A 107465-nucleotide genomic window follows, 5' to 3' on the forward strand; every position below is an offset into this window, starting at 1 on the left:
GCCTCGCGCTGGCCCTCCGCTACCTGGCCGGCGGGCGGTACGAGCTGGCCGAGGCCGCGCCGGTCGGGGCCGGCATGGTGCTCGGTGCCGGCCTGGCGGTCTCGGTCGGCGTCGGCGTGCTCGGTCTGGTGCTCGGCGGCGAGGTGCTACAGAGCGTCAAGGTGGATCTGTGGCTGCCGCTGATCGGCCACTTCTACCTGGTCACGTCGCTCTTCTTCGACATCGGCGTCTATCTGGTGGTGGTCGGGCTGGTGCTGGACATCCTGCGCAGCCTGGGCGCCGAGGTGGACCGGCACGTCGAGGCGGCCGGCGAGCCGGGCCGTGGCCTGACGGTCCGGCGTGAGGGGCCGGGCGCGTGACCGGGCCGACGTTGGTGCTGGTGCTGGCGGTCGGAGTGCTCGTCGCCACCGGCGTCACGCTGCTGCTGGAACGCAGCCTGACCCGGATCCTGCTCGGCGTCGTCCTGCTCGGCAACGGGGTGAACCTGCTCATCCTGCTCGGCGGGCGGTCCGGCGCCGCCCCGCTGGTCGGCACCGCGCCGGCCGGCGACATGAGCGACGCCCTGCCGCAGGCCATGGTGCTCACCGCCGTGGTGATCACGTTCGGGCTGACCGCGTTCCTGCTCGCGGTGGCCTACCGGAGCTGGTACACCAGCGGCGACGACGAGGTGCAGGACGACCTGGAGGACCGGCAGACCGTCCGGCTGGCCGAGCGCAACGAGGTGGCCACCGCGGACCTCGGCGGCGAGGGCCCGGACGACGACCCGGAACAGGTCGACCCGGAGCCGGCCCGCCGCCGGCTGCGCCGGAACGAGGGCTCATGAGCGATCCGGTTCCGCGGCGAGCGAAGGCGGCACCGTGAGGGGGCTGGTGCCGCTGCCGGTGGTGGTGCCGCTGCTCGGCGCGGCGCTGACCCTGATGCTGACCGGCCGGCCCCGGTTGCAGCGCTCGATAAGCGTGCTCTGCCTGGCCGGCGTGCTGCTGGTCGCGGTGGTGCTGCTGGTGCAGGCGTACCGGTACGGGCCGGTGGTGGTGCGCGTCGGCGGGTGGCCGGCGCCGGTCGGCATCGTGCTGGTCGCCGACCAGTTGGCGGCGCTCATGGTGGTGGTCTCCTCGGCGGTCACGCTCTGCGTGCTGCTCTACTCGATCGGCCAGGGTCGGGCGGAGACCGGCGAGACCGCGCCGGTGAGCATCTTCCACCCCACCTACCTGGTGCTCACCGCCGGTGTGACGAACGCGTTCCTGGCCGGGGACCTGTTCAACCTGTTCGTCGGCTTCGAGATCCTGCTGGCCGCGAGCTTCGTGCTGATCACGCTGGGCGGCACCGAGGTGCGGCTGCGCACCGGCTCGACGTACGTGGTGGTCAGCATCCTGTCGTCGCTGCTCTTCCTGTCCGCCGTCGGGCTGGTGTACGCGGCCACCGGCACGCTGAACATGGCGCAGCTCGCCGGCCGGCTGGACGCGCTGCCCGCCGGCGTACGCCTGGTGTTGCAGCTCATGCTGCTGCTCGCGTTCGGCATCAAGGCGGCGGTCTTCCCGGTCTCCGCCTGGCTGCCGGACAGCTATCCGACCGCGCCCGCGCCGGTGACCGCGGTCTTCGCCGGCCTGCTGACCAAGGTCGGCGTGTACGCGATCATCCGCACCGAGACGCTGCTCTTCCCCGGCGGCCAGGTCGACGGCCTGCTGATGGTGGTGGCCGGTCTGACGATGGTGGTGGGCGTCCTGGGCGCGGTGGCGCAGTCGGACATGAAGCGGCTCTTCTCCTTCACGCTGGTCAGCCACATCGGCTACATGATCTTCGGGGTGGCGTTGAGCAGCGTCGCCGGTCTGTCCGGCGCGATCTTCTACGTGGTGCACCACATCACCGTCCAGACCACGCTCTTCCTGGTCGCCGGCCTGGTCGAGGAACGCGCCGGCAGCACCGACCTGCGTCGGCTCGGCGGGCTGGCGCGGGTCACCCCGGTGGTCGCGGTGCTCTTCTTCGTCCCGGCGATGAACCTGGCCGGCATCCCGCCGTTCTCCGGCTTCCTCGGCAAGCTCGGCCTGCTCCAGGCCGGCGTGGCGGCCGGCGGCGCGCTGCCCGCCGTGCTGGTCGGCGCCGGCGCGCTGACCAGCCTGCTGACGCTCTACGTGGCGTCCCGGGTGTGGAACATCGCGTTCTGGCGGGCGCCGCGGCTGGCCACCACCACGCCGGACGCCCGACTGCCCCACCTGATGGTCGGTGCCACCGCCGCGCTCGTCGGGCTCGGCGTGCTGCTCACGCTGGTGGCCGGCCCGCTGTTCCAGGTCACCGCGGACGCCGCCACCGACCTGCGCCAACGCACCCCGTACGTGCGGGCCGTGCTGCCCCGGGACGTGCCGTGACCGCCGACCCGGGCCCGGACCGGGGCGGCGCGACGCCGGACGGCGAGCCGCCGACGGTGGGTCGCGGCGGCCGTCGGCGCGACCAGGCCGTGGCGCTCGGCTGGCTGGTCGTCGTCTGGCTGCTGCTCTGGGGCGACGTCTCCTGGGGCAACCTGCTCACCGGCCTGGCGATCGGCGCGGCGGTGCTGTTCTTCTTCCCGCTGCCGTCGGTCACCTTCGGCGGGCGGCTGCGGCCGGGGCCGCTGCTGGTGCTCGCCGGCACGTTCGTCGGGGAGCTGGTCAGCGCCAGCGTGCACGTCGCCGCCGTCGCGTTGCGCCCCGGCTACCGGCCGCGCGGCGGGATCATCGCGGTGCCGCTGCGGGTCCGCACCGACCTCAACCTGGCGCTCACCGCCGAGGTGATCTCGCTGGTGCCGGGCACCCTGATCCTCGACACCGACCGCACGCGCGGGGTGCTCTACGTGCACGTGCTCGACGTGCGCGGCCCCGAGGACCTGACCGGCAGCCGCGACCGCGTGCTCGCCGTCGAACGGCGCATCGTCCGCGCCGTCGGCGCCCCCACCGAGGTACGCCAGCTCGACACCGAACCCGTCGAACGGAGGAACCACCCGTGACCGTCCTGCTCGCCGTCGCGCTGACCGTGCTGCTCTCGGCCACCGCGCTGCTCGCCCTGACCCGGATCTACCGTGGCCCGTCCCTGCTCGACCGCATCGTCGGCGCCGACCTGCTGCTCGCCGCCATGCTCGGCGCGGTGGGGGCGGAGGCGGCGGTGAACCGGCACGCCACCACGCTGCCCGTGCTGGTGGTGCTCTCCCTGCTCGGCTTCGTGGGCTCGGTCTCCCTGGTCCGCTTCGCCGTCCGGGCCGAATCGTGACGGTCGTGACGGTGGTGGCGGACTGGGCGGGTGGGCTCCTGCTGCTGGGCGGCGCGCTGCTGAGCCTGGTCGCCGGCATCGGGCTGGTGCGCTTCCCGGACACCCTGGACCGGATGCACGCCGCCACGAAACCGCAGGTGCTCGGCGTGCTGCTGTTGCTGGGCGGGCTGGCGTTGCGGCTGCGTACCGGCTCGGACCTGGGCATGCTGGCGCTGGTGGCGATCTTCCAGCTCTCCACCGCGCCGGTCGCCGCGCAGATGATCGGACGGGCCGCCTACCGGTCCGGGCGGGTCGACCGGTCCCTGCTCGACGTCGACGAGCTGGCCGGACGCTGAGAACCGGACGCGGGGGAGGCTTTTCGGCACCTTCAGCGAGCATCCAGCGGGCACCGATAAAATGGGCCGCATGATCGACTCTCCTGCCCCGGAGGGCAGCAGTAGCCGGCCGGGTCGTACCCGGCATCTTCCCTCCCCGACGACCCCGGGAGCCCTGAACCTCCCGTGTTGATCCTCGTCGGTCTCCTTCTCATCACCGTGCTCACCGCCGCCACCGGCTATTTCGTGGCGCAGGAGTTCGGTTACGTCGCCGTGGACCGCGGCAAGCTCAAGCAACTCGCCGACGGTGGCGACCGCGCCGCCGCCCGCGCCCTGGAGGTGACCGGACGGCTCTCCTTCATGCTCTCCGGCGCCCAGCTCGGCATCACCGTGACCGCCCTGCTTGTCGGTTACGTCGCCGAGCCGTACCTGGGCGCCGGGCTGGCCGACCTGCTCGGCGTGGCCGGCGTGTCCGGCGCGGTGGCGCTGCCGCTGTCGGTGGCGCTGGCCCTGGTCATCGCCACCGTGGTGCAGATGGTCCTGGGCGAGCTGGCCCCGAAGAACCTGGCCATCGCCCGGGCCGTGCCACTGGCCCGGGCGCTGTCCCGGTCCACCCTGATCTACCTGCGGATCGCCGGTCCGCTGATCACGCTCTTCGACCGGGCCGCCGTGCGGCTGCTCCGCCGGGTCGGCATCGAGCCGATCGAGGAGCTGCCCAGCGGCGCCACCCCGGCTGACCTGGAACAGATCATCGCCGAGTCCCGCGAGGAGGGGCACCTCGACGCGGAGATGTCCGACCTGCTGGACCGGGGGCTCGACTTCCGGGGGCTGACCGCCGGCGAGGCCATGGTGCCCCGGGTCGACGTGCACACCGTCCGGGCCGACGAGCCGGTCAGCCGGATCGTCGAGATGCTCGACACCGGCCACTCCCGGTTCCCGGTGCGCGGCGCCGAGGGCGTCGACGACCTGATCGGCGTGGTCGGCATCGCCGACGTGCTGGGCGTGCCGCCGGCCGAGCGGGCGCGTACCCGGGTCGACGCGGTGGCCGTACCCCCGTTGCTGGTGCCGGAGACGCTGCCGCTGCCGACGGTGCTGGACCGGCTCCGGTCCGGGCACCGGCAGTTGGCCTGCGTGGTCGACGAGTACGGCGGGTTCGCCGGCGTGATCACGCTGGAGGATCTCGCCGAGGAGCTGGTCGGGCCGATCCGCGACGAGGACGACCCGCCGGAGCGGGCGCCGGCCCGGCAGGAGGACGGCTCCTGGGTGGTGCCGGCCCGCTGGCGGATCGACGAGGTCGCCGACAGCACCGGCATCGAACTGCCCGAGGCGCCGGAGTACGACACGCTCTCCGGCCTGGTGATGCGGGAGCTGGGTCGGGTGCCCGAGGTCGGGGACCGGCTGGAGATCGCGCTCGCCGGTGACGGTGACGAACCGCCGCCGTCCGGGCCTCGGGTGCTGGTGGAGGTGCTGGCCGTGGACCGGCACGTCGCCGACTCGGTCCGGCTCCGGACGACCGCCGGCGTGGCCGGGGAGGGTGCGGCATGAGCCCCGGGTTCGCGTTGATCTTCTCCGTGGTGCTGCTGGCGCTCAACGGATTCTTCGTGGCGGCCGAGTTCGCGCTGGTCGCCGCCAAGCGGTACCGGCTGGAGCAGTCGGCGGCCGGTGGCGGCCGGGCGGCCCGCGCGGCGCTGGACGGCGTCCGCGAGCTGAGCCTGATGCTGGCCGGCGCGCAGCTCGGCATCACGCTGTGCACGCTGGGCCTCGGCGCGCTGGCCGAACCGGCCATCGAGCACCTGCTCAGCCCGCTGCTGCACGCGGTCGGTCTGCCCGACGCGGCGAGCCACGTGGTGGCGCTGGTGTTCGCGCTGGGCCTGGTGACGTTCCTGCACCTGGTGGTCGGCGAGATGGCGCCGAAGTCGTGGGCGATCACCGACGCGGAGCGCTCGGCGATGCTGCTGGCGCTGCCGTTCCGGGCGTTCGCCCGGATCGCCCGTCCGGTGCTGTCGCTGCTGAACGGGCTGGCCAACGCGATGCTGCGGCTGGTCGGCGTGCAGCAGCAGGACCAGCTCGCCCAGGTGCACGGCCCGGACGAGCTGCGCATCCTGCTGGAGCAGTCCCGGGAGCACGGGCTGCTCGGCGCCGAGCAGCACCAGTTGCTGACCAGCATGCTGGAGTTGCAGGGCACCACGGTGGCCCAGGTGATGGAGCCGTTCGACAAGATCGTCACGGTCCGCCGGGACGACACCGCCGAACGGATCGAGCACGTCTCCCGGGACAGCGGCCGGTCCCGCCTCGCCGTGGTCGACAGCGGCGGCGAGGTCTGCGGCCTGGTGCACGTCCGGGAGGCGGTACGCGCGGTGACCACCGGCCGGACGGCGACCGCCGGGGAGCTGATGACGAACGCGTTCACGCTGCCGGCCGAGTCGTCCGTGTCCGAGGCGGTGGCGGCGATGCGGGGCCGACAGGCCCAGCTCGCGTTGGTCCGCAACGGTGGTGGCCCGACCCGGCCGATCGGCTTCGTCGCGCTGGAGGACCTCCTGGAGGAGGTCATCGGCGAGTTCGACGACGAGACCGACCCGGTCCCCAGGGGCCGCCGCCTCCGCTGACCCCACCCACCCCACCCCCACCCCGCCCACCCTGGGCGCAGATTCACGGAAAGAGTGGCTATCCGGCCTCGGATAGCCACTCTTTCCGTGAATCAGGGCGGCGAGAGGGGAGGGGGGAGGGGGTGGGGAGGGGGCGGGTGTGGGTGGGTGGGGAGGGGGAATGCCCCGGGATGCGGCTCACCGGGGTGTCGCGGGGGTCGGCCTGGACCGGGCTCTCGGTCACCACCACGCTGCCCAATCCGAGCACCCGGCCGGGCCTGCGCCTGCCGGGCCGGGTGACGTTGGCCGCCGACGGCGAGGACGTCCTGGTCCGGCACATCCGCCTCGGGCTGGTCACCCAGGTCGAGCCGGAGGACCCGGGAGCGCCGCGCCGGCTGGTGCAGTACCACCAGTGGCCGATCGCGGGCCGGTTCGTGGTGCCGGGCGGGCGGCGGCGGGCGGTGGACTTCGCCGTGCCGCTGCCCTGGGCGACGCCGGTGACGGTGTTCGGCGGGGTGCCGTTGATGACGTTGCGCACCGGGCTGCGGACCGAGGTGTCCGTCGACCCGGACCTCGACCAGGGCGAGATGGTGCCGGTCCTGGTCCACCCGTTGCCCACCCAGCAGCACCTGCTCGCCGCGTTGGACACGCTCGGCTTCGTGATGCGGCAGGCGGGACTCCAGCAGGGCCGGCTGCCCGGGGTGGCGCAGGCGCTGCCGTTCCAGCAGCGGCTCGGCTTCTGGGCCGCCCCGCTCTACGCCGGCCCGATGACCGAGCTGGAAGTGATCATGCTGACCGACTCGGCCGGCATGGAGGTGTTGTTCTGGCTGGACCGGCGGCTGTCCCTGGCCGGGGTGACCCACCAGAGCATCAGCCGGTTCCGGGTCTGGCACGCCGGAGCGGACCGGCGGGACTGGGTGGCCACCGTGGACGGCTGGCTGCGGCACGCCATCGATCGGCACGCCGCAGCCGCCGCGCACGCGGACTGGTCGGCCACGATCCGGGAGTCGGCGCACGTCAGCCGCCATCCCGACCAGCCGGTCGCGCCCGGCTACGGCCTCGGCGGCACGGCCGGCAGCGGTGGCGTCGGCGGCGGTGGCGGTGGCGACGGCACCTGAGGCGGGGTAAGGCGGGGCCCCTGCCCAACGCCTGCGGTAGAAAGGGGCCCCGCCCAACCGGTCAGTGTGCGCGGAGCCGGGCCCGCGCGGCCGGCCACTCCGGCGCGAGCATCGAATACTGCACGGTGTCCCGCCAGGAGCCGTCGGGGCGCTGCTTGTGGTGCCGCAGCACCCCCTCCCGGGACGCGCCGAGCCGTTCGATGGCCCGCTGGGAGCGCTCGTTGCGGACGTCGGTGTGCCAGACCACGCGAACCGCGTCCAGCTCCTCGAACGCCCGGGCGAGCAGCAGCAGCTTCGCCTCCGTGTTGACTCCGGTCCGCCACCACGGCCGACCCAACCAGGTGTACCCGATCGCCAGCGACCGGCGGGCCGGGTCGATCTCGTACCAGGAGGTGGTGCCGACGACGGCGCCGGTGCGGGCGCAGCGCTGCGCCCAGCACACCTGCTCGCCATCCTGCTGGGCGTCGAGGTAGCCGGCGATGATCCGCCGCATCCCGACGACGTCGGTCGGCTGTCGGGCGCCGAGGTGCCGCCAGACGTCCGGGTCCCCGGTCGCGGCGTACAGCTCGTCGGCGTGTGCGAGGTCCAGCGGTTCCAGCACGACGTGCTCGCCGCGCAGCACCACCGGCTCGTGCCAGGGCGAGCGGGCCGACCGCAGGTACGCCGGCACCGGCGCGACGACGCCGGCGTCCGGTTCGGGCCGGCCCGGCGTCAGTCGCAGCGGCAGCACCCCGGCCCAGTACGGCAGCTCCGCGTCGGTCGGCTCGTCGTTGACGCCACCGGTGCGCATCCGCACCGACACCTCCCGCAGGGGCAGCGCCAGCACCGCGGTCTCGGCCAGCTCGCGCCGGTTCGGCGGCCGGCTCTCGGCGGACCGGCCGGCGGCCACCTTCTCCACCAGCGCGGTCAGCACGGCGGCCTTCTCCCGCTCGTCGGTGACCAGCCGGGCGGTGCCGTGCGCGACGACCGAGCGGTAGTTGGCGCTGTGGTGGAACTGGGAACGGGCGTAGACCAGCCCGTCGAGGTGGGTGACCGCGACGCTGACCGGCAGCCCGTCCGCGCCCCGGGCGGCGAGCAGCGGCCGGCTGCCGGTGGAGCCGTGCAGGTAGAGCGTGTCGTCGACGCGGACGTGCAGGGTCGGCAGGACGCGTGGCTCGCCGTCGGAGGTGAACGCCAGCGCGCAGTGGTACGCCTCGTCGAGCAGCGCGTGGGCGGTGGCCCGGTCGTAGTGCATCCGGTCGCGGGTGCGGGTGGCGGTGGTGCGCTCGGTCCGGGGGTACATGCCATCTCCCGATTTTGTTCTAGTACAATCTCCGAACTGTGTCAGCACGTTATCAGGTCAGCGGTGCCACGTCGGTGGCCATTTCGGCGAGCGTGGAATCCGCCGTCCGCGCCGGCGCGCTCGCCCCGGGCGACCCGCTGCCCGCGGTCCGGGCGCTCGCCGGCGAGTTGGGCGTCAGCCCGGCCACCGTCGCCCGGGCGTACCAGGACCTGCGGCAGCGTGGCCTGGTCGTCACCGCCGGCCGCCTCGGCACCCGGGTCCGACCCCGCCCGCCGGTGGCCGCCCGCCGTGCGGCGCTGCTGCTGCCACCGCGCCCCGACACCCGCGACCTCGCCAGCGGCCACCCCGACCGCCGGCTGCTACCACCGCTCGGGCCGCACCTGGCCGCGCTCGCCGCCGGATTCGGGCCCGCCACCGGGTACGCGGAAGCCGCCGTCCTGCCCGAACTGGCCGCCGCCGCCCGGGAACGGCTCGCCGCCGACGGGGTGCCGGCCGACGAGCTGACCGTCACCGGCGGCGCGCTGGACGGCATCGAGCGGCTGCTCGCCGCCCACCTGCGGCCCGGCGACGCGGTCGCGGTGGAGGACCCCGGGTGGGCCAACCTGCTCGACCTGATCGCCGCGCTCGGGCTGCGTACCGTCGGGGTGCCGGTGGACGACGAGGGCCCGACCGTGGCCGGGGTGCGGGTCGCGCTGGCCGCCGGCGTCCGGGCGCTGGTGGTGACCAGCCGGGCCCAGAACCCGACCGGTGCGGCCGTCTCCGCCGACCGGGCCGAGGCGCTGCGTACGCTGCTCGCCGACCGGGCCGACCTGCTGCTGATCGAGGACGACCACGCCGCCGAGCTGGCCCGCGTACCCCTGCACCCGCTCGCCGGGGTGACCCCGGCGTGGGCCCTCGTCCGGTCGGTGAGCAAGCCCTACGGGCCCGACCTGCGACTCGCCGTGCTGGCTGGCGACGAGGCCACGGTGGCCCGGGTGGCCGGCCGGGCGCAGGTCGGCGCCGGTTGGGTCTCCACCGTGCTGCAACACCTGGTCCTGGCGCTCTGGCGTGATCCGGCCACCTCCGAGCTGGTGCGGCGCGCGGCGGAGGGTTACGACCGGCGGCGGGACGGACTGGTCGCCGCGCTCGCCGCGCGTGGCCTGGCCGCGCACGGGCGCACCGGGATCAACGTCTGGGTGCCGGTGCCGGACGAGACGGTCGCGGTCACCGCCCTGCGCGACGCCGGCTGGTCGGTGGCGCCCGGCAGCCTCTACCGGATCGCCGCCGCGCCCGCCGTCCGGATCACGGTGAGCACGCTCGACGACACCGACCTGCCGCCGCTTGCCGACGCACTCGCCCACGCGGTGCGGCCCGCGAAAGGCGGGGCCCCCTATTGACGCCTCGGGTATAGCAGGGCCCTCTTCTAACACGCGCGCCGGCAGATGCCGCGTGCCGGACGGCGGACGGGGTAGAACGGTCCGCATGGCCGAGACCGAGAACGCGCCCGGCGCGCAGGAGTTCATCCCGCCGTCGGCGGACACCATCGACGCGCTGCGGATCGCGGCGGCCGGCTGCCGCGGCTGCGAGCTGTACCGGGACGCGTCGCAGACCGTCTTCGGCCGGGGCGACGAGAGCGCCCGGGTGGTCTTCGTCGGCGAGCAGCCGGGCGACGTGGAGGACCAGCAGGGCCTGCCGTTCGTCGGCCCGGCCGGCCGACTGTTGCGGAGGGCGGTGGACGACGCCGGCCTCGACCCCGGCCAGATCTACCTGACCAACGCCGTCAAGCACTTCCGCTTCGAGCTGCGCGGCAAGCGACGCATCCACCAGACCCCGGACCGGGTGCACATCACCGCCTGCCGGCCCTGGCTGGTCGCCGAGTTCGCCCGGCTGCGCCCGGAACTCGTGGTGGTGCTCGGCGCCACCGCCGCCAAGGCGCTGCTCGGCCCGACGTTCCGGGTGACGAGACAGCGGGGCGAGCTGCTGCCCTGGCCGGCCGCCGCCCAGCACCCGGAGGACTTCGCGCGGGTGCCGGTGGACCGGTCCGGCGCGGTCGCCGACGCGCCGGACACCCGGCTGCTCGCCACCATCCACCCGTCCGCCGTGCTGCGCGCCGACAACCAGGACATCGCGTACGAGGGCCTGGTCGCCGACCTCAAGGTGGCGGCCGGCGTGCTGCGCTGAGGTCGGCCGCGTTCTTCCCGTTCCCTGATCTGAACGGTGCCCCCGGCATGGACATGCCTACCGGCGCTCGGGTTCTGGCTCGGGCCGGTGGTCCGGTGGTCCGGTTATCCGGCGGCACGGTTCGTGCCGGGAGACCTGTCACCTGAAATGCGATATACCTCTGCGTCATAATTATGACTCTGAGGCATACGGCGTCGAGGTGACGTCTTCCGGTCCCTGAACACGGGGACCGCATGAGCGTCTCAGCGGCGTGTCGAAGCCGGGCAGGCGCGTTGTGTCAGGCCAGGTGCTGTTCCTTGATGGAGGCGACGAACGCCTGGAAGGTCTCCGGGGCGAAGAAGAGCACCGCCCCTACTCGGACCACGAGATAAATTTAATCGTCAGACGGCTTCTTGCCAGTGACGAACGTTCCCTTGCCCTGACGCCCCTGCAGTTCTCCGGTGATCTGCAAATGCTCAATGGCGCGCCTGACGGTACCGACAGAGCAGTCGTACTTGTCGGCCAGTTCAGGCAGTGACGGCAGCTTATCTCCCGCTTTGAGTTGCCCTGAGGCAATCGACTTCCGGATGTCATTGATGACGAGTCGGAAGGTTGGGACGTAGCCGGTCATGGGGGTAGTAGAGCAGCCGTTCACTTGCAACTGTGTCTAGTATGTCTTTTCTTCTATCACTGTATACTCTGTCAACTCTGCTAGTAGAGTCGTCGTCACCTAGACCTTCACGGCACCACGGAGGCGGCCAGCGATGCTCCGCAAGGGCAAGTGGTTCCAACGTAAGGAAGAGCCCGTCAACCAGATAGGGCCGGCTACGGCCTACCCAGACCGAGCTGGCGCTCACGCGAAGCAGCCTGAGGCGCATCGGGAGGACAGCAAGCCGGTGAAGCGCGGGAACGTTAAGCCCGGCAGGTATGACCGTGGGTGAGCGGCGGCGGGCCGAGCCGCCGTTTCCCGTGATCATGGCGGGCTACGTGGTCGACTTCCATCACCGGCAGCCCTGCTCCCGGTGCGAGGCGGACGGCAGGTGCGAACGGCTCACGCGCGCGGGGGAGACCCTGCGCGCGTGGCGGGACCGGAAGGGGACCGATGACGCTGAACGGCGGTGACGTCCTGCTGGTCACCAGGGCGGCGAGCGTCCAGTTCACGAAGCCGGTCCGGTTCCGCGTGATCAGGGACGTCACGGACGCCGCCACCTTCGACGGCTGGCGATGGATCGACGGCTACGAGTTGGACGCGAAGGGTGAGGCGGTCCGGCGGCGGCGCATCTTCGTGCGGTCGAGCGGGCTCCGGGTGGCGCATCGAGCCGTGGGTGACAGCCGGGTATGGCTTCCCGCCCGCTGAAAGAGCCGAACGGGTCAGGCGCGTCCCTGCCAGGTGCACAGGCAGACCCGGTTGCCGTCCGGGTCGGCGAGCACCCAGAAGTTCGGGGCCTCCGCGTCGCTGACCAGCGTGCCGCCGGCCGCGAGCGCCGCCTCGATGCGCGCCGCGACCGCGTCCGGGTCGACCCACACGTCCGGATGCCAGCGCTGCCGGGGCTCCTCGCGGCCGGACGCCTGGAACCAGATCGTGGGCAGCGCGCCGGCCGGGTCGCGTACCTCGTCGTCGGTGGCGTCCGCGCCGCCCGGTCGCTCCCACGCCAGGACCGCCCGCCAGAACGGCGCGACGGCGGCGTGCTCCGGGCTGTCCAGCGCGAACTCCAGGCGGGACAGCCCGGCCGGGGACGGCGACAGGCCGGCGTCGGCGGCGAGCGCCGAGATCGTCCGGGCCAGGCGCAGGTCCCGCCCGGTGACGCCGCCCGCGTCGTGCGACCACAGCCGCACGTCCACAAAGGTGTAGCGCAGGTCCAGGTCGGGATGATGGTCCACCCGCTCGGCCTCCGCGCCGACCGCGGCCACCAACGCCAGACCGGCCGCGAAGTCGGGGGTACGGATGCGGGTGTGCAACGCGCCCAGCAGGTACGTCCACCCGTCCAGCCCGGCGTCGGCGATCTGTGCTCCGGTCAGCGTGGCCACCCGGTCATCCTGACGCGCGTCCCGCCGCCCCGCCACCGGGGGGCGCACCGCCCCTGTCCAGCGCGGGTGACCGGTGCCAGACTGGCCGCCATGGAGCAGCATCTCTACCAGCCGGTGCACGACGAGTTCCGGGACCTGTGTCGTCGGTTCCTCGCCCGGGAGGCGGTGCCGCACCACGAGCGGTGGGAGGCCGAGGGTGTCGTCGACCGCGAGGTGTGGCGCAAGGCGGGCGCGGCCGGGCTGCTCGGCCCGGACGTGGACCCGGCGTACGGCGGCGGCGGGCAGCGTGACTTCCGGTTCAACGCGGTGCTCGACGAGGAGATCATCGCGGCCGGCTGCACCGGTCTGGGCTTCGGCCTGCACAACGACGTGGTGGCGCCGTACCTGACCGAGCTGACCACCGCCGACCAGCGCAAGCGCTGGCTGCCGGGCTTCTGCTCGGGTGACCTGGTCACCGCGATCGCGATGAGCGAGCCGGGCGCGGGCAGCGACCTGGCCGGCATCCGCACCACCGCGGTCCGCGACGGTGACTCGCTGGTGCTCAACGGCCAGAAGACGTTCATCACCAACGGTGAGCTGGCCGACCTCGTGGTGGTGGTGGTGAAGACCGCCCCGGAACAGGGCGCGCACGGGGTGAGCCTGGTGGTGGTGGAGCGCGACACGCCGGGCTTCGGCCGGGGGCGCCGGCTGGCCAAGGTCGGGCTGAAGGCCAACGACACCGCCGAGCTGTTCTTCGACGACTGCCGGGTGCCGGCGGAGAACCTGATCGGCGCCGAGAACCAGGGCTTCTACCACCTGATGGCCAACCTGCCCCGGGAGCGGCTGAGCATCGCGGTCGCCGCGGTGGCGGCCTGCGAGAAGCTGCTCGCGCTGACGTTGGAGTACGCCCGCTCGCGGGAGGCGTTCGGCCGCCCGATCGGCTCGTTCCAGCACAACCGGTTCCTCCTGGCCGAGCTGGACACCGAGGTCACCATCGCGCGGACGTTCGTGAACCACTGCGTCGCCGAGCACGACGCGGGCCGGCTCTCGGTGACCGACGCGGCGAAGGCGAAGTGGTGGACCACCGAGTTGCAGACCCGGGTCGCCGACCGGTGCGTGCAACTGCACGGCGGGTACGGCTTCATGGCGGAGTACCCGGTGGCCAAGGCGTGGCTGGACAGCCGGGTGCAGACCATCTACGGCGGCACCACCGAGATCATGAAGGAGATCATCGGCCGGGGCCTCGGCCTGTAGCGAAACCGGGTGCCGGGCGGTCGGTCCGGTGCGGAAGGATGGGGCACCCGTCCCCACCAGGAGCGCCATGGCCACCGACCTGACCGCGCCGGCCCCGCCCCGGCCCGATGTCGCCGCCATCCAGCGGCGTACCCTCCGGCTGCTCTTCCTCACCCAGATCGTCGGCGGCCTCGGCGTGGCCATCGGCATCTCGGTCGGCGCGCTGCTCGCCGCCCGGATCGCCGGCACCGCCCTGGCCGGGCTGGCGCAGAGCGCCGGGGTGGTCGGCGCGGCGCTGCTCGCCGTGCCGGTGACCCGGCTGATGGCGGCGCGCGGGCGGCGCCCCGGGCTGGTCCTGGCCTACCTGATCGGCGCGACCGGCGGCGTGCTGGTGGTGGCCGCCGCGGTGACCCGTGTGGTGCCGCTGCTCTTCGTCGGCATGCTGCTGTTCGGCGGCGGCACGGCAGCCAACCTTCAGGCCCGCTACTCGGCGGTGGACCTCGCCGAGCCGGCGCGTCGGGGCCGGCAGTTGTCGCTTGTGGTGTGGGCCACCACCATCGGCTCGGTGACCGCGCCGAACCTCGCCTCGTTCGCCGACGACGCCACCCGGGGCTGGGGCGTGCCGACGCTGGCCGGGCCGTTCGTCTTCAGCGCCGTCGCGTTCGTGCTGGCTGCCGTCGTACTCTTCGCGTTGCTCCGGCCGGACCCGCTGCGCACCGCGCGCCGGCTGGCGGCGGCCGAGCCGGCCGCTCCCGCCGGCCCGGACCGGGCGGTCACCCGCCGCGGCGGCATGGTCGCCGCGTGGCGGACGGTACGCCGGCGGTCGGCCGCCCGCCTCGGCATCGCCGCGGTCGCGGTGGGGCACCTGGTGATGGTCGCGGTGATGTCGATGACCCCGGTGCATCTCGGCGAGTGGCACTCCGACGCGGACGTGCTGCGGGTGGTCGGCATCGTGCTCAGCCTGCACATCGCCGGCATGTACGCGTTCTCGCCGGTGGTGGGCTGGCTGACCGACCGGCTGGGGCGGCGGCCGGTGATCCTCGGCGGCGTGGCGCTGCTGCTGGCCGCGTGCGCGGTGGCCGGCACCGCCGGGCACCACACCCCGCCGCTCTCGGTGGGGCTGGCGCTGCTCGGGCTGGGCTGGTCGGGCACCATGGTGGCGGGCTCGACGCTGCTGTCGGAGTCGGTGCCCGCCGCCGACCGGCCCGGTGTGCAGGGCCTGTCCGACCTGCTGATGGGGCTGGCCGGAGCGGGCGCGGCGGCGGTGAGCGGGTTCGTCATGCGGGCCGTGGGGTACCCGACGCTCACCCTGCTGGCGGCGATCGCGGTGGTGCCGTTGGTGGCGCTGGCGCTGCGGCGTCCCGGCGCGGAACCACTCGACGAGGAGGGCTGAACACGTGCGGCTGACCGACTTCTGGACGCGTCTGGAGGAGGCGTTCGGGCCGGGCTACGCGGCCAGCATCGCCAGCGACCAGGTGCTGTCGCAGCTCGGCGGGCGGACCGTCGAGCAGGCGCTCGCGGCCGGTGAGGAAACGCACGTGGTGTGGCGCGCGGTGGTCGCCGCGTATCCCGACCGCGTGCCCGCACGGCTACGCTGAGCAGCCTTTTCTCTGGTTCCGCGTGTCGCTTGCCCTGTCGTACACCTGTTCGGCTATTGTCCACAGCGGGGTGCTCGTCCACAGCTCACGGCCCGTCGGCTGGTTTTCTGTCGGACCCAGCGCCTAGCGTGTCCCGCGTGACGCGAAGCTCAGGAAAGACGCCGGCGAAGGCAGGGGTGGCAACGATGGCGGCAGGTCCTGACCGGGAGAAGGCGCTAGACCTTGCTCTCGCTCAGATCGACAAGCAGTTCGGCAAGGGTTCGGTGATGCGGCTGGGGGAGCGGCCCGTCGTGCAGACGGCGGTCATCCCCACCAGCTCCATCGCGCTCGACGTGGCGCTCGGCGTGGGCGGTCTGCCCCGCGGTCGGGTCGTCGAGATCTACGGTCCGGAGTCCAGCGGTAAGACCACCGTCGCCCTGCACGCGGTGGCCAACGCCCAGCGGGCCGGTGGCATCGCCGCGTTCATCGACGCCGAGCACGCGCTCGACCCGGAGTACGCGAAGGCGCTCGGCGTCGACACCGACGCCCTGCTGGTCTCCCAGCCGGACACCGGCGAGCAGGCGCTGGAGATCACCGACATGCTGGTCCGCTCCGGCGCGATCGACATCATCGTGATCGACTCGGTCGCGGCCCTGGTGCCGCGCGCCGAGATCGAGGGTGAGATGGGCGACAGCCACGTCGGCCTCCAGGCCCGGCTGATGAGCCAGGCGCTCCGGAAGATCACCGGCATCCTCAACAACACCGGCACCACCGCGATCTTCATCAACCAGCTCCGCGAGAAGATCGGCGTGATGTTCGGCAGCCCGGAGACCACCACCGGTGGTCGGGCGCTGAAGTTCTACGCCTCGGTCCGGCTCGACGTGCGCCGCATCGAGAGCCTCAAGGACGGCACCGACGTGGTCGGTAACCGCACCCGGGTCAAGGTCGTGAAGAACAAGGTCGCCGCGCCGTTCAAGCAGGCCGAGTTCGACATCATGTACGGCAAGGGCATCTCCCGTGAGGGCTCCCTGATCGACGTCGGCGTGGAGCAGGCGATCATCCGCAAGTCCGGCGCCTGGTACACCTACGACGGCGACCAGCTCGGCCAGGGCAAGGAGAAGGCCCGCGAGTTCCTCCGCGAGAACCCGGACGTGGCGGCCGAGATCGAGAAGAAGATCCTGGAGAAGCTCGGCGTCGGCACCGGTGGTGCGGGCGACGCCGCCGGCGGCCCGGAGTTGCCGCCGGTCGACTTCTGATCCGCTGACCAGTGGCAGGACGACGCGCCCGTACGGGACGGGGCTGGGATGCCAGCCCACCCCGTACGGGTGACGCCACCGGCGCGCCCCAGCCCCGCCGTGGCCGCCGTGGTCGCGCGGCGGAGTCCGATCCGGGGGAGGCTCCGGCTCCGCCGCGCGACGAGGCCGAGCTGGCCCGGGAGATCTGCCTGCGGCAGCTCGCCACCCGACCGCGCACCCGGGCCGAGCTGGCCGGCGCGCTCGCCCGGCGCGGCATCTCCGAGGAGGTGGCCGAGCGGGTCCTCGACCGTTACGACGAGGTCGGCATCGTCAACGACGCGGCCTTCGCCCAGGCGTGGGTGAGCAGCCGGCACGCCGGCCGTGGGCTGGCCCGCCGGGCGCTCGCCAGCGAGCTGCGCCGCAAGGGCGTCGACGACGAGTTGGCCGGCGCGGCGCTGGACGGGATCGACGAGGAGGCCGAGGCGGAGACCGCCCGTGCTCTGGTGGACCGGAAGCTGCGCACCGCCCGGGGCGAGCCCGACGCGGTGTTCCGGCGTCTGGTCGGCATGCTGGCGCGTAAGGGCTACCCGGCCGGCGTGGCGATCCGCGCGGTGAAGGACGCGCTGGCCGCGCAGAGCGCCGAGGCGGCGGAGTTCGCCGAGCACATCGACGCCGACGCCCTGGCCGACGCGGAGAACGACCTCGACGCCCGCCGGCACGACTGACCGTCCGGGCCTGGACGCGACGGTTCCGGGCCTGGACGCGACGGTCCGGCGCCGACGGCGTCACGAGCGTCATGGACGGTCGCGGACGCCATGGCAGAAGGGGGCACACCGGTGCTGAAGGCGTGTCTGAACGGCGGGCGGCGACGGGACGAGCACCCCGCCGTCCCGCTCACCCCGGCCGAGTTGGCCGCCGATGCCGCCCGCTGCGCGGCGGCCGGGGTGGCCGCGGTGCACGTGCACCCGCGTGACGACAGCGGGGTCGAGTCCCTCGACCCGGCCGTGATCGCCGCTGCGGTCGACGCCGTCCGGGCCGCCTGCCCCGGCCTGCCGGTCGGGGTCAGCACCGGCGCCTGGATCGTGCCCGACCCGGCCGAGCGGGTGGCCGCGGTGCGCGCCTGGACGGTGCGGCCCGACTTCGCCTCGGTGAACGCCCACGAACCGGGCGCGGCGGCGGTCGCGGCGGCCCTGCACGAGCGCGGCGTCATGGTCGAGGCCGGCCTCTGGACGGTGGCGGCGGTCGACGCGTGGCGTCGGTGGCCGACCCCGACCGGCCGGGTCCTCGTGGAGTGCATGGCCGAACCGGCGGAGGCGGCGCTCGCCGACGCGGTGGCGATCCTCGCCGCGCTGCCGACCGGGTGCCCGCCGGTGCTGCTGCACGGCGAGGGGCCGGCCACCTGGCTGGTGTTCGACGAGGCGGTCCGTCGGGGCCTGCACACCCGCATCGGCCTGGAGGACACGCTGCTGCTCCCGGACGGCAGCCGCGCGCCGGACAACACCGCCCTGGTCGTCGCCGCGCGGCACCACGCCCCGGGGGATGGGGTCTGAGCAGCCGGGAAACGTCACGCTAGGATGACAGGCGGCGAGGTTTGTCCGGCCCTGTCCGGCATATTCTCAGCAATCCGTGACGGCTCAACTTCTCTCCGTCCGGGTGGTTTGATCATGACTCCTTGACCGAACGGGTCCTCGCGACCTAGCCTCGCCATACAGGCTCACTTTGCCCGACCAGCGCAGGCTAAGCGCACAACATAGATCGCGTAACAGAACAGCATCACTTTGGCCAGCTTCACCGGCCCTTGACGGCAGCTCCGGACCCGGTCCGGGGCGTCCGACAACTGCAACCGGCCGCCGGCGGTTTCCCCCGAAGGGGCACCGCCGACGGAAAGCTGCCCACAGCCAGCCGCTCCGGTCGGGCGTCCAGAGTCGCAGGCGCGTGCCCGTCGGCGCGTGCCTGCGGCGCCGACGTTCAGGGGAGGCGGCCATGGCGCGGCGGCACAGGTTCACCGGCGGTCTGCGATGAGCGCCTTCGACGTCGTCCTCCTCGTGGTGGTGCTGCTGCTGGTCGTGGTGGTGGTCGGCGCCGTGCTGTTCGGTGTGCGGGCGCTCCAGCGGCTCAGTCTGGCCCCGGCACCGGAGGACCCGGCCTTCATCGCGGAGAAGGACCGGCAGGAGCAGTCCCTGGCCGCGTTGCGTACCGCCGCCGACGAGGTCAACAGCACCATCGACGTGGCGAAGTCGGCGGCCTCCGCGGCCCGGGCCGAGGCAGCCGCCGCGAAGGCCGAGGCGAAGGCCGCCCGCGCCGAGGCGCGACGGGTGCTCGACGACGCCCGCACCGAGGCCGACACGGTGCTGGAGCGGGCTCACAAGCAGGCCGAGGCGGACGCCGAACAACTGCGTACCACCGCCCGGCGCAGCGGCGAGCGGGAGGTCGCGGTGCTCGCCGCCACCACCCGCGAGCAGGCCGCCGAGGTGGAGCGCCGGGCCGCCCGGATGGACGAGCGGGAGCGGCTGCACACCGAGGAGGTGGAGCGGCTCGCCGAGCGCGAGCGGCAGCTCACCGCCGCGACCGCCGCGCTCGCCGCCCGGGAGGCCGCGCTGAGCGAGCGCGAGCGGGCGCTGACCGAGGTGGAGGAGCAGCGCCGTCGCGAACTGGAGCGGGTGGCCGGCCTGACCGCCGACGCCGCGCGGGCCGAGCTGGTCGAGTCGATCGAGGGACAGGCCAAGCGGGAGGCCGCGCTGCTGGTCCGGGAGATCGAGTCGGACGCGCGGGGCACCGCCGAGCAGCGCGCCCGGCACATCGTGGTGGACGCCATCCAGCGGGTGGCCAGCGAGCAGACCGCGGAGAGCGTGGTCAGCGTGCTGCACCTGCCCGGGGACGAGATGAAGGGCCGGATCATCGGCCGGGAGGGGCGCAACATCCGCGCCTTCGAGTCGGTCACCGGCGTCAACCTGATCATCGACGACACGCCCGAGGCGGTGCTGCTCTCCTGCTTCGACCCGGTCCGCCGGGAGGTCGGCCGGCTGACGCTGGAGAAGCTGGTGCTGGACGGCCGGATCCATCCGCACCGGATCGAGGAGGTCTACGACCTGGCCCGCCACGAGGTGGAGGAGCTGTGTCACCGGGCCGCCGAGGACGCCCTGGTCGAGGTGGGCATCACCGAGATCCACCCGGAGCTGGTCACCCTGCTGGGCCGGCTGCGCTACCGGACGTCGTACGGGCAGAACGTGCTCAAGCACCTGGTGGAGACCGCGCACATCGCCGGCACCATGGCCGCGGAGCTGCGCCTGGACGTGGCGACCATCAAGCGGTGCGCGTTCCTGCACGACATCGGCAAGGCGCTCACCCACGAGGTGGAGGGCAGCCACGCCATCATCGGCGCCGACCTGGCCCGCAAGTACGGCGAGGCCGAGGACGTGGTGCACGCCATCGAGGCGCACCACAACGAGGTGCCGCCGCAGACCATCGAGGCGGTGCTCACCCAGGCGTCGGACGCCTGCTCGGGCGGGCGGCCCGGGGCCCGGCGGGAGAGCCTGGAGGCGTACGTCAAGCGGTTGGAGCGGATCGAGGAGATCGCGGCCGGCAAGCTCGGCGTGGAGAAGGTCTTCGCCATGCAGGCGGGCCGGGAGATCCGGGTGATGGTCAAGCCGGACGACGTGGACGACATCGGCGCGGCCGTGCTGGCCCGCGACGTGGCCAAGCAGATCGAGGAGGAGCTGACCTATCCGGGGCAGATCCGGGTGACAGTGGTGCGCGAGTCCCGGGTCACCGAGATCGCCCGCTGACGGACGCGTGGGGATGGTGGCCGGTGCCGGCCGCCATCCCCACGCTGCTTTCGGCGCCTCTGGACGCCCTCGCTCAACCCTGTGGTTCGGTCACCCGAGCGTCGTCTCGCGGTGCCGTCGCCTGCTTCGGGACCCGGAACCCGCGTCGGCGGGTACGCCGGTCGAGCCAGTTCGCCAACGCGGTCACCAGCGAGTTGATGGCGATGTAGATGACCGCCACCACGATCGCCGCGGCGACCACGTTCCCGCGGTTCGCGGACAGGTCGTTGACGCCCCGCTGGAGCAGTTCGGGGAAGGCCACGATGTAGCCGAGCGCGGTGTCCTTGAGCAGCACCACGAGCTGACTGACGATCACGGGCAGCATGGCCCGGGCCGCCTGCGGCACCAGGATCAACTGCATCACCTGGCTCTTCCGCATGCCGACGGCGTAGGCCGCCTCGGCCTGGCCCGCCGGGATCGAGCGGATGCCGGCGCGGAACGCCTCGGCGAGCACCGACCCGTTGTAGAGCGTGAGGCCGACGACCACGGACCAGAAGGCCGACACCGGTCCCTGGATCAGGAACGGCACACCGTAGAAGATGAAGAAGATCATGAGGAGCAGCGGGACGGCGCGGAAGAACTCCACGATCGCGCCGGCCGGAACCCGGACCCACCAGTGGTCGGAGAGCCGGCCGACCGCGAACAGGATGCCGAAGGCCAGCGACAGCACCATGCCGGTGGCGGCGGCGAACAGGGTCTGCCGCAGGCCGGGCCAGATGAACTGGGTCCAGGTGGATGCCTCGGTGAAGGGCTGCCAGAGGCTGCCCTCCCACTGCCCGGCCTGGTCGAACTTGGCGTAGACCCACCAGAGCAACGCCACCAGGCCGACGCCGAAGACGACGCTGAGCACCGCGTTGCGGACGCGGGCCCGGGGCCCGGGGTGGTCGTAGAGAACGGTGCTGGTGCTCATCAGCGCTTCACCGCCAGTCGGTTGGCCAGCCAGCCGAAGAAGTAGCCGGTCGGAATGAGGAGCGCGGCGAAGGTGCCGGCGAAGACGGCGAAGATCGCGATCACCGCGTCGCCGTTGCTGTTGATGAGGTCCTTCATCACGCTGGACGCCTCGATCAGGCCGATCGTGCCGACGATCGTGGCGTTCTTGCACAGCGCGATGAGCACGCTGCCCAGCGGGGCGACCACGGCCCGGCCGGCCTGCGGGAGCACCACGATCCGGAGGGTCTGGAAGAAGGTCAGCCCGATCGCGCGGGCCGCCTCCGCCTGACCGGGCGGGACGGTGTTGATCCCGGAGCGGACCGCCTCGCAGACGAACGCGGCGGTGTAGACCGACAGACCGACCACGCCGAGCCAGTAGTTGTTCTGGTCGAGGTCGTCGGAGAGAGTCAGGCCGAGCGTGGTGAAGAGGCCGAAGTAGCAGAAGAAGATGATCAGCGTCAGCGGCGTGTTGCGGAAGATGTTGACCCAGGCCGCGCCGACGCCCCGCAGCACCGGCACCGGGGAGACCCGGAAGGCGGCGAGAAGCACGCCGAGCACCAGCGCGAGGACCGCCGACGCGCCGGTCAGCTTGAGGATCCAGAGAAAACCCGACAGGTACGCGTCGAGGTTGGTCGGATCAGCGAATACGTGCATGCGTCGACTCCCGGGGCACGTCGTCGGCGTCGTGACGGACCAGGGCCGGCACCCGTGCGGATGCCGGCCCCCGGATCAGGTCAGACGCTGCCGCAGTTGGTCAGCTTCGTGGTGTCCAGCTCGGGCGCGGCCGTGCCGCTCTTGCCCAGCGTCGCGTCCCAGGCGGCCTTGTAGGAGCCGTCCGAGGCGGCGGTCTTGAGGATCTCGTTGACCTTCTCGCAGCCGTCCTTGTCGTCCTTCTTCAGGCCGATGCCGTAGGGCTCGCTGGAGAAGGGCTTGCCGACCACCTTGAACTTGCCGGCGTACTGCGACTGCGCGGCGTAGCCGGCCAGGATGATGTCGTCGGTGGTCACCGCGTCGATCTTGCCGCTCTCCAGCAGCGGCAGGCACTTCGAGTACGAGTCGAACTGCTGGAGCTTGGCCTTCGGGTGCTCGGTCTGGATCCGCTTGGCGGGGGTCGAGCCGGTGACCGAGCAGACCGTCTTGCCGTCGAGCGCCTCCGGGCCGGTCAGCGTGGAGTCGGCCTTGACCAGCAGGTCCTGGCCGGCGATGTAGTACGGCCCGGCGAAGTTGATCTTCTGCTTGCGCTCGTCGTTGATGGTGTAGGTGGCCACCACCAGGTCGACGGTGCCCTGCTGGATGAAGGGCTCACGGTTGGCCGAGACGGTGGTCTTCCACTCGATGTTGCCGGCGTCCACGCCGAGGCCCTTGGCCACGATCTTGGCGATTTCGACGTCGAAGCCCTCGTACTGGCTGCCGGTCTGGATGCCGAGGCCCGGCTGGTCGGCCTTCACGCCGATGACCAGCTTCTTCTGGCTCTGGGCCTTGCCGATGATGCCCTTGGCGCCGCCGCTGCCGGACCCGCTGTCCCCGTCGCCGCCGCAGGCGCTCATGCCGAGCGCCAAGGTCGCCGCCGCGGCTACCGCCGCCACGCGCTTCATACGCATACTCATCTCCTTCTTCGACGGAGCCGCCGGGGACGACTCCACTACGGACGCTCAGTGCGTGAGGATCTTGGAGAGGAAGTCCTTGGCCCGCTCGCTGCGCGGGTTCGCGAAGAACTCGGCCGGCGGCGCGTCCTCGACCAGCTTGCCGTCGGCCATGAAGATGACCCGGTTGGCCGCGTGCCGGGCGAAGCCCATCTCGTGCGTGACCACCACCATGGTCATGCCGTCGCGGGCCAGCGAGGTCATCACGTCGAGCACCTCGCCGACCATCTCCGGGTCGAGCGCGCTGGTCGGCTCGTCGAAGAGCATCGCCTTGGGTTGCATGGCCAGTGCGCGGGCGATCGCCGCCCGCTGCTGCTGGCCGCCGGAGAGCTGGGCCGGGTACTTGTCCGCCTGGTTGGCGATGCCGACGCGGTCGAGCAGGGCCAGGCCCCGCTCGCGGGCGGCGGCCGGCTTCTCCTTGCGGACCTTGACCGGCCCGAGCGTGACGTTCTCCAGGATGCTCTTGTGTGCGAAGAGGTTGAACGACTGGAACACCATGCCGACCTCGCTGCGCAGCTTGGCCAGCGGCTTGCCCTCGGCCGGCAGCGGCTGACCGTCGAACGTGATGGTGCCGTTGTCGATCGGCTCCAGCCGGTTGATGGCGCGGCACAGCGTCGACTTGCCGGAGCCGGACGGGCCGATCACCACGACCACCTCGCCCCGGCCGACGGAGAGGGACACGTCGTCGAGCACGTGCAGCGGCCCGAACCACTTGTTGACCCCGTCGAGCACGATCAGCGGGTCGCCCGTCGTCACGATCGTCCACCGTCCCTGTCGTCCGTGCCGGAACAGGGGGTCGGTCGACCCCCGGTTGGGCAACTGTAGGCGGGGTGATGTGGCGGAACGCAACTCAGTTGGTCACGGAGCGGTAACACCGGTCACCGGTGTGCCGGCGGGTCCCAATTCCGCCCCCGGCCGGGGCGTCCGAGTGGCGACGCCGCCGTCGCGCGGAGATCATGGAGCGATGACGTTCCGGCTCACCGAGTACGCCCGTGGCGGCGGCTGTGCCTGCAAGATCCCGCCCGGTGAGCTGGAGGCGATGGTCGCCGGACTGGGCCCGAGCGGCGGCGCCGCCGAGCTGCTGGTCGGCCTGGAGAACGGCGACGACGCCGCGGTGGTCCGGCTGGACGAGCGCACCGGCCTGGTGACCACCGCCGACTTCTTCACCCCGGTCGTCGACGACGCGTACGACTGGGGCCGCATCGCCGCCGTCAACGCGCTCTCCGACGTGTACGCCATGGGCGGCACCCCGCTCGTCGCGCTCAACCTGCTGTGCTGGCCGCGGGAGGCGCTGCCGCTGGAACTGGCCCGGGAGGTGCTGCGCGGCGGGCAGGACGTGGCCCGCGAGGCGGGGTGCCACCTGGCCGGCGGGCACAGCGTGGACGACGACGGCCCGAAGTACGGCCTGGCGGTCACCGGGTTGGTCCGCCCGGACGAGTTGATCACGCTGGACGCCGGGCGGGCCGGGCTGCCGCTGTCGCTGACCAAGCCGCTCGGCGTCGGCGTGCTCAACACCCGGCACAAGCAGACCGGGGAGCGCTTCGCGGCGGCGGTCGACTCGATGACCCGGCTCAACCGGGACGCCGCCCGCGCCGCGGTGGCCGCCGGCATCCGCTGCGGCACCGACGTGACCGGCTTCGGGCTGCTCGGGCACGCCTCGAAGCTGGCCCGCGCCAGCCGGCTCACGGTGGTGATCGACACCGCCGCGGTGCCGTACCTGCCGGGCGCGCGGGAGGCGCTGCGCGACGGGTACGTCAGCGGCGGCACCCGGCGCAACCTGGAGTGGGTGACGCCGTGGACCGACTTCGGCGACGTCGACGAGGCCGAGCGGCTGCTGCTGGCCGACGCGCAGACGTCGGGCGGGCTGTTGGTGGCCGGCGAGGTGCCGGGCGGCACGGTGGTCGGCGAGCTGCTACCCGCCTCCGACACGTTGATCCGGCTGCGCTGACCGGCGTGGCAGTGGCGCGGACGCGACACCGTACCCGATAAACTGTCATCTTCCCGCTACTCAGGGCAACGTCGCCCAAGGGAAATTTTGCCCGGAATGGTCACAGACCGGTAACTTGCCCCCGGTCGAGGTCAAATGCCCCCCACCATCGTCAGTAAGGCCCGATCCGGAGGCCGGTGGGACGAGCGCAGCGAGGAGGCGGCATGACCGAGCTGTGGAACTGGAGAATCGACGGCGGCGCGCCGGTGGAGGTCTACCCGGCGTTGGCCGAGGCGCTCGGCCGGGTGGTGATGCCGCTCGCCGTCGCCGACCCGGTCCGGCTGCCCGCGTACGCGGTGGTCTGCGACGTGTGGGAGGCGCCCGGGGCGTACGGCACCGTGGTCGACTGTTACGGCGTGCCCGAACGCCTGCCCGAGCTGCCCGCCATCGCGGCCCTGGCCCGGGTGCTCGGCCGCAACTGCCTGATGCGCGACGACACGCTCGACGCCGGCCGGCACCTGCTGGTCGCCCCGGACGGCACGATCCGCCCGGTGCACTTCGACGTGGTCGAGACCGACGACGGCGAGGCGCTCAGCGACCAGCGGCTCTGCACGCTGGCCGACCCCGGCTGCCGGGGCTGGTCGCAGTGCCACCGCTCCCGGTGGGCCCCCGACTCGGTCGCCCCCGCGCTGGCCGCCGCCTGACCGGCCCCCACCCCACCCGCCGGGCGGGACACGGGGGTGGGGCGGTCCGGGTGGCCCGGATACGCTGTCCGGGTCATGACTACCGCAGCCGCGGGCAGCCCGCGCACCTACCAGGTGCGCACGTACGGCTGCCAGATGAACGTGCACGACTCCGAGCGCATCTCCGGCCTGCTCGAAGACGCCGGCTACGTGCGCGCCGCCGAGTCCGTCGAGCAGCCCGACGTGGTGGTGTTCAACACCTGCGCGGTCCGGGAGAACGCCGACAACCGGCTCTACGGCAACCTCGGCCACCTCCGCCCGGTCAAGACGAAGCATCCCGGGATGCAGATCGCGGTCGGCGGCTGCCTGGCCCAGAAGGACCGCGGCGAGATCGTCCGCAAGGCGCCCTGGGTGGACGTCGTCTTCGGCACGCACAACATCGGCTCGCTGCCGGCGCTGCTGGACCGGGCCCGGCACAACGCGGCGGCCGAGGTGGAGATCCTCGAGTCGCTGGAGGTCTTCCCGTCCACGCTGCCGACCCGGCGCGAGTCGACGTACGCGGGCTGGGTCTCCATCTCCGTCGGCTGCAACAACACCTGCACGTTCTGCATCGTGCCGTCGCTGCGCGGCAAGGAGAAGGACCGCCGCCCCGGCGACGTGCTCTCCGAGGTGCGCGCGCTGGTCGGCGAGGGCGTGCTGGAGGTGACGCTGCTCGGGCAGAACGTCAACTCCTACGGGGTGGAGTTCGGCGACCGGTACGCGTTCGGCAAGCTGCTGCGCGCCTGCGGCGACGTCGACGGGCTGGAGCGGGTCCGGTTCACCAGCCCGCACCCGAAGGACTTCACCGACGACGTGATCGCCGCGATGGCCGAGACGCCGAACGTCTGCCACTCGCTGCACATGCCGTTGCAGTCCGGCTCCGACGACGTGCTGCGGGCGATGCGCCGCTCGTACCGGTCGGAGAAGTACCTGGGGATCATCTCCAAGGTCCGGGCGGCGATGCCGGACGCGGCGATCACCACCGACATCATCGTCGGCTTCCCCGGTGAGACCGAGGCGGACTTCCAGCAGACCCTCGACGTGGTCCGGGAGGCCCGGTTCTCGTCGGCGTTCACGTTCCAGTACTCCAAGCGCCCCGGCACCCCGGCCGCCACCATGGCCGACCAGCTCCCCAAGCAGGTCGTGCAGGAGCGCTACGAGCGGTTGATCGCCTGTGTCGAGGAGATCACCTGGGCGGAGAACAAGAAGCTGGTCGGGGAGACCGTCGAGGTGCTGGTCGCCGTCGGCGAGGGGCGCAAGGACGAGCGCACCGGCCGGATGTCCGGCCGGGCCCGCGACGGCCGGCTGGTGCACTTCGCCACCGGTGACCTGGCCGGGCGGATCCGCCCCGGCGACATCGTGCACACCACTGTCACGTACGCCGCCCCGCACCACCTCAACGCGGACGGTGCGCCGGTGGCGCACCGGCGTACCCGGGCCGGCGACGCGGCCGAGGCGGGACGCGCCCCGCGTACGCCCGGGGTGCTGCTCGGGCTGCCGACGCTGGGCGCGCCGGCCGAGTCGCCCGCCCCCACCGGCGGCTGCGCCGCCCACTGAACCCCGCCCGCGTCCGAAGGAGGGGCCCCTTCCTAACACCGAGTGTTAAGAAGGGACCCCTCCTTGCACCATCAGCAGGCGGTGCCGTTGAGCTTGACGGTGGCGGGGGCGGCGGCGGTGCCGTTGGCGGTGAAGCCGACGGTCACCGAGGCGCCCGGCGCCAGCGACGACGCCCAGTTCGGCGCGGCGGCCGTGACCGTCGTGCCGGACTGCGTGACGGTGGCGTTCCAGCCGCTCGCAAGCGTCACCCCGGACGGCCACGTCCAGGTGGCCGACCACGGGTTCAGCGCGGCGGTGCCGGTGTTCTTCACGGTCAGCTCGCCCTGGAATCCGCCGGCCCAGGCGTTGGTCTGCTTGTAGCTGGCGGTGCAGCCGCCGCTGGGCGCCGGCGTCGTCGGTGCCGGCGTGGTCGGTGCCGGCGAGGTGTTCGGGGTGCCGGTCGGGGACGGGCTGCTGGTGCTGCCGCCACCCGTCGGCGGGATCAGGTACGGCTGGAGGATGGCCTGCTTGGCCTGGTTGACGGTGGTCCAGTCGTCGTTGGCGATACCGCCGGTGTCACCCGAGTTCGGGTTCCACGACCAGTAGGTGAACGACATGCCGTTGACCCCGGTGCCGGTGTAGGCCATCAGGTTCTCCAGCCAGACCTTGTCCTTCGGGTCCTGGAGCGTGGTGCCGAACTCGCCCATCATGATCGGCGCGATGTTCTGCTTGTAGAGGTAACCCCAGTACTTGTCCCAGATCGCCGGCATGTTCGCCGGGTAGCTCGGGTCGTCGAACCAGGCCTGCCGGTAGACCGAGGTGGCGTACTCGTGCGGCGAGTAGACCAGCCGGTTCGCCACGTTCAGCCGCACCGGGAACTGCCCGGCCTTGGACAGGTTGCCGCCCCACCAGCCGCAGTCCTCGTCGTTGCTGGGGTCGTTGTCCCAGACGTTCGACAGGCCGCCGCTCGGGCAGCTCACTCCCTCCACGAAGATCAGCCAGTTGGGCTGCACGCCGAGGATCGCGTTGCCGGCCCGCTCGGCGGCGAGCCGCCAGTCCCGGGCGGTGTCGCCGCAGCCCCAGCAGGCGCCGGTGGCGGCCGGGTTGGTGCCCTCGGCGTGCGGCTCGTTGTGCAGGTCCGCGCCGATCACCGTGGGGTTGTTCGCGTACCGCTGGGCCATCGTCTTCCAGTCGGCGATCCAGGTCGCCTCGGACACGCCCGAGGTGTACCAGAGCGGCGACTGCCCGGCCGAGGTCGGCCGGTGCCGGTCCAGGATGACCCGCATCCCCTTGCTGCCCGCGTAGTCGATGACCTTGTCCAGGATCTGCAACGGGGAGAGCCCGATCAGGTCCGGGTTGACGAAGTCGTTGATCCCGGTCGCCGTCGCACCGGGCTTGATGGAGTCGTTCGAGAACGGGATGCGCAGCGTGTTGTAGCCCAACCGGGCCATGGTGTCGAGCTGGCCGCGCCACGGGTTGCTCGACCACAGGCCGTGGAACGTCTTGTTGTCGGTCTCCATGCCGAACCAGTTGATGCCGGTCAGCCGGACGGTCGCGCCCGTGCTGTCGACGATCTTGTTGCCGTTGGTGTGCAGGTAACCGGTGCCGGTGCCGCCGGCCGCGGCGGCGGCCGGGGTGGTGCTGACGGCCGCGGCGACGAGGATGCCGGCCGCGGCGGTGGCGAGCGCCGTGAGGGCGCCGCCGAGGGCGGTGCGTCGGTGCATGGGAGCTCCACTTCGGATGCCCGCGCCGCTCGGGCGCCGCGGGCGGCAGGACCAGGAGGCCCGACCCGCTCGTCATCGAGTACGCGGACAGCGTCCGCCGGGCCGGTCACGTGGACGGCCACCCGCGGGGGAAACACCGGCGATCCTCGACGGCACGATCACCCGTCGACGCCCTGCGCCGGCGTCACAACCTGACTCCGCCGCCCATTCTGATCAGCCCACCTCGATGCGTCAACACACCACCGCACCCCGCCCCCCTTTCCACGCTGATTCACGGAAAGAGTGCCTATCCGGTGTGGAATAGGCACTCTTTCCGTGAATCAGCGTGCGGGGGAGGGAGGAGGGGAAGGGAGGGAGGGCGTCAGCCGGCCTGCTCGGCCAGTTGGAGGAACTGGCGCTTGGACGCCAGGGCCTGCTCGGCCTCCTTGATGCGGCGGGTGTCGCCGGCCGCCTGGGCCCGGGCCAGCCGCTCCTCGGCCTCGGCCACCTGGGCGCGCATCTGCGCCAGCAGCGGATTGTCCTCCTTGGAGGTACGCCGCCACGCCGAGTCCATCACCTGGCGGACCTTCTCGTCCACCGTCCGCAGCCGGCGCTCCAGGCCGGCAGCCGCCTCGCGGGGCACCCGGCCGGCCTCGTGCCACTGCGCCTGGATCTCCCGCAGCTTCGCCTGGGCGCCCTTCGGGTCGCCGTCGACGTCGAGCGCCTCGGCCTCGACCAGCAGCGCCTGCTTGCGCTCCAGGTTGACCTTCTGCTCGTTGTCCCGCGCCGAGAAGACCTCGCTGCGGCGGGTGAAGAACTCGTCCTGCGCGGCCCGGAACCGTTCCCAGAGCTTCTGCTCGGCCTCCTTGGCGGCGCGCGGCGCGGCCTTCCACTGGGCCATCAGATCCTTGAGCTGGCCGGCGGTGACGCCCCAGTCGGTGGACTCCTTGAGCTTCTCGGCCTCGGCGACCAGCTCCTCCTTGACCGTCTGCGCCTGCTTGCGCTGCTGGTCGAGGGAGGCGAAGTGGGCGCCCCGGCGCCGGGTGAAGCCGTCCCGCGCGGCGGCGAACCGCTTCCACAGCTCACCGTCGGTCTTCTTGTCGACGCCGCGGATGGTCTTCCACTCGTCGAGGATCTCCTTGAGCCGGTCGCCCGCGGTCTTCCAGCCGGTCGACTCGGCGGCCAGCTTCTCGGCCTCCTCGACCAGGGCGGTCTTGCGGGTCAGCGCCTCGCCCCGGGCGGCCTCCCGGGCCGCCTTGGCCTCGCCGGCCTTCTCCTCGGCGACGGCGGCCAGCTTGTCCAGCCGGGCGGCCAGGGCGTCGATGTCCCCGACCACGTGCGCCTCGGCCAGTGACGCGCGGATCCGGCGGATCGTGGTCAGCGAGTGGCCGGCATCGGCCGCGCCCGAGTTGAGCCGGGCCTCGGTGAGGTCCACCTCGGTCACCAGGTCGGCGAAGCGCCGGGCGAAGTGGGCGAGCCCTTCCTCCGGGGCCCCCGCCTGCCAGGATCCGACCACCCGCTCGCCCTCGGCGGTCTTGACGTAGACGGTGCCGTCCTCGTCGACCCGTCCGAAGGCAGTCCAGTCGCTCATGTGCCCATCCTCGTTCTCCCGGCGCCGAGGGAACAGCCCTCGGTCGCCGCCACGGCGCAGCAAACTTTCTCCCGGCATTGTCACAGGTCCGCCCCCGTCCGTGTCGAGCGCCTGTCGTCGACCGTGACCATACGGTGTCGTACGCCCTCGATGACCGGATCGGCGCGGGGCGCACCGGGGTGTCCCGCTAGGTTGGGGTCGTGCCCCTGGTCGCCGCCGCCGTCTGCCCCCATCCGCCGCTGCTCGTGCCGGAGCTGGCCGGCGCCGCCGCGCCCGAGCTGGACGAGCTGCGGGCCGCCGCCGACGCGGCGGTCGCCCGGCTGCTCGCCGCCGCGCCCGACGCGATCCTGCTCGTCGGCGGGGGACCGGAGACCGTCCGGTTCAACGCCGCCGACTCGGGCTCCCTGCGCGCCTTCGGGCTCGACCGGCCGGTGCGGCTGTGGAAGATCTCCTGCTCCGGCGGAGAGGTCCTGCCACTGAGCCTGACCATCGGCGCCTGGCTGCTGAACCGCTCCGGCACCGGGCTGCCCCGCCTGGCCCGGTCGGTGGCCCACGACGCCGCACCGGCGGAGTGCGCGACGTTCGGCGCGAGCCTGATCGCCGACGACGATCCGCGGGTCGCGCTGCTCGTGCTCGGCGACGGGTCCGCCTGCCGGGGCGTCACCGCGCCGGGGTACGACGACCCGCGCGCGCAGGCGTACGACGAGGTGGTCGCCGCGGCCCTGGCCGGCGCGGACGCCGACGCCCTGCGCGGCCTGGACCCGGTGCTCTCCGCCGAGCTGCGGGTCGCCGGGCGGGCGCCCTGGCAGACGCTGGCGGGCGCGGCGGGCGCGGCGGGCGGCGGCTGGCGCGGCGACCTGAGCTACCACCGGGCGCCCTACGGCGTCGCCTACTTCGTGGCGAACTGGGAGCGGGTGTGAGCGCGAGGAGTGAGCTTGCGAGCCCCGCAGTCGGGAACGGGGACCTGTCGTGACCGTTGTCGCGGTGGTCGGGCCGACCGCAGCCGGCAAGTCGGCGCTGAGCATCGCGTTGGCGCACGCGCTCGACGGCGAGGTGGTCAACGCCGACTCGATGCAGCTCTACCGGGGCATGGACGTCGGCACCGCCAAGCTGACCCCGGCCGAGCGGGAGGGCGTGCCGCACCACCTGCTGGACATCTGGCCGGTGACGGAGCCGGCCAGCGTCGCCGAGTACCAGAAGCTGGCCCGCGCGGCGGTCGACGACATCCTCGCCCGGGGGCGGGTGCCGTTGCTGGTCGGCGGCTCCGGGCTCTACGTGCGGGCGGTGCTGGAGCAGTTCGAGTTCCCCGGCACCGACCCGGCGCTGCGGGAGCGGCTGGAGGCGGAGCTGGCCGAGGTCGGCCCGGCCCCGCTGCACGCCCGGCTCGCCGCGGCGGATCCGGTGGCGGCGGCCGGCATCCTGCCCGGCAACGGCCGGCGGATCGTCCGGGCGCTGGAGGTGATCGAGCTGACCGGCGCGCCGTTCACCGCGTCGCTGCCGGCGCCCACGCCGTACTACCCGTCCGTGCAACTCGGCGTGGACCTGGACACCGCGACGCTGGACGAGCGGATCGCGCTGCGGGTGGACCGGATGTGGGCCGACGGCCTGGTCGACGAGGTGCGCACGCTGGTCGGCGCGGGGCTGCCGGCGGGCCGGACTGCCAGCCGTGCCCTCGGCTACCAGCAGGTGCTGCGGTTCCTGACCGGTGAGCTGACCGAGACGCAGGCGTACGAGGAGACGATCCGGGCCACCCGCCGCTTCGTCCGCCGGCAACGCTCGTGGTTCCGGCGCGATCCGCGCGTGCACTGGCTCGACTCGGCCGCCCCCGGGTTCGTCGACACGGCGCTGCGGATCGCCGCCGGGCATCGGGGATGATGGGACCGTGGAGTTCAGCAAGGGGCACGGCACCGGCAACGACTTCGTCATCCTGCCCGACCCGGACGGCACGCTCGACCTGACGCCCGGCCTGGTCGCCGCGCTCTGCGACCGACGACGCGGGCTGGGCGGCGACGGCGTGCTGCGGGTGGTGCGCGCCGCGAAGCACCCCGACGGCGCCGCGCTTGCCGGCGAGGCCGAGTGGTTCATGGACTACTGGAACTCCGACGGCTCGTTCGCGGAGATGTGCGGCAATGGGGCCCGGGTCTTCGTGCGCTACCTGCTGGAGCGCTCGCTTGTCGCCCCGTCGGGCGGGACGCTGCCGATCGCCACCCGGGCCGGTCTGGTCCGGGCCCGCGTCGAGGGCGCGGACGTGGCGGTCGAGATGCGCCGGCCCCGCCTGCACGACGCGGCCACCGCCACACTGGGCGGGCTGACCCTGACCGGTGCGGCGGTGGACGTCGGCAACCCGCACCTGGTGTGTGCGCTGCCCGCCGCGCTGGACCTGGCCGCCCTCGACCTCACCCGCGCCCCCGAGGTCGACGCCGCGACGTTCCCGGCCGGCGTCAACGTCGAGTTCACCACGCCCGGCGAGCCGGTCGACGGCACCGACGGGCACGTGCTGATGCGGGTCCACGAGCGGGGCTCTGCCGAGACGCTCTCCTGCGGCACCGGCGCGTGCGCGGTGGCGGCGGTGGCGTTGCGGGACATGGGCCGGGAGAACGGCGTCGTGGCCGTGGACGTCCCGGGCGGTCGTCTGACGGTCACCGTGACCCCCGACTCCTGCTGGCTGGCCGGCCCTGCCGTGCTGGTCGCCACCGGCACCCTGACCCGCGCCGCCCTGCGCCCCTGATCCCGTGCTTCCCCCGGCTGGCGCCGGTCGCACGGGGCGCTGCCCCGCACCGGGGACGTTGCCCCAGCCGGGAGCGTTTGCTCGAACAGGGCGTTGCCCAGCCGGGACATTTGCCTCGCGCGGGGGGCGTTGCCTCGCGCGGCGGCTTTCCCGCCCTGGGACGTTGCCAGCCCTGGGACGTTGCCCGCACTGGGACGTTGCCCGCACTGGGGCGTTGGCCCGCACGGGGCGTCGCCGCGCACGGGGCCGTTGGTTACGCGTAGTGACGACTCGGGGGATGGATGGAGTCAGGAGCGATATACCGCCTGGTCATATTTATGACGCAGGGGTATATCGCTTCACAGTCGCACCTCTGCCGGCCGCGACACGCCGAGCGTGACACGCCGGCGGCGGGGAGGGCGAGGCGGGGGCGGGACGGGGCGGGGGCAGGGCGGCAGCTTAGGGCAAGCGGCCCGCGGCGCGGCACGCCGCGAAGGTGGCGGCCAGGCGGTGGGGTGACAGCGAAGGCGGGCGGCGAGACGGCGCGCAGGCTGTGAAGGTGGGCGATCGGGCGGCGCGGCATGCGGCGAAGGTGGGCGGTCGGGCGGCGCGGCATGCGGCGAAGGTGGGCGGTCGGGCGGCGCGGCATGCGGCGAAGGTGGGCGGTCGGGCGGCGCGGCATTCGGCGAAGGTGGGCGGTCGGGCGGCGCGGCATTCGGCGAAGGTGGGCGGTCGGGCGGCGCGGCATGCAGCGCAGGTAGGCGGCGAGACGGCGCGCAGGCTGTGAAGGTGGGTGTCCGGGCGGCGCGGCATGCGGCGAAGGTGGGCGTCCGGGCGGCGCGGCACGGAGCGACGGCGGGCGGCGGGGGCGGCCGAAGGCGGGCGGCCGGGCGGTGGGGTGGCAGCGAAGGCGGGCGGTGGGCCGCGGTCGCGGTGGCTCCGTCAGGGGGTGGCGCTGGCGTTGGCGGCGATCTCGGGAAGGTCGGCCGGGCCCGGGTCGGCGGCGGGCGGCGGCGTGACGGCCGGGTTCTGCGCGGCGGCGCGCACCGCGGCGGCCACCGCCGGGGCGACCCGCGAGTCGAACACGCTCGGCACGATCACGGTGGGGTTGATCTTGTCCTCGCCGACCACGTCGGCGATGGCGCGGGCCGCCGCGATCGCCATCTCCTCGGTGAACTCCTCGGCGTGCGCGTCGAGCATGCCGCGGAACACGCCCGGGAAGGCGAGCACGTTGTTGATCTGGTTCGGCTGGTCCGAGCGGCCGGTGGCGACCACGGCAGCATGCTTGCGCGCCTCCCGCGGGTCCACCTCCGGGTCCGGGTTGGCCAGTGCGAAGACGATCGCGTCCTTCGCCATCGCGGCCACGTCGTCGCCGGTGAGCAGGTTGGGCGCGCTCACTCCGATGAACACGTCCGCGCCGCGCACCGCACCGGCCAGGTCGCCGGTGTAGTTCTCCCGGTTGGTGTTCTCGGCCAGCCACTGCCAGGCCGGGTTCAGGTCGGGCAGCCCGCGGTGCAGCGCGCCCTGCCGGTCGTACGCGATGATGTCGCCCACGCCCTGACGCAGCAGCAGCTTCATGATCGCGGTGCCGGCCGCGCCGGCGCCGGAGACCACGACCCGGACGTCCGCGAGCTGCTTGCCCACCACGCGCAGCGCGTTGGTCAGCGCGGCCAGCACGCAGATCGCGGTGCCGTGCTGATCGTCGTGGAAGACCGGGATGTCCAGCGCCTCGCGCAGCCGGGCCTCGATCTCGAAGCAGCGCGGCGCGGCGATGTCCTCCAGGTTGATCCCGCCGTACGCCGGCGCGATCGCCTTGACGATCGCCACGATCTCGTCGGTGTCCTGGGTGTCCAGCACCACCGGCCAGGCGTCCACGCCGCCGAAGCGCTTGAACAGCGCCGCCTTGCCCTCCATCACCGGCAGCGAGGCGGCCGGCCCGAGGTTGCCCAGGCCGAGCACGGCCGAGCCGTCGCTGACCACGGCGACCGTGTTGCGCTTGATGGTGAGCCGCCGGGCGTCGGCCGGGTTCTCCGCGATCGCCATGCAGACCCGGGCCACCCCCGGGGTGTACGCCCGGGACAGCTCGTCGCGGGTACGCAGCGCGACCTTCGGGGTCACCTCGATCTTGCCGCCCAGGTGCAGCAGGAACGTCCGGTCGGAGACCTTGCGCACGTCCACCCCGTCGAGCGCGGTGAGCGCGTCGACGACCTGGTCGGCGTGGCCGGCGTCGGCGGTGTCGCAGGTGAGGTCGACGATCACGTTGGTCGGGTCGGAGTCGACCACGTCCAGCGCGGTGACGATGGCGCCGGCCTCGCCCGTCGCGGTGGTCAGTCGACCGATGGAGGAGGCGTCGGCGGGCACCGCGATCCGGATCGTGATCGAGAATCCGGCACTCGGCAGTCGGGTGATGGCCACGAGAAAACAACTCCTCCGTCGACGCTGAGCGGCTCGACTGGCATTTCTACCCGCCCACCCGGGCCGACCGGCAGCCGGCCCCACTACCGGTGGGTAGCGCCACGGGCATAACGCGGGTGCGCCCGGCGTTGACACGTGTCAGGATTGCTGTCACGCGCCGAAAATGCTCGGCGATGCACATAACGGACAGGAGACGCGGTTTGCGCGAGCAGGAGACCTTCCACCCCTACGAGGACGACGAGCTCGACACCACCACCGGTGAGTACGAGCTGTCGGAGCGGCAGGCACTGCGGCGGGTCCCTGGCCTCTCCACCGAGCTGACCGACATCACCGAGGTCGAGTACCGCCAGCTCCGGCTGGAGCGGGTCGTCCTGGTGGGCGTCTGGACGGAGGGGACCCAGTCCGACGCGGACAACAGCCTCACCGAGCTGGCGGCGCTGGCCGAGACGGCCGGCTCGCAGGTGCTCGAAGGGCTGATCCAGCGCCGCAACCGACCGGACCCGGCGACGTACATCGGTCGGGGCAAGGTCGACGACCTGGGCGCGGTGGTGCTCTCCACCGGCGCCGACACGGTGATCTGCGACGGTGAGCTGTCCCCGTCGCAGCTCCGCAACCTGGAGCAGCGCACCAAGGTCAAGGTGGTCGACCGCACCGCCCTGATCCTCGACATCTTCGCCCAGCACGCCAAGAGCAAGGAGGGCAAGGCGCAGGTCGAGCTGGCCCAGCTCGAATACCTGCTGCCGCGCCTGCGCGGTTGGGGTGAGACGCTCTCCCGCCAGACCGGTGGTAGCGGTCGCGGCGGTGGCGCCGGCGGCGGCGTGGGCCTGCGCGGCCCGGGTGAGACCAAGCTGGAGACCGACCGCCGTCGGATCCGGCACCGCATCGCGCGGCTGCGCCGCGAGATCAAGGGCATGACCACGGTACGCCAGACGAAGCGCGCCCGGCGCTCCCGCAACGCGGTGCCCGCGGTGGCCATCGCCGGCTACACCAACGCCGGCAAGTCCAGCCTGCTCAACCGCCTCACCGGGGCGGGCGTGCTGGTGGAGAACGCGCTGTTCGCCACGCTGGACCCGACCACCCGCCGGGCCACCACCTCCGACGGGCGGCTCTACACGCTCTCCGACACGGTGGGCTTCGTCCGGCACCTGCCGCACCAGATCGTCGAGGCGTTCCGCTCGACGCTGGAGGAGGTCGGCGACGCCGACCTGGTGGTGCACGTGGTCGACGGCACCCACCCGGATCCGGAGGAGCAGGTCCGGGCGGTCCGCGAGGTGCTCGCCGAGGTGGGCGCCGACCGGCTGCCCGAGCTGCTGGTGGTCAACAAGACCGACGCCACCGACGAGGAGACGATGCTGCGGCTCAAGCGGCTCTGGCCGGAGGCGGTCTTCGTCTCCGCGCACAGCGGGCGCGGGGTCGACGAGCTGCGCGAGGCGGTCGAGCGGCGGCTGCCCCGGCCGGCGGTCGAGGTCCGCGCGGTGCTCCCGTACGACCGGGGTGACCTGGTGGCCCGGGTGCACCGTCAGGGCGAGGTGCTGAGCACCGCGCACCTGCCCGAGGGCACGCTGCTGCACGTGCGGGTGGGCCAGGCGCTCGCCGCCGAGCTGGCGCCCTACCGCGCGGGTGACCGGCTCACCAACGACGATCGGGTGGGCGCCGGGCGGTGACCGTCCGGCGTCACCCGCCCGAAACCCGGCTCGTGCGACACTGAGCGCCATGCGGCACGTTGTCTCCTCGGTCACGCTCGCGCTCGGCCTGGTCGGCGCGGTCGTGGCGCCGGCCGGGCCGGCCCCGGCGGCACCCGCCGCGGCTCCGGTGCTGGCCGCGGCTCCCAAGAAGAAGTGCACGGTCGCCGACGACCGGCTCCGCGAGCTGTCCGGCCTGGTCGCCACCGGCAACGGGTACGTCGTCATCAACGACGGCTCCGACGACCCGAGTCGCAAGCGCGTCTTCTACCTGGACGCCAAGTGCAAGGTCGACAAGGAGATCCGATACTCCGGGGACGGCCCGCTCGACACCGAGGACCTGGCGCTCGGGCCGGACCGCAAGACGCTCTGGGTGGCCGACACCGGCGACAACATCGAGAAGAAGACCCGGCGGGAACGCGTCGCGGTCTGGACGATGCCGCTGTCCGGGTCGAAGGAACCGGTGCTGCACCGGCTCGCCTACCCGGGCAAGGAGCCGCACGACGCCGAGGCGCTGCTGGTCGGCGACGACAACCTGCCGCTGGTGATCACGAAGGAGCTCTCCGGCAAGTCGGAGGTCTTCACCCCGACCGCGAAGCTGAAGGCCGGCGGCGACCCCGAGCCGATCCCGATGAAGAAGGTCGGCGAGGTCACGCTGCCGAAGACCAACACCGAGAACAAGCTCGGCTCGCCGGGGCGGGCGCTGGTCACCGGCGCCGCCCGCTCGCCGGACGGCGCCAGGGTCGTGCTGCGCACGTACGCCGACGCGTTCGAGTTCGACGTGGCCGGCGGCGACATCCTCAAGGCCCTGACCAGCGGTAAACCCCGGGTGACGCCGTTGGCCGACCCGTTCGGCGAGGCGATCTCCTACACCTCCGACGGCAAGTCGTTCGTCACCGTCTCCGACGGCGGCTCGCTCGACCCGACCGACCCGATCGACATCCTCGGCTACACGCCGGCCACCACCGGTGTGGAGGCGCTGCCCAACGGCGGCAAGGTCGAGACCCGGCCGGCCGCCGAGAAGTCCTGGCTGGAAGGGCTGTCGCTCGACGAGATCACGTACCTGATCGCCGCGGTCGGGGTGCTCGGCGCGCTGCTGGTCGGCGCCGGCGTCTTCGGCATCCTGCGGGCCCGGCGCAGGCCGGCGCCCGTCGCACCGGCCGACGAGTCCGAGCGCAGCGACGAGTTCCCGGTGAACGGCGGCATCCCGCCCGGCAACCGGCCGGAGGCGCCACCACGCGGCGGGGTCTACGGCGGCGCCCAGGGCGGTGGCGTCTACGGCGGCGCCGCGGCCGGGGAACGCCCGGCCGGCGGGGTGTACGGCGGTGGCCGGCCCCAGGGCGGCGCCGTGTACGGAGGCGCTGCCCAGGGCGGCGGTCGGCCGCCGAGCGGCGGGGCTGCGCCGGGCGGCGGCCGTGGCCAGGTCGGCGTTCCCCCGGGCGGCGGTCCGCAGGGCGGCGGTGCCTCCCCGGGCGGCGGCCGACCGGGTGGTGCCTCCCCGGGCGGCGGCCGTTCGGGCGGCGGCCGGCCCCAGGGTGGCCGGCCGCAGGGCGGTGGCGGTGCCCCGGGCGGTGGCGTCTACGGCGGTGGCGCGGGCGGTGGTGGCGGCACCGGCGAGCGGGGCGGTTCGGGCGGCGGCGTCTACGGCGGTGGAGGAGGCGGCCAGGGTGGTGCGCGTCCGGGCGGCCGGGGTGGCGGTCCGGGCGGCGCGGGTCACCGCGGGCAGCCCGGTGGTGGCCGGCGGGGGGACGGCGGCCGGGCCGAGCCGCCGCGGCGCGATCCCCGGGATCCGCGCGGCGGTCGCCGCGACGACGGTTACGGCGAGCGCGGTCAGTACGGGCCGGTCCCCGGTGGCCGGGAGCCCCGGGGCGACCGCTACTGAGGCACGACGCGAACGAGGGGTGACCGGCCACCGGTCACCCCTCGTGCGTCAGTCGGCCGGTCAGATCCGGCGCAGCACCGCCACCACGCGGCCCATGATGGTCGCGTCGTCGCCCGGGATCGGGTCGAACGCCGGGTTCTGCGGCATCAGCCAGACGTGCCCGTCGCGGCGGCGGTAGGTCTTCACGGTCGCCTCGCCGTCGAGCATGGCCGCCACGATGTCGCCGACCTCGGCGTTGGGCTGCTGCCGGACGACCACCCAGTCGCCGTCGCAGATCGCCGCGTCGAGCATCGAGTCGCCCTTGACCTGGAGCATGAAGACCTCGCCCTCACCGACCAGCTCGCGGGGCAGCGGGAAGATGTCCTCCACGGCCTGCTCGGCGAGGATCGGGCCACCGGCGGCGATCCGGCCCAGCATCGGCACGTACGCCGGGGCGGGACGCTGCGCGCGGGCGGCCTCGTCGTCGACGTCGCTCGGGGCCCGGACGTCGACCGCGCGCGGCCGGTTCGGGTCGCGGCGCAGGAAGCCCTTCTTCTCCAGCTCCTTGAGCTGGTAGGCGACGCTGGACGGGGAGACCAGGCCGACCGCCTCGCCGATCTCGCGGACGCTCGGCGGGTAGCCGTGGCGCTCGACCCAGGTGCGGATGAACTCCAGGATCCGGCGCTGCCGGGCGGTGAGGTCGACCGTGGCCGGGTCGGGAAAGGCGCTGACCACCGGTGTGACCGGACGCACGGCGGGCTGGGCGGCCCGACTGCGCGCGGCGCGGGGTCGGCGGGTCGCCGGCGGCCCCGCCCCGTCGATCGGCTGCGGGTTCTTCTGCCGGCTGGCCCGGTCCTCGGTCACGTCCGTCCTCCCTGGTCGGCGCTGGGTGCCTCGTCGGCTCGTGGTGCGTGTGGTCCGACCGTATAGGTGAGATCGGCCATTTTCAAACATCTGTACGACCTGCTGTCGGCGTGTCGCGCCGAAATCCTGGATTTCCGAACGCTTGTTCTGATAAATGGTACGCCGCACTCGAACGGGTGTTCCATCCTGACGCCCCGTGACCGGGGGTGCCGGGTCGGCGTTGGGCTCCTCGACGGGTGACGCGCCGGACACGCCGACCAACTTGACCTCGCTTGGGGGACGGCATACGGTCAACCCCTAGATGTAGTAGTCACATGGGCGTAAGTTGCCTACAGGTTGGGTTTCCACTACCGAACGCACTCCCGCACCGCACATCCGGCGACGGCCATCCACGATGGCTCCGCCGGGTCGACGCGTGCCCGGGAGTCGGTAGGTGTGCCCGTGGTCGATGAAGGAGGTCGGGCGATGCGGTGTCCGTACTGCCGGCACGCCGACTCCCGGGTCGTCGACTCGCGGGAGGCCGACGACGGCCAACTCATCCGGCGGCGGCGGTCCTGCCCGGAGTGCGGCAAGCGGTTCACCACCGTCGAGGAGGCGGTGCTCGCGGTGGTCAAGCGCAGCGGGGTGACCGAACCGTTCAGCCGCACCAAGATCATCGGTGGGGTGCGCAAGGCGTGCCAGGGCCGGCCGGTCGACGACGACTCGATCGCGCTGCTGGCACAGAAGGTCGAGGAGACCGTACGCGCCAAGGGGGCGGCGGAGATCCCCAGCCACGACGTGGGGCTGGCCATCCTCGGCCCGCTGCGTGACCTCGACGAGGTGGCCTACCTGCGGTTCGCCAGCGTCTACCGGTCGTTCGACTCGCTCGCCGACTTCGAGCGGGAGATCGAGACGCTGCGGGCCGCCGCGCGCGCCCGGGGGGGCGCGGACACGCCGGCGGGCGACACCGCCGGCGCGATCAACTGACATCTCTGATTCTGACAGGTTCGACCAGGCGCGGTGGGTCACCGTGCCGACGAGGGGGCGAGGGTGTGACGACCAGCAAGTCACGGAACAAGGCCGGGGCGGGGCTGAAGACCGAGCGCGTCTGGACGACCGAGGGGGTGCATCCCTACGACGAGGTCGCCTGGGAGCGCCGCGACGTCGTCATGACGAACTGGCGGGACGGCTCGATCAACTTCGAGCAGCGCGGGGTGGAGTTCCCCGAGTCCTGGTCGGTCAACGCGGCCAACATCGTGACCACGAAGTACTTCCGGGGCGCGGTGGGGACCCCGGAGCGGGAGTGGTCGCTCAAGCAGCTGATCGACCGGGTGGTCGACACCTACCGCACCGCCGGTGAGGAGTACGGCTACTTCGCCTCCCCGGCCGACGCCGAGGTGTTCGCGCACGAGCTGACCTGGATGCTGCTGCACCAGGTGTTCAGCTTCAACTCGCCGGTCTGGTTCAACGTCGGCACGCCGTCGCCGCAGCAGGTCAGCGCCTGCTTCATCCTGGCCGTCGACGACTCGATGGACTCGATCCTCGACTGGTACAAGGAGGAGGGGCGGATCTTCCAGGGCGGCTCGGGCGCCGGGGTGAACCTCTCCCGTATCCGGTCCTCGAAGGAACTGCTCTCCTCCGGCGGCACCGCCTCCGGCCCGGTCAGCTTCATGCGCGGCGCGGACGCCTCCGCCGGCACCATCAAGTCCGGTGGCGCCACCCGGCGCGCGGCCAAGATGGTCATCCTCGACGTGGACCACCCGGACATCGAGGAGTTCGTGGCGACCAAGGCGCGCGAGGAGGACAAGATCCGCGCGCTGCGGGACGCCGGGTTCGACATGGACCTGGGCGGCGCCGACATCGTCAGCGTGCAGTACCAGAACGCCAACAACTCGGTCCGCGTCTCCGACGAGTTCATGACCGCGGTGGAGAACGGCGGCGGCTTCGACCTGCGCGGCCGGCTCGACGGGCAGACCATCGAGACGATCGACGCCAAGAAGCTGTTCCACACCATCTCCCAGGCCGCCTGGGAGTGCGCCGACCCGGGCCTGCAGTACGACGACACCATCAACGACTGGCACACCTGCCCGGAGACCGGGCGGATCACCGCGTCGAACCCGTGCTCGGAGTACCTGCACCTGGACAACTCCTCGTGCAACCTGGCCTCGCTGAACCTGATGAAGTTCCTCCGCGCCGACGGCGGCTTCGAGGTGGAGAAGTTCGTCCGGTCGGTCGAGTTCGTCATCACCGCGATGGACATCTCGATCTGCTTCGCCGACTTCCCGACCGAGAAGATCGGGGAGACCACCCGCGCCTACCGGCAGCTCGGCATCGGGTACGCCAACCTGGGCGCCCTGCTGATGGCCTCCGGCCTGCCGTACGACTCGGAGCAGGGGCGGGAGGTGTCCGCGGCGATCACCTCGCTGATGACCGGCACCGCCTACCGCCGCTCCGCCGAGCTGGCCGGCATCGTCGGCCCGTACGAGGGCTACGCCCGCAACGCCGAGCCGCACAAGCGCGTCATGCGCAAGCACGCCGCCGCCAACGACAGCATCAAGCCGACCGGCACCGTGGGCACCGCCGTGCAGCGCGAGGCGACGAAGCAGTGGACGCTCGGCAACAAGCTCGGTGACCGGAACGGCTGGCGCAACTCGCAGGCCAGCGTGCTCGCCCCGACCGGCACCATCGGCCTGATGATGGACTGCGACACCACCGGCGTCGAGCCGGACCTGGCGCTTGTCAAGTTCAAGAAGCTGGTCGGCGGCGGCTCGATGCAGATCGTCAACCAGACCGTGCCGCGCGCGCTGCGCAGCCTCGGCTACCCCGAGGAGCAGGTCGAGGCGATCGTCGAGCACATCGCCGACCACGGTCACGTGGTGGACGCCCCCGGCCTGAAGCCGGAGCACTACCCGGTCTTCGACTGCGCCATGGGCGAGCGGTCCATCGCGCCGATGGGGCACGTGCGGATGATGGCGGCGGTCCAGCCCTTCATCTCCGGCGCGATCTCCAAGACGGTCAACATGCCGGAGCAGGCCACCGTCGCGGACGTCGAGAAGATCTACTACGAGGGCTGGAAGCTCGGCCTCAAGGCGCTGGCGATCTACCGGGACAACTGCAAGGTGGGTCAGCCGCTGTCGGTCGCCAAGCCGAACAAGGGCGCCGCCGAGACCCCGGCCCCGGTGGCCGAGGCCGAGAAGGTCGTGGAGAAGGTCGTCGAGTACCGCCCGGTGCGCAAGCGGCTGCCGAAGAAGCGCCCGTCGCAGACGGTCTCGTTCTCGGTCGGCGGCGCCGAGGGCTACCTCACCGCCTCGTCCTACCCGGACGACGGCCTCGGCGAGGTCTTCCTCAAGATGTCGAAGCAGGGCTCGACCCTGGCCGGCGTGATGGACGCCTTCTCGGTGGCCATTTCCATCGGTCTCCAGTACGGCGTCCCGCTGGAGACGTACGTCAGCAAGTTCACCAACATGCGCTTCGAGCCGGCCGGCATGACCGACGACCCGGACGTGCGGATGGCCGCCTCGGTGATGGACTACATCTTCCGTCGCCTGGCGCTGGACTTCCTGCCGTACGAGCGCCGCGCGGAACTGGGCATCTTCACCGCCAAGGAGCGGGCCGCCCAGCTCCGGGCCGAGGCGGAGGCGGAGGCGAGCGGTGCGGACCTCACCGCGATGGCCGCCTCCGCCCCGGTCGAGGCGCCCGAGCCGAAGACCGGCCCGGTGGCCCAGCCGGCACAGGAGACGGCGAATGTCGCCGCCGCCAAGCCGGCGCCTTCGGTGGGTTCCAGCACCGAACTGCTGGAGGCCGTGATCGGCAAGGCCGCGGACGCGCCGCTCTGCTTCACCTGCGGCACCAAGATGCGCCCGGCCGGAAGCTGCTACGTCTGCGAGGGCTGCGGCTCCACCAGCGGTTGCAGCTGAGAGTTCCACCGCACGTCCGGCGAGCGCGGCAGGGGTTTCCCTGCCGCGCTCGCGGCGTTCGTGTCCCGCCCTACGCCGCCGTCGGGGAGCACCTGGTCGGGGACGCCTGTCGAGCTGAGAGCGCAGACGACTCATCGACACCCGGCCCGATCCCACCAGGTAGTGGGCACCGTCACAGAGCCCGGTCGCGCGGCGAACTGCGATGCTCGGGGGATGAGGACCGCCGACACCTACCGGCTGTTCGCCGATCGCGAGGCACGCGACGTGTCCCCGGCGTACGACCGGTTGTCGCGGGCCGTGTCGCGCGACCCGGAACTGCTCGCGATGCTCGACACGTTGCCACCGGCGAAGCGTCAGCCGAACCTGCTCTTCGGGGTGGTCCGGTTGCGTGGCGGCCCGGTGGACGACCCGGCGGCGTTCCGCGCGCACGTGCTGGCGCACTGGCCGGAGATCGCGGCGCAGATGCGGGTCCGCGCCACGCAGACCAACGAGGCCGGCCGCTGCGCGGTGCTGCTGCCGGTGCTCGCCGCGTTGCCGCAGCCGCTGGCGCTGCTGGAGGTGGGCGCCTCCGCCGGCCTGTGCCTCTACCCGGACCGGTACGCGTACCACTACGGCGACCGGCGGATCGGCGACGGCGAGCCGGCGCTCGACTGCACGCTCACCGGTGTCGCCCCGCCGGACCGGCGGCCGGAGGTGGTGTGGCGGGCCGGGCTCGACACGAACCCGCTCGACGTCACCGACCCGGCGGACCTGGCCTGGCTGGACGCGTTGATCTGGCCCGAACACGCGCACCGGCGCCAACGGCTGCGCGCGGCGGCGGCGGTCGCCGGGGCCGACCCACCGCTGCTGGTCCGCGGTGACCTGGTCGACGACCTGCCGGCGCTGGCGGCCCGCGCCCCGGCCGGCGCGACGCTGGTGATCTTCCACAGTTCGGTGCTCTACCAGGTGCCGCCGGCCCGCCGGACGGCCTTCACCGAGCTGGTCCGGACGCTGCCCGGGCACTGGATCGCCAACGAGGACCCGAGCGTGCTGCCGGGGGCGGGCGTCCCCGACCCGCCGGACGGCGGGTTCCACAACCTGCTCGTGCTCGACGGCCGACCGCTGGCCTGGACGCGGGGCCACGGGCAGGCGGCCACCTGGTTCGGCTGACGGGCCGCGCGACCGTCAGGCCGGCAGCGAGTCGACCGCCGAGGCGAGCACGCGACGCAGGTCGGCCTCCGCGCCGGCCGGCAACGTCTTCGGCTCGACCACCTGGTACGCGACGCGCACCTGGTACCTGTCACCCCGCCAGGCCCAGCCGTCGAACCGGGTCTCCCCGCCGTCCCACGGGCGCACCGCCACGCAGGAGTTGTCACCCGGTCCGTCGCCGGTCAGGTCGCTCCCGATCCGGGCGCACCGGTCCCGCCGCCACCGGTCGTCGTACATGCCCTCGGCGTCGACGGCCACGGTGACGACCAGGTCGCCGCGCATGGTGGTGCCGCTGGTCAGGTCGACCGCGCACTCCCGGGAGCCGCTGCGGTCACCGAGGTTCGCCGAGGCGCTGGGCGTCGCGCCCGGCGCGAGCCGGGTCAGCAGGTCGGCCGGGAGCAGCGCGCAGGGGTCGCGCAGTTCGTCAGGCGTCGCCGTCTCGTCGGCGCCGCAGCCGGCAACGGCCAGCAGCGCGCCGGCGACCACGATCGTCGCGGCCGATCTCGTCATCTGTCCTCCTTGGACGGTCGCGGCGACGGTAACAGCGCCACGCCACCCCGGATCTCGCGGTCCGCCCCCGTCCACATCCCGGTCCACCCACCCACCCGCCCACCCGCCCACCCACCCACCCGTTCGCCCGGTTTCCCGGAAAGCGTGGTCATCCGGGCCGGAATGGCCACGCTTTCCGGGAAAGTGGGCGTGGGGGTGGAGGGACGGGGTGGGGCGGAGCGGGGCGGTAGGGTCGCGGGGTGGCCGAACCGCGCTGGCTGGCCGAGACCCGGGACGCCTACGACACCGTCGCCGAGGACTACGCGCGGCTGCTGCCCGACGTGGTGGAGCCGCCACTGGACCGGTCCGTGCTGACCGCGTTCGCCGAGATGGTGGGGCCGGGTCGACCGGTGCTGGAGGTCGGCTGCGGCACCGGCCGGGTCACCGCCCACCTGCGCCGTCTCGGCCTCGACGTGGCCGGCGTCGACCTGTCGCCCGGCATGGTGGCGGTGGCCCGCCGGACCCACCCGGAGCTGCGCTTCGACGTCGGCTCGATGACGGAACCGGTCGCGACCGACGCGTCCCTGGCCGGGCTCGTCGCCTGGTACTCGATCATCCACCTCCCGCCGGAGCTGCTGCCCGAGGTCTTCGCCGGCTTCCACCGGGCGCTCGTCCCGGGCGGCCACCTGCTGCTCGCGGTGAAGGCCGGCGACCGGCTGGACCGGCGGGCGCAGGCGTACGGGCACGCGGTGGCGTACGACGTGCACTGGCTGCCGCCGGAACGCCTGGCCGCGCAGCTCACCGCCGCGGGGCTCGCGGTGACCGCCACGGTGGTCCGGGAGCCGGTCGACGCGGAGCGCCAACCCCAGGCGTTCCTGTTCGCGCGGCGGGCCGGCGGATGAGCGTCGCGCTGTTCACCCTCGGCGGGACCATCGCGATGGCCGGCGCCGGCACCGGGGGAGTGGTCACCCGGCTCACCGGCGCCGACCTCACCGCCGCCGTACCCGGGCTCGCCGACATCCCGCTCGACGTGCGCGACGTCGAGGCGGTGCCCAGCGCCGCGCTCGCGTACCGGCAGATCCTCGACCTGGTGGACGCGGCGGCTGCGGCGGTCGACGGCGGGGCGACCGGCGTGGTGGTCACCCAGGGCACCGACACGCTGGAGGAGACCGCGTTCCTGGCCGACCTGGTCTGGGGGCGTGCCGCGCCGCTGGTGTTCACCGGCGCGATGCGAAACCCGACGCTCGCCGGCCCGGACGGGCCGGCGAACCTGCTCGCGGCGGTCCGGGTCGCCGCCGCGCCGGCCGCGCGGGACCTCGGCGTGCTCGTCGCGATGAACGACGAGATCCACGCCGCGCGGTTCGTCCGCAAGACCCACAGCACCGGTACGGCCACGTTCGTCTCGCCGGACGCCGGGCCGCTCGGGCACGTGATCGAGGGGCGGGTACGCGTGCTCACCCGGCCGCCCCGGCACGCGCCGCTGCCGGCGGTGGGTCGCGACCGGCTGGCCGCCGTCCGGGTGGCGCTGCACACGGTCACGCTGGACGACGACGTGGCGCTGCTCGACGCGCTCGCCGCCGGTCGGGACGGGCTGGTGGTGGCCGGGTTCGGGGTGGGGCACGTGCCGCCGGCGTTCGCCCCGGCGCTGGGCGCGCTGGCCGGACGGATGCCGGTGGTGCTGACCTCGCGCACCGGGGCCGGGTCGGTGCTGCGGGACACCTACGGCGCGGTCGGCTCGGAGCGGGACCTGCGGCGGCGCGGGCTGGTCGACGGCGGGCTGCTCCACCCGTACAAGGCGAAGGTGCTGCTGCGGCTGCTGCTCGCCGCCGGCGCGGACTCCGGCGCCGTCGCCGAGGCGTTCGCCCGCCACGGATGAGAGGTGTGAGAAGGGCCCCGCTATGCCGGAGGCGTTAACCAGGGGCCCCTCCTTACACTCCAGTGGTGGGTGACGAGCTGGCGGACCGTCCGTTGACCGAGCCGCACCCGTCGCGGCTGCCGCCCGCGCACCCGGGGCGGGAGCGGATCCTGGCGGCGCACGCCGCCGCACTGGCCGCCGGGGAGGCCGGCTACCCGGACCCGGAGACCGGCCTCTTCGTGCTCAGCGCCGGCTTCCTGGCCCGACGCGGCACGTGCTGCGGGCGGGGCTGCCGGCACTGTCCGTACCTGACCGACTGAGGCGCGTTCGGCGCGTGCCCGGCTCGACACGCAGGGTTGCGCCCGGGTGCGACCATGGTGGTGCGTCGAGACCCACAGACTGTCGGAGGATGCGTCCATGAGCGGGTTCTGGAAGCGGCTGTGGCGGTCCGGCAAGCCGGCGGAGCAGCGGCCACGGCGTGTCGGCGACGACCCGGACGCGCCGTTCACGGTCACGTCGCGGAAGGCGCCGGACGGCCACCCCATCATCGAGATCACGCTCGGCCCGACGATGAGTTCGGGTCTGCGCCGGCACTACGCCGCCGAGGAGTACGGCGACACCGACCCCCGCACCATCGCGGCCGGGCGCGCCCACGCGCAGACCCTGATGAAACAGGGCGAGGTGGCGGAGGCCGTCTCGACGTACCGGTCCGTCCTCGGCGCGCAGCGGGCGTCGCTCGGGCCGAACCACCCCGACACCCTGGCCACCCAGCACAGCCTCGGGTTCGCCCTGCAGACGCTGGGGCGGGACGCCGACGCGGCGAAGGTGCAACAGGAGGTGTACGAGCGGCGACGCCGGGTCCTCGGCCCCGACCACGCCGACACGCTCACCAGCGGCACCAACCTGGGGGAGATGTTGCACCGGCTCGGCCGGCTCCAGGAGGCGGAACGGACGCACCGTGCGGTCACCGAGAGCCTGGTGCGTTCGGAGGGACCCACCGCCTCGCGCACCCTGCTCAGCAAGATGAGCCTGATGAGCGCGGTGCACTCGCTGGGCGACCTGCACCAGGCCGAGCGGCTGTGCACCGAGGTGGTGGCCGGGCTCCGCCGTGCCGAGGGGCAGCGGGCCCGGGTCACGCTCCAGGCCCGCAGCAACCACGCCACGCTGCTGATGAGTCTCGACCGCGTCCGCGACGCGCTGCGCGTCGTCACGGCGGTGGTGGCCGACGCCGAGCAGGAGCTCGGCCCGCGTGACCCGGTGACCCTGCACGCCCGGCACGGGCTGGCGAACGCCCTGGGCCGCAACGGCCGGACCGGCGAGGCGGTACGAACGCTGGACGCCGCCGTACCCGACTTCACCCGGACGTTCGGCGCCGAGCATCCGCTGACGCTCGCGGCCCGGGGCGGGCTGGTGGAGGCGCTCGTTGCCGACGGGCAGCGGACACGGGCCGGGCGGGAGGCCCGCGAGTGCCTCGCCGCCTGCGAGCGGGCCCTCGGGCCCGGGCATCCGCAGACCCAGCAGGTGCGGGCACTGGTCGCGACGACCGGCGGTCGGTGACGGCGCCCCGGGGCGCGACCGGCCACGGTGGACCCGGACCCGGACGCGATCACGGGCCCACGTGTACGTGCGTGGCCCACAGTGTGGGGCTGAGCCGGTACCGGTCGCGTAGCGCGCGGACCGCCTCGTGCAGGGCGTACGCCGGAGGCCGGCCCGCCGCCGCCGGGTAGAAACGCTGCGCGATCTCGAGCGAGGCGGCGTCGTCGGTCTCCCACAGCGTGCCGATCACGTGCCGGAAGCCGGCGATCTGGAACGCTCCGGTGATGTGCACCGCCTCGTCGGCGAGTTCCGGGGTGGACCGTGCGGTGGAGCAGGCGGCCAGGAACGCGAGCTGGCTGTGTTCCAGCCCGAGGTTGGCGATGTCGCCGACGGTCAGCGGATGCTCGGCGTGGTCGTGGCTGAGCAGCCGGCCTGTCGACGGGTCGTACGGATCGCCGAGCGCGTGGCAGGCGAGATGGACGTGGGTGGCGGTGGACAGGCCGCGGAGCACCCGCTCGCGGGTCGCCGCCGCGCCCATGTCGATTTCCACGTCTCCCCGGGCGGCGGCGACCGCCTCCGCCTCCCGCACCGCGGCGGGTAACGGCGCGAACCCACCCGGGGTCTCGGGCATGGCCACCACGTAGGTGCGGGTCCCGCCCCGGTCATCCGGATGGGCCGAACGCAGCCGGCGGAGCGCCTCGACCGTCGGGGTGTAGGAGGAGACCACCCGATCCAACGCGCCGTCCTGTGCCGTGCCGGCCGGCGGAGCCGGCTCGGCCGCGTGCAGCGGGAAGAACGCCATCGGGCCGGTGGGGCACCACCACAGCCGGGGCCGGACGGCGGATTCGCCCACGACGGCGGCGAGCCCCAGGTGGTCGAGGACCGGCCGCACGGCGACCTGCCACAGCCAGTCCAGGATCTCCCGCACGACCTGCTGTGCGGCCAGCCGGTCGCGGGCGCGTACGCCGGGGTCGTGGGCCTGCCCGGTCGCCGTCCGTAGCCGGTCGACGTTCTCGGTGGCCGTCCGCAGGGTCAGCTCGGGCAGCGGCAGCACCGCCAGACGGCCGCGGCGCAGGACGAGCGCGTCACAGCGGTACAGGCTCGGCGTGATCACCACCACGGGCTCCTCGCCGACCCCGGCCAGCAGCTCGGCGGCGGTGGCCGGGCGCAGGAAGTCCGCCAGGCCGGGCAGCGCGCGGACCCGCCGCAGCAACGCCGTCCACTCCGCCTCCCGATCCCGGCCACCGTCGTCCGCGCCGAGGTCCGCGCCCCGCCCGCCCGGCTCCGGGGCGTCCATCTCCCGGCGTAGCCGCACGTACTCCCGGGCCAGGTCGGGATCGGCGAGCCACAACGCCGCCAGGCCGCCCCGGGCGGCGAGACGTCGACCCAGCAGCACCCCGCGTGCCTGCTCCAGGAGTTCGAGGGCGCGCTCCGGCTGCCCGGCGGTGAGCGCGAGCGCGGCGGCCACGCCGGCGACCCCGGCCGTCTCGGCCAGGTCGTGGTGTTGGTCGATCCGCAGGCGGTCGCGGGAGGCGAGCCGGGGCAGCAAGGCCACCGCCGTGGCCAGCGCGTCGGTCGCCGCGTCCCAACGGCCGAGTGAGGCGCGTACGTAGCCGAGCGCCGCCTGTGCCTCGACCCGCCGGGAAACCGGTGCCGCCTGGACGCCGGTGGCGACAGTCGCCACCCGTTCCGCCTCCCGCAACGGGCCCGGCTCGCCGGTGCGCAGGTGCTCGGCGCGCAGCGCCTGCACGAGCGAGAACCGGGACGCCATCTGACCGGGATGCCGGGCCGGGAACAGGGCCGTCGCCTCCCGCATCAGCTCGATGCACTCGTGCAGGTCGGCGGGTTCGCCTCGGGCGTCGTAGCGCTTGCGCAGCGCGTAGCCGAGCTTGTCGACGAGCACCCGGCGCTGCGGGTCGGTCCGCCCGGCGAGGGTGAGCACGCGCCGGAGGAGGCTGACGGCCAGGTCCAGAGAATCCACGTCACCGGTCTCCCGGTGGATGATCTGGGCCAGGTCGGCCGCGTCGACGACGGCCGCGATCGAGTCGGGATGCCCCTCGTCGACGTCCGCCGGAATGGCCAGGTATGCCTCGGCGGCTTGGGTCAGGAGCTCCGGCTCGTGCCGACGGTGGTAGAGCTGCGTCAGGGCGGCACCGAGATGGCGCAGGGTCAGCCGCCGGTGGTGGTTCGGCGTCGTGCCCCGGTCCAGGCGGGCCAACTCGTCACGGAGAAGTTCGACCGCGTACTCGCAGTCCGCGGTGTGCCGGGTGGTCTCGGCCCGGGTGAGCAGGCAGACCGAGAGCTGGGCCACCGCCGCCGTGCGGTTGCCGTCGGGGGGCCGGGTCAGCACCGCGCGCAGCGCGTCGATCGCCTCGTCCAGGTCGGCGGGAGTGCCGGTCACCTCGTAACGGTGCCGCAGCGCCTCGGCGAGCCGTCCGCCGGCGGCCGTCAGGTTCATGGTGTCGTGGTCCCCGGCCGCCGCGAGGGCCCGTCGTCCGTAGCCGATCGCCTCGTCCAGGGCCGGGAGAGCGCCCCCGAGCTGGTACGCCAGCAGCCGCGCCCCGGCCGACTGGAGCAGTACGGCGACGTGGTGGGGGTGGTCGGGATCGTCGACCGCGTCGGTGGCCTCCAGCACGGCCGACGCGGCGTCGAGGTTCGTGGTGTCGCCGGTCAGGTGGGCCCGGGCCATCAGCGCCTCGGACACCACCACCCTGATCGGCACGGCGTCCCCGTCATCCGCCGTGGTCGCCCGGGCGGCCTGGTAAAGCAGGACCACGGCCTCCTCCAGGTCCACCGGGTCGTGGCCGAGCCGAAACCGCCGCAGCAGGGTCTCACCCAGGCCGAACTGACAGAAGGCGTGGTCGGGGACGCCCGCGGGGTGCAGGTCGAGCATCGCCCGCCATGCCTCCACCGTCTCGTCGACCAGCGTCTCGGAGCCCTCGGCCTCCCACCGGATCGCCAGCCCGTCCGACCAGGTACGCAGCCAGGCGGCCCGGCGCGGGTGCTCCGGCGCGGCCACGGCGAGCACCCGCCCGTACAGGTCGATGGCCTCGGCCAGGTCGGTGGACCGCCGCCGGTCGGACCGGTAGCGGTCCTGGAGAGCCTCCGCGGCACCGACGAGATGGTCAAGGTCGGGTTGCCCGTCGGTGGGGGATCGCACGAGCCGACGGAAGAGGTCGATCGACTCGTCCAACTCGTCCGGGCCGTCGTACCGCCGCAGGGTCGTGGCGAGCTGGTAGCGGCACAGCGATTCGAGGCCCGGCTCGTCGGTGGCGGCGAGCGCGAACCGGAGCAGGTCGACCGCCTCGTCCAGGTGGCGTCGCCGCCGATCGTTCTCCCACCTGAGCGCGGCGACGACCGCGAGGTTCTGCGCGACGCCCGGGCGGGACTCGCGGGACCCGTGTCGCAGGACCCAGCGCAGCAGCGACTCGGCGCGGTCCAGCCGGCCGGGATCATGGTCGTTCAGGTACGCCTGGAGCAGGCGGACCCCCTCCCACAGACGCGCGGCCACCAGATCGTGGTCGGATGCCATGCCACTCCCCGTTGACGGTCGCGACTCACCGATGTCGATCGTCGCAGCTGTTGGCCCCGAGCACTACTGTCGGTTCTGTCGTACGCCCCGCGGTGATCAGACGGGGCGGTCGACCCACCTGCGGCGGGACGGGAACGGATGCGGATGAGCCACGCGCAGCGGCCACCAGGTCGCCGGATCAGCGACCCGACGGCCGCGGACGTGGGCCGCGTCTGCGCGGACATGGTCGACGTCGCCGACCTCGTCGACCTCACCGGTGCGGCGGCGGAGCCGGTCCTGGCCCGGTTACGCGCCGACGACGCCACCGAGGAAGCGGTCCGGGTGGCGCTGGACGAGGTGGCGGATCTCCTGCGTCGGCACGGCCTGACCGGGGTGCTCGGCGCCGCACGCGGCGGGGAGGTCGCGCCGGACGGGTTCACCGGCCTGCCCGCCATCGGCACCGGTCGACCGCTCGAAGAGGTGTACGTCTGCCCGGGGAACCTGTGTGACCGGACGGAGATCCGGCGTCCCGGGGCCACCGCCCCGCCGTCGTGCGCGGTCTGGGCGCGTCCGCTCCTGCTGTTCCGGTTGGACCGATGACGGCGTTCGTCACCTCACTCGGGGGAAAGCTCGCCGAACGGTGGCTGCAGGCTCTCCTGTTGCCCGGGATGGTCTTCGTCGGCGCGGTGGCGGTGGCCGGCCGACTCGGGCACGGCCGGTGGTCGGACGTCGACATGCTGGCCGCCACCGTCGACCAGCTCGGTGAGTCGGCCGCCAGGCGCGGCAACGGCGCGGTTGCGCTCCTCGCCGTCGCGGTGGTGACCGGCGCGGTGGCCGCCGCCGCGCTCGCGCAGGGATTGGGACAGACGGTGACCTACGCCTGGACCGCCACCTGGGGCCCGGTCGGGCGGCCCTTCGTGCGCCGGCGCCGCCGCCGGTGGTGGCGCGTGGTCACCCGGTACGAGCAGGCGCTGATCGAGAAGGCCCTGATCCTGCGCGGCGTGCGCCCCGCGGATCCGCCGCCGGAGGTGCCGGACACCGCGGCGCTGGCCGCCGCCCGCGACCGGATCTCGATGGTCGAGCCGCGGCTGCCCACCTGGATGGGTGACCGGATGCACGCGGTGGACGAGCGGGTGCGGATCGCGTACGACCTGGATCTCGCCTCCGTGTGGCCCCGGCTCTGGCTGACCGTGCCGGACGAGGTCCGGGGCGCCCTCGCCCGGGCGCAGGCCGAGTTCGCCGCCGCCGGCCGGCTGGCCGGTTGGGGCGGTCTCTATCTCCTCCTCGGTCTGCGGTGGTGGCCGGCGGCCGTGGTGGGCGCCGGCGTGTGGGCGGTGGGATGGTGGCGCGGTCGGATGTCGATGGGGAATCTCGCGCAGCTCGTCGAGGCCACCGTCGACCTGCACGCGTCGGCGCTGGCGGGCGCCCTGGGGCATCCGGTCGACGGGCGCTTCACGCCCGACGACGGGGAGGTCGTGACGCGGATCCTGCGCAAGGGCACGTGACCGGGCTTCCCTGCCCGCCGGGCGGGCCGTACGGTGTCCGACGGAACTCCGGCGGGCCGGCCCCGCCGCCGACCGCGGAGGTCTTCCCGTGCGCGCCCGTAGTACCTGGCTGGCCGCCTCGGCCGTCCTGCTCGCCGCCGGCTGCGCCGACGACAGGTCCCCGGTGGCCGTGCCGGCGCCCCCGCCACCGGCGGTCGAGGTCGCCGCGGCCTCCTCCGGCGGGGCGTGCCGGCTGCTCGACTTCGGGGTGATCGCCGAGCACACCGGCGGCACGTTCGACGTGGCCGCCGCCACCGACCAGGGCGACACGCACACCTGCGTGGTCCGTGCCCAGGGCGCGGTGCTGCCGGAGCTGACGCTCGCGGTGACGGACACGTCGATCGACGCGGCCACATTCACCGCCGACGTGCAGCCGAGCGGGGCGACGAAGGTCACCAAGCTCGGCAAGATCGCTTACCGGCGGACGCTGCCGAGGACCGCGCACACCGGACCGGCCGCGGAGGTGGGCTGGCTGGCCGCCGAGGACCGGCTCGCCAGCCTGCGCTGGACCAGCCCCGAGGGCACCGCCGCGGCGGAGGTGGCGCAGGCGACCGGAAAGCTGGTCGCGCTGGCCAAGGTGATCGACACCCGGCAGTTGTGAGCCCGGCGGGCGGGTCGGTGGGCCGCGAACCGGCCGGTCAGCGGGCGGTGACCAGGCCGGTCAGCGGGCCGCGACGAAGACGCGGGAGGCCACCTCGCGGGGCAGCCGCACCCGGTCGCCGGAACGGTCGATGGAGACACCGTCGCGCTCCTGCGCCACGGTGACGGTCGCGCCCGGGTCGACACCTGCCGCGTGCAACTGCCGGAGCACGTCCGCGTCGGTCTGCACGCTCTCGCAGATCCGCCGCACCACCACCGAGCCGGACAGGCCCGGGAAGGCCAGGTTCCGCTCGCTCTCGACGGTCTCGGCCGGCGGCTGGCCGGGGTCGCCCAGCTCCTCCAGCCCGGGGATCGGGTTGCCGTACGGCGACCGGGTCGGGCGGTTGAGCAGGTCGTAGACCCGCTTCTCCACCGCGTCGCTCATCACGTGCTCCCAGCGGCAGGCCTCCTCGTGGGCCTCCTCGTAGGGCATCCCGATCACGTTGACCAGCAACAGCTCGGCCAACCGGTGCTTGCGCATCACCGAGACCGCGGTGCCGCGGCCCAGCTCGGTGAGGGCCAGGTGCCGGTCGCCCTCGACGGTGAGCAGGCCGTCGCGCTCCATCCGGGCGACGGTCTGGCTGACGGTCGGGCCGCTCTGCCGCAGCCGCTCGGCGATGCGGGCGCGCAGCGGCGGCACACCCTCTTCCTCCAGCTCGAGGATGGTGCGCAGGTACATTTCGGTCGTATCGACCAGTGAGTGAGCGTTTATCTTTATCACCCGTAAGCGAGGAACGAACCGGAATCTCCAGTGTCTCACGAGCCGCCCCTGAGCTGCCAACACCACCGCCGGCCCCCGCCCGGGGACGGCGCTGCGGGTCGGATCGGCGCCGGATGGTGTTGACTGGGTCGCATGTCCGGAACCGCAGAGTTGCTGGTCGAGCCGGACCGGCTCGCCGCCGAACTCGCCCGCGCCGACCCGCCCGTCCTGCTCGACGTCCGCTGGCGGCTGACCGGCCCGCCCGGCCGCGACGACCACGCCGCCGGCCACCTGCCCGGCGCCGTCTTCGTCGACCTGGACACCGAGCTGTGCGGGCGCCCGGGCGCCGCCGGGCGGCACCCGCTGCCCGACCCCGCCGCCTTGCAGGCCGCGCTCCGGGCGGCCGGCGTCCGCGCCGGTCACCCCGTGGTGGTGTACGACGGCGGCGACGGGATGTCCGCCGCCCGGGCCTGGTGGACGCTGCGCTGGGCGGGGCACCGGCCGGTGCGGGTGCTGCACGGCGGCTTCCCGGCCTGGGTCGCCGCCGGCCTGCCGGTGGACACCGCGACGCCCGAGCCCGCGCCCGGCGACGTGACGGTCACCCCGGGCGCGTTGCCGGTGCTCGACGCCGGGCAGGCCGCCCGGCTCGCCGCCGCCGAGGACGCGGTGCTGCTCGACGTGCGGGCCGCGCCGCGCTACCGGGGCGAGAACGAGCCGGTGGATCCCGTCGCCGGGCACGTTCCGGGCGCGGTGAACCTGCCCGCCCCGGAGTACGTGACCCAGGGCCGGTTCCCGGCCGCGGAGGCGCTGCGCGCCCGGTTCGCCGAGGCGGGGGTGCGCGGGGACGCGCCGGTCGGGGCGTACTGCGGCTCCGGGGTGACCGCCGCGCAGGCGGTGCTGGCGCTGCACCTGGCCGGCCGGCCGGACGCGGCGCTGTACGTGGGCTCGTGGAGCGAGTGGGTGGCCGACCCGGACCGTCCGGTGGCGACCGGTGGCGCCGCCGGTCGATGAGTGCGCAGTTGATGGGCTCGTCCGCGCGCACGTGCGACGATGGCCGCATGGCCGACGACACGGTGGTGGTGTGGGACTCCGCCCTCCTCGCCTACGACATGGGGGACCACCCCCTCGACCCGGTCCGCGTCGAGCTGACCATGGCGCTCGCCCGGGAGTTGGGCGTGCTCGACCGACCGGGCGTGCGCCTGGTCAGGCCGGAGCCGGCCGACGACGCGCTGCTCACCCGGGTGCACGATCCGGCCTATCTGGACGCCGTCCGGGCCGCACCGGGTGACCCGCTCTTCGCCGGGTTCGGGCTCGGCACCTCGGACAATCCGGTCTTCGACGGGATGCACGAGTCCAGCGCGTTGATCGCCGGCGCCACCGTGGCCGCCGCCGAGGCGGTCTGGCGGGGCGAGGCGCGGCGCGCGGTGAACGTGGCCGGCGGCCTGCACCACGCCATGCCGGCCCGGGCGGCCGGCTTCTGCGTCTACAACGATCCGGCGGTGGCCATCGCCCGCCTGCTCGACCTGGGCGCGGAACGGATCGCGTACGTCGACGTGGACGTGCACCACGGCGACGGGGTGCAGGAGATCTTCTACCGGGACCCGCGGGTGCTCACGGTCAGCCTGCACGAGACCCCGTTGGCGCTCTTTCCCGGCACCGGTTTCCCGGACGAGACCGGCGGGCCCGGCGCGGAGGGCAGCGCGGTCAACGTGCCGTTGCCGCCGGGGGTCGGTGACGCCGGCTGGCAGCGCGCGTTCCACGCGGTGGTGCCGTCGGTGCTGCGCGCGTTCCGGCCGCAGGTGCTCGTCACCCAGTGCGGCGCGGACGGGCACCGGGCCGACCCGCTGGCCGACCTGCACCTGTCGGTGGACGGGCAGCGGGCCACCTACCGGGCGTTGCGGACGCTCGCCGACGAGCTGTGCGAGGGCCGCTGGGTGGCCACCGGCGGCGGCGGGTACGCGCTTGTCGAGGTGGTGCCCCGGGCCTGGACGCACCTGCTCGCGGTGGCCACCGGTGAGCCGCTGGACCCGGCCACGCTCACCCCGCCGGGCTGGCGGGAGCTGGCCGCGCGCCGGCGGCCCGGGCACGACATCCCGCTGCGGATGACCGACGACGTCGATCCGGAGTACCAGCCCTGGCAGCCCAGCGGCGAGCCGAACGCGGTGGACCGGGCGGTCGCGGCCACCCGCAAGGCCGTCTTCCCACTGCTCGGGCTCGACCCGCACGATCCGCGCGACTGAGCGGCGGTGGGGAGGACCGACCGGTGACCACAGTCGACCAACCGGTGGATGTGCTGCTCAGCGACGGCACGACCGTCCAGCTGCGACAGATCCGCCCGGACGACGCGGCGGCGATCGTGGCGATGCACGCCCGCTTCTCCGAGCGCACCCGCTACCTGCGGTACTTCTCGCCGTATCCGCGCATCCCGGAGCGGGACCTGAAGCGGTTCGTCACGGTGGACCACCGCGACCGGGAGGCGTTCGTGGTGCTGGCCGGCGAGCGGATCGTGGCCGTCGGCCGGTACGAGCGGCTCGGTCCCGCCTCGCCGGAGGCCGAGGTGGCGTTCGTGGTGGAGGACGCCTACCAGGGGCGGGGCATCGGCTCGGTGCTGCTGGAGCACCTCGCGGACGCGGCCGGCCGGCACGGCATCGGGCACTTCGTCGCCGAGGTGCTGCCGGCGAACGGGACGATGCTGCGGGTCTTCGCCGACTTCGGTTACCAGGTGCAGCGCCAGTACGCCGACGGCGTGGTGCACCTGAGCTTCCCGATCGCGGCGACCGAGGCGACGCTGGCGGTGCAGCGTGGCCGGGAGCACCGCACCGAGGCGCGGTCCATCGCCCGGCTGCTCGCCCCGCGCGGCATCGCCGTCTACGGCGCCAGCACCACCGGCCAGGGCGTCGGCGCGGCGCTGCTCGGGCACCTGCGGGACGGCGGGTTCACCGGCGCGCTCGTGCCGGTGCACCCGAGCGCGGCGACGGTGGCCGGGCTGCCGGCGTACCGGTCGGCGGCCGACGCCGGGCTCGACGTCGACCTGGCCGTGGTGGTGGTCGCGCCGGACGCGGTGCACGACGTGGTGCGGGACGCCGCCCACGCGGGCGCGCACGGGCTGGTGGTGATCTCGGCCGGGTTCGCCGAGGCCGGCCCGGCCGGGGCGGCGGCGCAGCGGGCCCTGGTCCGGGCCGCGCACCTGGCCGGCATGCGGGTGGTCGGCCCGAACTGTCTCGGCGTCGCCAACACCGACCCGGCGGTACGCATGAACGCCACGCTCGCGCCGGCGCTGCCGGCGCCCGGGCGGGTGGGCGTGTTCAGCCAGTCCGGCGCGTTCGGGGTGGCGTTGCTGGCCGAGGCGTCCCGGCGCGGGCTCGGGGTGTCGAGTTTCGTCTCGGCCGGCAACCGGGCCGACGTGTCCGGCAACGACCTGTTGCAGTACTGGCAGGACGACCCGGGCACCGACGTGATCACGCTCTACCTGGAGACGTTCGGCAATCCGCGCAAGTTCGCCCGGTTGGCCCGGCACATCGGCCGGAGCAAGCCGGTGGTGGCGCTGGCGTCGCTCGCCCGGTCGCCCGGGGTGGGCGAGGCGCCGGCGCTGGACGCCGCCGCGGTGAGCGCGCTGTTCGCGCAGTCCGGCGTGCTCCGGGTGGACACGGTCGCGGAGCTGCTCGACGTGGGTGTGCTGCTGGCCCACCAGCCGCTGCCGGCCGGCCGGCGGGTCGCCGTGGTCGGCAACTCGTCGGCGTTGACCGGGTTGGCCGCGACCGCCGGCGCGGGGCAGGGGCTGACCGTCGTCGACGGGTACCCGCACGACGTCGGGCCGACCGGCGGCGCCGCCGCGTACGCCGCCGCGCTCGCCGCCGCGGCGGCGGACGACCGGGTGGACGCCGTGGTGGCGGTGTTCGCGCCGCCGCTGCCCGGTCAGCTCACCGATCCGGAGGCGGACTTCGCGGCGGCGCTGCCGGACGCGCGGGCCACCGGCAAGCCGGTGGTGGCGACGTTCCTCGCCGGGCAGGCGCCGACCGGGGTGCCGACGTACCCGAGCGTGGAGGAGGCGGTGCGGGCGCTGGCCCGGGTCGCCCGGTACGCGGACTGGCTGCGTCGGCCGCCGGGCGTGCTGCCCGAGCTGGCCCGGGTCGACCGGGCGGCCGGGCAGGCGGCGTGGGGCCCGGACGGGGCGGATCCGGCGGCGCTGCTCGCCGCGTACGGGATCGACGTGGTGGCGTCCGTGCCGGCCGGTTCGGCCGAGGAGGCGGTGGCGGCGGGGGAGCGGCTCGGCTGGCCGGTGGCGCTCAAGGCGGCTGCCCCCGGGCTGCGCCACCGCCTGGACCTGGGCGCGGTCCGGCTCGACCTGGCCGACGCCGGGGCGGTGCGCCGCGCGTACGCCGAGATGGCGTCGGGGTTCGGCGCGGAGGTGCTGGTGCAGCCGATGGTGCCGCCGGGCGTGGCGTGCGTGGTGGAGCTGGTGGAGGATCCGGCGTTCGGCCCGGTGGTCGGGTTCGGGTTGGGCGGGGTGGCGACCGAGCTGCTCGGCGACCGGGCCTGGCGGGCGGTGCCGCTGACCGACCGGGACGCCGCCGAGCTGGTCGACGAGCCGCGCGCCGCGCCGCTGCTGCACGGGCACCGGGGCGCCGCCCCGGTGGACCGGGCGGCGCTCGTCGACCTGCTGCTGCGGGTCGGGCGGCTGGCCGACGAACAGCCCCGGTTGCGGGCGCTGCGGCTCAACCCGGTGCTGGCCCGTCCGGACGGCATCTCCGTGCTGCACGCCACCATCCGCACCGGCACGGATGCACCGCGTCCCGACACCGGCCCCCGCCGCCTGTAAGGACGGGCCCCGGTTAACGCCTCCGGTAGCGAAGGGGCCCCTTCTCACCGGGGATCACGCGCGACAGGCCCCGGCGAACCGCCGGGGCCTGTCGGGGCTTGGTGCTCGGGTCAGCAGGCGTACGCCTCCAGCCGGTGCGCCCGCTCCGGGTCGCGCAGCTTGAGCAGCGTCACCTTCTCGATCTGCCGGATCCGCTCCCGGGACAGCCCGAACTCGCGGCCCACCTCGTCCAGGGTGCGCTGCCGGCCGTCGTCCAGGCCGAAGCGCAGCCGGATCACGGCCTGCTCCCGCTGGGAGAGGGTGGCCAGCACGATCCGGACCTCGTTGCGCAGCTCGCCGTTGGCGGCGGCGTCGCCCGGCTCGGTACGCGGGTCGACCGCGGCGACGAAGTCGCCGAGCGCGCTCTCGCCGTCCTCGCCGACCGCCTGGTCCAGGCTCACCGGCTCCCGGTCGAACGAGATCAGCTCGATCACCTGGTACTCCGGGACCTCCAGCGCGGTGGCGACCTCGGCGACGGTGGGCTCGCGACCCAGCGTCACGGACAGCTCGCGACGCACCCGGACCATCCGGTTGACCTGCTCGACCATGTGCACCGGGATGCGGATGGTGCGGGCCTGGTCGGCCATCGCGCGGGTGATGGCCTGACGGATCCACCAGGTGGCGTACGTGGAGAACTTGAAGCCCTTGGTGTAGTCGAACTTCTCGACCGCGCGGATGAGGCCGAGGTTGCCCTCCTGGATCAGGTCGAGGAAGGCCATCCCGCGCCCGGTGTAGCGCTTGGCGATGCTCACCACCAGGCGGAGGTTCGCCTCCAGCAGGTGGTCCTTGGCGGCGCGTCCCTCGGCCGCGACCAGCGCCAGGTCCGCGCGCAGCTCGGCGGAGACCGGCGTGCAGGTGGTGAGCTTCTCCTCGGCGAAGAGGCCGGCCTCGATCCGCCTGCTCAGCTCGACCTCCTGCGCCGCGGTGAGCAGCTTGGTGCGGCCGATGCCGTTCAGGTAGGCCCGGACCAGGTCGGTGGAGACGCCGCGGTCGTCGGTGGCGTCCAGGTCCGTGAGGGTGACGTCCATGTCCTGGTGCTCGATCATCTGCTGGGTCATCTCTGTCTCTCCCCGTGTCCTACGTGCCGTACCGGCCCGTGCCGCCGGCGCGGTGGGGGCCGGTGACAAACAGCTTCGCAACCGGGGCGTGAGACGGGAGTGAGGCGATCGGGGACCCGACACGAATCCGGGGGGAACGTGGGGTGTCGCTTGTCCCGTCCGGCTACCGTGCCAGCGAACCGGCCGGCAGGGCCGGGGACGAACCGGCGATCGGAGAACTCAGGTGGTCTTCAAGCGGCTCATGCAGGCGATGGGGGTGGGCGGGCCGTCGGTGCAGACGGTGCTGGCCAACCCGAACTGCCGTCCCGGCGGTCAGCTGGAGGGCCGGGTCCAGGTGGTCGGCGGCGACCATCCGGTGGACGTGAGCTGGATCTCGCTCGGCCTGCTCACCCGGGTGGAGGTGGAGAGCGGCGACTCGGAGTACAACACCAACCAGGAGTTCGGCCGGCTCCAGCTCACCGGCGCGTTCCAGCTGGCGCCGGGGCAGCGCCACGACGTGCCGTTCCGCTTCCAGGTGCCCTGGGAGACGCCGCTCACCGACCTGTACGGCCAGCACCTGCACGGCATGACCATGGGGCTGCGGACCGAGCTGGAGGTGGCCCGGGCGGTGGACTCCGGTGACCTGGACGCGGTCGCGGTGCACCCGCTGCCGGCCCAGGAGCGGTTGCTGGAGGCGCTGCTGCGGCTGGGCTTCCGGTTCGCCCGCGCCGACGTCGAGCGGGGCCACATCTACGGCGTACGCCAGCAGTTGCCGTTCTACCAGGAGATCGAGTTCTATCCGGCGCCGCAGTACGCCGGGGCGATGAACCAGCTCGAGGTCACCTTCGTCACCGACCCGCAGCAGGTGCAGGTGGTGCTGGAGATGGACAAGCGGGGCGGCCTGTTCACCGAGGGCCGGGACGCGTTCGGCCGGTTCACCGTGGACCACGCCACGGCGGACCGCACCGACTGGGCCGCCCAGCTCGACGGCTGGCTCCGCCAGTCGTTGTCCCGGCGCGGCCTGTTCTTCTAGGCTGCGACGCGGGCGCTCACAGGTCCAGCAGGAGCGAGCGGGGGCCGACGTTGACGCTCTCCACCAGCATGTGGGTGCGGAACCGACCGGTCGCCACCGTCGCGCCGCGGGCGCGCAGCTCCTCGACCACGGCGTCGACGAGCGGCTCGGCGACGTCCGCCGGGGCGGCGGCGGTCCAGCTCGGCCGCCGGCCCTTGCGGGCGTCGCCGTAGAGCGTGAACTGACTGACCACGAGCAGCGGCGCCCCGGTGTCCGCGGCGCTGCGCTCGTCGTCCAGGATGCGCAGCTCGTGCAGCTTGCGGGCCATGGTGGCGGCCACCTGCCGGGTGTCGGCGTGGGTGACGCCGACCAGCACCAGCAGCCCGTCGGTGATCTCGCCGACCACCGCGCCGTCGACCGTGACGGAGGCCCGGGCGACGGTCTGCACCAGTGCCCGCATCAGTCCGTCACCGGCTCGACGAGACCGCGTTCGACCAGGTGCGCCACGATCGGGCCGGCCGCCTCGGCCAGCTCGTCCGGGGCCACGTCGTGCGCGGCGGCGAGCAGGGCGAGCTGGTCGCGCAGCGGCAGCCGGCCGTCCGCGCCGCCGACCAGGGCGAGCACCAGCGGGTCGATCTCCTCGGACCAGCGCAGCCCGCGCGGCGCGGCGAGGACCTGCCGGTCCACCGCCCAGCCGTCGTCGCCCATGGTGGCCTCCTGGCGGAGCTGGAGCCCGTCGGCGGCGCGGTAGCGGGCGGCGAGCAGCCCGTCGGTGTCCCGGGCACGCAGCCAGTCCTGCCTGTCGAACCATTCGGCGATCCGGTCGCCGAGCGGCGGTTCGACCCGCTGGCGCAGGTCCTCGACCCGGACGATCGGCTGCTCGTGGCCGGCCCGGCGCAGCGACACGAGGCCGAAACCGATCGCCTCCACCTGGTGCGCGTCGAACCAGTCCAGCCAGGCTTCCATCCGCTGCGGGTCGGCGCTCTCCCCGACGTCGGTGAGCCACAGGTTCACGTACGCCATCGGGTCGGCCACCTCGCGCTGGATGACCCAGGCGTCCAGCCCGGTGCCGGCGAACCAGCCGGTGACCCGCTCGGCCCAGTCCTCGCCGGTGACGTGCACCCAGTTCGCCAGGTACTGCATGGTGCCGCCGTCGGTGAGCAGGTCCGGCGCGGCGGCGGCCAGCTCGGCGCCGATCGCGTCGCCGACCCGCCCGGAGTCGCGGTAGACGTGGGTGGTGGTGCCGGGGCCGACCACGAACGGCGGGTTGCTGACCACCAGGTCGAAGCGGCGCCCGGCGACCGGGGCGACCAGGTCGCCGCGGAGCAGCTCCCAGTCCTGGTCGTTGAGCGCGGCGGTGGTGGCGGCGAAGCGCAGCGCCCGCTCCGAGACGTCGGTGGCGGTGACCCGGCGGGCGTGGGTGCCCAGGTGCAGCGCCTGCACGCCGGAGCCGGTGCCGAGGTCCAGCGCGGTCTCCACCGGGCGGCGGACGGCGGCGCCGATCAGCGTCTGGGTGGCCCCGCCGATGCCCAGCACGTGCTCGGCGTGCAGCGGCCGGCCGGGTCGGGCGCTGGCCGGCACGTCGGCGAGCACCCACCAGTCGTCGGCGTACGGCTCCAGGTCGACGCCGGCGCGCAGGCCGTCGCCGTGCCGCTCGACGATGCCCCCGGCGAGCGCCTCGTCCACGGTCAGCGGCGCCAACGCGGCGGCCACCACCGGCTCCGGCTCGGTGCGGTCGCAGATGAACACCCGGATCAGCGTGCCCAGCCGGTCGCGGTCCTCGGTGGCGCGCAGCGCGGCCCGGTAGTCGTTGCGGGCGACGCCGCCGGTGGCCTGCGAGCCGAGCCGCCCGGCGATGCCGTTGGCGGTGAAGTCGGCGAGCGTCAGCGCGGTGCGCAGCGCGTCGACCCCGGCGGGGGAGAGCAGCATGTCGTGACGGTCCACGTGGCCATCCTGCCCCGACCGCCGCGCGGCGCGACGCGCACCCGCCGGATCCGGCCGGTAGACGGTATTACCCGGCAACTATCTCTTTCATGGGCATCGATGTGTGGTTAGCATTCCCGTCAACATCAGTCGATGGGCGGCCCGCCGGCCACGAACCGGCCCGCCCGGTAGGGAGCCAGACGATGCCCGACGTGTCCGTTCCCCGGCGTCGCGTGCTGCACGCGCTCGCCGTCACGGCCGCCGCCGCGGCCCTCACCGCCGCTGCCGCCACCCCGGCCCTCGCCGCGCCGACCGGTCAGGTCCGGTTCGCCGGCGCCGCCGACGCCGTCAGCGGCAGCTACCTGGTCGTGCTCAAGGGCGACGCGGTCGGCGCCGCGAACAGCCGCACCGCGCGTACCGCCGTGCCGGAGCGGGCCGCCGGCCTGGCGAAGCGCTACGGCGGCAGTGTCGCCACGGTGTGGAGCGCCGCGCTCACCGGCTACAACGCGAAGATGAGCATCGGGCAGGCGCGCCGGCTGGCCGCCGACCCGGCCGTCGCGTACGTCGAGCAGGACCGCCGGGTGACCGTCCAGGGCACCCAGACCGGCGCCACCTGGGGGCTGGACCGCATCGACCAGCGCAGCCTGCCGCTCAACAGCACCTACACCTACCCGAACACCGCCACCAACGTGCGCGCGTACATCATCGACACCGGCATCCGGACCACGCACAGCCAGTTCGGCGGCCGGGCCACCTGGGGCACCAACACGGTGGACAGCAACAACACCGACTGCAACGGCCACGGCACGCACGTCGCCGGCACGGTCGGCGGCAGCACCTACGGCGTGGCCAAGGGCGTCCGCCTGATCGCGGTCAAGGTGCTCAACTGCTCCGGCAGCGGCAGCACCGCCGGCGTGGTCAACGGCGTCAACTGGGTCACCTCGAACGCGGTCAAGCCGGCGGTGGCGAACATGAGCCTCGGCGGCGGTGTCAGCACCACGCTGGACAACGCGGTGGCCAACTCGATCAGCTCCGGCATCACGTACGCGCTGGCGGCCGGCAACTCCAGCGCCAACGCCTGCAACTCCTCGCCGGCCCGGGTCGCCTCGGCGATCACGGTGGGCTCCACCACCAGCAGCGACGCGCGGTCGTCCTTCTCCAACTACGGCACCTGCGTGGACATCTTCGCGCCGGGCTCGTCGATCACCTCGGCGTGGCGTACCAGCGACACCTCGACCAACACCATCAGCGGCACCTCGATGGCGTCGCCGCACGTGGCGGGCGCGGCGGCGCTGGTGCTGTCGGCGAACCCGTCCTACACCCCGGCGCAGGTGGCCAGCTACCTGACCAGCAACGCCACCACCGGCAAGGTGACCAACCCGGGCACGGGCTCGCCGAACCGGCTGCTCTTCGTCGTCAACTGACACCCGTCGGCTGACCGCGGCCCGGTGGACTCGAGTGGAGTCCACCGGGCCGCGTCGTGCCGGGTGTCGGAGAGTCGGCGGCGGGAGCGGCGGCCGGGACGGCAGGATGGGGACATGACGCTCTCCCTACCCATCGACCCGCAGGCCAACGAGATGTTGCGGCGCGACCCGCTGGCCCTGCTGCTCGGGATGGTGCTGGACCAGCAGGTGCCGATGGAGAAGGCGTTCTCCTCGCCGTACGTGCTGGCGCAGCGGCTCGGCCACGAGCCGGACGCCCGGGAACTGGCCGGGTACGACCCCGACGCGTTGGTGGCGCTGTTCGCCCGGCCGCCGGCGCTGCACCGGTTCCCGAAGGCGATGGCGGCCCGGGTGCAGGAGGTCTGCCGGGCGCTCGTCGAGCGCTACGACGGCGACCCGGCGCGGCTCTGGTCGGAGGCGGCCGACGGCGCGGAGCTGTTGCGCCGGGTCGGCGAGCTGCCCGGCTTCGGCCGGCAGAAGGCGCAGATCTTCGTGGCGCTGCTCGGCAAGCGGTTCGGGGTCGCCCCGGCGGGCTGGCGCGAGGCGGCCGGCGCCTACGGGGAGGCGGAGGCGTACCGGTCGGTCGCCGACGTGACCGACCCGGAGTCGCTGGGCCGGGTGCGCGAGTTCAAGCAGCGGATGAAGGCGGAGGCGAAGGCCGCGAAGGGCTGACGCGTGAGCGAGCAGCGGGGCGGAGGGCTGCTGCGCACCGTGTCCAGCCCTGGACGGGCGACCTTCCTGGAACTCTTCTTCGACCTGGTGTTCGTGTTCGCGCTGACCCGGGTGTCGCAGCGGCTGGTGGCCGACGTCGACAGCGAACACATGGCGGCCGGTGTCGGCCGGACGCTGCTGCTCTTTCTGGTGCTCTGGCACGTCTGGACCATCACCACCTGGGTGACCAGCCGGTACGAGCCGGAGCGGGTGGTCATCCAGGTAGTCGTGGTCGGTGTGATGTTCGGCAGTCTGGTGCTCGGGGTGACGCTCCCCCGCGCGCTGGAGGAGCGGGCGTTGGCGTTCGCGCTCGCGTACGTGGTGATGATGGTCGCGCGTCCGCTGGTGCTGTTGGTGGCGCTGCGCGGGCATCCGCGGCGAATGGTGCCGGTGCGGCTGGTCGGCTGGGCCGTGGCGACCACCCCGCTCTGGCTGGCCGGCGCGCTGGTGCCCGACCTGCGCCTGCCGCTGTGGGCGGTCGCGCTGGCGGTGGACTACCTGGGCGCGTTCCTGGGGTGGCCGCTGCCCCGGCTCGGTCCGTCCCGCATCCGGAGCTGGCTGGTCGCCGGCGAGCACCTGGCCGAGCGCTACCAGCAGATCTTCCTCATCGCGCTCGGCGAGTCGATCCTGGTGATCGGCGTGTCCTACAGCGGGGAGCAGTTCTCCGGGCGGTCGGCCGCCGCGTTCGCGCTGGCGTTCCTGGTCACCGCGTTGCTCTGGCGGATCTACTTCCACCGGGCCGGGCACCTGCTCGCGGAGGCGTTGCGGCTGGCCGGCACGCCCGGGCGGCTGGCTGAGTCGGCCGCCCAGACCCACCTTTTCATGGTGCTCGGGGTGCTCGTCTCGGCGGTCGGCTACGAACTGGTCATCGCCCATCCGTACGACGCGGCGGATGCCCGCTGGCTGGTCTTCGTGGTGGGCGGCCCGGCGCTGTTCCTGGCCGCCCGGTCCCGCTTCGAGTACGAGATCTTCGGCCGGGTGTCCCGCTCCAGGCTGGCCGGGCTGGCGGGCCTGCTGCTGCTCGCGCCGGTGCTGACGGCCGGGCCGGTCCTGCTGGCGCTCGCCGTGGTGACCGGCATGCTGGCGCTTGTCGCGCTCGCCGACATGTGGCGCGCCCGGGGTGGGCCGCCGGAGTCGTCGGCGTCGCCGGTCGGGCGGGAGGCGCTCGGCAAGGCCGGCCCCGAGGCGTGAACCGGGCCCGCGCGCCCCGCGGTCGCGAACCGGGCTGACGCGTGCGGGCTCAGGCGGCGGTCGGGCGGGACAGCGAGGCCAGCGCGCGGCGGACGTCGGCCAGCGAGACCGTGGCCGAGTCGTCCAGGTCGGCCAGGCCCGCCTCGATCCACTGCCGCATCAGCGTGGTCACCCCGATGCCACGGGCGTCGGCGGCGGCCCGGACCCGGTCGTACGTCTCCAGCGGCAGGCGTACCGACCGGCTGACCATCGGCACGTCGGTGTCGGGGGTGGGCAGTTGCGCCGGCGACGTCTCGTCGATCAGGTCGGCGAACGCGTCGCCGCCAGCGTGGAACCGCTTGGTCGCCTCGTCACGGTGCATGGTGACCGCCTCCTCGTCGGCGTGCCCTCCGCACCGCCTCGTCGTAGCGCTTGGCCTCGACGTCGCTCAGCTCGCGGGCGGAAAGGATGTCCCAGTCGTTGTCGGTGCCGTCTGCCTCGGCCAGCAGCACGGCGAGGCGCCGGCCGCGGTGGTCGGTGGCGTAGACCACCATCACGTCGTCGCCCAGGTGCCGGATGACCCGGCGGTTGCTGTGCAGGGCCTCCCAGACTTCCCCGGGTGTGACGTCGTAGACCCGCAGGTTCGCCAGCGCCTCGTCGGTGAAGCTGAACCGGTTGGCCACGAGCGGAGCGTACCACGCACGTAACACGTCACCGGATTGTCGCCGATCACCTGCCCCGAGTGACAGGATGGGCGGTATCCCCTCGTAGGAGGTCCGTGGTGAAGCGTCAGGCCTACCAGCCGATCCTGATCACCGACGCCCGGCGCAGCCAGGACGACCAGCTCAGCAGCCGGCAGAAACGCTACGTGCTGATGATGGGCATCCGGGTCGCCTGCATCGTCGTGGGCGCCGTCCTGGTCGGCGTCAAGGCCCCGCTGCTCTGGCTGTGGCTGCCGCTGTGCGCGCTCGGCATGGTGCTCATCCCGTGGCTGGCGGTGCTGCTGGCGAACGACCGCCCGCCCAAGGAGGAACACCGGCTGGCCAACCGTTTCCAGCCCCGGGGCCGCGACGAGACCCCGCCGATGGCGCTCGCCGCGGAGGAACGCCCGCACAAGGTCATCGACGCCGAGCCCTGACCGGTCGTCACCACGCTCCGTGACGCCGGACCGGAGAGTTCGCCGACGGACCGATATACCTCTCAGGCATAAATATGACCAGGAGGCATATCGTCCGTCAGGCACACCCGGTTCCGGGCCCGACACGCCGAGCCCGGAACCCGATCACCGCGCGCCGGCCCAGCCGCCGCTCGCCTGCCGCCTGAGCGTCCGTCCGTAATGCGCCCGTCAAGCGCCCGTCAGCCCGTCACGCGCCCGTCAGCCCGTCACGCGCCCGTCAGCCCGTCACGCGCTCGGCCGCCCGTCACGCGCCCGGCCGGGCGCCGACCGTGGTCACGGCCAGGGCGCCGAGGTCGCCGGCCCGGGCCAGCGCCGCCCGGGGGTCCGCCCCGGCCAGCCAGGCGGTGAGCAGGCCGGCCGCGAACGCGTCCCCGGCGCCGGTGACGTCCACCACGGCCACCCCGGGCGCCGGGGCGGTCTCCACCCGGCCGCCGCGCTCCACCCAGACCGCCCCGGCCGCGCCGCGCTTCACCACCACCCGGTGCGCCACCGAGGTCAGCGCCCGGCCCTGCGCCGCCGGATCCAGGCCACCGGCCAGCACGGTCGCCTCGTCCGTGTTGACAAGCAGCAGGTCGACGTCGCGTACCCAGGTCAGGAACGACCCGCCGACGCGCCGCAGCGGCGCCGCGGAGGCCGCGTCGACGCTCACGGTCAGCCCGCGCTCGCGGGCGACGGCCAACGCGCGCAGGCCGGCGCCGCGCGACCCGACGTCCAACAGGGTGTACGCGGACAGGTGCAGGTGCCCGACGTCGGGCGCCGTTGCCAGGGCGGCCTCGACGTGCCGCGCGGTCAGTCGCAGGTTCGCGCCGCGCTGACTGACCATGGTGCGTTCCCCGCCGTGGGTGAGCACGATCACCGTGCCGGTCGGGTAGCCCTCGTGCCGCTCGACCGTGCAGTCCACCCCGATCCGGGTCAGCTCGGCGACCCGGTCCCGGCCGGTCTCGTCGTCGCCCACGGCGGCCACCAGCGTCACGGCGGCGCCCTGGCCGGCGAGCCAGGCCGCGGTGTTGGCCGCCTGCCCACCGCCGCTGAACCGGATCCCGGCCGCGGTGTCCGAGCCGGTCGCGAGCGGCCCGGACAGCATCGCGACCACGTCCGTGATCACGTCGCCGACGACGGCGATGCGGGGCACTCCGCTCGCGCCGGGCCGACCGGACATGCCCTCGCTGCGCTCACGGCCCTCGCTGCGCTCGGTGCGTTCGCTCATGCGGTGCTGGCTGGGCATGTGCTCACGGCCCTCGCTGCGCTCGGTGCGTTCGCTCATGCGGTGCTGGCTGGGCATGTGCTCACGGCCCTCGCTGCGCTCGGTGCGTTCGCTCATGCCGGGCCGGCGGCGGGTCGGGTCGCCGCGGCGACCGCGATGCGCGCCGCCAGGTCGGCGTTGCGCAGGATGATCCGGACGTTCACCGCCAGGCTGGCGCCCTCGGTGGCGGCGTGGAAGTGGGCCAGCAGGAACGGGGTCACCGCCTTGCCGGTGACCCCCTCCCGGGCCAGTGCCGCCAACCCGTCGGCGAGCGTGCGGTCGTGCAGGGCCGGGTCGAGTTGCTCGTCGGCCGGCAGCGGGTTGGCCACGATCAACCCGCCGGTGTGCACCCCCTGTTCGGCGCGGGCGGCCAGCACGTCGGCCACCCGTTCCGGCGAGTCCACCGACCAGTCCAGGTCGAAGCCGGCGTCGGTGAGGTAGAAGCCGGGGAACCGGCGGGTGCGGTAGCCCACCACGCCCACCCCCAGCGTCTCCAGCCGCTCCAGCGTGGCGCCCACGTCCAGGATCGACTTCACGCCGGCGCAGACCACCGCGATCGGCGTGCGGGCCAACGTGACCAGGTCCGCCGACTCGTCGAACGTGTGCGCCGCCTCCCGGTGCACCCCGCCCAGCCCGCCGGTGGCGAACACCCCGATCCCGGCCGCCGCCGCCACCGCGCTGGTGGCCGCCACCGTGGTGGCGCCGTCCGCGCCGGTCGCCGCCGCCGGCGCCAGATCGCGGACCGAGAGCTTGCTCACGCCGTCGACCGTGGCGAGCCGGGTGAGCTGGGCGTCGTCGAGCCCGACCCGCAGCTCGCCGCCGACCATGCCGATGGTGGCCGGGACCGCGCCCGCGTCCCGGACCGCCTGCTCGATCTGCCGCGCCACGCGCAGGTTGTCCGGCCGGGGGAGACCGTGCGACACGATGGTGCTCTCCAACGCCACGACCGGCCGCCCGGCGCGCAGGGCGTCGGCCACGTCACCACCGAGACTGATGCGAAAGTTGGTCACTTCCGTTACGTTACGGGCCGCCCGCCGGAGGGCCGTGGTGGACCCGACCCGGCCGGCCTGCAAAACTGGGAAGCCGGAGGTGGGGACGTGAGCACTGAGATTCTGGAGCGCCCGGAGCAGAAGGAGGCCGACACCGGCCCCGAGATGTTCCACTACGTGCGCAAGGACAAGATCGCCGAGAGCGCGGTCATGGGCACGTACGTCATCGCGCTGTGCGGGGAGACCTTCCCGGTGACCAAGGCCGCCAAGCCCGGTTCACCGGTCTGCCCGAAGTGCAAGGAGATCTACGAGTCCTGGGGCGAGTGATCGCGGGCGGCTCCGCCGCCCGCCCCCGTAACCTGCGCCGGTGACCACCTCCACCGCCCTGCTCCTCGCCGACCTCACCGGCGTGGCGGTCTTCGCCGCCTCCGGCGCCTCCGCCGCGGTGGCCAAACGGCTCGACCTGTTCGGGGTGGTCTTCGTCGGTGTGGTCGCCGCCCTCGGCGGCGGCATCTTCCGTGACCTGGTCATCGACGAGGTGCCCCCGCTGGCGTTCGCCGACTGGCGGTACGCGGTCACCGCGGCCGTCACCGCCGCCGCCGTGTTCCGGCTGCACCCGCAGCTCGCCCGGCTGCGCACCACCGTGCTGGTGCTGGACGCCGCCGGGCTGGCCCTGTTCACGGTCACCGGCACGCTCAAGGCGCTCGACGCGCACGTGCCGGCCGTCGGCGCCTGCATGATCGGCATGCTCACCGCGATCGGCGGCGGGCTGGGCCGCGACCTGCTCACCGGCGAGATCCCCGTGGTGCTGCGCCGGGAGATCTACGCGGTGGCCGCGCTCGCCGGCTCGATCGCGGTGACGGTGCTGTCGACGTACGGGCAGGCCACCACCGGGCCGCTGACCGGCGCCGCGGTCTTCGTCTTCGGGCTGCGGCTGATCTCGCTGCGCCGGCGCTGGTCCGCCCCGGTGCCGACGGTGCGTCCGCCGCGTACCGGCGCCCGGGGACCACTGCCCTGAGCCGTCCCGCCCGGGTGGGCGGAGGTGACCAGCGTGGCGTCGGGTGGGGCGACCCGGGCCCGCTGGTTATGCTGAGTCAGCCTTCGCGGCACGGATGCGCGAGGGCGTTTTCATGGGCGGCGGCCCCCGTGGCCCCGGTCGGGCCCGTCGCCGTCCGCGGCGGAGAGGAGCTACCCGTGCCACCGCGGTTGCCGGCGCTCGACACGTTCCCACCACTGCGTTCCTGGCAACGCAAGGCGATGGTGGAATACCTGCGCCGCCGGGCCGAGGACTTCACCGCGGTCGCCACCCCCGGCGCCGGAAAGACCACCTTCGCCCTGCGGATCGCCGCCGAGCTGCTCGCCGACGGCACCGTCGAGGCGGTCACCGTGGTCGCGCCGACGGAGCACCTGAAGACCCAGTGGGCGCAGGCCGCGGCCCGGGTCGGCATCCAGCTCGACGCCGCGTTCCGCAACGCCGACCTGCACTCCGCCGCCGACTTCCACGGCGCGGTGGTCACGTACGCCCAGGTCGGCATGGCGCCGCAGGTGCACCGGCGGCGCACCATGACCCGGCGGACGCTCGTCATCCTCGACGAGATCCACCACGCCGGCGACGCCCGCACCTGGGGCGACGGCGTCAAGGCGGCGTTCGAACCTGCGGTACGCCGGCTGATGCTCACCGGCACGCCGTTCCGTTCCGACGACAACCCGATCCCGTTCATCAGCTACGAACGCGGCGGGGACGGGCTGCTGCGCTCCCGCGCCGACTCGGTCTACGGCTACGCCGACGCGCTGCGCGACGGCGTGGTCCGGCCGGTGCTGTTCCTGGCCTACTCCGGAGAGACCCGGTGGCGCACCAACGCCGGCGACGAGCTGGCCGCCCGGCTGGGCGAGCCGATGACGCAGGATCTGATCGCGCAGGCGTGGCGGACCGCGCTGGACCCGGCCGGCGACTGGATGCCGCAGGTGCTGCGCGCCGCCGACGCCCGACTGAGCACGCTGCGCGCCAACGGCATGCCCGACGCGGGTGGCCTGGTCATCGCCACCGACCAGCAGGTCGCCCGCGCGTACGCCAAGCTGCTGGAGCAGGTGACCGGCGAGAGGGCCGCCGTGGTGCTCTCCGACGACCAGGGCGCGTCCGCGCGGATCGCGACGTTCGCGGCCTCCGAGCAGCGCTGGCTGGTCGCGGTGCGGATGGTGTCCGAGGGCGTGGACATCCCCCGGCTGGCCGTCGGCGTGTACGCGACGAGCGCCAGCACCGCGCTCTACTTCGCGCAGGCGATCGGCCGTTTCGTCCGGGCCCGCCGACCGGGCGAGACCGCCTCGGTCTTCCTGCCCAGCGTGCCGCACCTGCTCGGGCTGGCCAGCGAGATGGAGATCGAGCGGGACCACGTGCTCGGCAAGCCCAAGGACTCCGACGGCTTCGACGACGACCTGTTGGAGCGCGCCCAACGCGACGACGGGGCCAGCGGCGAGCTGGAGAAGCGGTTCGCGGCGCTCTCCGCCACCGCCGAACTGGACCAGGTGATCTTCGACGGCGCGTCGTTCGGCACCGCCGCCCAGGCCGGCACGCCGGAGGAGGAGGAATACCTCGGCCTCCCCGGCCTGCTCACCGCCGACCAGGTCTCGTTGCTGCTGACCAAGCGGCAGGCCGACCAGCTCGCCGCGCAGAAGCGCCGGGCGGCCCAGCGGGCCGCTGAGCCGGCCGCTGCGGCCCCGGCGGCGGCGCCCCCACCGATGAGCGCGGCCCAGCGTCGGGTGGCGCTACGGCGGCAACTGAACGCCCTGGTGGCCGCCCGGCACCATCGCACCGGCCAGCCGCACGGCAAGATCCACGCCGAGCTGCGCCGGCTCTGCGGCGGCCCGCCCAGCGCCCAGGCGACGATCGAGCAGCTCGAGGAGCGCATCGCCACCGTGCAGACGTTGTGACAGAAACCGGCCGGAGGCACCTCGTGCGGTGCCTCCGGCCGGTTATGTCGAGTTACTTGTCGTCTGTCGGACTCAGTTCGCCATGAGATCGGTGCCGCGCCAACTGAACTCCGGGTCCGTCGCGTACCGCACGGTGATCTTCACGAGATCCTCCGCGTACTTGTTCGCGTGGTGCCCACAGAACACCAGCTCACTACCACCCGAGAGGGTGATCCGGAGCTTGCCGGCAGCATTACAGCGGTCGCACCGTTCATCGGCGGCCGGGGGGCTCACCGTCTCGGGCGGCGGCGTGAGGGTCGGGGTCATCGCCTTCCTCCTCTGGTCGTCACCGATGAACACACTCGTCGGTCGTTGCTCACCTATCCTGCAACACCCATCTCGGGCCCTGCCTTCCCTGTGTGCCCGCGGGGGACCGAGGTCACACCTGGCGTGGAAGACAGTGTGCCGTGCACCAAGGGTGCCACGTCAACGATCACAAACAGGCAACCGACCGATCAAGGATCGGTGTTCTACGGGTGGTGATCAAACCGACACGTCTGGTTGACGTGCGCGGTCAGTCCAGGTAGTCGCGGAGCACCTGGGAACGCGAGGGGTGCCGCAACTTGGACATGGTCTTGGACTCGATCTGCCGGATGCGCTCCCGGGTCACGCCGTACACCTGGCCGATCTCGTCCAGGGTGCGCGGCTGGCCGTCGGTGAGGCCGAAGCGCAGTCGCACCACGCCCGCCTCACGCTCGGACAACGTCTGGAGGACCTGCTGGAGCTGGTCCTGCAGCAGCGAGAACGACACCGCGTCGACCGCCACGACGGCCTCGGAGTCCTCGATGAAGTCGCCGAGCTGGCTGTCCCCCTCGTCACCGATGGTCTGGTCGAGCGAGATGGGCTCCCGAGCGTACTGCTGGATCTCCAGCACCTTCTCCGGTGTGATGTCCATCTCCTTCGCCAGCTCCTCCGGAGTGGGCTCGCGGCCCAGATCCTGGAGCAGCTCGCGCTGGATCCGGCCGAGCTTGTTGATCACCTCGACCATGTGCACCGGGATGCGGATGGTGCGGGCCTGGTCGGCCATCGCGCGGGTGATGGCCTGCCGGATCCACCAGGTGGCGTACGTGGAGAACTTGTAGCCCTTGGTGTAGTCGAACTTCTCGACGGCCCGGATGAGGCCGAGGTTGCCCTCCTGGATCAGGTCGAGGAAGGCCATCCCGCGCCCGGTGTAGCGCTTGGCCAGCGAGACCACGAGTCGGAGGTTCGCCTCCAGCAGGTGGTTCTTGGCCCGCTCGCCGTCCCGGGAGATCCACATCAGGTCGCGTTGCAGATCGCGGACCAGCTTCTCCTCGCCCTCGTCGGCGGCGCGCAGCCGCTCGGCGGCGTAGAGGCCGGCCTCGATCCGCTTGGCGAGCTCGACCTCCTGCTCGGCGTTGAGCAGCGGCACCTTGCCGATCTGCTTGAGGTAGGCCCGGACCGAGTCGGCGGAGGCGGTCAGCTCGGCGTCCCGACGCGCCTGCTTGAGCGCCTCGGACTCCTCGTCGTCCCACTCGAAGTCGTTGTCGGTGGCGGAGTTCGCGGCGTCGGTCTCGGCGGCCTGGGCCAGCTCGGCCGGCTCCTCGACCACCACGTCCTCGATCTCGGCGGCCAGCTCCTCCGGGTCGACCTCACCCTCGGCGCCCTCGCCGGCCTTCGCCGGCTTCGCCGCGGCCGTCTTGGCGGCCACGGTGGCCTTGGTGGCCCGGGTCGTCTTGGTGGCCTTGGCCGGGACGGCGGCCTTGCCGGCCACCTCGGCGGTGGTGCCGGCGGCCTTGCGGGCCGTCGCCTTCCGGGGCGCCGGCGCGGGGGACTCCTCGGCGGCCGGCGCCTGCTTGGGGGCGGGTGCGGCCGCCTTCTTGGTGGTCTTGGCGGTGGTGGCCCGGGAGGCCGGGGTGGCGGACCGGGCCGCGGCGACCCGGCGGCGGGTGCTCGCGGAACCGTCCACCACGACCGTCACGCCCGCCTCGGAGAGCGCGCGGAGGATCTTCTTGGCCTGGGCCGGGGTCACCTCGGCGGACTCGACGGTGCGCGCGAGCTGGGCCGACGTGAGCTGACCGCCGGCGCTCTGGGCGTGGGCGATCAGGGTGTCGGTGAGCGAGCGAACGTCGGCGCCGGTCTGGCGGGGTTCTGTCACGAATGACCTTCCGGAGGCGAAGAGCGAGCACGGCCGGGTCGTCCGGCGCAGCACGGAGCCGTGCCGGGCGAGTCGTTGAGGGACCCCCGTGTCCCGGTCCGTCCGGTCGTTGGCGGTCCGTGGCGCGTGGGCAGGGTGAATTGTAACGCCGTCTGCCGCGATCATCCTGCGCAGCACGGCGTACCGGCGGTCCGGGACCGCCGATTCGACGCAGATGTGGACTTTGTAAGGATGATACCCACGCACGGCCAGGCCGGTCCGGGCCGCGCGGGAAGGGGACGAACATGATCGCCTCGGCGCCCACGCCGCGGGAATTGCTCACCATCGCCGTCGAGGTGGCCCGGGACGCCGCCGCCACCGCCCACCGGATGCGCGCCGAGGGCGTCTCGGTGGCCGCGACCAAGAGCACCGCGACCGACGTGGTCACCGCCGCCGACCGGGCGGTGGAGCGGCAGGTGCTGGCCGCGCTGCGGGACCGGCGGCCCGGTGACGCGGTGCTGGGCGAGGAGTACGGCGTGGCCGGGGCCGGTCCGGACGCGGGGGACGGGGTGCGCTGGATCGTCGATCCGATCGACGGCACCGTCAACTACCTCTACGGGCTGCCCTACTGCGCGGTCTCGCTCGCCGCCGAGGTGGCCGGCGAGGTCGTCGCCGGCGTGGTGCGCAACGTGTTCACCGGCGAGGAGTGGACCGCGACCGCGGGCGGCGGCGCCTGGCGGGACGGCCGGCGGCTGCGCTGCTCCGCCGAGGCCGACCTCGGGCAGGCGCTGGTCGCCACCGGCTTCGGGTACGCCGCGGGCCGCCGCGCGCACCAGGCGCGGGTGGTCGCCGAACTGATCCCGCACGTGCGCGACATCCGCCGGATGGGTGCCGCCGCGCTCGACCTCTGCCTGGCCGCCGAGGGACGGGTGGACGCGTACTTCGAGAAGGGGCTGGCCGCCTGGGACCTCGCCGCGGGCGGGCTGGTCGCCCGGGAGGCCGGGCTGCTGGTGACCGGCCTGTCCGGCCGGCCGGCCGGACCGGACCTGGCGCTCGCCGCGCCGCCCGCGCTGCACGGCCCGCTGCACGCCCGGCTCGCCGACCTGGACGCCGCCGGCGGGCCGTGACGACAGGTCACCCACCCCACGGGTACGCGACGAGGGCGGCCTCCCGGACCGCGGAGACCGCCCTGCGTCGTCGTCGGGCCGGCGGACCGGCCCACGGGTCACTTCTCGACCGGCATCGGGCACGTCTCGGGCGGCGCCTCGGGAGCGCCCAGGTCACCCAGCGACTGGTTCACCTCGGTGGTGGTGGCCAACTGCTGGAACCCGTTGCCGAGGACCACGTCGACGGTGTCGTCCTTGCGGTCCGGCAGGAACACCCGCTCGGCGTTGTTGAGGAAGTAGGCCCGGAGCAGGTGGGCCGAGCCGACGCCCTTGGGGCCGAAGCGCAGCACCGCCACGCCGTCGACCTCCTTCGACTCGTTGCCGACCTTCTTGACCTGGAACTTGCGGTTGCGGAAGTCGTCCGCCACGCCGCCGGCCCGGCCGGACTCGTCGGTGGCGTTGTAGACGTTGATCTTCACGTCCTTCTGCTCGCGCAGTCGCAGGTCGACGAGCGGCCAGCCGGCGGGGCAGTCGGCGGCGGTGCCGGCCGTGCCCTGACTGTCCTTGACCACGGCGATGACCACGAAGACCAGGGCGATGACCGCCAGCAGTCCGACGACAACGAGTGCCCGCACTCGCGCAAAACTCATCCTGGGCGCTCCCCGGACAGTGATTGGGTGGCGGCGGCCGGCGCGGTCGGGCCGCGTCTGTCGACCGTCGGAGTACGCCGCTGAGGTTAACCCTTGTCCGGCTCCCGCGTGGAAACAGTCCGACATGCCGGCGCGCCACGGGGGGAACGGGTAGGACTACCCCTATCTTCGTGTCGCCTGAGTCACATTGGGAACAACTTCGGGCGCAGGGGCGTACATCTCTCCCGCGAGGGCGGTATACATGCCTCGCCCAAAGGGGGGGTAAGGTTCCGCGCTCGCCGGAGGGTTCCGCTCCGGCGAACCCGGCCCACCGGTCGTCGGGTCGGGTGCCCGACACAGTTGGTGGCCGGCCAGGGGAACCGAAACGGCGTCGTCCGGCGTTACAACCGGCAGCGACCATATCGATATTGGAGAGTGAAACCGATGGCCACCGACTACGACGCCCCGCGTCGCGACGAGGTCGACCTCGGCGAGGACAGCCTCGAGGAGCTCAAGGCCCGGCGGGTCGACTCACAGTCGGGCGCTGTGGACGTCGACGAGGCCGAAGTGGCCGAGAGCTTCGAGCTGCCCGGCGCCGACCTGGCCGACGAGGAGCTCACGGTCAAGGTGCTCCCGATGCAGCAGGACGAGTTCCGGTGCGCGCGCTGCTTCCTGGTCCACCACCGCAGCCAGCTCGCGGTCGAGCGCAACGGCGACCTGATCTGCCGAGAGTGCGTCTGATCCCGAGCCGGGACACCGGCGGCGGCCTCCTCGTCGGGGCCGCCGCTGTTCGAGCCGCCGTGCGCCGGTGGCCGGAAGCTGCTTGACTCGTACGGGCGGCTGCCGGCCGCGCGGAGCAGGAGGGCGGACGGGTGAGCGAGCGCAGCGATCGGGATGACCGGACGCGAGTCCCGGAGACGGGACCGACACCGTCCGTCCCGGACCCAACCACTGCTCCGCCGCGTGCGGAGCAGACCGTCGACTCGGCCGCGACGCCGACCGGCGAGGAGCTGGGCGCCACGGTCGCGGCCCTGACCGCCGACGACATCGCCCCGGCCCGCCGCCGGCAACTGCTGGTGCGGCTGGTCGGCCAGGCCCGGGCGCGCGGTCTCACCGACCTGTTCAAGCCCAAGGCCGCGCTGCGCTGGATGACCGAGACCGTCGCCGAGGTCGCGCCGCACGTGCCGATCCGGGATCTCGCCACGCTGCGGCGGCACTTCCCCGGCCTGGACGACGACGCGCTCGCCGACCGGCTGGTCCGCAACGCGTCCCGGGCCACCGCCGGGGTCGGCGCGGCCGGTGGCGGGGTCGCCGCGGTCGAGTGGGCGGTCACGCCCACCCTGCTCTCCGCCCCGGTCCTGCTGGCCGCCGAGACGGTCGCCGTGGTGGCGATCGAGTTGAAGCTCATCGGGGAACTGCACGAAGTCCACCGGATGCCGCTGCCCACCGGCGGCACCGCGCGTGCCGTGGCGCTGGTGCAGTCCTGGGCCGGCCAGCGGGGGATCAACCCGATGATGCCCGGCGTCGGGGTGAGCGCCGTGCTGGGCACCGCCGCCCGCCGCGAGCTGCGGGACAGCATGCTGCGTCGCTTCGGCCGCAACCTCACCACGCTCGGGCCGTTCCTGACCGGCGCCGCGGTGGCCGGGTACCTCAACCGGCGGGCCACCCGCACGCTCGGCGAGCAGCTCCGCAAGGACCTCCGGCACACGTCCCGCGGCCTGCCCCACAAGCGGGACTGACGGCCGGGGCCGGGGAGGCGTCAGGCGGTGTCGCGGGCGGCCAGCAGCGCGGTCGCCAGCTCCACCGGGTGCCGGGTGCTGACCACCCAGAACGGGGTGGGGTCCGCCGGGTCGTCCAGCACCACCTGCACGGCGCCGCCGATCCAGGGGCGCTGCACCACGAACGCGAGCGGATCGGCGCCGACGCCGAGCACCTCGCGCCGGCCGGCCGCGTCCAGCGGCACCGCGTCCGCCACGTGGCGCACCGGGAGGTGGGCGTCGTCGACCCGCAGCTCGCCGTCGCGTACCTCGACCCGGATCCGGCCCAGCCACCACAGGGCGGCCACCGTGCCGGGGATCAGCAGCACGAACGGCAGCCAGGCCCGGAAGCCGGTCGCGCCCAGCCACAGCTCGGCGGCGAGCAGCCCGGCCACGGCCAGCCCGGCGGGCCAGGCCCACCAGGGCAGCCCCAGGCGCTCCGCGTACGGCGCGGGGGTGGCCGTCGGGGCGGCCGGGGATGACGACTGACGCACACTGCGAGGGTACGGCGCGTGGCGGGCCGGCCAACCGGCAGGATGGCAGGGGCACCCCGAGGACCGGACGGAAGAGGATGGCCGTGACAGATGTCGTACCCGTGCCCGTACGGCGGCTCGACCCGGAGCTGCCGCTGCCGGCGTACGCCCATCCCGGCGACGCCGGCGCGGACCTGGTGGCCGCCGCGGACGTGGAGCTGCCGCCCGGCGGGCGCGCGTTGGTGCCCACCGGCGTGGCGGTGGCGCTGCCGGAGGGGTACGTCGGGCTGGTCCACCCCCGGTCGGGGCTGGCCGCCAGGCTCGGCGTGACGGTGCTCAACGCGCCCGGTACGGTCGACGCCGGCTACCGGGGTGAGATCCTGGTCAACCTGATCAACCATGATCGGGACACGCCGGCGCGGATCAGCCGGGGCGACCGGATCGCGCAGCTGGTGGTCCAGCGGGTCGCCCGTGCCGAGTTCCGGCCGGTGGCCGAGCTGCCCGGGTCCCGGCGCGGGACCGGCGGGCACGGGTCCACCGGCGGGCACGCCGGGCTGGTTCCGGCTCCGGGCGGCGGGCAGAGCGAAGAGGTGGCAGGGTGAGTGCGAACAGCGGAGGGTGGGCGCAGTGATCTTCTCCCGGAAGCGGGCCGGCGAGGCGCGGCACGCGCGTGACAACGGGGTCCTCGACGCCGGGGAGACCCCGGCGGCGCCGGCTCGTGGCCCCTACGACGTCAGCGAGGCGCCCGACGCGCCCCGGCTCGACCTGGGCAGCCTCCAGATCCCGGCGGTGCCGGACGTGGAGGTGCGGGTGCAGGCCGACCCGCAGGGCGTGATCCAGCAGGTGGTGCTGGTGCACGGGCAGAACGCGTTGCAGCTCGGCGTGTTCGCCGCGCCCCGTTCGGAGGGCATCTGGGACGAGGTGCGCGAGGAGATCCGCACCTCGCTGCTGAACGACGGCGCCGCCGCCCAGGAGGTCGAGGGGGAGCGCGGCACCGAGCTGCGGGCCCAGGTCCGCACCCCGGACGGCGTGACCGACCTGCGGTTCATCGGCATCGACGGGCCGCGCTGGATGGTGCGGGGCGTCTTCCAGGGCCAGGCGGCCGTCGACCCGGCCGCCGGTGGCCCGCTCGCGGCCTGCCTGGACGGCCTGGTGGTGGACCGCGGCCAGGAGGCCAAGCCGGTCCGCGAGCCGCTGCCGCTGCGGCTGCCGCGCGAGGTGGCCGAGCAGCAGGCCGCCGAGCAGCAGGCGGCCGGTCCGCAGGAGGTCTGAGGCACGCGCCGGGCCCGGTCCCGTCGGCTCCGAGCCGGCGGGACCGGGCCCGCGGCGTGTCCGCCCGGCGTGCCGCCGGTCCCGCCCGCCGGCCGGACCGGCGTACGCTGGCGGGACGGTTCCGCCATCCGCGGGACCCCGGTGCGGAGAGGTGACGCGGAGGTCATGACGACCGACCAGGGCCGGGTGTCGCTGCGGCGGCTGCTGCAACGGCTCACCGCGAGCGAGGCCGAGATCGAGGCGCAGGAGCTGCGCCGGGAGAGCGCCGAATCCGGCGGCACCCCCACCCACCAGTGCAACCGTGGCCAGGTGGTCTCGGTGGCCGGGCGGCTGCGCACCGTGGTCTACACGCCGCGCACCAACCTGCCCACGCTGGAGGCCGACCTCTACGACGGCAACGACGTGGTCACCCTGGTCTGGCTGGGCCGGCGGCACATCGCCGGGATCGAGCCGGGCCGGCACCTCACCGCCCACGGCCGGGTGGCCGTGCGGGACGACCGCAAGGTGATCTACAACCCGTACTACGAGCTGGAGCCGCCGAAGTGACGACCGGACAGCAGCACACCCCGTCGGGCCTCGACCCGCAGGACGAGGAGCGGCTGCCCAGCATCGCCGAGCAGATGGCCGACCAGCTCGGCGGCTGGCGCGGCCTGGTCGAGTCGAGCATCCCGGTGGTGGTCTTCGTGATCGCCAACGTGGTGGGCGAGCTGCGCCCCGCGGTGATCGCCTCGGTGGCGGTGGCGCTGCTGATCGCCGTGCTTCGGCTGGTCCAGCGCCGGCCGGTGCGACACGCGGTCAACGGGCTGTTCGGCGTCGGCATCGGCGCGGCCATCGCCTGGCGGACCGGCAACGAGCGGGACTTCTACCTGCCCGGCATCCTCTACGGCATCGGCTACGGCCTGGCGCTGCTGCTCTCCGCCGCGATCCGGCAGCCGCTGGTCGGCTGGATCTGGTCGGTGCTGGTCGCCAAGGGCCGCTCCGAGTGGCGCGACGACCCCAAGCTGGTGCGCACGTTCACCCAGCTCACCGTGCTCTGGGGCGTGGTCTGGTTGGCCAAGGTCGGCGTGCAGGCCGGGCTCTACCTGGCTCACCAGGACACCGCGCTCGGCGTGGCCCGGCTCGCCCTGGGCTACCCGCCGTACGCGCTGCTGCTGCTGATCACCGTCTGGGTGGTGCGCCGGGTCACCCGGGAGGGCGCCGGCGCCACCCCGCTGCCCGGCGCCTGAGCCCGCTCAGGAACGCTCGCGCAACCGATCGGTGCTCTCCGGCCCGAGGATCACGGCGCGCACCTCGTCCTCCACCTCGGCGGTGCACACGAACACCAACTCGTCGCCGGCCTCGATCGGGTCGTCCGGGGTGGGCACCAGGACCCGCTTGCCGCGCAGGATCGCCACCAGCGCCGCGTCCCGGGGGATCGGCACCGCGTGGATCGGCTGCCCCACGTAGGGCGCGGTCGGCGGCAGGGTGATCTCCACCAGGTTCGCCTCGCCCTGCCGGAACGTCATCAGCCGGACCAGGTCGCCGACGGTCACCGCCTCCTCGACCAGCGCGGCCATCACCCGCGGCTTGCTGACCGCGACGTCCACGCCCCACTGCTCGGTGAACAGCCACTCGTTCTCCGCCCGGTTGACCCGGGCCACCACCCGGGGCACCGCGAACTCGGTCTTGGCCAGCAGCGAGACCACCAGGTTGACCTTGTCGTCGCCGGTGGCCGCGACCACCACGTCGCAGCCGGCCACGTTGGCCTCCTCCAGGCTGGCCAGCTCGCACGCGTCGGCCAGCACCCAGTCGGCGGTGGGCACCCGGTCGGGCCGCAGCATCTTCGGCTGCCGCTCGATCAGCATCACCTGATGGCCGTTGTCGATCAGCTCCTGGGCGATCGAGCGGCCCACGTTGCCGGCGCCGGCGATGGCGATCCGCATGACTCAGTGCCCCCCTTCCGGCGGCGCCGCCGCCACCGAGGTGACCGAGGCGACGATGTCGTCGGTCACCAGCATGAAGACCTGGTCGCCCTCCTGCACCACGGTGGAGGCGGTGGGCAGCGTGCCGATCCCGAAGCGGGTCAGGTAGGCGACCCGGGCGCCGGCGGACTCCTCGAGCTGCCGCAACGGCCGGCCGATCCAGTCCTTGTGCACCGGCACCTCGACGATCGACACGGTGCTGGTCAGGTCGCGGAAGATCTCCACGTTCCCCTCGGGGACCAGGTGGCGCAGCATCCGGTCGGCGGTCCACCGGACGGTCGCCACGGTCGGGATGCCGAGGCGCTCGTAGACCTGGGCGCGGCGCTGGTCGTAGATCCGGGCCGCCACCCGGGAGACGCCGAACGTCTCGCGGGCCAGCCGGGCCGAGATGATGTTCGAGTTGTCGCCGCTGGAGACCGCGGCGAACGCGTCGGCCCGCTCGATGCCGGCCTCGCGCAGCACCTCGCCGTCGAAGCCGGCGCCGGTGACCGTGATGCCGGCGAAGTCGGGCCCGAGTCGGCGGAACGCGTCCGCGTCCTGGTCGATCACCGCCACCGAGTGCCCCCGGGACTCCAGGCTGTGCGCCAGGGTCGACCCGACCCGGCCGCAGCCCATGATCACGACATGCACGGTGTCCGCTCCTCCCACGGTGCCGCCCGCCGACCCGTCGTCTGCGAGCCTGCCACGTCCCCGCGCCCGGCGGGGCACCGACGGTACCGCGCGGGTGCGCGCGGTGGTGATCAGCCACCCCACCGTCCCGCGCCGAGGGGCCGTACGCTTGTCGGTTGTGGCCAGCCCCACCTCGCTGCTGAAGCGACTCCTCCTCGGTCGACCGTTCCGGTCCGACCGCCTCCAGCACACCCTGCTGCCGAAGCGCATCGCGCTGCCGGTCTTCGCGTCCGACGCGCTCTCGTCCGTGGCGTACGCGCCGGACGAGATCCTCCTGACGCTCTCCATCGCGGGCGCCTCCGCGTACTTCTTCTCGCCGTGGGTCGCGCTCGCCGTGGTCGTGGTGATGCTCACCGTGGTGGCGAGCTACCGGCAGAACGTGCACGCCTACCCGTCCGGGGGCGGCGACTACGAGGTCGCCACCGTCAACCTCGGTCCGCGGGCCGGCCTCGCGGTGGCCAGCGCGCTGCTCGTCGACTACGTGCTGACGGTCGCCGTGTCGGTCTCCTCCGGGGTGGCGAACCTCGGCTCGGTGGTGCCGTTCGTGGCCACCCACAAGGTGCTCATCGCGGTCAGCGCGGTGGTGCTGCTGACCGCGATCAACCTGCGCGGCCTGCGCGAGTCGGGCACCGCGTTCGCCATCCCCACCTACGGCTTCGTCATCGTCATCGGCGGCATGCTGCTGACCGGCGCGGTGCGGATCTTCGTGCTCGGCGACGACCTGCGCGCGCCGAGCGCCGGCCTGGAGATCCACGCCGAGCACAGCGTCACCGGGTTCGCGCTGATCTTCCTGCTGCTGCGCACGTTCTCCTCCGGCTGCGCGGCGCTCACCGGCGTGGAGGCGATCTCCAACGGCGTACCGGCGTTCAAGTCGCCGAAGTCGAAGAACGCGGCCACCACGCTGCTGCTGCTCGGCGGCATCGCGGTCACCATGCTGGTCGGCATCATTCTGCTGGCCCGTCGGACCGGCCTGCAGTTCGTCGAGAGCCCGAGCCAGATCGTCTCCGGTCCGGACGGGTACGTGCAGAAGACGGTCACCGTGCAGCTCGGCGAGACCGTGTTCGGCGGCGGCTCGGTGCTGCTCTACGTGGTGGCCGGGATGACCGCGCTGATCCTGTTCCTGGCCGCGAACACCGCGTTCAACGGCTTCCCGGTGCTCGGCTCGATCCTCGCGCAGGACCGCTACCTGCCCCGGCAGCTGCACACCCGGGGCGACCGGCTGGCGTTCTCCAACGGCATCGTCTTCCTCGCCGTCTCCGCGGTGGTGCTGATCGTCGGCTTCCAGGCCGAGGTGACCCGGCTCATCCAGCTCTACATCGTCGGCGTGTTCGTCTCGTTCACGCTCTCCCAGGCCGGCATGATCCGGCACTGGAACCGGCACCTGCGCACCGAGCGCGACCCGGAGGCCCGCCGGCGCATGATCCGCTCCCGGGCCATCAACGCGTTCGGCATGGCCATGACCGGCGTGGTGCTGGTCATCGTGCTGGTCACCAAGTTCCTGCTCGGCGCCTGGATCGCGATCGTCGCGATGGCCGTGATGTACGTGGTCATGCTGGGCATCCGCCGGCACTACGACCGGGTCGCCGCCGAGTTGGAGCCGACCGAGCAGCGGGCCGTGCTGCCCGCCCGCAACCACGCCATCGTGCTGGTCAGCAAGCTGCACCAGCCCACGCTGCGGGCCGTCGCGTACGCCCGGGCGACCCGGCCGGACACGCTCACCGCGGTGACCGTCAACGTGGACGAGAAGGACACCCGGGACCTCCAGGCCGACTGGGAACGGCGGGAGCTGCCGGTGCCGCTCACCGTGATCGACTCCCCGTACCGGGAGATCACCCGGCCGATCCTCAACTTCGTCGCCTCGGTCCGCCGGGAGTCGCCGCGCGACGTGGTCACCGTCTTCATCCCGGAGTACGTGGTGGGCCGCTGGTGGGAGAACCTGCTGCACAACCAGAGCGCGCTGCGGCTCAAGGGCCGGCTGCTGTTCGAACCGGGCGTGATGGTGACCAGCGTGCCCTGGCAGCTCGCGTCCACCGCCAGCAAGAACCTGGACCGCCTGGACGCCACGCTCAGCCGCGGGCCGGCGCGCGGTCCCCGGGTCGCGCCGCGCAGCACCCTGCCGCCGCCGGTGCCGCCGGTCGACGCCACGCCCGCCGGTGAGCCGGGGGAGCGCTCGTGAGCGCGAGGAGTGAGCCGGTCCGGCGAGCCCCGCAGTCGCGAACAAGGGGGATGCCGTGAGCGCGAGGAGTGAGCCGGTCCTGCGAGCCCCGCAGTCGCGAACAAGGGGGATGCCGTGAGCGCGCCGGAACGTCCCGGGCTGGTGGAGGCCGAGCGGGTCGAGCTGACCGTCGACGCGGTGGCCCCCGGCGGGCACTGCGTGGCCCGGGTCGGCGGCCAGGTGGTCTTCGTCCGGCACGCGCTGCCCGGCGAGCAGGTGGTGGCCGAGGTGACCGAGCTGCACCGGGGCTTCGCCCGCGCCGACGCGGTGCAGATCCTCGACGCCTCGCCGGACCGGGTCACCCCGCCCTGCCCATACGCCCGGCCGGGCGGGTGCGGCGGCTGTGACCTCCAGCACGTCGCCCCGGCCGCCCAGCTCGACTGGAAGCTCGCCGTGGTGCGCGAGCAGCTCACCCGGCTGGGCCGGCTCACCGACGCGCAGGTGGACGCGCTCGGCGTCCGGGTCGAGGCGCTGCCCGGCGGGCCGCTGGGCTGGCGCTCCCGGGTCCGCTACGCGGTCGACGCCGCCGACCGGGCCGGGCTGCTCAAGCACCGCTCGCACGAGGTGGTGCCGATCGACCGCTGCCTGATCGCCCATCCGGCGATCCGGGAGCTGCCGGTGCTGCCGCCCACCGGGGCGCGCTGGCCGGACGCCGACGCGGTGGAGGCGGTCGCCAGCACCGGCGGGGACGTCGCCGTGCTCGCGTACGCCGACGGGGTCGCCACCGCGGTGCGCGGGCCGGAGCGGGTCCGGGAGACGGCGGCCGGGCGGTCGTTCACGCTGCCCGCCGCCGGCTTCTGGCAGGTGCACCCGGCCGCGGCGGACGCCCTGGTCGGCGCCGTGCTGGACCTGCTCGACCCGCGCCCCGGCGAAACCGCCTGGGACCTGTACGGCGGGGCCGGGCTGTTCGCCGCCGCGCTCGCCGGCCGGGTCGACGGGGCCCGGGTGACGGTGGTCGAGTCCGCCCCGGACGGGGTGGCCGCGGCCCGGACGAACCTGGCCGACCTGGCCGCCGTGGAGGTGGTCGCGGCCCGGGTGGAGACCGCGCTGGCCCGCCGCCGGATCACCGGCCCGGTCGACCTGGTGGTGCTCGACCCGCCGCGCTCCGGCGCGGGCGCGGCGGTGGTCCACGGCGTGGTGGCCGCCGACCCGCGGGCGGTGGCGTACGTGGCCTGCGACCCGGCCGCCTTCGCCCGGGACGTGCGCACGTTCGCCGAGGCGGGCTGGCGGCTGGCCGCGCTACGCGGGTTCGACCTGTTCCCGATGACCCAGCACGTCGAGCTGGTCGGCCTGTTCCTGCCCCCGGCACAGTGACTAGCCTGGCCCGATGAAGATCGTCGGGTTGATGTCGGGGACGTCGTACGACGGGGTGGACGTGGCCGCCGGCGAGTTCACCCTCGACGGGGACACGCTGCGGCTACGGCCGCTCGGGCACCGGGAGCTGGCGTACCCGGACGACCTGCGGGCGCGGATCGAGGCGCTGCTGCCGCCGGCGGCCACCACGATCGAGGCGGTCTGCCGGCTCGACAACCGGCTCGGCGACGTGTTCGCCGAGGCGGCTGCCGTCGGCGTCGAGCTGGCCGGCGGCGCCGTCGACGCGGTCGTCTCGCACGGGCAGACCGTCTTCCACTGGGTCGAGGCCGGCCGGGCGCGCGGCACGCTCCAGCTCGGCGCGCCGGCCCGGGTCGCCGCGCGGGTCGGCGTACCGGTGCTGCACGACCTGCGCTCGGCGGACGTGGCGGCCGGCGGGCAGGGCGCGCCGCTGGTTCCGGCGTTCGACGCGTTGCTGCTCGACGCCGCCGCCGGCCCCCGGGCGGCGTTGAACCTCGGGGGGATCGCGAACCTCACCGTGGTCGCGCCCGGTGCGCCGGTCCTCGGGTACGACGTGGGCCCGGCCAACGCGCTGCTGGACGCCGCCGCCCGGCGTTTCCTGGACCGCCCCTGCGACGTGGACGGGGCGCGCGCCGCCGCCGGCCGGGTGCACGGCGCGCTGCTGGATCGGCTGCTCGCCGAGCCGTACTACGCCGCGCCGCCGCCCAAGTCGACGGGGAAGGAGCTGTTCCACGGCGGCTACCTCGACGCCGCGCTGGCCGCGCTCGACGAGCCGGTGGCCGCCGACGACGTGCTGGCCACGCTCACCGAGCTGACCGCCCGCACGGTCGCCGACGCGTGCGACAGCCACCGCGTCACCGAGGTGGTGGCCGCCGGTGGGGGAGTGCGTAACCCCACACTCCGGGCCCGGCTGGCCGCGCTCGGCGCCGGCCGCTGGCGGCTGCGGACCACCGACGAGCTGGGCGTCCCGGCGCAGGCCAAGGAGGCGTACGCGTTCGCGCTGCTGGGCTGGCTGAGCTGGCACGGGCTGCCCGGCGCGGTGCCGTCGGTGACCGGCGCGTCCCGGGCCGCGGTGCTCGGCTCCTGGACCCCGGCCGGCCCGCCGTTCGGGGCGCCGACCCCGACGCCACCCCGTCGGCTGACGGTGGCGTCCTGAGCCACGGCTCGGCTGCGGACTGTGCCACGACCGATAGACTCTCCGGTCATGAGTGTTGAAGAGGGCACGGCCAACCACGGTCGGCTGCTGGACGCCGTCCGTGGCCCGCAGGACGTGAAGCGGATGACCGCCGAGCAGCTGGACATCCTCGGCGCCGAGATCCGTGACTTTCTGATCGCCAAGGTCTCCCGCACCGGCGGGCACATCGGCCCCAACCTCGGCGTCGTCGAGCTGACGCTGGCCATGCACCGGGTGTTCGACTCCCCGCGCGACCGGCTCCTGTTCGACACCGGCCACCAGGCCTACGTGCACAAGATCCTCACCGGCCGGCAGGAGGGCTTCGACAAGCTCCGCCAGCGCGGTGGCCTCTCCGGCTACCCCAGCCAGGCGGAGAGCGAGCACGACCTGATCGAGAACTCGCACGCCTCCACCGCCCTGTCGTACGCCGACGGCCTGGCCAAGGCGTACGCGCTGCGCGGCGAGAAGCGCTCCGTGGTGGCCGTGGTCGGCGACGGCGCGCTCACCGGCGGCATGTGCTGGGAGGCGCTCAACAACATCGCCACCGCCGGCAACCCGCTGATCATCGTGGTCAACGACAACGGCCGGTCCTACTCGCCGACCATCGGCGGCCTCGCCGACCACCTGTCGTCGCTGCGGCTCAACCCCGGCTACGAGAAGGTGCTCGACACCGTCAAGGACGCGCTGGGCAACACGCCGTTCGTCGGTAAGCCGATGTACGAGGTGCTGCACGCGGTCAAGAAGGGCATCAAGGACGCGGTCGCCCCGCAGGCCATGTTCGAGGACCTCGGCATCAAGTACGTCGGCCCGGTCGATGGCCACGACGTGCCGGCGGTCGAGGCGGCGCTGCGCGCGGCGAAGAACTTCGGCGGCCCGGTGATCGTGCACGCGGCCACCCGCAAGGGCTACGGCTACCGTCCCGCCGAGGACGACGAGGCCGACTGCCTGCACGGCCCCGGCGCGTTCGACGCGGAGACCGGTCAACTGGTCGCCGCGCCGTCGGTGAAGTGGACCCACGTCTTCGCCAACGAGTTGGTGAGCATCGCCGACGAGCGCCCCGACGTGGTCGGCATCACCGCCGCCATGGCGGAGCCCACCGGCATCGCCACGCTGGCCCGCAAGTACCCGGAGCGGGTCTACGACGTCGGCATCGCCGAGCAGCACGCCGCCACGTCCGCCGCCGGCCTGGCCATGGGCGGCCTGCACCCGGTGGTCGCGGTCTACGCCACGTTCCTCAACCGGGCGTTCGACCAGGTCCTGCTGGACGTGGCGATGCACAAGCTGCCGGTCACGTTCGTGCTGGACCGGGCCGGCATCACCGGCCCGGACGGGCCCAGCCACTACGGCATCTGGGACATGTCGGTCTTCGGCGTGGTGCCCGGCCTGCGGATCGCCGCGCCCCGTGACTCGGCCACGCTGCGCGAGGAGCTGCGCGAGGCGATCGCCGTCGACGACGGCCCGACCATCCTGCGCTTCCCGACCGGCACCGTCGCCGCCGACCTGCCGGCCGTGCGCCGGGTCGGCCCGGTCGACGTGCTGACCGAGTCGGCGCGTACCGACGTGCTGCTGGTCGCGGTCGGCTCGTTCGCCGGCCTCGGCATGGAGGTCGCGTCCCGGGTCGCCGAGCAGGGCTACGGCGTGACCGTGGTCGACCCGCGCTGGGTCCGGCCGGTCCCGGCCGAGCTGGTCGAGCTGGCCGCCGGACACCGGCTCGTGGTCACCGTCGAGGACGGCGTCCGGGTCGGCGGCGTCGGCTCCGCGCTGGCCCAGGCGATGCGCGACGCCGACGTCCGCGTGCCGGTCCGCGACCTCGGCGTACCGGCCGACTGGCACCCGCACGGCACCCGCGCGCAGATCCTCGCCGACCTGGGGCTGACCGCGCAGGACGTGGCGCGCGACGTCACCGGCTGGATCTCCGGCCTGGACGCCGCCCCGGTCGACCCGGCCACCGACGGGGCCGCCGCGCAGAACTGATCCGGTCACGGTGTCCGGGCGGTCCCGCTGTCGCGGGGCCGCCCGGCCGCCGTTCCGGGGGTCCCCCACCGCGGGCCGGGCCCGCCCCCCCCCGCCCCCCCCCCCCCGCCGGCGGCCCCCCCCCCCCCCCCCCCCGGGGCCGGGGGGGGGGGGGCCCCGGGGGGGGGGGCCCCCCCCGGCCGCCGTTCCGGGGGTCCCCCACCCCCTCCCTCCCTCCCCCCTCCCTCCCTCCCCCCTCCGTCCCTCCCCCCTCCCTCCGTCGGCGTGATCAAGGAGTTTGCGTCGGAATCGATCTTCGCGGTGACGCGAACTCCTTGATCACCCACGTGCTGGGGTCAGCGGGGGGCGGAGAGGGAGCGGTACCAGGTCTTCTCGGTGCCGGCCAGGCTGAACGTCTGCTTGGCGTCGGTCTGCTCGACCACCACCAGGCCCGGACGGTCGACCAGGCGGGTGGTGCCGGGCGGCGCGGCGAACGAGGCGTCCCGGGTGCGCCAGGTGAGCACCGCGAGCGGCTGGCCCGGCACCGGCAGGGGGTACGCCTGGAGCGTGGTGGACCGGTCGGCCGGGGAGACGACGGGCGTACCGCCGCCGGCCGGGCGGTAGAGCACGGCGGTCATCGTCCCGGTGGGACTGTCCCAACTCAACTGTTCCAGGTCGCCCGGCTCGCCGCCGCCGAGCGCCACCTCGCCCAGCGAGCGCGTGGCGATCTTCGCCATCGGCCAGGACTCGGGCACGGAACGGGGCGCCTCCCGGTCGCCGAGACGGCGCGGGACGCTGCCGAACGGGCCCCGTGCGCCGGTCAGCGCGCAGGTGTCCAGGCCGGTCAGGGCGCGTTTGCCGGCACCGGTCTCGTCGCGTACCAGCGGGTAGCGGGGCGCTTCGGTGGCCGTACCCAGGTCGAGGACGCGGTCCGCGGCCCGGCCGCGCGGCAGCGACGGCGTGGGCCGCAGCGTCGCGGTCAGCTCGACGGCCCGGCAGGCCGGCACCGCGACCGGCTCGGTGATGCCGTCGGCGCCGGGCACCGTGCGGCCGTCCGGGCCGAGCAGGCGTTCGACGCGGGCGGAGGTGAGGTAGCGGCGCCCGGTGGGTTGCCGGACCGGCAGCACGTCGGCATAGACCAGGTAACCGGCCTCGGTGTACTCGGTGGCGTGCGACACCCGCCACCGCTGCCCGTCCCGGTCCAGTTGCAGCAGCCAGGAGGCGGCCTCGCCGGGCACGTCGGCGGCGACCAGCGCCAGCGGCGTGCCGGCCACCTCGCCGGAGAAGAGGATGCCGGAGGAGGGCAGGTGGACCCGGTCGTCGACGGGCGAGCGCCAGTCACGCACCGCAGCGGTGATCGCGGCGGTGGCGGCGGCGTCACCGGCGAGGCTGCCGCGTGGCGGCCAGACCGGAAGCGAGCCGTCCAGGCTGTCGTAGCCGACCCGCAGGGTCGTCGGCTGCCGCTCGGTCACCGGCCCGCAACCGGCTGTGGCCAGTGCCAACGCTGCCAGCGCGGCGCCCGTCACCGCGTTTCGGCGGGCTGAAACCACACTGATCCCCTCGCCGGTCGTCGGTCGGAAGCCCACATGGTACGAGACGCGCGGTCACCGGGCGGAGCCCGGCTCACCCGTTCGTCGCGGAACGTGACGTGCGATTCGTGGCTCAATATCCGGCTCCGGTAGACTCCGCCGACTGTGACGCCTGCCGAGACCCGCGGCGCCTCGACGCCGGCCGCCGCCGCCCCGACGGGCTCCCGATCCGTCACCCTCGACCCCCCACCGCCGGTCACCCGGGCCGAACCGCCGGCCGCATCCACCACCGAGGAGGCCGCGCCGGCCGCCCGACGCCGGTGGCGGTGGCGGTGGACGCGCCGCCGCATCGACCTGGTGGTGTACGCCGCCTTCCTGCTCGCCGCGATCTGGGTGACCAGCGGCATCTGGGCCGACCCGGCCGGCCGGGTGGCCGCGCTCTACAGCAGCGACCCCGCCCAGGTGCAGTTCTTCCTGGCCCACTCGGTGCGGGTGGTGCTGCACGGCGAGTTCCCGTTCTTCACCGAGCAGTTCAACTACCCCGACGGGGTCAACCTGATGGCGAACACCGCCATCCTGGCGCTCGGCATCCCGATGGTGCCGGTGACGCTCCTGTTCGGACCGGCGGTCTCCTTCGTCACGCTTGTCACGCTCGGCCTGTGCGGCACCGCCGCCGCCTGGTACCGGGTGCTCTCCCGGCACCTGGTCCGGCACCGGCCGGCCGCCGCGGTCGGCGCCTGGTTCTGCGGGTTCTCGCCGGCGATGCTGTCGCACGCCAACTGGCACCCGAACATCATCAGCCAGTTCCTGCTGCCGTTCATCGTCTGGCGGGTGCTGGTGCTGACCCGGTCGACCCGGCCGGTCCGCGACGGCGCGCTGCTCGCCCTGCTCGTCGTGGTGCAGGCGTTCATCAACGAGGAGATCCTGCTCTTCACCGCGCTGGCGCTCGGGGTGTTCCTGCTGGCCGTGCTGGTGCAGCAGCGGGACCGGTGGGCCACCGCGTGGCGACCGCTCGGCACCGGCCTGGCGGTCTGCGCGGTGCTGGCCGGCGCGTTGCTGGCGTACCCGCTCTGGGTGCAGTTCGCCGGCCCGATGGCGTACCACGGGCTCAGCGACGCGGTCCGCGACTACGGCAACGACATCGCCGCGTTCGTCGCCCCCGGCTCGCCCACGTTCGGCGGCAACGAGCGGGCCAACGTCAACCTGGCCCCGAACTACTCGGAGGAGAACGCGTTCTTCGGCTGGAGCCTGTCGCTGCTGGCCGTCGGCATCGTCGTCTGGCTGCGCCGGGACGTGGTGGTCCGGGCGCTGGCCGCGACCGGGCTGTTCTTCGCGGTGCTCTCGCTCGGTGAGCGGATCTCCTGGTGGGACCGGGAACTGGTGACCGGCCCGTGGGAGCTGCTGGTGCGGCTGCCGCTGCTGGACGCCGTGGTGCCGACCCGGTTCGGCCTGATCACCAGCGTGACGGTGGCGGTCCTGCTGGCGTACGCGGTGCGCAGCGCCTGGGTGCTGCGCGGGGTGGAGCGGCGGACCGCGCGGACGCTGACCGCCGCCGGCCTGGTCTTCGCGCTGCTGCCGATCGCGCCGATGCCGCTACGGGTCACCACCCGACCGCCGGTGCCGGAGTTCATCACCGCCGACCGGTGGCGGCAGTACGTCGGGCCGGACCAGACGCTGGTCTCCGTGCCGGTGCCGGCGATGGGCAACACCGACCCGATGCGCTGGGCGGCCAGCACCGACCTGGCGTTCAAGATCCCCGGCGGCTACTTCCTCGCGCCGCGCAACGGCGTCACCGGCGACCCGGGCCGCTTCGGCGGCCGGCGTAGCGGCATCGGCGAGATGCTCGCCGACGTGGCGTCCACCGGGCGTACGCCGAAACTCGACGACCGGCAGCGCCGTCGCTTCCTGGACGAGCTGCGGCACTGGAACGCGGCGGTGGTGGTGCTGCCGCTCGACGAGCAGAACGCCGAGCCGCTGCGGCGCACCGTGGAGCAACTGGTCGGGCCGGCCCGGCAGGAGCTGGACGTGTGGGTGTGGGACGTCCGGACACTGACCGACCGGTCCGCCTGAGCCCGGCGGCCCGGTCCGGGCCCGCGCCCCGGCGGCGGTGGTGGCCCCGGCCGGTCGACGCGCTCGTGGTGGCCGGCTACCTCGCCCTGGCCGTGCTGCTCACCGCCGACCAGTGGCGCCGCCCGGACCGGCTGTTCCACCAGGCCGGCGACCAGATGCTGTTCGAATGGATGCTGGCCCGGGCCGCCCGCGCGGTGACCGAGGGCGAGAACCCGCTGCACAGCGCCGCGCTCAACGCCCCGCACGGGGTGAACCTGATGGCCAACACCTCGGTGCTCGGGCTGGGCGTGCCGCTCACCCCGGTCACCGTGGCGTTCGGCAGCCAGGCCGCGTTCCTGGTCGCGGTGGCGCTCAGCCTCGCCGGCACCGCCACCGCCTGGTACGCGCTGCTGGCCCGGCGGCTGGTCCGCTCCCGGGCCGCCGCCGCGGTGGGCGGCCTGGTCTGCGGGTTCGCCCCGGGCATGGTGGCGCAGGCCGGGGCGCACCTGCACATGGCCGCCCAGTTCCTGGTCCCGGTGATCCTCGCGCTGGTGTTCCGGCCGGCCACCGACCGGGTCCGGCGCGACGGCGTGCTGCTCGGGCTCGCGGTCGCGTACCAGGTCTTCCTCGGCGAGGAGGTGCTGGTCTTCCTGGCGCTGGCCGCCGGCGTGCTGGCCGGGGCGTACGCGCTGGCCGACCGGGAGACCGCCCGCCGGCTGGCGCCCGTGGTGGCGCGCCGGTTGGGCCTCGGCGCGCTCGTTGCCGGCGTGCTGCTGGCGTACCCGCTGTGGGTGCAGTTCCTCGGCCCCGGCCACTACACCGGGATGCCGTTCCACACCCGCGGCTACCGGTTGGACCTGGCCTCGTTCACCGCCACCGCCCGGCAGACCGTGGGCGGGGACGGGCACCGGGCCGGGCTGCTGTCGCCGAACCCGACCGAACAGAACTCGTTCTTCGGCCCGTTCCTGCCGTTGCTGGCGCTGCTGGTGGCGGTACGGCTGTGGCGGCGACCGCTGGTGCGTGCGCTCGCCGCGTGCGGCCTGCTGTTCGCGCTGCTGTCGCTCGGCACCACCGTGGTCGTGGGGCGGCACGACACCGGGCTGCCCGGCCCGTACCGGCTGCTCGCCGGCGTGCCGCTGCTGGACCTGGTGGTGCCGGCGCGGTTCGCGCTGGTCTGCGTACCGGTGCTGGGGGTGCTGCTGGCGCTGGCGGTGGACCGGGTCCCGGGCGGCGCCGCACGCGGGCGGGCGCTGTGGGCCGGCGCGGTCGCCGCCGCGCTGCTGCCGCTCGTCCCGACCCCGATCCGCACCGTGCCGGTCCCGCCGGTGCCGGCCGTGGTGACCGGCGGCGGCTGGCGGGCGTACGTCCCGCCGGGGCGGACGCTGGTGCCGGTGCCCCCGGTCACCGGCGCGGCGGTCAGCCCGGCCATGTTCTGGTCGGCGCGCGCCGGGCTGGCCTTCGACGCGCCGGGCGGCTACTTTATCGGGCCGCGCTCGGCCGCCGACCCGACCGCCCGGTGGGGCGCGCCGGACCGTCCCACGTCGTTCCTGCTGCGCCGGGCCGCCGAGACCGGCCAGGTGCCGCCGGTGGGCGACGCGGAACGCCGGCAGGCGGTCGAGGACCTGCGGCACTGGCGGGCGGCGGCGCTGGTGCAGGCCGACTCGTCACCCGGCGACCCGGTACGCGTCACCGTGGACGCCCTGGTCGGGCCCGGGCGGGACGTCCCCGGCGGGCACCTGTGGGACGTCCGCGCGCTGCTCGGTGGCTGACCGCCCGCGCCGCCGGTTAGGCGGGGCCCCCGCCTTACACGCGGTCGCGCACGTCCCAGAGCCAGACGTCGTCGATCCGCTGCGGGGGGCCGAGCAGCGCGGTCACCAGGTCACGCAGCACCGCCTCGCGCGGCCCGGCGCCGAGCACCACCACCGACGCCCGCCAGAAGCGCAGATCCTCGACGGCCTGCCGGCGGTTCTCCGCGGTGATCTCGGGCAGCTCGTTGCGGTCCATGGTGGCGTAGATCAGCGTGCTGGTCGGGCGGTTCGGGGCGCCGAACACGCCCTCGCCCAGCTCGTTCGGGCCGATGAAGTAGCCACCCGGAATGGGGAACTCCTGCCCGGTCAGCGCGCTCCAGCGCAGCGTCGGCAGCCCGTGCACGTTGCTCGGGATCGGCACCGGCACCAGCGTCCGGCCGGCCGGCACGAACGGCCGCCAGCCACCGGCGGTGATGAAGTGCGGCGGCGGGTCCATCCGCTGCGCCGGCAGCGGGCGCGGCACCAGCGGCAGCAGGGCGGCCACGATCGCGGCGTACCCGACCAGGCGCAGCGCCCGCCGCCGGCCGGATACGGTCCGGCCCGCGTCGCCGGCGTCGTCGGTCGGCCCGGCGTCGGTCGGCCTGTCGTCGATCCGGGCGGCGTCGGTCCGTGCGGCGTCGGTCGGGTCGTTGTCGTGGTCGCCGGCGCGGGGTGCCGGCACCGGGGCGGTCCGGGGCCGGCCGGCGCGGGACAACGCGTCCCAGGCCAGCGCGAGCAGCACGCCCACGGCGGCCACCACCACCAGGCTCAACCGGGTCGGCATCATCATCTCGACGAGCGGCAGGTCGTCCGGCACGTACGCCCACGGGCCGGCCACACTTGTCTCCACGCCGTCGAACCGCACCACGGGCCCGATCGAGGCGATCGTGAAGAGCACCACCAGCACGGCCAGGATCCGGGCCGGCACCGACCGGCGGACCAGCAGCCCCAACGCGGCCAGCGCGACCAGCACCAGCGGCCAGCCGAACCAGGTGTTCTGCTCGGTCAGGCCGATGGTCTTCTCCACCGCCTCGTCCCCGGCCACGGTGTCCCGGGCGAACGTGACGAAGGCCATCAGGTCCTCGCCCCAGTTGTGGAAGACGCCGCCCTGCAACCCCCGGTAGGACTGCGGGCCGTTGAACTGGAACCAGATCGGGTACGCGGTGAGCAGCAGCGCCACCCCGCCGCCGACGGAGATCGCGGCCAGGAAGGACCCGGCCCGCGCCCGCGTCCCACGCGGCCGTTGCACCGCGTAGGCCAGCACGACGACCAGGCAGGCCAGCGCCGTGAGCAGCAGCATCTCCTCGTTGATGAAGATCTGGTACGCCACCAGCAGCCCGAGCGCCACCCCGTTACGTCGCCAGCGGCCCGGCTCGCCGAGCCGGAGCACCCGGGCCACGATCAGCGGGAGCAGGAAGTTCGACACGAAGTTCGGCTGCCCGTTGGCGTGGTGCACGATGCCCGGGGCGAACCCGAGGAACGCGCCGCCGACGAACGCCGCGCCGCGGGAGCGGACCAGGTGCCGCGACAGCGTCCAGTACGACGTCGCGGCCGTCGCCGACAACGCCGCGCCCAGATAGAGCGCGTACATCACCTGTGGACCGAACAGCATGGTCAACGGCGCGAGCGGCAGCGTCACCCCGAGCAGCGAGGTGTTCGCCATCATGTTGACCCCGTCCGGCGCGTTCTGCCGGGCGGTGAACAGCGGGTTCTCCAGGTGCCGCACCGAGTACGCGCCGTGCGCGAACAGCCACTCGAACCAGCTGTGGTCGGTCGGCAGGTGCGAGGACACCCGGTGCTGCACGTCGCCCCAGTAGTTGAGGCAGACGAGAACGCCGAGCAACGCATAGGCTCCGAGGGCCAGCAGGTCGGCGCGCGCCGGCCGGCGACGGGGCCGTCGCGGCGGATCCGCCGTGACGGCGTCCACCTCGACGGATGAGGAGTTCAGCGAGGGGTCCACCACCGGCACGGCCACGACGGGCCATCGTACAGGCGGTCCGGCGTCGGTCCGGTCACGGTCGGGCCGCGGTCCGGCGGCGCGGAGAGGGGTGGTCGTGGCCGTCATCGATCTGGGTGACCTGCGCGGCGACGACGCGGCGCCCGACGCCGTGCCCCGCCCGCCGCGGGCGGTCGGCCGCCCGTTCCGCGTCGCGGTAACGCTGCTGGTGGCGCTGGTCACGCTCGCTGCCGCCGCGCCACCGGCCCGGTCCGGGCCGGTCACGATCCCCGGCGGCACGGGGGCCTCCGCGTTCCTCTCCGACGACCGGGTGTACGTGGTGCGGCGCGCCGCGTCGGCCCCGGGCTGGGACGTCGTCGCGTACCGGACGGGGCGGGAGCGGTGGCGGGCCCGGGTGGACGGTGTCGACGACGTGGTCGCGGTCTGGGAGCAGGGCGGGCGGGTGCTGGCCGTCGGCCCGGCCGGAAACGGCGTCCGCTGGGAGACGACGGTGTTCGACGCGGGCACCGGCGCACCGCGCTGGCGGCAGGACGGCGTGGTGTTCCCGGCCGGCGACGCGCTGCTGCTGCGCCCGTCCGGCGGGCCGGGTCCCCAGTCGGTCCGCCGGTTGGCGGTGGCCGACGGGCGCACGCTCTGGACCGCGCCCACCACCGGTCGGGACGTGCAGTTCAGCTACGGCCGGTCCGGGGTGGACCGGATCCTGCTGCTGCCGGCCGCCGGCGAGACGGTGGTGCTGGACGCGGCGACCGGCGACCGGCTGGCCGCTCGCGACCTGCATCCGGGGGAGGTGCCCGGCGCCCGCGCCATGCAGGGCGCGGGCCGGCTGTTCCTGGAGACCCGGTTGGCCGGCGATGTCGTCACCGCCTTCGAGATGGACACGCTCCGGCCGCGCTGGACCGCCGAGCTGCCGTTGGTCGGTTACCTGGAACCGTGCGGGTCACTGCTCTGCGCCGGCCGGCAGACCGGCGGGATGTGGGCGCTGGACCCGGCCACCGGCGCGGTGCGCTGGGCCAGCGACCTGTGGTCGAGCGTGCTCCGGGCCGAGGGCGGTCGCCTGCTGGTCGCCGCCGGCCGGGAGGGCGGCGAGGGCCTGTCGGTGCTGGCGGAGTCGGACGGCCGGCTGATCGCCGAGCTCGGCGACTGGGACGTGCTCCCGCAGGGCGAGAACGGTGACCGGCTGTTCCTGACCCGGCCGCTGGGCGGCGACCGGCGGCTCCTCGCCGAGCCGGATCTGTCCGGCGGGCCACCCGTGGTGCGGGACGTGCTGACCGCCACCGACTGCACCGTCGGCCGGATGCTGCTGGTCTGTCGTGAGCGGGGCGGCGACTTCACCGTACGGCGGCTGCCGTGAGCCCGGTCATCGAGCTGGGCGAGCTGCGCCGTCCCGAGGACGACGACGAGCCGCTGCCCGCGCCGCCGCGGCGACCGCCGGGCCGGGCCGCCCGCGCGGTGGCGCTCGGGTGCCTGCTGCTCACGCTGGCCGGCGCGGCGGCGCCGGCCCGGCCGCCGGCACCGGTCCGGGTGCCCGCCGCGCCGGATGCCCTCTTCGTGGTGCTGGCGGGCCGGCTGATGGTGGCGGACGGTCCGAGCGCGCTCCACCAGGGCGGTCGGGTGGTCACCGGCTACCGGCTCACCGCAGGCGCGCCGGCGTGGCGGTTCGCGCTGCCCGCCGGGGACCGCGTGCTGGGGCTGACCGGCGCGGCCGGCGGCCTGCTGGTGTCGAGCAGCCCGACCGGGGTCGGCGACGCTCGCGCCACGCTGCTCGACCCGGCGACCGGCGCGGTGCGCTGGCAGCAGGTCGGCTACCCGGTCCCGACCGCGTCCGGCGGGGTGCTGTTCGAGAACCCACGGCCGGGCGGGACGGGCCGGGTGCTCGCCGTCGACCCGGTCTCCGGCGCGACGCGCTGGTCGCTGGCGGTGCCCCCGCAGGGAGTGGCGTACCGGCGGGACGACCGGGGCGTGACGCAGCTCCTGCTGATCGAGCCGGACGGCCGGGTGGCCGTGCACGACGCGGACTCGGGCGCCCGCGTGCGCGCCGGCCGGGTGTCGTCCGCGCCGGACGGTGTCGCCTACCGGTTCGCGCAGGTCGTCGCCGGCCTGCTGTTGGTCGAGGGCGTCTCCGGCGAGATCACCGCGTACGGGGTGGACCGGCTGGACCGGCGCTGGAGCGTGCCGGTGGACCCGCGCGCCGGGTCGTGGTTCACCGACTGCGCCGGCATGGTCTGCCTCCACGACCAGGTCGGCGACGCGCAGGCGCTCGACCCCGCCACCGGCCGTCCGGCCTGGACGGACGAGCGGTGGGCGGGGTTCGGGCCGGTCGGCGACCGGCTGCTCGCCGCCGAGGCGGGGGACGGGCCGGAGCTGGAGTTGTCGGTGCTGGAACCGGCGACCGGCCGGGTACTCGGGCGGCTGGGCCGCTGGCGGGTCAGCGGGCGGGACGACGGGTCCGGCCGGTTGCTCAGGCTGCTCGGGCTCCGTCACCTCGCGGGGGACCGGACGCTCGTCGGTGACCTGGACGTGCCGGCCGGCGAGGCACGGCCGCGGGCGGTCCTGCCCGGCTCCTGGGCCGAGTGCGCGGACGCCGGGACGGCGTTGGTGTGCCTGCGCCCGGCCGGCGGGCTGGCGGTGTGGCCGGCGCGGCGGTGATCACCAGTTGGCCTGGGCGGGCGGCGTCGGCAGCGGCACCGTCTCCGGTCGCAGCACGTACGCGATCCCACCGCTGCCCGCCTGCCAGGCCGCCTCGAACGCCGCACGCGGCACGGTCCGGCGGACCCGCTCGTCGTCCGGCGCGTACGGGTCGTTGAGCACCGGGTCGCCGTCGGTGGTGAAGCCGGCCAGCACGATCAGGTGGCCCCGGGTGTCGTAGTCCAGCCCGGGGACCTGCCCCCGGGTGAACGCCGCCGAGACGACCAGCGGGATGCCGGCGGCCACGAACCGTTCCGCCTCCGCCAGCGAGCGCAGCCGGGTGACGAACGCGTCCACCCCGTGCGTCGCCGCGTACGCGGTGTTGAACGGCCAGTTCCCGGCCCCCGCGTACGCGTGGTCGTAGCAGTGCCGTGCGGCGTGCACCACCACCGGGCGGGGGCCGGGCGGGTCGACCCAGGCGTACCGGTCCGGGGTGGGGCCGGCGCCCCAGAAGTCCAGCACCATCGACACGCAGGTGGGGCTGCACCAGGAGTCGCCGCCGCCACCCCAGCGGGTCTCCCCGCCGGTGTGCAGCCGCTGCGCGTACCGCGGCACGTCCAGCACCCGCCCCCACGCCCGGCCCGGTGCCCCGGCGTCGTCGTGCGCATCCCCGCCGGCCGGGCCGCTGTCGACGTGCCCCGGCGGCGGGGACGCCGGGACGTGACTGCCGGCGCTGGCGACCACGCCGACCGTGCGCAGCACCGGGCCGGCCGGCGCGTCGGGCCGGCGCAGCAGCGTCACCCGGACCTGCCAGCCGGTCACCCGTGCCCCGGTCACCCGGAGCGTGTCCGCGTCGACCCGGGCCCGGTCGTCGGACTGGCCGGGCACCGAGGCGCGGCGTACCGTGCCGTCGTCGGCCGCCCAGTGGCCCAGCTCGTACCAGCCGGTGGTGGCCGCGTCGCCCGCCCAGCCGCGTACCTCCACCCGGAGCCAGCAGCCGGGCGGCGTGTCGGCGGTCCAGGACGGCACCAGTTCGGCGGCGGCGAAGCCGACCTGCGTCACCGGCGAGGTCCAGGTTCCGGCGGCGACCCCGGGAACCGGATCGGTCCGCGCCGGCCGGTCGACCGCCGCGTCGGGCGCGGACCCGTCCGTGTCGGGCGTGGGTCCGCTCGCCTCGGGCGCGGACCCGTCCATGTCGGGCGTGGGTCCGCTCGCCTCGGGCGTGGGTCCGCTCGCCTCGGCCGTGGACCCGTCCGCGTCGGGCGTGGGGTTGTTCCCGGCGGGACCGGGGCCGTCCGCGTCGAGCGTCAGCCCGGCCGGGCCGGCGGAGAGTCCGGCGGCGCGACCCAGGTCCCGGTCCGCCGGGAAGCGGAAACGGCGGTACGCGACGTTCCGGCCGGGGGCGGCGGCGGTCATCGGCGGCTCCGCTCGGCTCGGCCCGGCCGGCAGCCGGGGCGGTGGGCGATCGTTGCCGGCGAGCATCGCGTACCCGAAGGTTTTCTGCAACGGCGGGCCGTGCCGTCCGGTTGGCGCCGCGCACTAGGTTGTGGGAGGTCACGAGGCGGGAGGCCGGAATGCGGGTACTGGTGGTCGAGGACGAGCGCAACCTCGCCGACGCGATCGCGCGCGGGCTGCGCAAGCGCGGCATGGCGGTGGATGTCGCCTACGACGGCGACGCCGGGCACGAGGCGGCGTTCGTCACCCGCTACGACGTGGTGGTCCTGGACCGGGACCTGCCCGGCGTGCACGGCGACCGGATCTGCGCCGACCTGGCCGCCTCCGGCACGCTGACCCGGGTGCTCATGCTGACCGCGAGCGGGACCGTCGCCGACCGGGTCGAGGGGTTGCAGCTCGGCGCCGACGACTACCTGGCCAAGCCGTTCGCCTTCGACGAGCTGGTGGCCCGGGTGCAGGCGTTGGGCCGGCGGGCCACCCCGGCCGCGCCGCCGGTGCTGGCGGTGGCCGACCTGGAACTCGACCCGGCCCGGCGGGTGGTGACCCGGGGCGGCGTGCCGCTCGACCTGACCAACAAGGAGTTCGGCGTGCTCGCCGAGCTGCTCCGGGCCCGCGGCGCGGTGGTGTCGAGCGAGGAACTGCTGGAACGGGTCTGGGACGCCAACACCGACCCGTTCACCACCATCGTCCGGGTCACCGTGATGACGCTGCGCAAGAAACTCGGCGACCCGCCGCTGATCGACACCGTGGTCGGCGCGGGGTACCGGATCGAGCGCGCCAAGTGACCTCCGCGCGGGTACGGCCGACGCTGCGGCTGCGGCTGACGCTGCTCAACGGCGTGCTCCTGGTCGGCGCCGGCGCGATCCTGGTGCTGCTGGCCTGGCTGCTGGTCCGGGACGCGCTGCGCCCCACCGACGAGCTGCTGCCCGGCACCACGGTGGTGCTCACCGACGGCCGCACCCTCGACGCCGGGCAGTGGCAGCGGCAACTGGTCGACGCCGCGTCCCGGGAGCTGCTGTTCAAGGGTCTGCTGGCGCTGCTGGCGATCAGCGTCGTCGGGGTGGCCGGGGCGTACCTGGTGGCCGGCCGTGCGCTGCGCCCGCTGCACCAGGTCACCGCCACCGCCCGCCGGCTCGGCGAGACCACGCTCGACGAGCGGATCGGGTGGTCCGGCGCGGACGACGAGGTGGCCGAGCTGGCCGAGACGTTCGACGCGATGCTGGACCGGATCACCGCCGCGTTCGAGGCGCAGAAGCGGTTCGTCGCGAACGCCTCCCACGAGCTACGGACCCCGCTGGCGGTGATGCGTACCGAGATCGACGTGACGCTCAGCGACGACGACGCGGACCTGGCCGAGTACCGGCGGATGGCCGGCGTGGTGCGGGAGGCGTCCGAGCGGGCCAACGGCCTGGTGGACGCGCTGCTGGTGCTGGCCCGCAGCGAGGCGCAGACCGGCCGGCGGTTGGCCCGCCGCGCCGAGTGCGACCTGGCCGTCGGCACCGCCAACGCGCTCTCCGCGGTGGCCCGCGAGGTGGAGCGGATCGGCCTGCGGGTGCACACCTCGCTGCGTCCCGCGCCGGTGGTCGGCGACCCGGGGCTGCTCGACCGGCTGGCCGGCAACCTGGTGGAGAACGCGGTCCGCTACAACCACCTGCACGGCCGGATGTGGGTACGCACCGGCACCGACGGGCAGCGGTCCTGGCTGGTGGTGGGGAACACCGGCTTCGAGGTCGCCCCGGCCGAGGTGCCCGGCCTGTTCGAGCCGTTCCGGCGCGGCGGGCAGGAACGCACCGGGGCGCGCGGCTCCGGTCTCGGCCTGTCCATCGTCCGGGCGGTCTGCGACGCGCACGGCGGCACGGTGAAGGCGGTCCCGCAGCCCGGCGGCGGTCTGGAGGTGACCGTCACGCTCCCGTCGGCCGACCCGCCGTCGGCCACCTGACCGCCGATCCGCGACCGCCCGGCCGGGCACCCGCCCTCACCTGTTCGTGCGGCCGGGCGCGCTGTCCCGCCCGCCCGCGACGGTGGTCGGGCGTGGCGGCGCGGTGGTCGGTCAGAAAGCTCGCCGCGCGCTGGACGCCGCCGCGGGCGTGGCTCAGGGTGAGCGGTGCGACACGCCTCACCGCCCGACCTACGGAGCTGCCCGTGACCCACCCCTCGCCGCCGCGCCGCCGCGCCCTCGCGGCCCTCGCCGCCGTTGCGTTGACCGCGGCCGGCCTGGCCCCGGCCGCCCCCGCCGGCGCCGCGCCCAACCACACCACCGTGGTCAAGGGCGTCCCGGCCACCACCTCGCCGGACATCATGGACGGCACCGTCGACGCGATCCACGACGCCGGCTCGAAGATCATCGTGGCCGGCTCGTTCAGCACCGTGCAGAACCGCAACTCCGACACCGACATCACCCGCAACTACCTGCTCGCCTTCGACAAGGCCACCGGCACGGTCGACACCGCGTTCGCGCCGTCGGTCGACAACGAGGTGTACGCGGTAGTCGCCGGCCCGACCGCCGGCACGGTCTTCGTCGCCGGCAAGTTCAACACCGTCAACGGGGTGACCCGACGCAAGGTGGCGCTGCTCAACGTCGCCACCGGCGCGCTTGTCACCAGCTTCGCCCCGCCGGCGTTCAACGGGCTGGTCAACGACATCGCGCTGGCCGGTACCCGGCTGCTGGTCGGCGGCATCTTCACCACGGCCGGCAACCCCAACCCGCGCGGCGGGCTGGCCTCCCTCAACGCCACCACCGGCGCGGTCGACGGCTACCTGACCACCGCGCTGACCGAGCACCACAACTACGACGGGGTCAGCGGCTCCAACGCCGGCGTCGGGGCGGAGAAGATGGCGCTCTCCCCGGACGGCACCCGGCTCGTGGTGATCGGCAACTTCAAGAAGGCCGACGGGGTGCTGCACGACCAGATCGTCCAGCTCGACCTGGGCGCCACCGCCGCCACCGTGGCCGACTGGAACACCAGCCGCTACACGCCGCGTTGCGCGTGGTGGGCGTTCGACTCGTACATGCGGGACGTCGCGTACGCGCCGGACAGCAGCTACTTCGTGGTGGTCACCACCGGCGCGCCGAACGGCGGCACGCTCTGCGACGCCGCGGCCCGCTTCGAGGGCGGCACGACCGCCACCGACGCGCAGCCCACCTGGATCGACTACACCGGCGGCGACACGTTCCTCTCGGTCGCGATCAGCGAGCAGGCCGTCTACGTGGGCGGCCACTTCCGCTGGCTGAACAACAGCGCCGGCGGCGACAACGCCCGGGCCGGCGCGGTCGGCCGGGCCAGCATCGCCGCGCTCGACCCGCGTACCGGCCTGCCGCTGTCCTGGAACCCGGGCCGCCACCCGCGCGGCATCGGCGCCTCCGAGATGCTTGTCACCCCGGCCGGGCTGTGGGTGGGCGGCGACACCTCGTGGATCGGCAACTTCCAGTACCGCCGGGAGCGGATCGCGTTCTTCCCGCTGGCCGGCGGCACGGCCCCGCACCCGACCACCGAGCCCACCCTGCCCGGCACGGTCTACCAGGCCGGCGTGCCGAAGCCCACCAACGTCCTGTACCGGGTCAACGCGGGCGGGCCGCTGGTCGCCGCCACCGACGGCGGACCGGACTGGGCGGCCGACGACGGCGGCAACCCCAGCCCGTACCACAACAGCGGCAGCTCGGCCGCCGGCTTCGCCGCGGTGGGCGCGCTGGACACGACCGTGCCGGCCGGCACACCGGCCGCGCTCTACAGCGACGAACGGTACGACCCGGCCGGCGGGCCGGAGATGACCTGGCAGTTCCCGGTGCCCACCGGTACCGAGGTGCGGGTCCGGCTCTACCTGGCCAACCGGTACGACGGCACCGCCGCCGTCGGCGCCCGCGTCTTCGACGTGGCGCTGGAGGGCGCCACCGTCCTCGACGACCTCGAGCTGTCCGCCGCCCCCGGGCACAACGTGGGCACCATGCACGAGTTCACCGTGGTCAGCGACGGCAGCGTCGACCTGGAGTTCCGCCACGTGACGGAGAACCCGCTGATCGACGGCATCGAGATCGTCAAGACCGGCGCCCCGCCGGCCGGCACCGGGGACGAGGTGCAGGCCCGCTCGTACGACGGGACGACCACGGTCGGCGCGCCGAGCCCGGTGGCGAACCCGGACAACACCGCGTGGTCCACCGCGCGGGGCGCGTTCTGGGTCGGCGGCACGCTGTTCTACGGCATGGACGGCGCGCTGTGGCGGCGCACGTTCGACGGCACCACGTTCGGCACGCCGTCGCTCGTCGACCCGTACCACGACGCCTACTGGGACACGGTGGTGACCGACTCCGGGCCGGCCGACCAGACGTACGCCGGGGTGACCACCGGCTTCTACGCCGAGATCCCCAACGTGACAGGCATGTTCCACTCCGGCGGTCGGCTCTACTACACGCTCGCCGGGCAGAGCGGCCTGTTCTGGCGCTGGTTCACCCCGGACAGCGGCACGGTCGGCGCGGACCGGTTCACGGTGGCCGGCGCGGGCGGGCTCGCCGACGCGGGCGCGGTGTTCCTGGCCGGCGGCACGCTCTACAAGGTCAACCGGAGCACCGGTGACCTGTCGGCGACGGACTGGCTCAACGGCGCGCCGACCGCGACGTTCACCGTCCGCAGCGGCCCCACCGTCGACGGCGTCGACTGGCGCGCCAAGGCGGTGTTCCTCGCCCCCTGAGCGGTGCAAGGCGGGGCCCCTTCTCAACGTTTGCGGTAGAGAAGGGGCCCCTCTCACCACCCGGGCAGGATTCATGGCAGGATCATCACGTCAGCCGAGAGGTGGAAGGGGGTGTGGTGATGTCCGTTCTCAACAATCCCGCGCCCCGCGTTCCCCGCTGACCCGCGCACTCCGCCGGGGCGCATTCCCCATCGGAGGAAACATCGTGAGTGCACACATCCACTGCGTGACAGTGGAGTCCGACGACCCGTACGCCCTGGCCGGCTGGTGGGGCCGGGTGCTCGACCGCGAGCGGCACGCCGACGACCACCCGGGTGACCCGGAGGCCGTCCTCGTCTCGCCCGACGGGCACGGCCCCGACCTGCTCTTCGTCGAGGTGGGTGAGCGTCACCGCAAGGGCGCGTTCCACCTCGACCTCCAGCCGGCCGAGGGCACCCGGGACACCGAGGTCGTCCGGCTGCGCGAACTCGGCGCGACGCTTGTCGCCGACCGGCGCCGGCCGGACGGCAGCGGCTGGGTGGTGCTCGCCGACCCGGAGGGCAACGAGTTCTGCGTGTGCCGCTCCACGGCGGAACGCGCCGCGTCGGTCTGACCCGGAAACGGCGCCGGGTCGGGCCGGCCTGACCCGGAACGGAAGCGGCGCCGGGGGGCCCCCCCCCCGCCGGGGGGGGCGCGCCCCCCCGGGGGGGGGCGGCCCCCGCCCCCACCCCCCCCACGGATTGAGA

At 74.0% G+C, this 107465-nt stretch carries 96 protein-coding genes and 1 pseudogene (1 of these 97 only partly in view); 67 read left to right on the forward strand and 30 right to left on the reverse strand.

Going from position 1 to position 107465, the window contains the following annotated elements; all coding sequences use genetic code 11:
- From ACIA6B_RS22425 to ACIA6B_RS22465, 9 genes are all read left to right on the forward strand, one after another.
- Positions 1 to 359, forward strand: the final stretch of a protein-coding gene (locus ACIA6B_RS22425; RefSeq protein WP_396775980.1) for a Na+/H+ antiporter subunit A. It extends 2473 nt beyond the left edge of the window; 359 of the gene's 2832 nt are visible here — the last part of the coding sequence; the start codon falls outside the window, past its left edge; its stop codon occupies positions 357 to 359.
- Complete coding sequence (locus ACIA6B_RS22430) at positions 356 to 823, forward strand: Na(+)/H(+) antiporter subunit C (RefSeq protein ID WP_396775982.1); 468 nt, start codon at positions 356 to 358, stop codon at positions 821 to 823. The genes ACIA6B_RS22425 and ACIA6B_RS22430 overlap by 4 nt, the downstream gene beginning before the upstream one ends.
- Positions 824 to 857: 34 nt before the next feature.
- The gene (locus ACIA6B_RS22435) at positions 858 to 2363 is read left to right on the forward strand and encodes a Na+/H+ antiporter subunit D (protein ID WP_396775983.1); all 1506 of its coding nucleotides are present in this window, start codon (positions 858 to 860) and stop codon (positions 2361 to 2363) included.
- The gene (locus tag ACIA6B_RS22440; RefSeq protein WP_396775985.1) at positions 2360 to 2977 is read left to right on the forward strand and encodes a Na+/H+ antiporter subunit E; all 618 of its coding nucleotides are present in this window, start codon (positions 2360 to 2362) and stop codon (positions 2975 to 2977) included. Before ACIA6B_RS22435 ends, ACIA6B_RS22440 begins: the two co-directional genes overlap by 4 nt.
- The gene (locus tag ACIA6B_RS22445) at positions 2974 to 3237 is read left to right on the forward strand and encodes a monovalent cation/H+ antiporter complex subunit F (RefSeq protein WP_107156066.1); all 264 of its coding nucleotides are present in this window, start codon (positions 2974 to 2976) and stop codon (positions 3235 to 3237) included. The genes ACIA6B_RS22440 and ACIA6B_RS22445 overlap by 4 nt, the downstream gene beginning before the upstream one ends.
- 5 nt (positions 3238 to 3242) lie before the next feature.
- Complete coding sequence (gene mnhG / locus ACIA6B_RS22450) at positions 3243 to 3572, forward strand: monovalent cation/H(+) antiporter subunit G (RefSeq protein WP_396775988.1); 330 nt, start codon at positions 3243 to 3245, stop codon at positions 3570 to 3572.
- A gap of 165 nt (positions 3573 to 3737) precedes the next feature.
- The gene (locus tag ACIA6B_RS22455) at positions 3738 to 5096 is read left to right on the forward strand and encodes a hemolysin family protein (RefSeq protein ID WP_396775990.1); all 1359 of its coding nucleotides are present in this window, start codon (positions 3738 to 3740) and stop codon (positions 5094 to 5096) included.
- Positions 5093 to 6157: a hemolysin family protein gene (locus ACIA6B_RS22460; protein WP_396775992.1), complete on the forward strand. Its 1065-nt coding sequence runs from the start codon at positions 5093 to 5095 to the stop codon at positions 6155 to 6157. The genes ACIA6B_RS22455 and ACIA6B_RS22460 overlap by 4 nt, the downstream gene beginning before the upstream one ends.
- 170 nt (positions 6158 to 6327) lie before the next feature.
- The gene (locus ACIA6B_RS22465; RefSeq protein ID WP_396775993.1) at positions 6328 to 7254 is read left to right on the forward strand and encodes a sporulation protein; all 927 of its coding nucleotides are present in this window, start codon (positions 6328 to 6330) and stop codon (positions 7252 to 7254) included.
- Positions 7255 to 7315: 61 nt separating this feature from the next.
- On the opposite strand, the gene ACIA6B_RS22470 is transcribed toward ACIA6B_RS22465, so the two are convergent.
- Positions 7316 to 8536, reverse strand: a complete 1221-nt coding sequence (locus ACIA6B_RS22470) for a bifunctional pyridoxamine 5'-phosphate oxidase family protein/GNAT family N-acetyltransferase (RefSeq protein WP_396775995.1) — start codon at positions 8534 to 8536, stop codon at positions 7316 to 7318.
- 38 nt (positions 8537 to 8574) lie between these two features.
- Here ACIA6B_RS22470 and ACIA6B_RS22475 point away from each other — a divergent pair, with 38 nt between their 5' ends.
- Both ACIA6B_RS22475 and ACIA6B_RS22480 read left to right on the forward strand, forming a co-directional pair.
- Positions 8575 to 9912 carry an aminotransferase class I/II-fold pyridoxal phosphate-dependent enzyme gene (locus ACIA6B_RS22475; protein ID WP_396775997.1) on the forward strand — a complete coding sequence of 446 codons (1338 nt, stop codon included), beginning with the start codon at positions 8575 to 8577 and terminating at the stop codon, positions 9910 to 9912.
- Positions 9913 to 9997: 85 nt separating this feature from the next.
- Complete coding sequence (locus tag ACIA6B_RS22480; protein ID WP_396775999.1) at positions 9998 to 10696, forward strand: UdgX family uracil-DNA binding protein; 699 nt, start codon at positions 9998 to 10000, stop codon at positions 10694 to 10696.
- A 373-nt stretch (positions 10697 to 11069) separates the two neighbouring features.
- Here the strand turns inward: ACIA6B_RS22480 and ACIA6B_RS22485 are convergent, their stop codons facing one another.
- A complete protein-coding gene (locus ACIA6B_RS22485; RefSeq protein WP_396776001.1) occupies positions 11070 to 11306 on the reverse strand; it encodes a GntR family transcriptional regulator in 237 nt (78 codons plus the stop codon).
- Between the two features lie 471 nt (positions 11307 to 11777).
- On the opposite strand from ACIA6B_RS22485, the gene ACIA6B_RS22490 reads away from it, so the two are divergent.
- On the forward strand, positions 11778 to 12032 hold the full coding sequence (locus ACIA6B_RS22490; protein ID WP_396776003.1) for a hypothetical protein: 255 nt from the start codon (positions 11778 to 11780) through the stop codon (positions 12030 to 12032).
- Positions 12033 to 12046: 14 nt separating this feature from the next.
- Here the strand turns inward: ACIA6B_RS22490 and ACIA6B_RS22495 are convergent, their stop codons facing one another.
- A complete protein-coding gene (locus tag ACIA6B_RS22495; protein ID WP_396776005.1) occupies positions 12047 to 12703 on the reverse strand; it encodes a 4a-hydroxytetrahydrobiopterin dehydratase in 657 nt (218 codons plus the stop codon).
- Between the two features lie 90 nt (positions 12704 to 12793).
- Here ACIA6B_RS22495 and ACIA6B_RS22500 point away from each other — a divergent pair, with 90 nt between their 5' ends.
- The 7 genes and pseudogenes from ACIA6B_RS22500 to rny all read left to right on the forward strand — a co-directional run bounded on the left by ACIA6B_RS22500 (position 12794) and on the right by rny (position 20512).
- The gene (locus ACIA6B_RS22500) at positions 12794 to 13936 is read left to right on the forward strand and encodes an acyl-CoA dehydrogenase family protein (RefSeq protein WP_396776007.1); all 1143 of its coding nucleotides are present in this window, start codon (positions 12794 to 12796) and stop codon (positions 13934 to 13936) included.
- Between the two features lie 67 nt (positions 13937 to 14003).
- Positions 14004 to 15322: pseudogene (locus ACIA6B_RS22505) on the forward strand (MFS transporter).
- The gene (locus tag ACIA6B_RS22510) at positions 15313 to 15513 is read left to right on the forward strand and encodes a DUF3046 domain-containing protein (protein ID WP_018785963.1); all 201 of its coding nucleotides are present in this window, start codon (positions 15313 to 15315) and stop codon (positions 15511 to 15513) included. The pseudogene ACIA6B_RS22505 and the gene ACIA6B_RS22510 overlap by 10 nt, the downstream one beginning before the upstream one ends.
- 185 nt (positions 15514 to 15698) lie before the next feature.
- A complete protein-coding gene (gene recA / locus ACIA6B_RS22515) occupies positions 15699 to 16748 on the forward strand; it encodes a recombinase RecA (protein WP_107159085.1) in 1050 nt (349 codons plus the stop codon).
- 11 nt (positions 16749 to 16759) lie between these two features.
- On the forward strand, positions 16760 to 17452 hold the full coding sequence (locus tag ACIA6B_RS22520) for a regulatory protein RecX (RefSeq protein WP_396776009.1): 693 nt from the start codon (positions 16760 to 16762) through the stop codon (positions 17450 to 17452).
- A gap of 111 nt (positions 17453 to 17563) precedes the next feature.
- Positions 17564 to 18277, forward strand: a complete 714-nt coding sequence (locus ACIA6B_RS22525) for a 3-keto-5-aminohexanoate cleavage protein (protein WP_396776011.1) — start codon at positions 17564 to 17566, stop codon at positions 18275 to 18277.
- 468 nt (positions 18278 to 18745) lie between these two features.
- Entirely contained in the window at positions 18746 to 20512 is a 1767-nt protein-coding gene (gene rny, locus ACIA6B_RS22530; RefSeq protein ID WP_396776013.1) for a ribonuclease Y, read from the forward strand.
- A 73-nt stretch (positions 20513 to 20585) separates the two neighbouring features.
- Here rny and ACIA6B_RS22535 read toward each other — a convergent pair whose 3' ends face one another.
- From ACIA6B_RS22535 to ACIA6B_RS22550, 4 genes are all read right to left on the reverse strand, one after another.
- On the reverse strand, positions 20586 to 21461 hold the full coding sequence (locus ACIA6B_RS22535) for an amino acid ABC transporter permease (RefSeq protein ID WP_396776015.1): 876 nt from the start codon (positions 21459 to 21461) through the stop codon (positions 20586 to 20588).
- A complete protein-coding gene (locus ACIA6B_RS22540; RefSeq protein WP_107159098.1) occupies positions 21461 to 22135 on the reverse strand; it encodes an amino acid ABC transporter permease in 675 nt (224 codons plus the stop codon). Before ACIA6B_RS22540 ends, ACIA6B_RS22535 begins: the two co-directional genes overlap by 1 nt.
- A gap of 80 nt (positions 22136 to 22215) precedes the next feature.
- Positions 22216 to 23082 carry a glutamate ABC transporter substrate-binding protein gene (locus ACIA6B_RS22545; protein WP_396776018.1) on the reverse strand — a complete coding sequence of 289 codons (867 nt, stop codon included), beginning with the start codon at positions 23080 to 23082 and terminating at the stop codon, positions 22216 to 22218.
- 51 nt (positions 23083 to 23133) lie between these two features.
- Positions 23134 to 23880: an amino acid ABC transporter ATP-binding protein gene (locus ACIA6B_RS22550; protein ID WP_396776019.1), complete on the reverse strand. Its 747-nt coding sequence runs from the start codon at positions 23878 to 23880 to the stop codon at positions 23134 to 23136.
- Between the two features lie 208 nt (positions 23881 to 24088).
- Between ACIA6B_RS22550 and selD the strand changes: the two genes are divergently transcribed.
- The 3 genes from selD to miaB all read left to right on the forward strand — a co-directional run bounded on the left by selD (position 24089) and on the right by miaB (position 27330).
- The gene (gene selD, locus ACIA6B_RS22555) at positions 24089 to 25072 is read left to right on the forward strand and encodes a selenide, water dikinase SelD (RefSeq protein ID WP_396776021.1); all 984 of its coding nucleotides are present in this window, start codon (positions 24089 to 24091) and stop codon (positions 25070 to 25072) included.
- A gap of 203 nt (positions 25073 to 25275) precedes the next feature.
- A complete protein-coding gene (locus ACIA6B_RS22560) occupies positions 25276 to 25755 on the forward strand; it encodes a hypothetical protein (protein ID WP_281935421.1) in 480 nt (159 codons plus the stop codon).
- A gap of 75 nt (positions 25756 to 25830) precedes the next feature.
- Positions 25831 to 27330 carry a tRNA (N6-isopentenyl adenosine(37)-C2)-methylthiotransferase MiaB gene (gene miaB, locus ACIA6B_RS22565; protein ID WP_396776023.1) on the forward strand — a complete coding sequence of 500 codons (1500 nt, stop codon included), beginning with the start codon at positions 25831 to 25833 and terminating at the stop codon, positions 27328 to 27330.
- A 71-nt stretch (positions 27331 to 27401) separates the two neighbouring features.
- Here the strand turns inward: miaB and ACIA6B_RS22570 are convergent, their stop codons facing one another.
- Together ACIA6B_RS22570 and ACIA6B_RS22575 are read right to left on the reverse strand one after the other, a co-directional pair.
- Complete coding sequence (locus ACIA6B_RS22570) at positions 27402 to 29033, reverse strand: cellulase family glycosylhydrolase (RefSeq protein ID WP_396776025.1); 1632 nt, start codon at positions 29031 to 29033, stop codon at positions 27402 to 27404.
- A 361-nt stretch (positions 29034 to 29394) separates the two neighbouring features.
- On the reverse strand, positions 29395 to 30603 hold the full coding sequence (locus tag ACIA6B_RS22575) for a DUF349 domain-containing protein (protein ID WP_281935416.1): 1209 nt from the start codon (positions 30601 to 30603) through the stop codon (positions 29395 to 29397).
- A gap of 200 nt (positions 30604 to 30803) precedes the next feature.
- Here ACIA6B_RS22575 and ACIA6B_RS22580 point away from each other — a divergent pair, with 200 nt between their 5' ends.
- The 3 genes from ACIA6B_RS22580 to dapF are packed head-to-tail and all read left to right on the forward strand — an operon-like array spanning position 30804 to position 33331.
- The gene (locus tag ACIA6B_RS22580; RefSeq protein ID WP_396776027.1) at positions 30804 to 31523 is read left to right on the forward strand and encodes a hypothetical protein; all 720 of its coding nucleotides are present in this window, start codon (positions 30804 to 30806) and stop codon (positions 31521 to 31523) included.
- A gap of 49 nt (positions 31524 to 31572) precedes the next feature.
- A complete protein-coding gene (gene miaA / locus ACIA6B_RS22585; protein ID WP_396776029.1) occupies positions 31573 to 32478 on the forward strand; it encodes a tRNA (adenosine(37)-N6)-dimethylallyltransferase MiaA in 906 nt (301 codons plus the stop codon).
- 7 nt (positions 32479 to 32485) lie between these two features.
- Positions 32486 to 33331 (forward strand): diaminopimelate epimerase, encoded by an 846-nt coding sequence (gene dapF, locus ACIA6B_RS22590; protein ID WP_396776031.1) that lies wholly within the window; start codon positions 32486 to 32488, stop codon positions 33329 to 33331.
- Between the two features lie 921 nt (positions 33332 to 34252).
- Here the strand turns inward: dapF and ACIA6B_RS22595 are convergent.
- Complete coding sequence (locus ACIA6B_RS22595) at positions 34253 to 35725, reverse strand: NAD-dependent malic enzyme (protein ID WP_396776033.1); 1473 nt, start codon at positions 35723 to 35725, stop codon at positions 34253 to 34255.
- A 200-nt stretch (positions 35726 to 35925) separates the two neighbouring features.
- On the opposite strand from ACIA6B_RS22595, the gene hflX reads away from it, so the two are divergent.
- Both hflX and ACIA6B_RS22605 read left to right on the forward strand, forming a co-directional pair.
- Positions 35926 to 37389: a GTPase HflX gene (hflX, locus tag ACIA6B_RS22600; protein ID WP_396776035.1), complete on the forward strand. Its 1464-nt coding sequence runs from the start codon at positions 35926 to 35928 to the stop codon at positions 37387 to 37389.
- Between the two features lie 49 nt (positions 37390 to 37438).
- On the forward strand, positions 37439 to 39289 hold the full coding sequence (locus ACIA6B_RS22605) for a hypothetical protein (protein WP_396776036.1): 1851 nt from the start codon (positions 37439 to 37441) through the stop codon (positions 39287 to 39289).
- A 60-nt stretch (positions 39290 to 39349) separates the two neighbouring features.
- On the opposite strand, the gene lexA is transcribed toward ACIA6B_RS22605, so the two are convergent.
- Positions 39350 to 40132: a transcriptional repressor LexA gene (gene lexA, locus ACIA6B_RS22610; RefSeq protein ID WP_396776038.1), complete on the reverse strand. Its 783-nt coding sequence runs from the start codon at positions 40130 to 40132 to the stop codon at positions 39350 to 39352.
- A 465-nt stretch (positions 40133 to 40597) separates the two neighbouring features.
- Here lexA and nrdR point away from each other — a divergent pair, with 465 nt between their 5' ends.
- The 3 genes from nrdR (at position 40598) to ACIA6B_RS22625 (ending at position 45177) form a co-directional block, all read left to right on the forward strand.
- Complete coding sequence (gene nrdR / locus ACIA6B_RS22615) at positions 40598 to 41098, forward strand: transcriptional regulator NrdR (RefSeq protein WP_107159129.1); 501 nt, start codon at positions 40598 to 40600, stop codon at positions 41096 to 41098.
- A 65-nt stretch (positions 41099 to 41163) separates the two neighbouring features.
- Entirely contained in the window at positions 41164 to 44028 is a 2865-nt protein-coding gene (locus tag ACIA6B_RS22620) for a vitamin B12-dependent ribonucleotide reductase (RefSeq protein ID WP_396776041.1), read from the forward strand.
- A gap of 213 nt (positions 44029 to 44241) precedes the next feature.
- On the forward strand, positions 44242 to 45177 hold the full coding sequence (locus ACIA6B_RS22625) for a DUF2332 domain-containing protein (protein WP_396776043.1): 936 nt from the start codon (positions 44242 to 44244) through the stop codon (positions 45175 to 45177).
- Between the two features lie 15 nt (positions 45178 to 45192).
- Here ACIA6B_RS22625 and ACIA6B_RS22630 read toward each other — a convergent pair whose 3' ends face one another.
- Positions 45193 to 45726 (reverse strand): hypothetical protein, encoded by a 534-nt coding sequence (locus tag ACIA6B_RS22630; RefSeq protein ID WP_396776045.1) that lies wholly within the window; start codon positions 45724 to 45726, stop codon positions 45193 to 45195.
- Positions 45727 to 45965: 239 nt separating this feature from the next.
- Here ACIA6B_RS22630 and ACIA6B_RS22635 point away from each other — a divergent pair, with 239 nt between their 5' ends.
- From ACIA6B_RS22635 to ACIA6B_RS22650, 4 genes are all read left to right on the forward strand, one after another.
- Positions 45966 to 46607, forward strand: coding sequence for a class I SAM-dependent DNA methyltransferase (locus ACIA6B_RS22635; RefSeq protein ID WP_396776046.1), 642 nt, complete (start codon positions 45966 to 45968; stop codon positions 46605 to 46607).
- On the forward strand, positions 46604 to 47581 hold the full coding sequence (locus tag ACIA6B_RS22640) for an asparaginase (protein ID WP_396776049.1): 978 nt from the start codon (positions 46604 to 46606) through the stop codon (positions 47579 to 47581). The genes ACIA6B_RS22635 and ACIA6B_RS22640 overlap by 4 nt, the downstream gene beginning before the upstream one ends.
- Positions 47582 to 47646: 65 nt before the next feature.
- The gene (locus tag ACIA6B_RS22645; protein ID WP_396776051.1) at positions 47647 to 47880 is read left to right on the forward strand and encodes a DUF5522 domain-containing protein; all 234 of its coding nucleotides are present in this window, start codon (positions 47647 to 47649) and stop codon (positions 47878 to 47880) included.
- Positions 47881 to 47977: 97 nt separating this feature from the next.
- Positions 47978 to 49117: a tetratricopeptide repeat protein gene (locus ACIA6B_RS22650; RefSeq protein ID WP_396776052.1), complete on the forward strand. Its 1140-nt coding sequence runs from the start codon at positions 47978 to 47980 to the stop codon at positions 49115 to 49117.
- Between the two features lie 49 nt (positions 49118 to 49166).
- On the opposite strand, the gene ACIA6B_RS22655 is transcribed toward ACIA6B_RS22650, so the two are convergent.
- Positions 49167 to 52628, reverse strand: a complete 3462-nt coding sequence (locus ACIA6B_RS22655) for a CHAT domain-containing protein (RefSeq protein WP_396776054.1) — start codon at positions 52626 to 52628, stop codon at positions 49167 to 49169.
- Between the two features lie 144 nt (positions 52629 to 52772).
- Here ACIA6B_RS22655 and ACIA6B_RS22660 point away from each other — a divergent pair, with 144 nt between their 5' ends.
- The 3 genes from ACIA6B_RS22660 (at position 52773) to ACIA6B_RS22670 (ending at position 54752) form a co-directional block, all read left to right on the forward strand.
- Positions 52773 to 53207 (forward strand): hypothetical protein, encoded by a 435-nt coding sequence (locus ACIA6B_RS22660; protein ID WP_396776055.1) that lies wholly within the window; start codon positions 52773 to 52775, stop codon positions 53205 to 53207.
- A complete protein-coding gene (locus ACIA6B_RS22665; RefSeq protein ID WP_396776057.1) occupies positions 53204 to 54112 on the forward strand; it encodes a hypothetical protein in 909 nt (302 codons plus the stop codon). Before ACIA6B_RS22660 ends, ACIA6B_RS22665 begins: the two co-directional genes overlap by 4 nt.
- Before the next feature lie 88 nt (positions 54113 to 54200).
- Positions 54201 to 54752 carry a hypothetical protein gene (locus ACIA6B_RS22670; protein ID WP_396776059.1) on the forward strand — a complete coding sequence of 184 codons (552 nt, stop codon included), beginning with the start codon at positions 54201 to 54203 and terminating at the stop codon, positions 54750 to 54752.
- A gap of 60 nt (positions 54753 to 54812) precedes the next feature.
- Here the strand turns inward: ACIA6B_RS22670 and ACIA6B_RS22675 are convergent, their stop codons facing one another.
- Positions 54813 to 55511, reverse strand: a complete 699-nt coding sequence (locus tag ACIA6B_RS22675; protein WP_396776061.1) for a metal-dependent transcriptional regulator — start codon at positions 55509 to 55511, stop codon at positions 54813 to 54815.
- 132 nt (positions 55512 to 55643) lie between these two features.
- Here ACIA6B_RS22675 and ACIA6B_RS22680 point away from each other — a divergent pair, with 132 nt between their 5' ends.
- The 3 genes from ACIA6B_RS22680 to ACIA6B_RS22690 are packed head-to-tail and all read left to right on the forward strand — an operon-like array spanning position 55644 to position 60309.
- On the forward strand, positions 55644 to 56501 hold the full coding sequence (locus tag ACIA6B_RS22680; RefSeq protein ID WP_396776063.1) for a sulfurtransferase: 858 nt from the start codon (positions 55644 to 55646) through the stop codon (positions 56499 to 56501).
- A 47-nt stretch (positions 56502 to 56548) separates the two neighbouring features.
- Positions 56549 to 57730, forward strand: a complete 1182-nt coding sequence (locus tag ACIA6B_RS22685) for an acetoin utilization protein AcuC (protein WP_396776065.1) — start codon at positions 56549 to 56551, stop codon at positions 57728 to 57730.
- 23 nt (positions 57731 to 57753) lie between these two features.
- Positions 57754 to 60309 (forward strand): GNAT family N-acetyltransferase, encoded by a 2556-nt coding sequence (locus ACIA6B_RS22690; RefSeq protein WP_396776067.1) that lies wholly within the window; start codon positions 57754 to 57756, stop codon positions 60307 to 60309.
- Positions 60310 to 60419: 110 nt separating this feature from the next.
- Here the strand turns inward: ACIA6B_RS22690 and sigB are convergent, their stop codons facing one another.
- Entirely contained in the window at positions 60420 to 61406 is a 987-nt protein-coding gene (gene sigB / locus ACIA6B_RS22695) for an RNA polymerase sigma factor SigB (protein ID WP_396776069.1), read from the reverse strand.
- A gap of 223 nt (positions 61407 to 61629) precedes the next feature.
- Between sigB and ACIA6B_RS22700 the strand changes: the two genes are divergently transcribed.
- A complete protein-coding gene (locus ACIA6B_RS22700) occupies positions 61630 to 62418 on the forward strand; it encodes a sporulation protein (RefSeq protein ID WP_396776071.1) in 789 nt (262 codons plus the stop codon).
- Between the two features lie 16 nt (positions 62419 to 62434).
- Here the strand turns inward: ACIA6B_RS22700 and dtd are convergent, their stop codons facing one another.
- Both dtd and ACIA6B_RS22710 read right to left on the reverse strand, forming a co-directional pair.
- Complete coding sequence (gene dtd, locus ACIA6B_RS22705; protein WP_281935358.1) at positions 62435 to 62857, reverse strand: D-aminoacyl-tRNA deacylase; 423 nt, start codon at positions 62855 to 62857, stop codon at positions 62435 to 62437.
- Positions 62857 to 64341, reverse strand: coding sequence for a methyltransferase (locus ACIA6B_RS22710; protein WP_396776073.1), 1485 nt, complete (start codon positions 64339 to 64341; stop codon positions 62857 to 62859). Before ACIA6B_RS22710 ends, dtd begins: the two co-directional genes overlap by 1 nt.
- Before the next feature lie 182 nt (positions 64342 to 64523).
- Here ACIA6B_RS22710 and ACIA6B_RS22715 point away from each other — a divergent pair, with 182 nt between their 5' ends.
- From ACIA6B_RS22715 to ACIA6B_RS22725, 3 genes are all read left to right on the forward strand, one after another.
- Positions 64524 to 65744, forward strand: coding sequence for a S8 family serine peptidase (locus ACIA6B_RS22715; protein ID WP_396776076.1), 1221 nt, complete (start codon positions 64524 to 64526; stop codon positions 65742 to 65744).
- 114 nt (positions 65745 to 65858) lie between these two features.
- The gene (locus ACIA6B_RS22720; RefSeq protein ID WP_396776078.1) at positions 65859 to 66434 is read left to right on the forward strand and encodes an HhH-GPD-type base excision DNA repair protein; all 576 of its coding nucleotides are present in this window, start codon (positions 65859 to 65861) and stop codon (positions 66432 to 66434) included.
- Positions 66435 to 66437: 3 nt separating this feature from the next.
- Positions 66438 to 67664, forward strand: coding sequence for a low temperature requirement protein A (locus ACIA6B_RS22725; RefSeq protein ID WP_396776080.1), 1227 nt, complete (start codon positions 66438 to 66440; stop codon positions 67662 to 67664).
- A 49-nt stretch (positions 67665 to 67713) separates the two neighbouring features.
- Here the strand turns inward: ACIA6B_RS22725 and ACIA6B_RS22730 are convergent, their stop codons facing one another.
- A complete protein-coding gene (locus tag ACIA6B_RS22730) occupies positions 67714 to 68025 on the reverse strand; it encodes a hypothetical protein (RefSeq protein WP_396776081.1) in 312 nt (103 codons plus the stop codon).
- Entirely contained in the window at positions 68015 to 68326 is a 312-nt protein-coding gene (locus ACIA6B_RS22735; protein ID WP_233219766.1) for a hypothetical protein, read from the reverse strand. Before ACIA6B_RS22735 ends, ACIA6B_RS22730 begins: the two co-directional genes overlap by 11 nt.
- Before the next feature lie 98 nt (positions 68327 to 68424).
- Between ACIA6B_RS22735 and ACIA6B_RS22740 the strand changes: the two genes are divergently transcribed.
- Complete coding sequence (locus ACIA6B_RS22740; protein WP_281935345.1) at positions 68425 to 68781, forward strand: DUF3099 domain-containing protein; 357 nt, start codon at positions 68425 to 68427, stop codon at positions 68779 to 68781.
- 283 nt (positions 68782 to 69064) lie between these two features.
- Here ACIA6B_RS22740 and ACIA6B_RS22745 read toward each other — a convergent pair whose 3' ends face one another.
- Both ACIA6B_RS22745 and ACIA6B_RS22750 read right to left on the reverse strand, forming a co-directional pair.
- Entirely contained in the window at positions 69065 to 69979 is a 915-nt protein-coding gene (locus tag ACIA6B_RS22745; protein ID WP_396776240.1) for a carbohydrate kinase family protein, read from the reverse strand.
- A gap of 158 nt (positions 69980 to 70137) precedes the next feature.
- On the reverse strand, positions 70138 to 71073 hold the full coding sequence (locus ACIA6B_RS22750) for a pseudouridine-5'-phosphate glycosidase (RefSeq protein WP_396776083.1): 936 nt from the start codon (positions 71071 to 71073) through the stop codon (positions 70138 to 70140).
- A gap of 87 nt (positions 71074 to 71160) precedes the next feature.
- On the opposite strand from ACIA6B_RS22750, the gene ACIA6B_RS22755 reads away from it, so the two are divergent.
- From ACIA6B_RS22755 to ACIA6B_RS22765, 3 genes are all read left to right on the forward strand, one after another.
- Entirely contained in the window at positions 71161 to 71379 is a 219-nt protein-coding gene (locus ACIA6B_RS22755; protein ID WP_107159174.1) for a DUF3039 domain-containing protein, read from the forward strand.
- 40 nt (positions 71380 to 71419) lie between these two features.
- Positions 71420 to 72070: a trimeric intracellular cation channel family protein gene (locus ACIA6B_RS22760; protein ID WP_396776086.1), complete on the forward strand. Its 651-nt coding sequence runs from the start codon at positions 71420 to 71422 to the stop codon at positions 72068 to 72070.
- Between the two features lie 176 nt (positions 72071 to 72246).
- Complete coding sequence (locus ACIA6B_RS22765; protein ID WP_396776088.1) at positions 72247 to 73980, forward strand: DEAD/DEAH box helicase; 1734 nt, start codon at positions 72247 to 72249, stop codon at positions 73978 to 73980.
- A 72-nt stretch (positions 73981 to 74052) separates the two neighbouring features.
- Here the strand turns inward: ACIA6B_RS22765 and ACIA6B_RS22770 are convergent, their stop codons facing one another.
- Both ACIA6B_RS22770 and ACIA6B_RS22775 read right to left on the reverse strand, forming a co-directional pair.
- Positions 74053 to 74286 (reverse strand): hypothetical protein, encoded by a 234-nt coding sequence (locus ACIA6B_RS22770; protein ID WP_091070720.1) that lies wholly within the window; start codon positions 74284 to 74286, stop codon positions 74053 to 74055.
- A 247-nt stretch (positions 74287 to 74533) separates the two neighbouring features.
- A complete protein-coding gene (locus ACIA6B_RS22775; protein WP_396776089.1) occupies positions 74534 to 76135 on the reverse strand; it encodes an RNA polymerase sigma factor in 1602 nt (533 codons plus the stop codon).
- Between the two features lie 284 nt (positions 76136 to 76419).
- On the opposite strand from ACIA6B_RS22775, the gene ACIA6B_RS22780 reads away from it, so the two are divergent.
- Positions 76420 to 77241, forward strand: a complete 822-nt coding sequence (locus tag ACIA6B_RS22780; RefSeq protein ID WP_396776091.1) for an inositol monophosphatase family protein — start codon at positions 76420 to 76422, stop codon at positions 77239 to 77241.
- A gap of 98 nt (positions 77242 to 77339) precedes the next feature.
- Here the strand turns inward: ACIA6B_RS22780 and ACIA6B_RS22785 are convergent, their stop codons facing one another.
- Positions 77340 to 77855 carry a LytR C-terminal domain-containing protein gene (locus ACIA6B_RS22785; RefSeq protein WP_396776243.1) on the reverse strand — a complete coding sequence of 172 codons (516 nt, stop codon included), beginning with the start codon at positions 77853 to 77855 and terminating at the stop codon, positions 77340 to 77342.
- A gap of 438 nt (positions 77856 to 78293) precedes the next feature.
- Here ACIA6B_RS22785 and ACIA6B_RS22790 point away from each other — a divergent pair, with 438 nt between their 5' ends.
- Positions 78294 to 78590 (forward strand): DUF4193 domain-containing protein, encoded by a 297-nt coding sequence (locus ACIA6B_RS22790; RefSeq protein WP_013284790.1) that lies wholly within the window; start codon positions 78294 to 78296, stop codon positions 78588 to 78590.
- A gap of 269 nt (positions 78591 to 78859) precedes the next feature.
- On the forward strand, positions 78860 to 79588 hold the full coding sequence (locus tag ACIA6B_RS22795) for a hypothetical protein (protein WP_396776244.1): 729 nt from the start codon (positions 78860 to 78862) through the stop codon (positions 79586 to 79588).
- A gap of 20 nt (positions 79589 to 79608) precedes the next feature.
- Here ACIA6B_RS22795 and ACIA6B_RS22800 read toward each other — a convergent pair whose 3' ends face one another.
- A complete protein-coding gene (locus tag ACIA6B_RS22800) occupies positions 79609 to 80100 on the reverse strand; it encodes a DUF3093 domain-containing protein (protein ID WP_396776093.1) in 492 nt (163 codons plus the stop codon).
- An 83-nt stretch (positions 80101 to 80183) separates the two neighbouring features.
- Between ACIA6B_RS22800 and dut the strand changes: the two genes are divergently transcribed.
- From dut to ACIA6B_RS22820, 4 genes are all read left to right on the forward strand, one after another.
- On the forward strand, positions 80184 to 80681 hold the full coding sequence (gene dut / locus ACIA6B_RS22805) for a dUTP diphosphatase (RefSeq protein ID WP_199199859.1): 498 nt from the start codon (positions 80184 to 80186) through the stop codon (positions 80679 to 80681).
- A gap of 25 nt (positions 80682 to 80706) precedes the next feature.
- Positions 80707 to 81351 carry a DUF3710 domain-containing protein gene (locus tag ACIA6B_RS22810; RefSeq protein ID WP_396776095.1) on the forward strand — a complete coding sequence of 215 codons (645 nt, stop codon included), beginning with the start codon at positions 80707 to 80709 and terminating at the stop codon, positions 81349 to 81351.
- 165 nt (positions 81352 to 81516) lie between these two features.
- Positions 81517 to 81897 carry an OB-fold nucleic acid binding domain-containing protein gene (locus ACIA6B_RS22815; protein WP_396776097.1) on the forward strand — a complete coding sequence of 127 codons (381 nt, stop codon included), beginning with the start codon at positions 81517 to 81519 and terminating at the stop codon, positions 81895 to 81897.
- A complete protein-coding gene (locus ACIA6B_RS22820) occupies positions 81894 to 82577 on the forward strand; it encodes a DUF3159 domain-containing protein (RefSeq protein ID WP_396776099.1) in 684 nt (227 codons plus the stop codon). The genes ACIA6B_RS22815 and ACIA6B_RS22820 overlap by 4 nt, the downstream gene beginning before the upstream one ends.
- Before the next feature lie 6 nt (positions 82578 to 82583).
- On the opposite strand, the gene ACIA6B_RS22825 is transcribed toward ACIA6B_RS22820, so the two are convergent.
- Together ACIA6B_RS22825 and ACIA6B_RS22830 are read right to left on the reverse strand one after the other, a co-directional pair.
- A complete protein-coding gene (locus ACIA6B_RS22825; protein ID WP_396776100.1) occupies positions 82584 to 83273 on the reverse strand; it encodes a potassium channel family protein in 690 nt (229 codons plus the stop codon).
- A gap of 3 nt (positions 83274 to 83276) precedes the next feature.
- The gene (locus ACIA6B_RS22830; protein WP_107159279.1) at positions 83277 to 83942 is read right to left on the reverse strand and encodes a TrkA family potassium uptake protein; all 666 of its coding nucleotides are present in this window, start codon (positions 83940 to 83942) and stop codon (positions 83277 to 83279) included.
- Between the two features lie 157 nt (positions 83943 to 84099).
- Here ACIA6B_RS22830 and ACIA6B_RS22835 point away from each other — a divergent pair, with 157 nt between their 5' ends.
- The 4 genes from ACIA6B_RS22835 to dxs all read left to right on the forward strand — a co-directional run bounded on the left by ACIA6B_RS22835 (position 84100) and on the right by dxs (position 90676).
- Entirely contained in the window at positions 84100 to 86157 is a 2058-nt protein-coding gene (locus ACIA6B_RS22835) for an APC family permease (protein ID WP_396776102.1), read from the forward strand.
- Between the two features lie 114 nt (positions 86158 to 86271).
- Positions 86272 to 87510: a class I SAM-dependent RNA methyltransferase gene (locus ACIA6B_RS22840; protein WP_396776104.1), complete on the forward strand. Its 1239-nt coding sequence runs from the start codon at positions 86272 to 86274 to the stop codon at positions 87508 to 87510.
- A 13-nt stretch (positions 87511 to 87523) separates the two neighbouring features.
- Complete coding sequence (locus ACIA6B_RS22845) at positions 87524 to 88684, forward strand: anhydro-N-acetylmuramic acid kinase (RefSeq protein WP_396776105.1); 1161 nt, start codon at positions 87524 to 87526, stop codon at positions 88682 to 88684.
- A gap of 48 nt (positions 88685 to 88732) precedes the next feature.
- The gene (dxs, locus tag ACIA6B_RS22850; protein WP_396776107.1) at positions 88733 to 90676 is read left to right on the forward strand and encodes a 1-deoxy-D-xylulose-5-phosphate synthase; all 1944 of its coding nucleotides are present in this window, start codon (positions 88733 to 88735) and stop codon (positions 90674 to 90676) included.
- A gap of 335 nt (positions 90677 to 91011) precedes the next feature.
- Here dxs and ACIA6B_RS22855 read toward each other — a convergent pair whose 3' ends face one another.
- Entirely contained in the window at positions 91012 to 92205 is a 1194-nt protein-coding gene (locus ACIA6B_RS22855; protein ID WP_396776108.1) for a hypothetical protein, read from the reverse strand.
- Positions 92206 to 92532: 327 nt separating this feature from the next.
- Here ACIA6B_RS22855 and ACIA6B_RS22860 point away from each other — a divergent pair, with 327 nt between their 5' ends.
- Entirely contained in the window at positions 92533 to 94254 is a 1722-nt protein-coding gene (locus tag ACIA6B_RS22860) for a hypothetical protein (RefSeq protein ID WP_396776245.1), read from the forward strand.
- Positions 94212 to 96002, forward strand: a complete 1791-nt coding sequence (locus ACIA6B_RS22865) for a hypothetical protein (RefSeq protein ID WP_396776110.1) — start codon at positions 94212 to 94214, stop codon at positions 96000 to 96002. Before ACIA6B_RS22860 ends, ACIA6B_RS22865 begins: the two co-directional genes overlap by 43 nt.
- A gap of 34 nt (positions 96003 to 96036) precedes the next feature.
- Here ACIA6B_RS22865 and ACIA6B_RS22870 read toward each other — a convergent pair whose 3' ends face one another.
- Complete coding sequence (locus tag ACIA6B_RS22870; RefSeq protein ID WP_396776111.1) at positions 96037 to 97995, reverse strand: hypothetical protein; 1959 nt, start codon at positions 97993 to 97995, stop codon at positions 96037 to 96039.
- 79 nt (positions 97996 to 98074) lie between these two features.
- Here ACIA6B_RS22870 and ACIA6B_RS22875 point away from each other — a divergent pair, with 79 nt between their 5' ends.
- Complete coding sequence (locus tag ACIA6B_RS22875) at positions 98075 to 99328, forward strand: PQQ-binding-like beta-propeller repeat protein (RefSeq protein WP_396776113.1); 1254 nt, start codon at positions 98075 to 98077, stop codon at positions 99326 to 99328.
- Positions 99325 to 100623, forward strand: a complete 1299-nt coding sequence (locus tag ACIA6B_RS22880; RefSeq protein WP_396776114.1) for a PQQ-binding-like beta-propeller repeat protein — start codon at positions 99325 to 99327, stop codon at positions 100621 to 100623. The genes ACIA6B_RS22875 and ACIA6B_RS22880 overlap by 4 nt, the downstream gene beginning before the upstream one ends.
- Here ACIA6B_RS22880 and ACIA6B_RS22885 read toward each other — a convergent pair whose 3' ends face one another.
- Positions 100624 to 102108, reverse strand: coding sequence for a C39 family peptidase (locus ACIA6B_RS22885; RefSeq protein WP_396776116.1), 1485 nt, complete (start codon positions 102106 to 102108; stop codon positions 100624 to 100626). It lies immediately after the preceding gene.
- Between the two features lie 68 nt (positions 102109 to 102176).
- Between ACIA6B_RS22885 and ACIA6B_RS22890 the strand changes: the two genes are divergently transcribed.
- The 4 genes from ACIA6B_RS22890 (at position 102177) to ACIA6B_RS22905 (ending at position 107332) form a co-directional block, all read left to right on the forward strand.
- A complete protein-coding gene (locus ACIA6B_RS22890; RefSeq protein WP_281935301.1) occupies positions 102177 to 102842 on the forward strand; it encodes a response regulator transcription factor in 666 nt (221 codons plus the stop codon).
- Positions 102839 to 103996 carry a sensor histidine kinase gene (locus ACIA6B_RS22895; protein WP_396776118.1) on the forward strand — a complete coding sequence of 386 codons (1158 nt, stop codon included), beginning with the start codon at positions 102839 to 102841 and terminating at the stop codon, positions 103994 to 103996. The genes ACIA6B_RS22890 and ACIA6B_RS22895 overlap by 4 nt, the downstream gene beginning before the upstream one ends.
- Positions 103997 to 104199: 203 nt before the next feature.
- Positions 104200 to 106740 carry a malectin domain-containing carbohydrate-binding protein gene (locus tag ACIA6B_RS22900; protein WP_396776119.1) on the forward strand — a complete coding sequence of 847 codons (2541 nt, stop codon included), beginning with the start codon at positions 104200 to 104202 and terminating at the stop codon, positions 106738 to 106740.
- A gap of 205 nt (positions 106741 to 106945) precedes the next feature.
- Positions 106946 to 107332, forward strand: coding sequence for a VOC family protein (locus ACIA6B_RS22905; protein ID WP_396776121.1), 387 nt, complete (start codon positions 106946 to 106948; stop codon positions 107330 to 107332).
- Positions 107333 to 107465: the final 133 nt, after the last annotated feature.

Origin of the sequence: Micromonospora sp. NPDC051141, from assembly GCF_044455765.1 — a bacterium.
Classification (GTDB): Bacteria; Actinomycetota; Actinomycetes; order Mycobacteriales; family Micromonosporaceae; genus Micromonospora.

What these genes read in the sequence shown, in the direction of transcription:
- ACIA6B_RS22685 (WP_396776065.1), top strand. Translation starts at nt 56,549, where the DNA reads ATGGCCGACGACACGGTGGTGGTGTGGGACTCCGCCCTCCTCGCCTAC.
- ACIA6B_RS22890 (WP_281935301.1), top strand. Translation starts at nt 102,177, where the DNA reads ATGCGGGTACTGGTGGTCGAGGACGAGCGCAACCTCGCCGACGCGATC.
- recA (WP_107159085.1), top strand. Translation starts at nt 15,699, where the DNA reads ATGGCGGCAGGTCCTGACCGGGAGAAGGCGCTAGACCTTGCTCTCGCT.
- ACIA6B_RS22845 (WP_396776105.1), top strand. Translation starts at nt 87,524, where the DNA reads ATGAAGATCGTCGGGTTGATGTCGGGGACGTCGTACGACGGGGTGGAC.
- ACIA6B_RS22605 (WP_396776036.1), top strand. Translation starts at nt 37,439, where the DNA reads ATGCGGCACGTTGTCTCCTCGGTCACGCTCGCGCTCGGCCTGGTCGGC.
- dtd (WP_281935358.1), bottom strand. Translation starts at nt 62,857, where the DNA reads ATGCGGGCACTGGTGCAGACCGTCGCCCGGGCCTCCGTCACGGTCGAC.
- ACIA6B_RS22665 (WP_396776057.1), top strand. Translation starts at nt 53,204, where the DNA reads ATGACGGCGTTCGTCACCTCACTCGGGGGAAAGCTCGCCGAACGGTGG.
- ACIA6B_RS22470 (WP_396775995.1), bottom strand. Translation starts at nt 8,536, where the DNA reads ATGTACCCCCGGACCGAGCGCACCACCGCCACCCGCACCCGCGACCGG.
- ACIA6B_RS22630 (WP_396776045.1), bottom strand. Translation starts at nt 45,726, where the DNA reads ATGACGAGATCGGCCGCGACGATCGTGGTCGCCGGCGCGCTGCTGGCC.
- ACIA6B_RS22640 (WP_396776049.1), top strand. Translation starts at nt 46,604, where the DNA reads ATGAGCGTCGCGCTGTTCACCCTCGGCGGGACCATCGCGATGGCCGGC.
- ACIA6B_RS22575 (WP_281935416.1), bottom strand. Translation starts at nt 30,603, where the DNA reads ATGAGCGACTGGACTGCCTTCGGACGGGTCGACGAGGACGGCACCGTC.
- ACIA6B_RS22560 (WP_281935421.1), top strand. Translation starts at nt 25,276, where the DNA reads ATGACCGAGCTGTGGAACTGGAGAATCGACGGCGGCGCGCCGGTGGAG.
- ACIA6B_RS22730 (WP_396776081.1), bottom strand. Translation starts at nt 68,025, where the DNA reads ATGCACCGTGACGAGGCGACCAAGCGGTTCCACGCTGGCGGCGACGCG.
- ACIA6B_RS22650 (WP_396776052.1), top strand. Translation starts at nt 47,978, where the DNA reads ATGAGCGGGTTCTGGAAGCGGCTGTGGCGGTCCGGCAAGCCGGCGGAG.
- ACIA6B_RS22770 (WP_091070720.1), bottom strand. Translation starts at nt 74,286, where the DNA reads ATGACCCCGACCCTCACGCCGCCGCCCGAGACGGTGAGCCCCCCGGCC.
- ACIA6B_RS22660 (WP_396776055.1), top strand. Translation starts at nt 52,773, where the DNA reads ATGAGCCACGCGCAGCGGCCACCAGGTCGCCGGATCAGCGACCCGACG.
- ACIA6B_RS22485 (WP_396776001.1), bottom strand. Translation starts at nt 11,306, where the DNA reads ATGACCGGCTACGTCCCAACCTTCCGACTCGTCATCAATGACATCCGG.
- ACIA6B_RS22655 (WP_396776054.1), bottom strand. Translation starts at nt 52,628, where the DNA reads ATGGCATCCGACCACGATCTGGTGGCCGCGCGTCTGTGGGAGGGGGTC.
- ACIA6B_RS22500 (WP_396776007.1), top strand. Translation starts at nt 12,794, where the DNA reads ATGGAGCAGCATCTCTACCAGCCGGTGCACGACGAGTTCCGGGACCTG.
- ACIA6B_RS22570 (WP_396776025.1), bottom strand. Translation starts at nt 29,033, where the DNA reads ATGCACCGACGCACCGCCCTCGGCGGCGCCCTCACGGCGCTCGCCACC.
- rny (WP_396776013.1), top strand. Translation starts at nt 18,746, where the DNA reads ATGAGCGCCTTCGACGTCGTCCTCCTCGTGGTGGTGCTGCTGCTGGTC.
- ACIA6B_RS22815 (WP_396776097.1), top strand. Translation starts at nt 81,517, where the DNA reads ATGACGACCGACCAGGGCCGGGTGTCGCTGCGGCGGCTGCTGCAACGG.
- ACIA6B_RS22825 (WP_396776100.1), bottom strand. Translation starts at nt 83,273, where the DNA reads ATGCGGATCGCCATCGCCGGCGCCGGCAACGTGGGCCGCTCGATCGCC.
- selD (WP_396776021.1), top strand. Translation starts at nt 24,089, where the DNA reads ATGACGTTCCGGCTCACCGAGTACGCCCGTGGCGGCGGCTGTGCCTGC.
- ACIA6B_RS22720 (WP_396776078.1), top strand. Translation starts at nt 65,859, where the DNA reads ATGACGCTCTCCCTACCCATCGACCCGCAGGCCAACGAGATGTTGCGG.
- ACIA6B_RS22480 (WP_396775999.1), top strand. Translation starts at nt 9,998, where the DNA reads ATGGCCGAGACCGAGAACGCGCCCGGCGCGCAGGAGTTCATCCCGCCG.
- ACIA6B_RS22535 (WP_396776015.1), bottom strand. Translation starts at nt 21,461, where the DNA reads ATGAGCACCAGCACCGTTCTCTACGACCACCCCGGGCCCCGGGCCCGC.
- ACIA6B_RS22680 (WP_396776063.1), top strand. Translation starts at nt 55,644, where the DNA reads ATGTCCGGAACCGCAGAGTTGCTGGTCGAGCCGGACCGGCTCGCCGCC.
- dxs (WP_396776107.1), top strand. Translation starts at nt 88,733, where the DNA reads ATGAGTGTTGAAGAGGGCACGGCCAACCACGGTCGGCTGCTGGACGCC.
- ACIA6B_RS22540 (WP_107159098.1), bottom strand. Translation starts at nt 22,135, where the DNA reads ATGCACGTATTCGCTGATCCGACCAACCTCGACGCGTACCTGTCGGGT.
- ACIA6B_RS22745 (WP_396776240.1), bottom strand. Translation starts at nt 69,979, where the DNA reads ATGTCCGGTCGGCCCGGCGCGAGCGGAGTGCCCCGCATCGCCGTCGTC.
- ACIA6B_RS22625 (WP_396776043.1), top strand. Translation starts at nt 44,242, where the DNA reads ATGAGGACCGCCGACACCTACCGGCTGTTCGCCGATCGCGAGGCACGC.
- ACIA6B_RS22465 (WP_396775993.1), top strand. Translation starts at nt 6,328, where the DNA reads ATGCGGCTCACCGGGGTGTCGCGGGGGTCGGCCTGGACCGGGCTCTCG.
- sigB (WP_396776069.1), bottom strand. Translation starts at nt 61,406, where the DNA reads ATGACCCAGCAGATGATCGAGCACCAGGACATGGACGTCACCCTCACG.
- ACIA6B_RS22780 (WP_396776091.1), top strand. Translation starts at nt 76,420, where the DNA reads ATGATCGCCTCGGCGCCCACGCCGCGGGAATTGCTCACCATCGCCGTC.
- ACIA6B_RS22490 (WP_396776003.1), top strand. Translation starts at nt 11,778, where the DNA reads ATGACGCTGAACGGCGGTGACGTCCTGCTGGTCACCAGGGCGGCGAGC.
- ACIA6B_RS22715 (WP_396776076.1), top strand. Translation starts at nt 64,524, where the DNA reads ATGCCCGACGTGTCCGTTCCCCGGCGTCGCGTGCTGCACGCGCTCGCC.
- ACIA6B_RS22790 (WP_013284790.1), top strand. Translation starts at nt 78,294, where the DNA reads ATGGCCACCGACTACGACGCCCCGCGTCGCGACGAGGTCGACCTCGGC.
- nrdR (WP_107159129.1), top strand. Translation starts at nt 40,598, where the DNA reads ATGCGGTGTCCGTACTGCCGGCACGCCGACTCCCGGGTCGTCGACTCG.
- ACIA6B_RS22460 (WP_396775992.1), top strand. Translation starts at nt 5,093, where the DNA reads ATGAGCCCCGGGTTCGCGTTGATCTTCTCCGTGGTGCTGCTGGCGCTC.
- miaB (WP_396776023.1), top strand. Translation starts at nt 25,831, where the DNA reads ATGACTACCGCAGCCGCGGGCAGCCCGCGCACCTACCAGGTGCGCACG.
- ACIA6B_RS22545 (WP_396776018.1), bottom strand. Translation starts at nt 23,082, where the DNA reads ATGCGTATGAAGCGCGTGGCGGCGGTAGCCGCGGCGGCGACCTTGGCG.